Consider the following 115,343-nt stretch of genomic DNA (forward strand, 5'->3'; position numbering starts at 1 on the left):
GGTTAGATTTGTGGGTTACCTTTCGTGGTCGTGGTCAAACTACCTTTAGAATGGCAAACGGCGTAGCAATTAAATTTACTGGTGATATCGACGCTACTAATCCGGTTGATGTTTTGAATGATTATGCGTTTACTGGATTTAGCAATAATGGTGGTGGTACCAAAGTATTTATTACCATGGACCAAACACAAGACGATATTAATAATGGTAAATGCAAAGTTCTGTTTCAACGTAAACAACTTTTAGAACATGAATGGCGTTGTTTAGTAATGGTTGGTCCAAACTCTATTTTGAGTTATGTTTCCGTTGACCAATCAGGCCTTAATTACACTGAAGTTCCTGAAAACGGTGGTTTTGGTTCAGTGGCATTTGACCCGTCTAATCTTGGTACAGGCCGCATGATCTTGTTGGTTATGGGTGCCTATACTTTTGGATTTGAATCAGGCCTTTTTGCGCCAACGGATCCAGAATTTTACCAAAGACAATATGTTTTTCCTTTTAATGATGGTTCGGTAATTATTGCAGGACATCGTGTTGATGGTTATGAACCTGCGCAAATTCGTACCACGTTAAACTATTCGGTGCCAGCTGGTGCACAGGCTATTTTCAAAGTATGCGATGATCTCGCTTACCAAAATAGAGATACCGAAGTTCCTTATGATCCAGCACCGGCAGATCGCCGAGGCTTGTTGGTTATTAATGATACCCAATCAGTTTCAAAGCGCATGTCAGATCCTTATTATGATTTCTTCAATGGTGGTATTCCAGCTGAAGAATTTCTGCTTCGTCGTACTACTAAACGTGGCAAGGTAAAGCGCGATAGACAATCGACGATGAGACATCGACAAGCTAAAAAAATGCTCAGAGCAACCCTTGGTGGAGGTGAAGAAGAAGCTATAGCACCAGCGCTTGGTCATGACTGGGCAGCTTCGTTTGGTGTTGCCTTTGATGCTTACTTCAGAAATTCTCGTACCGGATTTATCTTGGGCGTGAATGGTTTGCTTGATGTGTATCACAACAACTTCTTTGACTATGTTGCAGGGAGCACCAATCAACCAGACATTCTTGCACGAGCAGATTATGGTGGGGATGTTATTAAGAAAAAGAACCCAGCAGCATTTATTGTTGATGGCATAGACACGACGCTCTTTTCAGATCAAATTAGCCAATTTACCGCGGCTAATCCTTTTGATCGAGGACCAGAAAACGTTGTGACAGCGCAAATAAAACTACGTGGTAATGGTTCTACTCATTTCCGTTGTTCTGCATCTTCAACCTACGGCTATATTTTTGGCTTGTGGTCAAAATTAGTAAGATTTGGTGAAGAAGAAGAGGAAGTGCCAGAAGAAGGCTTCTTTGTTTCATCGCCTCGCGCATTGGTATGCGACAACCCAGCGTTCGATTGGGATGCCGCATTGATTGTTGACAACAGTGTGTTGTACGATGGCAAAAAATTGGCCGCTGGCGATCATAGCAGTCTTGGCGGTGAAGGTGAGCATGTTGTTGAAGGCGAAGGTCTTTTGAAGGTGCTTTCAGTTCCTAATACAACATTAGTAGATCCTACAACCAGCCTTCCTCGTGATTATGCTTCAACGGTTGAAAACGCTGGTGTTGTGCATATGCCAACTATTACGTTTGACTACACAGGACACGAAGTAGATACGCGTCCGTTGGTTAGAAACAATGCATATAGCCGCTACAACTCGCCAGCAATTTTCCAAAACAATCACGCATCGTTCTACTGGTCAACCATTCAACATAATGACGTAACAAAGTGTGTTGATGGCTTGCCAAGCTCGTCTGATCCAGCATGGACAGGTGGTGAACGCTTGTTCTTTGCCAACACAATCTTTGTGTTTGATGGTACCGATCCAGATCGTTATCGTTGGCCAGAAATGAGATTCTACAATAACATTCTGAATCTTGAAGAGTCGCTTAACGGATCTGGTATTCGTTTTGTTGTTCAAGATTTGCCAAAGACACCAGATACCAATGGCAGCAACAACTCGATTGTTAGATTCTTTGATCATGGCGATATTAACGATACCTTCTTCCTTGGTCATGGCCGCTTGTTCATGATGGGTACGCATAACAACTTGATGTGCGATGGTTCATCAAACTTGGTTACTGAATCTGCTTATACCAACGTATTCAAGATCAATGGTTTACCAGGAGATGGTTCTCCAGCAACACTTAATCTTTCATTGCAAAATGGTGACCAATTCCCTGCTTCAGTAAATCCAGACGACTACACAGAACAACGTGCACACCACTTGTTCTTGCATTCATGCCCAGATCTTGGAACCTGTAACATGGCTCTTGGTTGGCCAACAATTCAGGGCGACAGTAGCTTGGGTTCATTTCCATTTGCAAACACGGCGTATGGCGATATTCCACAAGAAGCATTAAGTTCAAACCCAGACGATTTGTTTGATCTTGATGCGCTGATTTTGCCTCCTGCAACGGTTACCGTAGACGGCCATTTCATAACCTTTGGTGGTTTTGATGCATTGGGAACACCAGTTGCAGCACGCGGACCAATAACGCGCTTTAACAACAAGGGAACTGTGTATGCAAACCATGGCGGTCGCTTAACAGTTGCAAGCCCAACAGACCCAGGTTCAATACCGCCAGAAGTGGTTATTGATACCGTTGTTGCACAACGTGTGTGGAATGACTGGGACTTGGCAGGTACGGCACGCGTAACTGATTTTTCAGGCCGTGTAGACCTTCCTCATGATCAATCAACGTTCTTGCCACATGCAGCAGTACAACCATGGGGCTTTACCGCAGCCATGTTTGGCGAACGCTCTGGCGAAACTGATGGCTTGGTCAGACTTGGTGGTTTCTTTAACCAAGATCTTGGTCGTGTTCGTTATGACCGCTCAGGTGCTGAAGACGTAGTGATTAACTGGAACAATATTGAAGGCGATAATCATTTGTTCGATGACATTCATCGTTCACCGCTTGCAAAACGCTTTGCTTCAGTTCGTCGTCGTCCAGTTACTCGTTTAACTGAAATCATCGACTTTGCTATCGACCGCCCAGACAGCTTGTTGTTTGTTGGTGCTGGTGAAGATATCAGGCAACTTCGTGTTGCTGGTGCAACCCAGTCCAACCCATTCTACTTGCTGGTAACCGGCGATGCTATTAATCCAGTTTCAGGTCGTGTGCGTGAGTTTGTTTCAGTACCATTAACAGAAGATAATCCATTTGATGACGTGGTGGGTGCTGGCGATCATGGCATTCTGTTCCTAGATAATGGCGGACGCATTGGTCTTGGCACGCGTGAAATCAACAGTCATTCCGGTGGTAATTCATGGAAGATACTTGGTAAAGACCATGTTCAAATTGTGCCACTTGGCGATGGTATTGTAGACTTGAACGCTGACTTGGTTATCGAAGATCGTCAAGCGCTTATTGCTTCTACTCAATTTAGTTCAGTAGTTGGCAATCGCTTAACCTTCTACTCAGACCTTCCACGCGAAATTCGTGTGTTGGCTGGTGGCGAGCTTGATCTTTCAAGCTTTGGTCAGTCAGAGTTCATGCAAGAAATCGCTTTTGGTGGTCAAGTACGCTTGGTCATGGAACCAGGTTCAGTAATTCGCTTCCCATCAAATCCAACAGGCGGTGTTGCATTGTACTTTAACGATCAATCACAATTGATTTTTGAAGGACCAATTGAACCACAAAACGTTGTACGTTGCTACGGCACTTCAGATGCTGCGCAAGCAGATCGTACTAAGATTGTTGGTGTTGGCCAAATTTGGGGCAACAAAGACGGCCAAATCTTGGTTAACAACAATGCATTGGTTGGGGTACAATCTGATGAAACATCACCATTTACTGATATCACCATCAGCTTGAACCGTCAGTCTAACTTGCACATTGGTACGCCAGATGTTTCGGGCGGTGCATTTGAAGTTGGTAACCCTGCGGTGGTAACTGGTGGTAACATTAACTTTACCTTCAGAACACTTGGCGAAAACGCAGGCTTGTTTATTGGTCGTGGTGGCTTCTTTGGTATTGGCGCTGGGGTTATTGACCAACCAGGCCTTATCAACGGTAATGCGACAAAAGCAAACAACCCAGTTCTTGATGGCGATGGTGTGGCAATTCTTGATGATGATAATCATCCAGTTTTCACACCAGACACATCAGGTGCTTGGAAGGTACAACGTCTGACAGAAGTTGGTCACGTTGTTATTGATCTGTTCAAGGGTTTCATTGATCACTGCCAAATTGCTGATGGTTCAGACTCTGAAGCATCATTAATGGCCTTTGGCCCAGCAGTGTTTGATTGGACAGTAAAGGTTAACGGCCAAAACTATGTTAATGTTCGTGGTGGTGGTAACGTGATGTTCATGCCAAATACCGACGACATGATTCGCGTTAACATTTGGGATTATGCTGGCTTGTTGCCAAACGGTGAGTTGTACTCATTGCTTCCTTCAGCACCGTTGATGATTGACCGTGATGATCTGCCAGGTTCAGTTCCTTACGGTACTGCTGGTCGCCAACTAACAACAAGCTCACACGACGAGTTCTTTAGCTTTATGTCCATTCTTCCTTTTGTAGATCAGCCACGTAAGAAAGTTGCTTTCTGTGGTGAGTTGCTGGACAACATTGCAGCTTACATTAATCATGGCGTAGTAAATACCGTGTACGCAACTGATGTTGATCGCATTGTGCGTGTTGAAAATCCAACTATTGCACGTGGTACGTCTGCTCAAGGGCTTGAAAATGGTACTTTAATTGGCCGAAATGACGGTGCTGTTGATCCAACAGTATTTGGTATCCTTGAAAGCACGTTATAAGTGAAAAAAGGCGAGGGGAGATTGTCTCTCCCCTCGCTTACCAAAAGTGCGGAAGGAAAAGTTGCACGTGAAAAGTAAGGAAAGAGCATGATGAAGAAGATGTTAAAAGTTCTGGTGTTAACTGCATGTGCATTTTCGTGCACGGCAGTGGCGTCAGATTATCGTAGTCCTTTGATTACGGATCGCGGTCCGTTGCGTTATGATTTTGATCTTAAAAAAGATAAATGGTCTTTGCATACCTGGTCGTTAGGACATTTTAGAAATGCAGAAAAAGCATTTACCAAGCACAGTTTTGATACCGAATCAATTGCAAAAATGATCTTTGGTAAATCAGAGTTTACCATCAGCGATTCTTTTGAAGCAGGTATTGAAAATAAATATTTCTTTGAGAACTCAAATCCATTTCTTTCAGCGGCAAAAATTCGTCCATGCGTTACGTATTCAGAACGTGGTTTAACCGTTGGTGGGCGTTTTGAATATCCCGTGTGGCAAAACAAAGGTCGCATTGGTATTCGTGCAAGCGTGCCATTTAGAACCGTGCGTCTTGAGCGTGATGACGAAGCTGAGCAAAGCCCAGGTGCTAATCAGTTGCAAGAGTGTATAGTTAAAGGCGATGCAGTTTCAATTACAGATTCCATGCCTACAGCAAAGGTATTTAGCCCAATATCTCGCTACAAACTTGCGTTGCTTTATAGCTTGAAATACATAAACAATTTGAATCAAGTTGTTCGTTATCTGAGACTTGGTACTGCGCTAGCTCCTGCAGAAATGGGTGCTTCAGCTTATAACAATGTAAATGCGGCTAATTATGTAGGTACCGATATACCGTTTGCTATTATTACGAGCAATCCAGGCGGGTTGCCTCCTCGCAACCGTCCAACTGGTGTAACTACTGATAACGCTAATCCTAATGGATTGTTTGCAGACCAAGCAGGAACGATTCGTTTGGGTGCTGATGTTAGTACTAACGCTCAAGCACTTCAAGCATTGCCGAACGCTCTTGGCGCTTTAAATGACAATGGTTATGCATTTCAAGCGGGAACTGATTATTCAAATCTTTTCAATGATCCGAAATTTAATACGTTGTGGGCAACGCAGGTATTTAATAGTAAAGTTGCTCCTGCAGCGGCTCCGTCCACTGAAGGGATTGGTTCTCGAGCAGAAGTTGATTTTATTGATGGCCTTTTGCAGCAGTATGATACCAATATTTTCAATTGGTTAACCAACAACACCGACTATTTACTCAAAACAAATCAACGTGCTGGTATTGGCAATGCTGATATCGACTTTTTCTATGAACACACCTTCAATGATGACTGGCGTGTAGAACTCTGCCTTGGTGTGCGTTTGCCAACCGACGGTGACAACGATGGTGTTGCTAACAATCCATACTCTGCACGACTTGGTAATGACAATCACGTTGAAATTAAATTTGCTGCCATGGCTGCTTGGGCTGCTCTTGATTGGTTGAACTTGAAGTCAGACATCTCGTACAACTTTGTTCTTGAAGCAACTGAAAACATTTCTGCAACGTTCAAAGGCGCCACCGTCAAAAACTTTGGTCCAGGCGTTGATGCAGAAATTGATTATGGTTACTTCCGCTTCAACCTTGATGGTACCTTCTTCCATCGCAAGACCCGCAAACTTGCAACAACGGTTGGCTATGAGTTTTATTACAAAACTGAAGACAACATTAACTTTAAGAAAAAGACTGCTGCAAGTTGGCTTGGTAAAGTCTGGGCAACTGCCGCAGGTGCTCCTGTAGAAGTTGGTTCTGGCGTTCCTGGTACCAAGTTTGCTGACTACGAAATGAATCTTGACAGCAAAGTTGCAGAAAAAGACACTGAACGCATTTCACATCGCGTTCGTTTAGAAAGCAGCTGGCATGCACACCGCTACTTGCATCTCTACGTTGGTAGTGCTTACTCATTTGCGGGTAAAAACATCCCACGTGAATCTGATACCTACGGTGGTTTCCAAATCAGATTCTAAGTTTAGTACGTTTGCCTAAAAAGCAAAAAAACGGCCGCCCGGGGTTTACCGCCCTTGGCGGCCGTTTGCATTCCTGCCACTTGTCTTTACCCTGTTTTTCTTGTACGTTGTTTATGAAGAATTATAGTGGATTCTAAATACATTTTCTAATAGTATTATTAAAGGATTGAAGCGTGTCGCGACTTAAAAAATTGATCGAACAAACGGCCTTTTTGATGGAAAAGCAGGAAGAAGCCAAGCGTGAGTGTTCTGCTATTTTTAACGATGTTTTGAACTTTGTTGAGCAAAAGATAAACAATTTGCCTCAAGAATCTACTGAAGAAATTGAAGTTTTGGGCAAAGTGCACGATGTTTTGGCAGGCCAAGCGCAAAAGCTTGCTGACGAAACCGCTGACGATATTGCGTTTTTGGCTGAACAGCTTAAGGCTTTGCAACAAGTTAACGACGTTAAAGATCCAGCAAAATCTCAAGAACTTTTGAATATGTTGATCGATGAAGACGAAGAAATAAGCGATACCGAAGTCTTTAAAAAAGGCGTTTCTGAAGAAGCTCATGAATCTAAAGCTTCATTGCAAGCAATGGTTCAAGACGTTAAAGATGCTCTTGATGAAGGCAACTTTGAAGATGTTCAGTTGTTGCTTGAAGCGCTTCTTGACGAAGAAGATTCTTTTGATGACGATGACGCTGATGAAGAAGAAGGCGATGAAGACGAAGAAGATGACGAAGAACTTGATGAAGACCGTTTAGCCAAAGTTATGATGAAGATGGCCGGGCATGAAGAAACCGCTGGTCATGAAGAAAAAGAAGGCGATGATTGCGAAGAAGATGGTTGTTGTTCCACAACAGAAGAGGGCGCCGCTGGTGGCTGCTCTTCAGGCGGCTGCGGTAGTTGTGCTACAGGTTGTGGCACGGGTGCTGACAAAGGTTTTGATATCTTTTCGTTTATCAGCAAATATGATCGCGAACTTGAACTTGATGCACAAAAAGAAGACAAGAAACCTTCAAGCGAACATCAAGCGTAAAATATTTTTGCCCTTCACAACATCTGTGGTAGAATAGCGCAATTTATTATAATTAGATGAGTTGTGCTACGGCACAGATCTAGGGAGTTTGCTTATGGCTAAGTGCATAAAAAAAGTGAAAATTGTTCCTGGCTGTATCTCATGTGGTTCCTGCGAAGCAATCTGCCCAAAAGTTTTTGAAGTACGCGATATTGCGTATGTAAAAGAACAGGTTAATTTTAATGAGTGTGCCGACGATGTCCGCGAAGCAGCAGACATGTGTCCGGTAAGCGTTATAAAAGTTGAAGAAGAAGCAGAGTAAGCCTGGCAACGGGTGTGGTTGGTGTGGATAGGAGTAATACGCATATGCTGCAACAGCTCAAAACATTATTTTTTGGCAATTCACGAGGCGAGCGCGCAGTTTATGAAAAACTGAGAAAGCAATTTGCGCACGACTCGCAAGAGCTTATTTTTGCGGGTCACATTTTGCAGTCGGCGTATCAACGGTTTGCCGACCGCGTTGCGCTTATTGCTGGCGACAAATCAGTTACCTACAAAGAGTTTTACTTCCGTTCACTGCTCATGAGCAAAAAACTTGCGCAGTTGGGTGTGGGGCAGCGTGATCACGTTGTTCTGTACTTTGAAAATTCTGTTGAGTTTTATATTGCCTATTTTGCGGTGTGGCAGTTGGGTGCGGTGGTAATTCCACTCAACATATTTTTTCATGCCAAAGAGCTTGCGCATGTGATGAGTGAAGCGCAGCCAAAGATTATTCTTGCCTCTCTTGAGTTGAAAAAAAATATCGATCAAGCGTGTGAGCAGGGGCTGATTAGTGCACTGCCTACCGTGCTGACCGAACAAGACTTTGATTGGTCAACGCCGGTACCTGTGGCGATTGAGCCAAACGATCAAGCGGTAGTTGTTGCGGGTGGTGATCGGCACGAGTGCTGCCTTATTTTGTACACGTCTGGCACCACCGGCAAGCCCAAAGGGGTTATGCTTTCGTCCAAAAATGTGGTGACTAACGCGCTGCAATCATTTGCTCGTTTTAAAATGTGCTTTGAAAGTAATGAGAAAGAGCAAGAACGGTTCTTGTCGGTTTTGCCGCTTTTTCACGTTTTTGCCCAAAATACCTGTCTATGGTTTCCGATTTTGTCAGGTTCTGCTATTATTATTGTGTCTAAGATTGATCGCAAGTTAATCTTGGAAGGCCTGCAAAAAAGGCCTACGCTGTTCTTTGGCTTTCCTGCGTTGTACGGTTTGTTGTGCCTCATGCGCACTGCGCCGCTGGACACGGTTAAGCTGTTTGTTTCTGGTGCCGATATGATGCCAGACAAAATTAGAGCAGCGTTTGGTATGATTTATGGCCGTAAAATTTGTTCAGGCTACGGGCTTACTGAAGCCTCACCGGTTGTTGCAATTAATTATCACAACGAAGAACGATCAACCGATGTGGTGGGCAAGCCAATAGTCGGCATAGAATCGCAGATTCGCGATGAGCAAGGTAATGTTTTGGCCGCAGGAAACGTTGGTACGTTGTGGATTCGTGGTGACAACATTATGCTTGGGTACTACAAAGAGCCTGAAGCAACAGCGCGCGTACTGCAAGACGGCTGGTTAAATACCGGTGACCTTGCCTGCATTGATGCGTATGGTGAGCTGGCAATTACGGGACGCAGTAAAGATTTGATCATTCACAAAGGGTTTAATATTTATCCGCAAGAGGTGGAAAATATTTTAATGACACATCCTTTGGTAATTAAGGCCGCGGTAGTTGGTAGGGAAGAGGTCATGTCTGGCCAAATTCCTGTTGCGTACGTTGCGGTGCGACAAATGAGTGGTGAGTTAGAGCGTAGTTTGAGAGAATTGTGTATAAATAATTTAGCGGCTTACAAGGTGCCGCGCAAGTTTATTTGTTTGGACGATTTGCCAATGAGTCCAACCGGTAAAATTGATAAGAAACAACTAAGTAACCTAAATTAAGGTAAAGTATGGATACTGAGCAGCCGAGTCATTTATTATTCTTAATCGGAGTGGTAGTACATGAAGGAAGCGATCTGTTTGCTTCGTGCAAAATGGATCATTGGGGAGATGCATAAATGACACTGTCGATAGAGATTTTTCTATTTTTTCTCTTTTTGCTTTTAGCAGGACTGTTCGCGTTTCTTGAAACGTCATTGACGGCGCTTCGCTTATTTAAACTCAAAGAGCTACAAGTCTCTGTAGCCAAATACAAAAGTTTATTTGCCTCGTGGGAAACTAACCCGCAACGTATTTTAATTACTATTCTCATTGTTAATAACTTTGTAAACGTTGTTGCGTCAGTGTTAATTTCTCATATCATGCAAAAAGCCTTGGGCAATTTTGGTGTGGCCGTTGGTGCTGTGTTGGCAACTGTCTTGATTTTGATTTTTGGTGAAATTATTCCAAAAAGTTTTGCAAAGTCTCATCACGAACGTTTGTTCAGTTCATTTTTGTGGCTGATCAATTTGCTGTATCATCTTGCCTATCCATTTGTAACGGTCTTGCTCAAGATTGCAACATTCTTTTTTGCGCGTCTTGGCCGTCCGCACATTCTTGAAAAACAAGAAGATATTTCTGAAAAAGAAATTGAGTTCTTAATTGACTACAGCGACCAAAAAGGTTTAATGGAAGCTGAAAAAACTGAAATGTTACAAAACGTTTTCAGTTTGGGACAAACATTAGTTCGCGAAATTATTATTCCACAAGATGCCATTATTGCCCTTGATGCTGCTTCAAGTTTTGAAGAAGCGGTACGAGCAATTTGTACCTCTCGTTTTTCTCGTTTGCCGGTTTATGAAGGCAAAGAAGAAAACATTGTGGGCCTTGTTTATCAAAAAGATATTGTTGATCTCATGGCTCGTGGTGAAACTAAAGAAATAAAAGATATGATTCGACCAATCTTGTTTGTGCCAGAAACGCAAAAAGTTAATCAGTTGTTGAGCGAATTTTTAAAGACACGCATGCACATGGCAATGGTGCTTAACGAATACGGTAACATTGTTGGGTTAGTAACTATCGAAGATATTCTTGAAGAGATTGTGGGCGATATTGCCGACGAGCATGAACATGCAAATTCATCAATTGTACCGATGGATGAAGGTGGTTGGTTAGTTGCCGGCAGTACCGATCTTGAAGATCTTGAAGATTTACTTGATATCAAATTTGTTACCGATCGTTCAGTAACTATTGGTGGCTTTTTGGCTGAAAAATTGCAGCACTTACCAAAAAAAGGTGAGCGCTTAAACCATCTTGGTTTTTGTTTTCAAGTACAACAAGCAAGCCGTCGTCGTGTTTATCAAGTGTTGGTATTTGATGAAAACGAAGAACATGCACAAATTGAGGGTGACGCTGAATAAGCGTTGCCCACTTTAAGCTTGGAATGCCAACCTTCTTGGTGTATTCTGTTGTTCATATCAAAAATCATTAAATTTTTAACAACAGATTGTTTATGGACCCACTAAAAAGGCTTCTGGCTTATACCAATAAATATTGGAAAAAACTTCTTATATCAATTGTTGCAGCGTCATTGTACGGGATTGTTGCTGCCATGCCAACCTACATTGTTAAGCACACGGTTGACGATATTTTTATCAATCATTACCGCCATTTAATTCTGCCTTTCATGCTGCTTTTTTTGGCATTTTTTATTTGCAAAGGCATTTTTTCATACATAACTTCGTACTACATGCACTGGGTTGGCAACAAAGTAGTGATCGATATTCGGCACGATTTGTTTAACAAAGTGATCGACTTTCCGCTTTCTTTTTTTAAGCAGCATTCAACGGGCGAGTTGATGTCATATTTTTTAAATGATATTCAAATGGTTCAAAATGCTTCAGCCTCAGCAATCCGCAATGGCGTACGCAGCTTTTTTGAAGCGTTCTTTTTAATTAGTTTTGCTTTTGTACAAAACTGGAAACTCTCGTTGCTCATGATGGTTGTGGGGCCGCTGATCGGCATTACCATTCGCCGCATGGGCAGGGCAACCAAAATTGCTTCACGCGGCATTCAGCGCGAAATGGGCAATATTAGTTCAATGCTACAAGAGATGTTTGTGGGCATTAGAGAAATAAAAGCGTTTAACGCTGAACGTTTTGAAGTTTCGCGGTTGAGCAAACAGCTTGACCGTTGCTTTTCTTCAATCATGCAAAATGTGCATATCGAGTCGCTGTTGCCGGCGCTGATTGAATCAATTGCCATGATTGGTGGTGTCTTTGCTTTTTATGTGGCTACCAACCAAGTTTTAAATGGCAGCATTTCTGCTGGGCAGTTGGCATCGTTTGTGGTTGCTGTGTTGCTTTGCTACCAGCCGCTCAAGCGCGTGGTCAGTGTTTATTCTGAGGTTCAGTATGGCTTGGCGGCAGCTGAGCGGATTTTTAGTATGATGGACCAGGTGTATCCCGCGTTGCAAAATCGCGATATTGAGATAAAACACTTTGATACAGCAATTGAATTTTCAAACGTCAATTTTGAGTATCAGCCCGACAAACCCGTTTTTGAGAGTATTAATTTTTCTATTCGTCGCGGTGAATGTATTGGTATTGTTGGGCCTTCTGGTGCTGGTAAAAGTACGTTGTGCGATATGCTCTTGGGCTTTTTATTGCCAACAGGCGGGCGTATGACTATTGATGGTAACGATTTTGCGTCCGTTTCTTCAACCAGCTTGCGTAGCAAAATTGGCTATGTTGGTCAGCGCACTTTTTTGTTTAATGACACCGTGCGTAACAACATTGCCTACTCTTTGCCCAACGCTTCAGACGCTGCTATTGAGCAGGCCTGTAAAGCTGCCTACGCGCATGATTTTATTTTAGACTTTCCCAATGGCTATCAAACATTGGTTGGCGAAGACGGTACACTTGTTTCTGGCGGACAAAAGCAGCGGCTGACCATTGCGCGTGCCTTGCTTAAAGATCCAGAGATTTTAATTTTTGACGAAGCTACCTCATCGCTTGACCAAGAATCTGAAAAGATGATACAGCGAACAATTCAAGAATTACGCCACAAAAAAACCATGCTCATTGTTTCACACCGCATGTCGTTTCTTGAGCACGTAGATCGAATTTTAGTGGTCCAAAATGGCATTGTACAAGAAGTCAGTGATCGCAAGCAGGTAGCAGTGGCTGAAGCGCGATTATAAAATTTGATTTTAAAAGGGGCTCTTCGTTTTGAAGAGCCCTCTCTTTTCTAGCTCACTAAATAAAGTTCTTGAGCAATATTTTGCAAAACATCACATTGCTCGGCTTTATAGTCCATGAACGACCAATGTTTAAGATTAAACGCATGGTCCAAAATGGGCTTTTTGTCTGTAACAAACCCCCACGAGCTGTATGCGTGGAGCGCTACGTTGTTAGTAACGCGCGTGGCCAAGAAAATGCGCTTTGTTTTTGGTGCGATCTTAAAAATAGAGCTCATCAAAAGTTTGCCAAGCCCACGCTTTTGATGTGTTGTTTGGACCGCAAAGCTCATAACTTTAACTTCGCCGGCAGTATAATTTGCACGTGCCAAAAATGTTATGAAGCCAAGGGGCGTTCCCGTTTCTTGGTCGTTGACGGTCACCAAAAAGCAGGAATCGTTTGCAAACATTGCAACAACTTGCTCGCTTAATTGTGTCGGATCAAAAACAAAATGTCCCTCAAGAATTGATTCCATGGCTGTTTGTGCAGCTAGCCAATCAACGTTTGCTACGCCATTTTGAAACAGCGGCTCAAACGGCTTAAAGTAAGGCTCTGTGCCAACTACTTCCGGAAATGCTTTTAAAAAGTCCATTTCTACCGGCGTGTAGGCGCCGCGCGCCAGTGGCCACATTTCTTTCATGGCGTTGGCAAAGTCTGGTGACATAATAGTTGTTTTTGTCCATTGCACAACGACCGGTGTTCCAAGTTTATCTTTGGCTAGAAACTGGCCACCTTGTTTTTGCTTCATGTGATTATTCATGGTTTCCTTAGCTATGCTAAAAAACGTAGTTAATGAGCTGATAATAAAAAGCATGCATATTATTTTGTACATTTTTTTCTTTCAAAAAATAAAGAGATACCGATTGCTGATTGGTAAAATCAGCACGGTTCAAATAATTATAATGACCAACCAGGTTGGCTTTTTTTTGTAAAAAAATGAGAATTTTTGAAATCGCAGCAAGAGTTAAAAACTACCAAATTGTGATAGAAATTATAAGCAGTTTATTGCGATAAAAAGGGTGGCAATCATACAAATATCCTTAAAAAATAAGCCTCGCTTGTGCAGGGCTTTTAATTTCATATGTTTTAAGACTAGCACAGGATTTAGTTTGTGTCTCGAGAAATTCCGTGTTCTTTGATTTGATAAACGCTTTCAATGTCAATTTCTTTCAAAAAATCAGCATCGTGAGAAATGACAATCAATGCTCCTGGATAGGCTTTTAGAACCTCAATCACGTGTTGGCGGGTTTCAAGATCCAAACAGTTGGTAACTTCATCAAGGATTAGAAGTTTCGGGCTTTGTGCGGCAATTTGCGCTAGCGAAAGGCGTGTCTTCTCGCCGCCAGAAAGGTTTTTTACCAGCTTTTCTACCTCTTCATTTTTTCTGAACAAAAAATCATTTAAATGTTTACGGATTTCGTACGAAGTCCAAGTTGGCGCAACTTCTTTAATGATATCAAAAACAGATGCATTATCATTAAGGTTTTTGTTGTGCTGGTCCAAGTAGCCAATATCTTTGGTTGCCGGCAGTTGCCAGCTGCCTGCGCGCGTAGTGCTGGGGTTTTGCATAATTGCTTTTACCAACGTTGACTTTCCCGAAGCATTATCGCCAACAAGTGCAATGCGCTCAGTGCTCATAATTTGTAACATGATGTTTTCTAAAACGGGTTGTTGGTAGCCGCAGCTGCCCTCTCGAATGCTCACGATAGTTTGTTGGTGCACACTTGTTGCTGGCAAATTAAATTTTGGTTTAATAACGTCGGGCAATCGAAGGTCTTGCAATTCGGCTTCAATGTTGTGTTGTGTTTGACTAATGGCACTTTGTTTTTTGTTGGTGGTGCGTTCACCGCTTGCTTGCATGGCACGCAGCAGCGTTTTATCATTTTCATTTTTGTTGGCGCGCTTTGAGCTGGCAGCGCGCTGATATTCTTCTTGCAGTGCTTCTCGTGCTTTGCGCTGTTCTTTTTTTAATGACTCAAGCCGCGCAACTTTTTCTGTGTGCGCAGCTTTTTCCTGTGCACGGTACGCGTCGTAGTTACCAGAAAAGAACTCTACTGAGCCGTCGTGAACATGCCAAATCTGGTCAATGCAGGTGCGCAAAAGCTCAACATCGTGCGAGATAACAATAAGTGTGCCGCTGTAGTGCTGCAAAAGCCGCAACAAAGATTTGCGGTTGCTTGCGTCCAAATGGTTGGTTGGCTCGTCCAAACACAAAACCGAAGGGTTGCTGGCCAAAGCTTGTGTGAGCGCTTTATTCAAGCGCTGCCCGCCGCTCAGTTGCGTGCTCAGTTCAATAACTTGGGGCACAAAGCCAAAAACAACATCGTCAGGAATAATTACACGACCGTGTGAAGGTTCTTGTAGGCCTTGAATAACTTTGAGTAGGGTTGTTTTGCCGTTGCCGTTTTTACCAACAATGGCAATGCGGTTGCCCGCATGAATAGTTTTGTTCAGGTTTTCAAAGCAGACTTTTCCTGGAAATTCAACACTGACATCTTTGAGAATAATGGGTGCATGCGTCATGATATAACTCTTTTTATAAAAGGGCTAAAACCAACAAATAACAAATAGTTGGAGAGCTAATGCCCTTAAAGCAGGGCTGCTAAGAGTTAATTTTCATAAGTGCACCTACTCAGTATGCCCGCATTCTTTATTCGGGCAGGTGTGTGTTTCTTTACCATCTTTGCTGCGCGTTACCAACAAATAGGGCGCTTTACATTTTGGACATGGTTTTTCTACCACTTCGCCAAAAATTGAGAAGCGACATTTTGGATAGCCGGTACAGCCCCAAAAGCTCCCACCTTTCCAGCGGCGTTTTGCCAAGTTGCCGTTACATTGTGGACAGCGCATTTTGAGCTGTTCCTGATGAATGTACTTACATTCTGGGTAACCAGGGCAGGCAAGAAATGGTCCAAAGCGGCCAACTTTTTTAACTAAGTTTTTGCCACAGTTTGGACATTTGATGTCGATAATTTCTGCGTTTGCTTCTTCGGTGCTGATCTGCACGTTCCCTTGTTCATCGCGCATCACGTTGGCGGTAAACTTACATTCAGGGAATTTGGAACAACCCAAAAATTCACCTGATTTGCCAAAACGGATAACGAGTGGGTTTTGGCAGGTTGGGCACTTAAGATCTGTTTCAACGTTTCTGCGTGTTGCCTCAGCACCGCCAAACTCAACCAAATCCTTTTTGAACTTGCCATAAAACTCATGAAGTACTGTGTCGCGGTCAACTTCGCCCTGGGCAATTTTATCTAAATCTTCTTCCATTTTTGCCGTGAAGGTGATGTTGATAATGTCGGGCAGATTTTTGACTAACATTTCATTAACTGCTTTACCAAGTTCGGTGGGTAAGAATTTCTTCTTAGGATCTTTTTCTACGTAGCTACGCTTTTGAATTGTTGAAAGGGTAGCTGCATAGGTACTTGGTCGGCCAATGCCCCGCTTTTCAAGTTCTTTTACCAACGATGCTTCAGTATAGCGTGGTGGTGGCTGCGTAAAATGCTGTTTGTTGGTGGCATCTTTTAGGTCGAGTTTTTTGTTTTCTTCAATTTCTTTTGGAATATTGGTTGTCTTTTCTTCAGATCCTTCTTCTTCCTCAACCAAATAAACTTTTAAAAAGCCATCAAATATTAACGTTGAACCGGTTGCCTTGAACGTATACTTGCCGCTGTCGATGAGCACTTGGCGTTGGAAATATTCGGCAGGAGTCATTTGGCAGGCAACAAAGCGCTTCCAAATAAGTTCATACAATTTTGCTTGATGCGGCTTAAGGTAGCGTGCGGCCATTTCTGGCGTAATTTCAATACTAATTGGTCTGATGGCTTCGTGAGCGTCTTGTGCGCCTTTTTTGCCATAAAAATTGGCAGCCTTTGGCAAATATTTATCGCCAAACTCTTTCTTAATGTAGCCACGCACTGCCTTAAGTGCCGTGTCTGAAATACGCAGCGAGTCAGTACGCATGTACGTAATAAGCGCTTCTGGCGAATCACTTTTTGAAAGCGGCACACCTTCATACAATTGCTGGGCAACGGCCATGGTGCGGTCTACCGAAAAGCCAAGTTTATTGTAGGCATCTTGCTGCAAAGTACTGGTCATAAAGGGCGGCAGAGCGTTTTTTGAGCGTTGCTTGTCAGTAATTTTGGTGACAACAAAATCTTTTTCTTTTTTGATTTCTGCCAACACTTTGTCAGCGTCTTCTTTGTTTTTTATAGCGATGTTTTTGCCGCTAATTTTAAACAAATCTGCTGGAAGTTTGGCTTTGCTGATCTCAAAAATACCTTGCACCGACCACGATTCTTCAGGCTTAAAGTTAACAATTTCTTCGTCGCGCTGGCAAATGAGAAGTACGGCAACTGATTGTACGCGGCCGGCCGAAAGGCCTTTGGCAATCTTTTTCCAAAGAATTGGCGAAACTTCGTAGCCCACCCAGCGGTCAAGAATACGGCGGGCTTGCTGCGCGCTGACCTGGTTGAGGTCTACCGTTGTTTTGTCTTCAATAGCCTGTTTAATGGCAGGAGCGGTAATTTCGTTGAAGGTGATACGATGGATTTTTGCCTCATCGGCAAAGACCTTTTCAATTTCTTGGCCAATATGCCACGAAATAATTTCCCCTTCCCGGTCAGGGTCAGAGGCCAGATAGATTTCGCTTGATTTACGCGCTTGCTTACAAATGTCGGCAATAACGGTTGCCTTATCTTTGATTGGCACGTATTCGAGAGTTATTTTATTGGTTTTCTCATCAATAGTAATACCAAGCTTGCGAGTGGGCAAATCTTTAATATGTCCAAAAGTGGACATAATTTTAAAGTCACTGCCCAAAAACTTTGAAATAGTCTTTATTTTGGCAGGCGACTCTACGATGAGGAGTTTTGGTCCGTTTTCCATAACTGAAGTTCTCTTTTTGCCCATGCTAGTCCCCCCCGGTCATAGCTTGTTTTTAATACTACTCTTTGTAGAAAATTAACGATTGTATGCACCAACTTTTAACAATTGTTGTGTTTTTGTCAAAGTATTTATACCTTTACTGCATGATCTTTATATAGTTTAGACACAATATTTTCAAGGAGTCAATATAAATTAAATAGTTTCTCAATGATCGCGCTGCTGCTTCATAGTTGTTCTGTGCTACTTGGATATAAAGGGTCGATTGGGAGACTTTTAAGAGGTTAAGGGGGTAGGTGCGGACGTTAGGGCTATTTTTCGGGGGTGTTTATCTTTTTTTGCATTTTGCGTTAAAATTAACTACTATTTCAAAGCTGATTAAAAAAAATTAATTGAGTAAGTGGCAAAAAATTAAGAGGGCTGTATGTTTTTTGATGTGGTAAAGTCTCATTGGAAAGAATCTTTTGATTTTTTTAAATGGCAAAATCTGCGGCTGATGATGCTGGCTTCTTTAAATAATTTTAGGCGCGCCCTGGTAATTTTTGCCAAGGAGCTCTGGGGTTTTGTATTTTTGCTCTTTTGTTTTCAGGTTTTGGATATTAATGTCCTTCTTTTTCATATTCGCGACCAGTTGGGCATTATTAATTTTCTTGCTGTTAACTGCTTAAAAATAGCAACCGTGGTTGGCTTCTTTTTTTTTCTCTTGTCGGTTCGGCCGTCTGTTGAGCTTAAAGATCGTTCTTATTTCCTAAAATATCTGCCTCGGGTGTGGGGTGCTGCGCTGCTTGCTTTGGTAACGCCAGCTTATGCGCTGCCTTTTTTGGTTGTTAGTGTTCTTTTCTTTATAGATTTGCGTGATAATGCGCCATCGCTTTTGTTGGCAGTCAAAAACAGTTTCAAATTTTGTTTCCACTTTTTTCCATCAATTTTAGGCTTAACGCTTTTTTCGCTTATTCCGTTTTATATATTTTCAGTCAATATTAAAGAGCGTATTGCAACAACCTTGGTTCACATGCCAGCTGCTATTTATTTAGTGTTGCCAACGGTAACCTTTCTATTTGGCGTTATGTTTAAGGCGCTGCTTATCTCCCTGTGTGTTATGTACTATATTAAAGTTAAACATGCGCATCACCGCTTGTTTTTTAACAATTAACCTGGAACAAAACCATGTTTGTTATTCTTCGCTATTGGCAGCAGGCGCTTGCCTTGTGTGTTCCATCGCGTTTTTTTTCGCTTGTCCAAATAACAGCAAAAAAATACCTTCAAGCATTGGTTCGTTTTATTGTTTTTTTTAAGGTTCTTTTTGTTGGCCTGCTCGTCGCTTGGTATTTTTGCCCACAAGAAGTTTTTATGATTCAAGAGTTAGTGGCACAAGAGCCTGAAAAACTTTTAGCCCAGAGTTCGGTTGTTTGGTGGATTTTTCTTTTTTCAGTTGCTGAGTTTATGATTCACGCTGGTCTTTTGTTGTTTATTCGGCGCAAGGCAGATGAAGTTTCGACCAAAGAATATGTGCGTTCTTTTATGCTCCGTTATGTTCAATGTGCACTCATGTTGTCAATAATCATGCTTTTTGTTGTTTCTTTTTTTGCCATGCTGGGCGTCACTGCCTTGCCGCAGATTCACTGGAGTTTGGTGCTATTTGTGCGCACTCTTGAGCTGATTATTATGTTCTTTTGGTTAGATTCGTTTTTTACTGTCAAAGACTTTTTTATAGCCATTGAAAAAGGGGTAAACTTTGTTTTGTATAATGTCCCTGTTCTTGTGGTAGTTCTAATACTTGGCTTTATGAGCCAGTTTTTACTTAAGATTGCCGTGTGCGGCGTGCCTGGTGCGTATGCTGATATTTTTAGTTTTTTAAGCGGTAGGCTTGAGCTGGTAATGCCGATAGTGTCTGGCCAGGAGCTAGCGCCTTGGCGTGTACTTCTTTTTAAATATCTAAAATGTGCTCTCGATTTTTTCTGGATTTGCTTTATCTGGGTAGTTTACGATCGAAGAAAAACAATTACCTACTCTAAGAGTTTTTTCTCATGAGATTATGTCATGAACAGGTTGTGCCTTTGGATTAAGACAGCACTATTTTACAGCGTTGGCTTTCTTATTTCTCTTTTCTTTTCTTTGCTGATGTTGCCGTTTACGTTTTTACCCGAAAAAACACGGCGTGATAATCGTTTTTATTTTTGGCTTGGTAAAATCTGGTCAGTTGGTCTGATCAAGCTTTCTTTTATTCGTTATCGCATAAAAAATCTTGAAAATCTTCCAACGTATCCACATGAGCCAGCCATCATTTTAATTAATCATTCATCAGCGCTGGACATTCCCCTGGTTGAAGTTTTGTTGCAGGGCTATCCACATATTTGGTTGAGCAAGCAGGAGTACAACAAAATTCCACTGCTGGGTATTTTGTTGCGTCGCATGCATTTGTTAATTGATCGCAATGATCCGTCAAAGCAACTTAAATTGATTAAGCAAGCCTGTGCATTGGCAAAAGAAAACGCACGTCATCTGGTTTTATTTCCTGAAGGAACGCGCCACGAAGATGGTCAAATTCACGATTTTTTTGAAGGCTTTGCAACCTTTGCGCAGCATCTTAAACGTCCGGTAATTCCCGTTGTTGTTGCCGGATTAAACAAAATCTGCCCCAAGCATAGTTTAATGATTGATTCTTCTAAATGTCTGGTTAAAATTAGTGTAGGCAAACCTATGTATGCTGATGGTAAAACGAGACAGGAATTTGTTAATGAAGTACGGGGGTGGTTTGTAAGGGAAATGGCTAAGTTTAACGCGTAAGCTTACAAACCTTTCAGGTGGTGTCATGTTTTTAAAATTTGCATATCCAGAGCTCTTTTTTATTTTTATACCAATTTTATTATTAGCGTTAGCGTATCGCTTGGTGCTCTATCGAGCCCCGCGTTACATGTTTCCTTTGGCAGCAACGCTGGGCGCAAGTGGTGTTTTAAAAAGCACGCGCTATAAACACATTCTTATGGGCCTACGCCTTTTGGCACTGTCTGGTCTGCTGCTCATGATTGCACGGCCGCAGTGGATTGACGAGCAGTCGTTTATTAATGTCAAAGGCGTTGATATTGTTTTGGCAATAGACGTTTCGGGCAGTATGCAGCTTTTTGACGATATGCACGACCGTCGCTCGCGCATTCAGGTGGCCAAACAAGAAGCTATCAATTTTATTGAAAAACGAACTAACGATCCCATCAGTGTGGTTATTTTTGCACGTGATGCGCTTTCGCGCTCGCCGCTAACGCTGGACAAGAAATTTTTAAAAGATATTGTTGGCAGCCTTGAGCTGGGCGTTATCGACCCCAACGGTACCTTTTTAGGTACGGGTTTGGCAACAGCGGTAAGTCGATTAAAAAACTCTGCAGCCAAAAGTAAAATTGTTATCTTGCTAACCGACGGCGCACCAACGGTGCCAGAAAAAGTTGATCCAGAAACAGCCATAGAGTTGGCAAAGCAATTTGATGTGAAAGTTTATACCATTGGTATTGGCAACCAGCAGGGTGGGTTTATTGAGCATCCATTTTTTGGCATTCAGCGCGCAGGGGCCGACTTGAATGTTGCGTTGCTGCAAAAAATTGCGCAAGAAACCAAAGGACGTTTTTTTGTTGCCAACAACCCGCGCGACATGCGTACCATTTACGATACCATTGATCAGCTTGAACGCACTGAGCATAAAACCGATATGTTCCACAACTATTACGAAGCCTTTTTGAGCTTCATTTGGGCAGTACTCTTGTTGTTTGGTATAGAATTATTGTTGCGATTTTTTGTATGGCGTGGTGTATAATGACAGATCTATTTGGCATTCACTGGGCAGGGGCCGACAAGTTACTGTACGCGCCCGTTTTTGTGCTCTTCATTTTTCTGGTGATTCGAAATTATGTACGCATTCGTCGCAGTGCCAATGTGCTGGTGCACTCTGCCAATCGCAAAACAGTTTTTGCAAACTATTCTGGTCGCAAGCAGCTGATAAAAACACTGAGCTTGTGTACCGCGCTGGTGCTGCTCTTTTTGGCGTTGCTGCAGCCGCAGTGGGGCAAGAAAGAGCATACGGTAGTGCAAGAAGGCCGCGACTTACTTATGGTTTTGGACGTTTCGCGCAGTATGTTGGCACAAGACTTTAAGCCAAGCCGTCTTGAATTTGCCAAACTCAAAGTACGCAATTTGCTTGCTAAGCTTAACTTTGAGCGTGTTGGTCTCATTCTTTTTTCTGGTTCTGCGTTTATGCAGTGTCCGCTTACTATTGATCATGCGGCGTTTTTAATGTTTTTGGATCACGTTGATGCCGAAGTCATTTCGTCAGGCACCACCGCTATTGACGTAGCACTGCAAAAAGCAATGGAAGTTTACGCAAAGTCGACTGGGCGCAAAAATAAAAACGTGCTCTTGGTAACTGATGGTGAAGATTTTTCAACTAACCTTGCTGGTGTTAAAAGCAAAGCACTTGAACAAAATATTAGAGTTTTTGCGTTGGGTGTTGGTTCTACCGAGGGTGCTCCAATTCCAATTATCGATGCGCATGGCAATCAAGTTGGTCATGAAAAAGATGAAAAAGGCGGCATTGCGCTTTCTGCACTCAATGAAAAGCTCTTGCAACAAATTTGTATGCAGTTACATGGTTCGTACGTTAAAGCAAGTTATGATGATAGTGATATCGACGGTATTGCGCGCCAAATTCAGCAGCTTGAAAAAGAAAAATTTATGGATCAAAAAATATCACAGTACGAAGATCAGTACCCATGGCTGCTAGCAGGCGCTTGGCTGCTATTTTTACTTGAATGGCTTATTTGAGGAGATGGCAATGGTTACCAAATATGCGCTTTTATGTATCATTTTTTTAACGCCAAATCTCATGGTTGGTGGTCTTTTTACCGACTATGCAAAGCAAACGCCCGAAGAAACTATTGCAGCACTTGAAAAAAAACAGATCGATGCCCCGCACGATCCGTACGTCAACTACAATTTGGGCGTTGCGCAGTACAAAGCGGGCAACTACGCTCAAGCCAAGCAGAATTTTGGACGTGTGTTTAGCAATAAAAAAATAGATGAAGATTTTCGTGTTCGTGCCGGTTTTAACGCTGGTAACAGCGGTTACCGCGGTGCACTAGAAAGTCTTGGCAGCGGCTGGGAGCAACGAGAGTTGGATGACAAGCTGCTTGAACATGCGATCGCGCAAACAAAAGCTGCTATTCGTTCGTACGACGATGTTATTAAGCTTGATGATGAGCATGAGCCAGCAAAGCACAACAAAAAGTTGGCCGAAGAGCTGCTCAAAAAATTAGAAGAAAAAAAGAAGCAACAAGAGCAAGATAAGCAAGACAAAAAAGACGACAAAGAAGATAAGAAAGACGATAAAAAAGACCAACAAGATAAACAAGATAAAGATAAAAACAACAAAAACGATCAACAGGATAAGCAAGACAAGCAGGATAAAAAAGATCAGAAAAAAGACGAGCAGGGTAAGCAAGACAAAGATAAGTCTGATCAGCAAGACAATAAAGATAAGCAAGATCAGGGCGATCAGGACGAAGGCGATAAAGATAAAAGCGACCAACAAGGCTATCGGGACGAAGATAAAAAAGACCAGCAAGACGCCGACAAATCTGACGAGCAAAAAGAGCAAGAGCAAAAAGAGCGCGAGCAGCAAGAAAAAGAACAGCAAGAAAAAGAAGCTCAGGCAAATGCCGACCAACAAAAAGAGCAAGAAGCACAGCAAGCAGCTGCTCAAGCAGCTCAAGCAGGGGAAGAAGACAAAGAAGATGAAGGCATGCAAAAGCGCGGCGTGCGAGCATTACTTGAAAATTTAGATGAAGATGAATCAAAGAAACAAAAGGGTTTTATTGTGCAGCAAGTTAAAGGTGGTAAGGCATCTGAACGGCAAGGACAAAAACCATGGTAAAAGAAAAAAAAGCCCGGAGTACAATAGTGAATCAGTTAAAAAAAGTACATAAATATGGCGTGCTGCTGGTGTTGCTTTTCTCAGCGCAGTTTGTGCACGCAACAACTATTAAGTTAGAAGCGCCCGATTTGCCGGTAGTAAACAACATGCCAACGGTCAATGTTGGTGAATCGTTTAGATTGCAGGTTTTAGTTTCGCATGATCGGCGCGATGCTGAAGATGTTCATGTGCGAGGTCTTGGCAACTTGGCGGTACAGGGCACCAGTCAAATGACCAACGTTTCAGTAGTCAACAATCAAATGGTTGCCCAAAAAACGTATGAGTACGATGTAGTTGCCGACAAAAAAGGGGTGATTACTGTTGGGCCTGCTGTGACGCATGAGCACAAAAAAGAAATACTTTCTAATACGCTTACTATCAACGTTGTTGATTTGCCTGTTGCGCAGCGCCAAAAAGGGCCTGACGCGCACAGTGCTGAAAAGCCAAATGTCTATTCTCAACTTGAGGTTTCAAAAAAAGAAATAGTTGTTGGCGAACCACTTGAGGTTACGCTCAAAATTTTTATGCAGGGACCAATTATAGAAATTGGGGCAACACCGCCAACGTTTAAAGGTTTTTTTGTTAAAGAGCTTGATAAAGATTATCTTCGCGGCAAAGGTTCGCTTGGCAATCAAGAGTACGATGTATTGCGTAGGCGTTATGTGTTGGTACCCATGGACAAAGGGGTTAAGCATATAGAGCCGGTACAAGTTGCTTACACCTTTTCTGAGCAAAATAAAGGGCGCCAGCCTCGCAACTCAATGTTTGCGGAGCGCTTTTTTGATGATTTCTTTTCTCGTTCTCGCGTAACGCAGCAGCGCATACGCTCTGAAGAACTCGAGATTAATGTCACTGATTTGCCGCCAACAACTAAACGAGTTGATGGTGTGGGCGTGTTTACTGAGTTTCGTGCAACATTGGACAAAGAACAGGCTGCACTTAATGAGCCAGTTGTACTCAAAATTGAGTTAGTTGGTAAAGGCAATGTTGAACAAATTGCCGACATGCGTCTTAGCTTGCCAGCTGGCGTTAAATCATACAAATCAAAAACTGCCGTGCATGACGATGTAACACCAGCGGCCTACAACGGCAGTCGCAAAACGTTTGAATATATTGTACAAGTTCCCTTCGCTGGTCCTGTTACTATTCCAGCGCAGCACTTTGTTTATTTTGATACGCAAAGCCGTACGTACAAAACAATGAGCACGCAGCCGGTTTCAGTTACCATTGCACCAGGCCCCGACGGTGCAGCCAGCGCACCAACAACACAGCCACAGCAAGAACGCGGTAAGCAGAGCGAAAAGAAGGCTGATGCCACGTCCTATGATATTCATTATATTGAAGAAGATGCGCCCATTGGGAATCATGACCGAGCGGCGTTGCCGTGGTGGGCCTTTTTATTGCTGCTGCTTATTCTTGCATTGTTGCTTAAAAGTTCTTTTTTTGCGGCACCTTTTGCACGTTTATTTCGTGCGCTCTTTGGTGTTCGGCTTAAGCGCAACGCGTTGGCAAAGTTTGAAAAAGAGTTAGATAGTTTAGTAAAAAAGAGACGGGCAGTTGATTTGCATCGTTTCTTTGTAGACTTTTTAGCTGCAAAATATGAGTGCGATGTGCATGCGATCAACGAAGAGTGGATTGCACGTCAGCTGGGCCAAGATGAATGGAATAAAGGTAAAATTGACGAGTTTTTACATTATTTAAGTGAATGTGCAAGTTTATATTTTGCTGCCAAAAAAGGCGTGGCTGATGCCGCAAAGCTTTTGAAAAATGCAAAATATTGGTTTCTCATTCTGCATAAGTGAGGGATTGGGCGATGAGATTTACGCAATTGTGGTTAATGAGTTGTGTGGCGATTATGCTTGTTGGTGGGCATGCTCTGGGCGGTACGCCGCATTATCATGAGCAATTTTTGCAAGCTAACGAGCAGTATAAAAATAAAAATTTTGATGCTGCGTTTAAGCTGTATGAACAAATTCCCAACAAAAGTGCAGCGGTGCTGTATAACATGGGCAACTGCTCGTATAAAATGGGCAATTTGGGGCAGGCCTTGCTGCTCTGGCGCCGGGCCGAAAAAGATTGGGGCATCTTTAACCGCGAAGAGCTAATCAGTAATATAAACCTGGTAAAAAACCAGTTGGGCAAGCGCATGCCCGAAAAAGATGAAGAATCGCCCGGTCTTGTCCGTGTTAAAGCAGTGGTGGCCAGCCTAAAAAATCCTCTGACTTCGCTGGTCCGTTCATTGTCGCTTTTGTGGCTCCAGTTGTTCTTTTTGCTTATATGGGTTATGCTTTTTGTATACGCACGGTACTTTTATCGCCTACGGCTGCGTCCGGTGGTGGTTGCCTTGTACTTGCTGCTGGCAGGTGCTGGTGGTGCTTTGGCCCTAAAATACAGCATGAATTGGTATACGTACGGTATGGTTATTGTTTCAAAAGCGGAGCTTTTGTCTGGACCAGACCAAAGTTATCGAGTGCTTGGGCAGCTGTATGAAGGTCAAGAAGGGCTGATAGAAAAGCAGACACAAGACTTTTATAAAGTGAAAGTAGGCAAAAAAATAGGCTGGGTACGTAAAGAGTTATTCGAAAAAATTTAGCGTGATAGCCATGGGGGGCTTATGAATAAAATAATGATCATCATTCAACGTTTTCTTTTGTTAGGGCTGATTGTAGTTTTGGCCGGTTGTGGCAAGCACGAAGCTTCTGGTGGGGCTCTTGGCGCCGTTTCTGGCGCTGTAGTTGGTAATGCTGTTTCTGGGGGACGCAGCAAGGGCGTTGGTACTCTTGTTGGCGCCGCTCTTGGTAATATGCTGGGCCGCGAAGTGGGTAAATCAGCCGACAAGCAAGAAGAAGATGACAAGCTTGAGCGTCGCATAGTTATTCAGGAACAGCGTTTGCAAGAAGCACGGCTTACCCGCATGCGTCTTGAAAACGAGCGTTTACGATGCCAAGTAAAAAACTGGTGTGCTAACTGCTGCATCAGAGTTACCTTGTGCGATGCACAGCGTTGTCCAGATTGTGGTGATCGCCTGGTCCGTGAAAAGTGCTGTAAGCGGTGTGCTGGCACGTTTGAGGCCCATTCGCGTTATCGCTATTGCCCGTACTGCCCGGACCGCGTGATATTGAGTTACCGGTAAATTACTCGTTCGTCCTTTTACCCTTCGACAAGCTCAGGGCGAACGGACGAAACATAGGGTATTTGGTAGTAGTGTAGAGCGTATTTGTTTAGAATTTTTTGTTTTTCGTCGTAGCCCGTTCGCCCTGAGCTTGTCGAAGGGTAGGGCGTAGACGAGCGTCTCGAAGCGTAATATTTTTAAGCGTAAAACAAATTTCAAAAAGGCCCTGAACAAGGGCCTTTTTTTGTTGCTATCGCTTCTCTCTTTACTTTTTTTATTATTTTATATTAGAATATAATTACAATCATGAAATATTGAATTATTCAATATGAAAAGTGTAATTATTTTAGAAATTATAGAAAAAGGAGATCGTTATGAAACGTATTCTTGTTGCCAGACTCGCATTGTACGTAGGAATTTTGGGCCTTGGCCTTTTCCTTGCAAGCTGCACCAAAGAAGAAAAAACTCTAGCTGGTGTTGCTATTGGCGCTGGTAGTGGAGCTTTGATTGGCGGAGCTGCTGGTGGCGGTACTGGAGCTGCTATTGGTGCTGTTTCTGGCGGTGTGCTTGGCGGTGTTATTGGCAATGCCCAAGGCGATGACAAACCAAAAGCTAATAAAAAATAACAGACAATAACGTATAAATTTTTCTTCCCACAAATGAAAGAGGCTCTGGCAAGCTGGTAGAACTTGCTGGAGCTTCTTTTTTCGTTTAAAATGAATGTCTTCCCTCGATATATTTTTTCGCTTTGCTCAAAAACACTCGGGATGAGCGGGCGATCTAGTTCGCTCACCCCGAGTGCCCGTAGGGCGTATCGAGGGGCGGGATGAGCGAAGAGATAGCTAGACTAAAAGTAATAATAAAAAGATTTTGAGTATCCATTATGAATAATGTGCTGACCATTAACAATCTCCATGCTGCCGTAGAAGATAAAACCATCTTAAACGGTATCCAGCTTGCTATTAAGCCAGGCCAGGTTCATGCAATTATGGGCCCCAACGGCTCGGGCAAAAGTTCTTTGGCCTTCACGCTCATGGGCCACCCGCGCTATGCCGTTAAAGCAGGCTCAATAACGTTGGCAGGCAACGAGCTTAACGATTTGTCGCCCGACAAGCGCGCCAAGCAGGGAATGTTTTTGGCCATGCAACATCCGTATGAAATTGACGGCGTTGTGTATAAAGATTTTTTGCGTCAAGCGTACAATGCCTTGTACGATGGTACTGAAAAGCAACTGCGCATTCGCGACTTTCATGCGCTTTTGTTGAGCAAAGTGGCGTTGTTAAAAATGGATCCAGCTTTTATTGACCGTTTCATAAATGTTGGTTTTTCTGGCGGTGAAAAGAAACGAGCAGAAATTTTGCAGTTGGCCGTCTTGCAGCCAAAGATTGCCATTCTTGACGAGATTGATTCCGGTTTGGATATCGACGCATTAAAAGTTGTTTGTGAGGGGCTGCGCGCCGTTAAGCACGACAACCCCGACATGGCTATTTTAATGATCACGCATTATCAGCGTATTTTGCAGTATCTAACGCCCGATGTGGTGCATGTGTTGCGCAATGGCCAAATTGTTAAGTCTGGCGATGCAACGTTGGCAGACCAACTTGAAGCGCACGGTTATGATGAGTGATCAGTTTGATCATCGTCGCTGCTACTAAAGAGCGAGTGTTTGTGAAGATTTAATTGAGTTCGCAACTCTTGTGCCAATTCGTTCGGACTTCCGGCGATACTTGGGCTGCCTGGCTCAACCAATGAGTCTAATCTTCGCGATCTTGTTCCCAAGAAACTCAACCGTTGTGTTCTTAAGCTGCGTGGCTCTTGTGTGGTTGGTGGGAGTGGAGTATCATCTTCGTCTGAATCACTATCAGAATCGGAATCATCAAAATCGCCATCAAATATAGTGAGCAGTGTTCCCTCTGATTTGCTTTTGCTCAGCTTTGGTGATGATGCTTGTTTTGGCGACGATTCTTCCGTTATTTTTGTTCGTTGTAGACCAAAAAGTTTTGCACAGTCATTTAACAAGCGTTGATTACTTGTTTTGGTATTTTGAAGCGTTTCAAGGTACGAGTCGCTTGCATGAGCACTATTGACGTGGTGTTGTAAAAAATAAATGAAAAGATGTCCAAGTAAAAGTTGTGCTTGGCCGCTGCATATGTTATTGATAAGGACCTCTAAGCTGTCCGGTGTAACTTTATCTTTAAATACATCGATAAGAACTTTTCGCAGGTGACTTGTAACATAAAACCGTCTGAAAAAATATTTTGTTGCGCTTTGAGAAGCTTGGATAGTATTTAAGTTTCTTATTAAAACATACTCAGGTGCTTCTTGATTGAGCAGGCCAGCAATAAGGCTTTTTATTGGTTTTAAGCTAGGTTCTACTAAGTTTTTAAAATTTTCTAGACCGCGGGGGCTTGATTTTATATCACCTTCTCTTCGTGGGCTGTTTTTTCCCGCTGCAAATTTGCCAGCAAGGTCCATTTTATTGTTCGAGCTAAATAAAATAAGTTGTAGATATTCATAGGTCTTTTCTAAAATGTTTTCAGGCGTTATTTCACTCAGAAGAGCTTCTTTGCGTGGTGATATGCGCGGGGTTCGAGGTGTTGATGTTGACGATGACGATGCGCCATGAATGGGTTCAAGATGAGAAAAAATAAACAGAAATAATAGTACTTTTTTTTTCAGCATAATAAAATCCTCGGCAAAGCAAAAATTATAAAGATTCCCCAACCAGTTTTCTAGATCTTAGCAGGGGCGCTTCTTTATTTGCAATATTTGGCGATGATTTTGAAAAAAACTCAGCCAGCTTGAATGCCTAAGATACTTTGTATGCTTTCAATAATGGCCGTACAGGTTGTTTCAATAGCCGTGCAGGCATCGTTGGGCGTTGTTGGCTCAAGCGTGTTTAATTGCAGTGCGTGTGTGTGAACAAGGTTGACCAAGGCTTCTTGTTGCCATTTTTCAAGAACCAAGAGCACTTTAAGGTTTTCGTGCGCCATCATAATGTTTCCTAACTCTTCAAAGACTTCCAAAGCTTGCAGTTTTACCTGTGCGGCGTTTTCTTGTGAAGTGGCAACTAGCTCTGGCGTATTGTGTCTAGGTTCTTCAATATGAGTAATCGCCTGGTTAAAAAGCAAGTTAACTTCAGCTGTTTTTTCTTGTGTTGTGTGAACAATATCGTCAAGAAAGTTTTGGACAAGCGCAAAGATGGTGATGCATGCATCTTCTGGAGACATTTTTTCCAGTTGTTCTGTTGGCACAAGCTCGGTGCCTGCGGCTGAGTAAATGTGCTGGGTACAAAAAAGGGCACCCAGCAAAGCCCATACTAAAGTTATTTTTTGCATTGGTGCCCTTTCAAAAATTAGTCTGCGTCTTCATTGAAAATTTTTCTCATGCTATCGCGAATATCGAGTGTCCAGCGTTGAATCAGGTCCAGAGCAGCATCTTTTGATTCGCAATCTTTTCCCTGGGCTTGAAGTTTTTTGCGTAAATTGTTTTTGTAAGCAATAAATCTTTGCGCCTTTTCAGGAAAATACTGAGCAAAAATATAAAAATAAATCAGGTCTACTTGGCAAGGTTGTGGATAAGCATCAGTTCTTACATGCAGATGATCTTGAAATTTACTTGCCGGTAGTATGACTTTTTCAAAAATATCGTCATAGCGATCTAGTTTGCTGCACAAATTACGAGCGTGAACGTTTATTGCTTTGTGTATCGCCTGGTCGAGGCGAAACAAAATGTTTGGCGCTGTTTCTAGGTTAATTTCTTGGCGATTTATTTGGAGCTCACTGAGTACCAAAAGCTCTGCGTCAAAAGATTGAAAAGGCCTCGCGTCTGCAGCTGCATGCAAACGTGTTTCAAAAGCACACGTACTCAGAGCAACGGTAAACGCAAAGAAAAGAAATTTCTTCATGCTGTTATCTCCTTAAAATGGTGTTAAATGAGGTAATAATATGCTCAGTAAAAATTTTAACCATCTCAACCGCTTGTTGCGGCGTAACAATTTTTTGTTGTGCTAATTCTTGTTTTGCGCGGTCTGTCACTTCACTCAGTTTAACTTTGTCTTCAGCGCTAACCATTTTGAGCGGCCGCGTAAACTGATAATAATTCATATCAAAGCTGGTGATGCACGATTGCACAATTGATTCTGCGAGCAGCGCTTCGTTTTCTGGTTCCGGGTTTTTTTTGTACGGCATAAAAACTTGTGCCGAGGCAATAATTTCGTCAGAAATGGTTTGGAGTGTACCCACAATGTGCTCGCAGGCCGATGTGTTAGTTTGTGGTGCTGGCTCGTTTGAAAATGCTCTGCTATTCAATAAAATTATCATTATAAGAGCATAATATTTTTTCATGTTTTACTCACGTTTCGTTTGATGGTTTATGTGTACTGTACAATAATTCATAACCAAAAAAATTCAAAGATATTTCTACTTTTGGTCAGAAAAATAAAAAGTGTTGCATCATGTTCAAGCGCCATGCAAAACTAGCGCGGTGGTAGGTAATCGTGCCAAAAAAAAGGAGAAATTAGTGAAATCACAAAAAGCGTTTACGTTAATTGAACTGATGATAGTCATGGCCATTATGGCCTTTTTGGCAGGCATTGCCGTGCCACAATATTTTCAATATCAGTTGCGTGCTCGCCAGGCAGAAGCCGGCATGATTTTGGCATCGCTGCACACGGCCCAGCAGGCTTATTTTGCAGAAAACGGTAAGTATACTTCGGTACTCAACGGTGATCAGGGACTAGGTTGGAAGCCAGAAGGTTATCGTGGTGGCGGTGCTGATGAAAACTTTTATTATACGTACGGTTTTAATGTTCCTGGCGCGCAGGAAGGCGTTCATTATTTTACCGGCAAGCTGTGTGCATCGCGTGACAGTTTGGGGCAAACGTATGCCGACCAGACCGGCTTTGTTGCCAAAGCAGCAGCAGATTTGCGCGGCAAAAATAATGTTGATGTGTGGCAGATTGATGAGTCACGCAAGATTAGTCATGTGCAGAATGGGGTTTGATTTTTTTGTCCGTTCGTTTAAACCCTTCGACTCTTCGAGACAGAACTCTGCGAGTTCTTCCTCAGGGCAGGCGGGAAGAGCCTTTAGCTCTGAGCTTTGCCGAAGAGTCAGGGCGAACGGGGAATGCGTTAATGGCATTTTGTTTCTTGAGCTTCATTTTGTTTTGTGAGGCTAAAAAAGTGATTACCATCTTCATTTCGAATTGTTCATTTCTTCGCCGTTCGTCCTGAGCTTGTCGAAGGATTTGAACGGCACTAAAAAAACAAGCGTACCAACGGCTCTTTAAAGAAATAAAAAATAATAGCGCCCAAAGACAAAAAAGGGCCAAACGGAATGCGTGTTGCGCGATTTTTGTGAGCCAACACAAGATAGAAGTTGCCAAAAATAATACCGGCAAACGAGCCAACCATGAGCGCAACCCACACAGCAAGCGGTCCCAAAAAAGCGCCAATAAAACCAAGTAGTTCCATGTCTCCTACGCCCATACCTTCTTTTTTCTTAACCGCTCTAAAAATAGTGGCAGTCAGCCACAAGCAGCCATAGCCCGCTACAGCGCCAACAATACTTTGGGCGCCAGAAATGGTAAGCAGATTGCTGTACGCAAGTGCAACGCCAACAGGAATGAGCCACAGGGTTACCGCCTGTGGAATAACCATGGCAAACAGATCAGTAGCGCTAGAAAATAGTAAACAAGAAAAAAAGATGCCATAAATAATCAGTTCAGAAATTTGGTGTGTTTCAAGTGCGAGCACGGGCCAGGTTTGCGTCAGTTGAGAAATGTGTATAAGTAGGCCCGTGAACACAACGCCAGAAAGTAACTCGATAAATGGATAAACATATGAAATTGAAGCCGGACAGTGCAAGCACTTACCGCGCAACACAAGCCAAGAAATGACCGGAAGATTGGCATACCACTCAATAACATGATCGCAAGTTGGGCAGTGTGAGCGGCGGCGTAAAAATTTTTTATCACAAGCGATACGATAAGCACTGGCGCATAAAAAAGAGCCCCACGCCAGGGATGCTAAAACCCACAGGGTAAGAAAAAATAGCGTGGTCATGTTGCTCCCTTGAGCCCAGCTTTAATTAAATCGTGCACATGTACCAGCCCGCATACTTTGTTGTCATCAACAACTACCAGTGAGGTAATGTTGCTGTCTTCCATAATCATCAGCGCATCTTGTGCTGGTTGGCTGGAAGAAATGGTTTTGGGGTTCATAGTCATAATTGCCAACGCTGTTTGTTCAAATACCGCAGGGCCTTGTTTGCAGGCGCGTCGCAAGTCGCCATCGGTAATAATGCCCAAAAGTTTTTGTGCTCCATCAACCACAATACCAACGCCCAATTTTTTTGCGGTGATGGTGAGCAAGAGATCTTGAAATGAATCATCGGGCTTAATTAACGGCAGTGCACTTTCTGAGTACATGAGCGCCTGAACAGTGAGGAGCAATTTTTTACCCAGCGCGCCAGCAGGGTGCACGCGTGCAAAGTCGTGCTTACCAAAATTTTTGCATTTGCTTACCGCAATTGCTACGGCATCGCCAAAGGCTAGCATGAGTGTTGAGCTGCTCGAGGGTGCCAGGCCCATATGGCAAGCTTCTTGGTCAAATGGTAGCTGTACTACCAAATCTGCCTTGCGGCTGAGTACGCCAAGATCGCAACACCACAATGTTGCGGGCAGGTTGTTGCTGTGCAAAAACCTAAAGATATGTTCAAGTTCAACGCCGGTGCCGCTTTTAGAAAGGGCGATAAAAAGATCGTTGGGTTGAATCATGCCCAAGTCGCCGTGCAAAGCATCGTTGGGGTGCAAAAAAAAAGCGGGAGTTCCTAAGCTTGCAAAGGTTGACGCTAGTTTTTGGCCAACCAAGCCAGACTTACCACTTCCCGAGAAAATAACTTTTCCTGAAACGTGTGCAATGCGCTGCACTAATTGAATTGCCGTTGCTGGCAGATGACGTAAAAGAAACTGAATACTGGTTGCTTCTGCTGTCAAGACGCGGACCAGTTCGTGCTCAATGAGCGAAGGATTAAGGGGTGTTGATGTGCGAGGGCTTGCTGCCTGTTCGCTCAGCATCCTATCTCCAGTTATTGGTTACGCTTGTTCCTGCTCTTCTGGATGTTGTTCGTCGTAATCGTCCAAAGAAGTCTGAACCTTATCAAGAAGCTCGTTAATCTTGAGTACCTTTTCTTGCTTTTCATCAAACAAGAAAATTAAGCTCGGCGTATATTTGCCGTGCATAACTTTGGCAAGAGCGGTACGCATTGATGGCTTATACAATTTAAGCCGGTCAAGAGCTTTATTGAACATTGCCTGTGCAGCTGCTTTAAAATCTTCTACTTTTGGGTCTGGGTAAGCAGCAAAGTAAATATAGCAGATACCATTGTCGGCTGAAAGCTCAACTCTGGTTATAAAGACTGCGGCAACGTCTGGCTCTTCTCGGCCAAGTGCGTGGACTAAGGTAGAGATTTCACGAAGTAAGAAAGATTTTTTTTGTTCTTTTTTACGCTCGTTTGGTTTTCGTTCATTCACAGACAGCTACTCAATATTCGCTAAAAAAGCGTGCTAAGAGACTAGGAGCTCAGTAATTCAATATTTTTCAGGATGCCGTTCTTAATGGCACGCATGAGGCGTTTACGCTTTTTTTGCGTGGTTGGCTCAAAGTACACTTGGCGCTTCATATCACGCACAACGCCTTCGCGTTCAATTTTCTTTTTGAGCTGTTTAAGACTTTTTTCAAGATTACCTTGAACCTGAATTTCGATGTTAAACGTTTTTTTTGCCATACGTCTCTAACGCCGCCTTTCAATTAAAGAAGAGGGTTAAACTTTTTGAATTCTACCCTCAATTTTACGTGATTTTCATCAGTTTGTCAATCTAAAGTCCCGATTCAATTAATTGGGCAATGAGGTGACGTGGAGCGGGTATTGCCATTAGAACCTGGCAATAAATGAACCAAGCAAGGTGGTAGGGCGATAGGTTCTAACGCCTTCAATGGTGCCCTGAACCCCCACGCCAAGAGAGCAATATTGGTTCATGGCATATTCCAGGCTGGCGTTGAAATTTTGAATTTTCCAGGCCGAGCGCTTTTCAAGCTCGCCAGGCAAGAACTTGGCTTTACGGGTTGCATTAGCTTCTATAACTCTAATACTGTCACGCGCGTGCTCGGTATAAACGTAGTCGCAGTAAAAAGAGAAATCTTTTACAAAGTTGTCGGCTTTGAGCGAAGCATTAACATACCACACAGCCCCTGGTTTGCGGTTGATGGTGGTGGTCCAGGGAATAATACCAACTTGGTAGATGCTGGTTGGCACGCGCTGGCCCGTGAGCTCTTTAGAGCCGTAAAAGGCTACGCCGCCGCCAAAACTGACTTGCATCATTTCAGGAAAATCACATGAAATGGTTGCTTCAACGGTGCCGCCGGTAAAACCATCGTTACCGGTAGAAATGGTAAATGGTTGGTTGGCATCAATTTCTTGGCCAAACGGCAACCATACGCCAACTGAAATATGTGGCGCAACGGTAAATATGTTGTCGTCAGCGCCCTTAATTTTTATTGGTGCTGTCCAATAGACGCTTACGTGCATATCTTCAGGCTCTGTGCGGCGTTGTTCGCACAAATTTAAGCCCAGTTCTTTGGCAATCAAGAGCATGCTGCTTTTTGATAAAAGCTTGTCGAATAAGTCTTTGGCAAAGGTTTGGTCAATTGTTATAACGGGGCTGGCGCCACTTTCGGTTGGTGGTGGAGTATTTTTAAGTGTGTCATCAATAATTGAATCGAGAGCAAACGCAGGTACTTGCTTGTAGGCAGCAACGCCTGCCTTAATGGCAATGCCAAGACCAAAGGCAAAGTCATACCCAAAGCGGCCGCGCAGGCCAAGTTTTTCGTACTCAATGTGGACTTCATTGTAGGTGCCAATTTCGTCAATTTGGCCGTTTTCAAGATCGAAATTTTGTTCAAGTGTAAAATTTTTGAAAAGAACGGTAGGAGGTGTTGATATCGTGCTATTGGCGTAGCCCGAATTTTGGCCCGTCAATCCGTTAACAACAACACGTGCTGCTTGGAGCGTGGGGGTAGTGACACCCGTTGGTCGCGCGTCATTGTAAAATAGTGCAAACATGTTCCAGCGGCCCAACATGTTGCCAGTGGCTACTTTGTTGCGATTGCCCGTTTTGTTGCCGCTGCCTGCTTGGCTGGCGCTGGCGGTGTGTTGGTAAAACGGAGAAATGTGCAGGTTGAGTTCGCCATTTTTACGTTCTTTATAATATTTATCGGTGCCCATGATTGTGTGAATGATTGCTGGATCTTGCACGTTGAGCATTGGTAGTGACAGGCAGTATTGATTTATAAAAATAATGGAACCAATGAGTACGATGAGAAAAGGTGATTTTTTTTGATTTGGCAGGTTCATGAACATCCTTTTTTCGTTCTGGTCAGGGTTTTGAGAAAATACTTCTGTGTTATAGCACTAATTATATTCAAGCGTCAAGGAGTCAACGAATGTTGTTCGTGACAGGCTGTAATGCGCATTCATTTGCTTAAAAAAAGAAGAAAAATAGTGTAGGATTAATGTTTCGCACTGTATGCTTGGTGCGGGCCGTTCAAGATCCTTCGACCCTTCGACAAGCTCAGGGCGGGCGGAGAGGGCGAACGGCCGAATAATATTGTTGAATTGATTGTTTTAAATCCTGGGCACCCCGAGCTCCCGTATGTCCTGAGCTTGTCGAAGGACGAAGGGTTTTAGCGGGAACAAAAAAGATAAAAGCATATGAACACACAGTTTGATGTAATAGTTATTGGTGGTGGCCACGCCGGTGTTGAAGCCGCGTACGCTGCTGCAAAAATGGGTTCTAAAACAGCACTCGTCACGCTTGATGCAAACAAAATTGCAACCATGCCGTGCAACCCTTCAATTGGCGGTTTGGGCAAAGGGCACATCGTGTACGAAGTCAGTGCGCTTGGCGGGCTCATGCCACAACTTGCATCAAAAACGTATTTGCAAGCGCGCATGCTCAACACCAGTAAAGGGCCGGCCGTGCAAGGCTTGCGTTTACAAATCGACAAATATGCTTACAGTCGTGCCGCAAAAGAAATGCTTTCACAGGTAAAAAATTTAACCATCGTTTCAATTATGGCGCAAGAAATTATGACCGAAGATGTTGACGGCAAACGTCGCATCACTGGCGTGCGCGCAGCAGATGGTACTGAATTAACAGCGCCATGCGTGGTGGTAACCACCGGTACGTTCATGAGCGGGCTGGTGCACATTGGTCTTACGCGTTACAAAGCGGGCAGACGTGGTGAAGCAGCATCGTACGGTCTTTCAGAATCTATTGCACACGCGATGGGCGTAAAGGTTGGTCGTTTAAAAACCGGCACGCCGCCGCGCATTGAACGTGCGAGCATTGATTTTTCAAAGCTTGAAGAGCAGCCGCCGCAAAAATTAGATTATCTTTATCAGTTTGAGCACGAAGAAGTAGTTGACCAAATGCCGTGCTACATTGCGCAAACCAATGAAACTACACATCAGCACATTCGCGACAACTTACATCTTTCTGCCATGTATTCTGGCAACATTAAAGGTCGCGGTCCGCGCTATTGCCCATCAATTGAAGACAAAATTGGGCGCTTCCCTGACAAAAATACGCATCACGTTTTTGTTGAACCAGAAAGCAAAGAGGTTGACGAAATCTATCCCGCCGGCCTTTCAACATCGCTTCCGCTTGATGTGCAAGAAGCGTACATTCGCAGCATGGAAGGTTTTGAAAACGCGGTCATTAGCAAATGTGGCTACGCAATTGAATATGACTTTATTCAACCAAACAATTTAACGCACGCGTTGGAAGCCAAAACGGTTGAGGGGTTATTTCTTGCAGGCCAGCTCAATGGCACCACCGGCTACGAAGAAGCGGCAGGGCAAGGAATTATTGCCGGCATTAATGCGCATTTGCGCCGCACTGGTCAGCCGCCATTTATTTTGAATCGGCACGAAAGTTATATCGGCGTTATGATTGACGATATGGTAACGCTGGGCGTTGATGAGCCGTATCGCATGTTTACCTCGCGCGCCGAGCGCCGCTTGTTGCTGCGTCAAGACAATGTCTTTTTGCGCATCATGCCGTATGCTCACAAGCTTGGTTTAATTGATAATGAACTCTTTGCGCGCTTCCAAGCAGAACGCGATGTTATTAAAAAAAGTGTGAGTTTAATTCGTGGTGCGGGCAGCACCAGTCAGCTGTTCAAAGCATTTCAGGTTGTTGAGTTTACTGATGCCGCGCAGGCGCACGCGCGTGCATTGCTCGAGTACGCGTTGCAAGAAAAAGAGATACCAAGTGCTGCTCTTTCAAGCCGCGCCTTGTTGGGCGTGCATGCCGAAATTCGTTATGAAGGGTACTTGCGCAAAGAAGAGCTAGAAGTAGAAAAGGCCCTGCGTTACCAGGGCCTCGAGATTCCTACCGCGTTAGATTTTCGCAAAATTTCCGGCCTTAATGCCGAGATGCAAGAAAAGTTAGTGCGCTATCAACCTAAAAACATTGCGCAAGCTCAGCTGATTCCGGGCATAACGCCTGCAGCCATTTCGCTGCTGATCTTTAGCGTGCGCAAGGGTTAGATTTTTACTTTCCTGCCATCTCGTCAATAAGATTTAAAAAGCTGTCGGCTTGTGGGCGTTTAAACTTTTGGTTAGTGTTATTCCATTCCTTAAACTTAGTTGCCCACTGCTGCATGTTTTCTGCATCTTCCAGTTCGCGTATCTTAAAGAAAAGATTTCTGCGGTGTTGTATGCTGCTTGCTATTTCGTTGAGTGTCTCATTGCTTGGTAGTTTTATATCGTTAATAAAGGTACTCAAATTTTCAATAACGTTTTCTGGTGTTTCGCTGCTAGAAGCTGCTGGCTTGTCTGCTGGTCGTTGTGCTGGTTTTAAGCCGCTCGTGCTACCCATGCCAGGAAGCTGAATTTTACCTGGTTTGCCGCCTCCAAACATGCTTTGTCCGCCAAAGACTGGCTTTTTAGCTTGTTGAATAGCATTTTTTGCCACGTGCAAAGATTCTTGAATATCGTTGAGATACTTTTTGTTTTTGTCGGTGTTGGAAGATTTCTTTAATTTATCAAATTTCTTTGATGCGCGTGCATAAGAATTATGAACGGTTTTTTCTGCTGATTCATGCTTGCTAAGTTTTTGCGACAAGCCATTAAGATACGAATCAAAGTCATTTTTTACTTGGGTAAATTCATTGAAAGCAGTTTCTGCCTGCTGCCTAGTTTCGTCTGCTTCTTTTTCTGGCGTCTTGCTATCTTTGCCTTTGCGAGGCTTTCTTGTTGGAAGTTTTCTGCCTTTTGCTCCGCCAACGCGCGTAACGCCTGTTGGTGTTTTTACGTGTGTTCCAGCAACTTCTTCTGGTGTTTTTGTTTGCTCAGCGTTGGCAGCTGCATCGGCTGCAGCTTGTGCTGCTAAACGTTCTTCTTCATCTTTTTTCTGTTGTGCTTCTTGTGTTGCTCGTTGTGCCGCCTCAGCTTTTTCATATGCTTCGCGTGCTGTTGCTAGCGCGTCTTTGGCACTTCTTTCAGCCTTTTGTGTGGCGGTACCAAATCTTAAAACGTAATCTGGCTTGCCAAAATTAGCTGTGTCTGCGGCTACAGCAGCGTCAATAGCTTGTTGTGCTTGGTTGAGTGCGTTTTGAACCGTTGTATCAGCATCAAGGCCAGTAAATGCTTTTGCTTGGGCAAGTATAGTTTTTGCGCCATCAATTTTTTTTAAGCCGTACGTGCGTAATTGTTCATTGTTTGCGCGTTGCGCTTGCTCGGCGGCAGCTTTAGCTTTTTCTAACGCTTCTTGGGCTGCTTTTTTAGCAGCTTCTTCAATAGCTGCTTTTTCACGCGCCTCAGCCTCTTTTTTCTTTTGTTCTGCCATGGCTGCTTTTTGGGCGGCATCGCGTTGTTTACGTTCAGCTTCTTCTTGCGCGGCTCGTTGAGCGCTATTTGCAACATTCAATGCTTTTTGTGCGCTTAATAGTGCTGTTCGCGAGCGTGACAAGTAGCGTGCCGGTTCGTCTTGTACTGCACGAGCAGCATCAAGATCAGTGAGTGCTTGTGATATGGCGCTTCTACTCTCTTCGTTTACTTCTTTAACGGCTTGTGCTTGCTTGTAGAGAACTTCGGCGTCTGCAATATTTTCGCGTGCGTGTTGTTTTTGGCGTTCTTGGCGTTTAGCAAATACTGCTTTGAGTGCTGCAGATGCTTTTTCTTCGTGAGCGGCTTGCGCAGCGGCAGCTTCGGCCGCTAATAATGCTTCTTCATCTTTTTTACGTTGTTCTTCTTGTGCAGCTTTTTCTTCAGCTTCAGCTTTTTCATATGCTTTGCGTGCTGTTTCTAGTGCAGTCTTGGCAGCCGTCATTGCGTTGTAGGTTGCCATTGAGTAGCGGAATGCAGGGAGTGTTGTTTGTGATGCTGCAGCCGCGTCAATAATTTTTTGTGTTGAGGTAAGCGCTTCTTGCACCGCTGTGTTAGCTTCAAGACCGGTAAATGCTTTTGCTTGTGCCAATGTGCTGCGTGCGCTATTGAGTTGTACATTTGCTTGCTGTATTGCCTCAGCATCTTTTGTCTTTTGTGCTGCTTCTGCTGCTGCTTTCGCTTTTTCTGCCTTTTCTGCAGCTAGTTTTTTAGCAGCAGCTTCTTGTTCTGCCTTCGCTATGTTTTCAGCATCTTTGCGTTGTTGTTCTGCCAAAAGAGCTGCAGCTTCTGCTGCTTTTTGTCGGCGTTCAGCTTCTACCTCAGCAGATTTTTGGGCGCCGTTTGCTTCATTCAAAGCTTTTTGAGCGCGTAAAATTGCCACGCGTGATTTGGAGAGAGCGTCTGCCGGTTTGAGTGTAGCAACACCTGCCTGATCTAGAGCCTTTTGTGCTTCGGCAATTGCTGCTGTGCTATCTTCATCTTTTTCGATAACTGCTTTTGCTTGGTTTAATATTACTTGCGCATCGTTAATATTTTCAAGCGCGTGTTGTTTTTGGCGCTCTTGGCGTTTGCGAAATGCCGCTTGAATAGTTGTTGCAGCGTTTTCTCTATCTTCGCGCTCTTGTTCTTCCAGCTGTTGGCGTTCTTCTTCTTGACGGCGCTCTTCTTCTTCTTGCTCTTCTTGCTCTGCCTTTTGATCAGCGGCAATTTGTGTGGCAGTTTCTAAGGCGCTTTGTGCAGCAACTTTTGCTTCCTGTGCTTTGTCTAAAAAGTCTTGTGCGTCGTCGTCTTCTTCAAGTGATTCAGCTTCTTCAATCATGGTTTGTGCGCTGTTCAAGTCGTCTTGAACTTCTGCATTGCTTTCAAGGTCTTCAATTGCTTGTGCCTGCGCAAGCGTGCTTTTTGCGCCTTCCAAGGTTGTTGCTGCTTCGTGTCTGATAGCTTCTTGTTCTGCAGCGGCTTTGTCGGCAGCTGCTTTGGCTGCGCGGTCGGCTTCTTCTTTGGCTTTTTTAGCTTCAGCGGCAGCAGCTTCAGTTTTCAGCCGTTCAGCTTCTACTCGTTTTTGTTCGGCTTGAGCAGCTGCTTCTTGTTCGCGAGCTTCTGCTTCTTGAGCAGCTTTTGCTGCAGCGTTTTTAGCGTCTTGGGCTGCTTTTTCAGCAGCAGCTTGAGCTGCATTTTCAGCGTCTAGCTTTGCTTGCGCCGCTGCATCTGCCGCAGCTTGAGCTTTTTTATCATGAGCTTTGTGTTTCTTGCCGCGTTTTTTTTCATGTTTTTTGTGCTTGTCGCTTTTTTTTAGTTTGCCTTTTTTTCCATGGGCAAGTTTTTTATGTTTGAGTTTTCCATGCTTAAGGTGGACTTTTTTAGATTCTTTCTTGTTTTTCAACGCGCGTTTTTCTTGCTTGCGTAGCGACTTCTTTATTTTTTGTCCATCTGCTTCATCTTCTGGTTCTGCTTCTTTTGTGCTGGCAGATTTATTGGTTATCTCTTCAGTTTCGTCGCTTTCTTCTTCATCCTCAGCGGTTACTTGCTGTGCTGTTTGGGTTTTTGGTGTTTCAACATCTTCAGCTTTTTTTGCTTGGCGTGCTGCCTGTTTTTTGTGCTTTTTGGCAGCGCGTTGTGCTTGCTTCTTTTTTCGTTTGCCTTGGTTTTTACGATGTTTGGTTTGTGGTTGTTCAACGGTGCGGTCAGCTTTTTTTGCGAATCGTTTTTTGGTGGCTTGCTTTGGCCCTTCGTCGGCATCGCTTTCTGAGTCTTCGTTTTCCCAAGCTTGTCTTGTTGGGATCATTGCTGCGCGCCTGCTGCCGCGCAAACGGCCTGATTGTGTTGTTGGTGAGTCTTCAGCACTCTGTGCTATTCCTGCAACAAACAGAGCGATTATCAAAAAACAGCGCACAAATTTGGTAACATTCATTCTCAATCTCCCGCTTTTTTTCCTAACGGCTATTTTTACACTACTTTTTTTAAGGTAATTGAAGTGGTGGGGGGGTGTGCAAGGAAACGGTAAAAAATGGGAAAAGGCTCTGGGTTACCAGAGCCTTAATATTTCTGTTGTGTTAAATTTTTTAAAAAAATGTCTTTTTTATATCTTAGGATAAATCTGGCGGAGTACCACCAGCTTTTGTGAATTCGCTTACAACTTTGTCATATTCTTTTTTAAGATCAGTAAGTGCCCTCTTTTGTGCTACTGGACCTTTAAGAGCAGCTGAATCTTTTGGATTATTTTGAGTGAGTTCTAGTTTTTCATATAAACTTTGTGCGGTGTCTATTGCTGGCAAGACTATTTTCCCTGCTGGGCTAAACTTTGTAAGTGGTTTCGGAAAAGTTCTTTTCATTGTTTTCATGGCTTCAAGGTGTGTTTGTGCTGCAGTAACTATTTTTGGTAATTCTTCAGCAGCGGCTTTGTTTTTTTCTGCTATTTTTGCTGCTTGTTCTTTTCTTGCGTGCTCATTATCTGCAGCTATTTTTGCATGCGCAAGAATAGGCTTTATTTCATTCAAAAGAGCCTGCTTGCCAGTTACGTCATCATCTGCCTGCAATGCAGCAAGTTTTTGCTTTGCTTGTGTGAGCAGCTCCTGAATTTCAAGAGTTGTATTGGCGCCGTCTGAAATTGCGTTTATTTGAGTAACAACTGATTGCGCTTCATTAGTAATTGCTTGCTTTTCTTGTTCTGAAGTTTTTGTAGCTTGTTGGCCTGGTTTTTGTGCTCTTCTTGAAGGAGGTCTTCTTGTTGTTGATTTTATTCTTGCGCGCCCTTTCGTTGGCCCAACAAGTTTTTCTAAATCTGATGTTGGTATCTCTAGTTTTGTTTGTCCTTGAGCCGCCAGTGCCGCTTTTTCTGCCGCTTCTTCATCGGCCTCTTTTTTAGTTGCTTTGGCAAATTCAAGAGCGTGCTTAGCTGCTTCTTCAGCCTTTGTGGCTTCTTCCAAAAAGCTTTGTGCATCGGCAGATGTTGCATCGGTTGCTGTTTCAATTGCAAGTTTTGCTGCTTCAATAGTGCCTGGGACGTTTGGATTGCTTTCAAGTCCTTCGATTAATTTTGCTTGCTCAAGTGTTGCTTGTGCGCTTGCTAATTTTTCACTCGCTGCTTTTTTAGCTGCAAGTTGTTTTCGTGTTAAGAAACCGCGAAAAGTTTTTTGAATAGTCGTTGCTGCTCCGGGTTGTTTTTCGTGTGCGGCTTGCGCATGCTCTGCCGTATTCTTTGCCTCGGTTGCTTTACGACGCGCCTCGCCTGCAAGGGCCAAGCGATTTGTTTTGGTGCTTTCTGCTGTCTGAATAGCTTTTTCTGCTGCAGCAATTGACGTTTTAACTTGATCGTTATCTTGAACGTCAGAAAAATTTTTGGCTTGCGCAAGCAACTTTTGTGCCTTAGACAATCTTCTTGCTATTTCTTGTTTAGTTTTTGTTGCTTTTGCTTTAAAATCGAAAGCTGGTGATGTTGATTCCTCGCCTTCTTCAAGAGATTTTCCTGGTGTTGTTGGCTTTGGAAGTTTTGTTAGAGAAGGTGTTTTAGCTAATTGATGTTTCTTTTTCTTCTTTTTATGAGTAGTTGGTGGCGTGCTTGGTGTCGGTGGCACACTCGCGCCAGCACCGTCTCCCGAAGTGCCGGTAACGGTTTTCTTTGGCTTCTTTAATTTTTTGTGTGCAGCTTTTGCTTCTTCAGCTGCTTGTTTTAATTTTGTTGCTTCAGCTTGGGCAGTATCTGCAGCAGTTTTGTCCTCTGTAGCTTTTTGAGCGGCTGCAGCACTTGCGGTTGTTGCGCTGTTCAACGCCGCCTGTGCAGCACCAAAGGCAGCTTGTGCTGTTTGTTGCGCCGTTTGAGCATCATCTCTTTCTTGTGTTGCAGTATCTACTGCTGCTTGAGCTAACGTTTGTGCCGCTTTAGCAGCAGTAACTGCATCTTGCAATGCTTTTTTATTGTCTACAGCAGTTGCAGCTTTGGCAGGCATTGGAACGCCCGTTTGCAAGCTGTGTAGTGCTTGGCCAAGGTGCGCAAGTTTTGATTTTAAGGTGGTAAGGCTTTGTTCGAGTTGCTTGAGTGGCGTGCCGCCGACAATAACTGGTGGTGAAACTGGAGCTCCGGTTGGTGGGTTTGCAAGATCATTCTCTGCCGCTGTAACTTTGTCTTTTGCTTCATTCAAAGCTGTTTGAGCTTTGGCGAGAGCGGTTTCTTTTTCTGTAAATTTTGCTTTTGCTTGGTCGAGGGCTGTTTTCCTTGCTTCTAAATCTTCTTGCAGAGGTGCAATCGTGGCAGCGGCGGCATCGGCAGCTTGTTGGCTGGTTTTTGCTACTGTTTGAAGTTGAGTGGCTTCTTCTTGAAGTTGAGTGGCTTCTTCGCGGGCGGTTTTAGCTTCAGTGGCTGCTTCAGTTGCTGCTTTTTTTGCCTTTAGTTTTTCTGATTTTTTGCGAGTTTGCCTTGCTCGAAAAGCTTTTTGAATTTTTTTTGCTGCGGCTTTTTTCTTTTTCTTTTCAGTGCTTTCTGGTGTTGGTGTGACGGTTACGCCAAGTGCTCTGGTGATGGTGTTATTGCGGGATGAGTAGGCTTGTTGACTCAACGCTTCCTTCAACTGCTTAATCCATTGCGAGAGCTTTGGAATTTCAGTTGTCACTTTCGATGTTCCGATGCCAGTTGTAACGGTTACTTTTTGTTTGAGTGCTGGATAGTATTGTCGTAGTTTTGTAAGTTTTTGAAGATTTAAAAAGACATTGAGAGCTTCTTGGAAATCGTTTGAATTCATCGTGGCAAATTGTTTGTGCGTTGTAAGATCTTCTCTAAAAGTATTCATTTTATTTTTAAAAAGGTCTTGTGGTGGAATAAATCCAGTACTGGCATTCGCTGCTAAAAACTGACTAACGGCTTCTTCAAAATTATCTTTATTTTCTATCTTTTCTTTTTTGAGTTCATCTGCGATTGTGTTAATTGCGGTGGCAGGGTTGGCATTGTAGCCTTCAAAAATTTCTTCAACGGTTGGTTCTGCTGGTGGCGGTGGAGTTGGTGTGGTTAGCGGTGTTTCTTCTTTTTCTTCTTCGCTTTGAGTTTTTTCTTCGCTTTCAGGTTCATCATCGCCAGAGCTGTTCGAACTTTCAGAACTATCTGAATCGCTTGATGCTTCGGATGTTTCCGTAGTACTTTGCTTGCTAGATTCATCATCAGAAGTTGGTGGTGTTGAAAGTGGAGAAGAAGATGTATTATCATCATTTGAATTGCTATCAGATGGCGGGGTCGGCAAGGGTGAAGAAGGCGGTGTGGTGATCGGTGATGAAGGCGGTGTTGATGCGGAGGCTAAATTTTTAAGTTCTGTCAAAACTTTGGGCATGAGCGCTTCTCTAATATGCTCTGTTTTTAGTTTAACAGCATTGTCTTTCAGTGCACTCAGAAAAACATTGACGAGTGCTTGAAGAAATAGGCTGATCGCGTATGTTTTTTTTTCTAGAATACTGATGTTTGGTGTAGCGTTTCTGAATTTTTGAGTGATTGTTGCATCAGACAGAACTGTGACTAAGTTGCTAATTTGTTGCCAAGTCAGATCGGCTCTATTCTGAACATTAAGTATTCCTCGCGGCTTTATTGTGAGCTTTTCGATAAGTGATTGCAGAAAGTTCTGTAAATCATTTTTGGAAGATGTTGAAAAATCGTTTGAATAAGTTGTTCCTGAAGAAAAGAAGCCGCCGCCGTAGGTGTTTTTGTCACTGAAGGTATCTGTTGCAAGAGCTTTAAAAAAAGGGTCCCAATCTTTGTCACTTGCCGCCCCCTGCGCCACGCCAAAAAAGCAGGCAATCGCCATCACCAAACAGCGCACAAATTTAATACCATTCATTCTTTATCTCCCGCATTTTTTTAACGGCACAAAAAATTACTTTTTTTAAAGCTAGTTGAAGGGGGGTGGGGATTTGAAGAAAATTGAGAAAAGAGGGGAGGAAGGGCTTAAGTGCTGAGTTTTTTGTCTGAAGAAGTTGGGAGCAACTGCTATCTTGCAGCTGCTCCCAACCAAATTTTGAGATGGTAAGAACTTAGTGTGGCAAGCCGTTCAAGGCCGTTGCCAACGTTGCCAATTTTGTTTTGAGGGCGGTGAGGCTGGCGGTGAGTTGGTCGAGGGGGGTTGCTGGGGTTGATTTTGCGGTTAGTTTATCTAATGTTTCTGCTATGAGGATTTTATAGTCTTTTTCTGCATAGGGTTTGCCGTGTGCAGTAGGAAAGTTAGTAAAGAATGTATGTAAGTTTGTTACAAAAGTTATAAAAGGCACACTATACTTCTTGGTATCCTTCTGAAAGCTAAATTTCTCAGAAAATGCTTCGCCGGCTAATCCTCGCAACTGTAGAGTTTTGTCAAGATTCATAAAGAGATTAGTTCTGTTGATCACTGACTGAGGTTCCATATTCTTGTCAAACTCTCTGAGCCGTTCGCGTTCATCAGAGAGAAGGGTTTGAAAAGCCAATTGTTTTTCTGCGGCTGTTTTTCCTGTAAGAGGTACCGGTACGCCAAGGACCTTTTTGGGTGGTATGTCTGTTGTCAAATAGGTATTTCCGGCTTGGTCTATGTTTGCTAACTTTTCTGGCGTATGTGGTTGTCTTAAAGTGTTAATGATAGCTACCTCTGAGTCAAATGTTGTCCCTGCCGCCCCGTACCCATTCCCTACCGCAAAAAATAACCCAACCAATAAAATCTTAAAAAACTTTTTCTTCATCACAAACCCTTTCTACCTATTCATAACACAACCAGAGCAAAAAAATGACATTAAAAATGATGCTAAATACTTTCTTTTTGAATTGCCAGTCTTGAGAAAAATTTTGCCAAAAATCTCAGACTGAAGGGTTTATTTTGGAAGTTTCTTATTTCTTGAATTACTTGTTCTAAGCTGGCAAACTATGCGCAAGAGCATGGAGCGCCGGCGCGCTTCGAGTAGGAGTTTGAAATATCACGTTTGGGAGGAGAAGGGTAAGCATGAGAAAGCTATTTGTATTTCTTGTATTGTGTGCAATAACTCCAACAAATGCGTGCGCTGTTTCGTGGCAAACACGGTTGCGCAGTGCCTACAAAAAATGTGACATTTCAAAAACTCAGCGTAATGTTTTGCTCGGAACTATTAACAAGTTCATGGGAAAAATAAATATCAAATTAGATCAGCATGCGCTGGTGGCGAGTGCTGTAAGCACTATTCATGCTGGTATTCCATTCCCAGAAGTTCCCGACTTTGCACCCGTTCTTATCGAGTATTTACATCAGCCAGGCACGCCTAGTGGGGCTGTCACATTCAGATCGCTCAAAGCAGTTATTTTTAAGACTATTATCGATTTTTGTACAGAAAACCGGGAAGAAATAAAACGATCACAAGACGTTGTTGCATGGTGCTTGGACGATAGCGATGGCGACGATGATGGTCCTGGAGATGCACAAGATTTTGAACTTGTGTTACGCAATAAATTTGCTCAGCTGACCATTGAGGGGGACGAGTAATGAATAATGTTATAAAAAGAGCGTTAGGTTTTGTAGGGTTGGTAAGTTTGATAGCGTTTTGTGCAATGTCATTGCATGCCGACGGATACCAGGTGGTGCATGATGCGTACAAAAAGCTGGGTATTAACGGTGCAGATATTACCAAACATATTCAGCAGGTGCAGGGTGCCGTGAAAACGTTGGAAGAGATAGCCGAAGCGGGTGACTTAACCGTTGAAATGGTGTGTGGAGCGGTGATGAGCGGGCTGACGTTTACTAAAAGTTTGAACCATGAAAAAAGAAAAAAATTAACGCGTGCCATAACGCGCCATGCTGAGCGATTGCTGGAAGCAAGGTCGTTGGTGACATGCAAAAATATGGTGGTTGAAATTTTATGTGCGCGTTTGGAAGCTTTGCATGGCCAAGTGCTGCGCGACAAAGCGTATGTTCGAGATGCCCGCCCACAACGTCAGCGCACCCGCTGGGAGTTCAAAGCCTACACTGGCACTAGTTATGAAAAAACACGCTTTGGTGCTACAGCTTGTGGTGATGATAGCGAAGATGTAATACGCCAAGAGCTGAGCGATGATGACGATGAGAGATTTTTTAGTGAAGCAGATCCAGATATTGTACGTCTCTACACAACCCCGTCGCACAGAAGTTGGTCGATGGGAGACCTTTTTGATATCGCAGGTTTTCAATAATTTACTCATAAAGCTTAGACAAATCGAAAAAAAACAGCCACACTATTGCCTTGAAAAATAGGTCAGTGTGGTTTGTTTTTTTTTAAAGGAATGATTCTCATGAATTGCATCATGAAGTGCTTGGTTTTATCTTTTTGCCTTTCTGGTTCTGCGTTTGCGGCTTCTTCAGCTCCTCGGCCAAAATTTCTTACTACTGCTTACAAAAAATTGAATATTACTCCTGAGGAGAGTGATGGGCTTTGGGCTGCTATGTGCCAAGCGCTTGAAGACTTGAAAACAAATGGTAAAAATTATCACACGCTTACCGCTGCGGTAATGGCGGGGTTGCCGGTAATTCATCCGTATTTGGACAGAGAAAAGGTTGAGCAGGAAACTGCGCAGCATTTTGCCCAATTTCTTTCGCTCAAAGAGCATTCTGTTGATAACTTAGTTTTTATCTATTTGCGTTCTCTGTTGGGTAAGGCTCGCCCTAAAAAAGTAAGAGTTTTCTCAGATGTTCGAACAAGTGACGAGTTGCCATTGCATCAGTACAAAGGCAAAAGGTTTGATGAGTGTCCGTTCGACGACGACAGTTTTTCTGATTAAGATTTTTCGTAGCCAGTACTAAATAACCAAGAATGTGCTGTATTTGTTGCCCCTTTTGGGCTATACTGACCGTTGGAGAAACTAGACGTTTTTAGTATCAGTTCCAGGTGGTTTATGACAGAGCAGCACATTCCCAATTCTAGCGAGCAGCGCGGCGATTTCTTTGTTCCGGAAGCCTTTTCTTACAAGTCTGAGCGTGGCCTGACCGAAGAGATTGTTCGCACCATTTCGGCTCAAAAAAACGAGCCAGCCTGGATGCTTGAGCTGCGGCTTAAAGCTTTGCAGGAGTTTTTAGAGCGGCCCATGCAAAGTTGGGGCCCCGATCTTTCTGCCTTAAATATCGACGATATTTATTACTATCTTAAGCCGGTTGGCAAGCAAGAACGTACCTGGGACGATGTTCCCGATGATATCAAAAATACATTCGACCGTTTGGGCGTGCCACAAGCCGAACGCCAACATTTGGCCGGCCTGGGCGCTCAGTACGAATCTGAAGTGGTCTATCACAATCTTAAGCAAGAGTGGGTAGACCAGGGCGTTGTATTCTTAGATACCGACTCTGGTTTAAAGCAGTATCCCGATCTTTTCAAAGAATATTTTGGCAAAATTATCCCGTTTAATGACAACAAATTTGCGGCACTCAACACGGCGGTGTGGAGTGGCGGTAGCTTTATTTATGTGCCCAAAGGTGTTCATATCACCGTTCCGCTGCAGGCGTATTTTCGTATCAATGCAGAAAAAATGGGCCAGTTTGAGCGTACGCTCATTATTGCCGACGAAGGTGCCATAGTGAGTTATGTTGAGGGCTGTACCGCCCCAACCTACGTTACCAGCTCGTTGCATTCGGCCGTTGTTGAAATTGTGGCAAGACCTGGCGCGCGTGTGCGGTATTACACCATTCAAAACTGGTCAAAGAATGTGTACAACTTGGTTACCAAGCGTGCGTATGCGTACAAAGATGCGTTTGTGGAATGGATCGACTGCAATTTGGGTAGCGGCATTACCATGAAATATCCAGCAGTTATCTTGAAAGAAGAAGGTGCGCGCGCAGAGATATTGTCGATTGCTATGGCAAACTCGCCCCACCAAATTCAAGATTCTGGTGGTAAAATTTCACACGAAGCGCCTAACACCAGCTCGCGCATTATTTCAAAATCGATTAGTACCAAGGGCGGTCGCTGCAGTTATCGCGGTGCGGTAAAAGTGCCAGCCGGCATGACTAACTGCAAATCGTTTGTGCAATGCGACGCGCTTATTTTAGATTCTGCATCACGAACCGATACGTATCCCTACATCGAAATTAGTGAGCCAGAAGTTGATATTGGCCATGAGGCTTCGGTGAGTAAAATTAGCGAAGATCAATTGTTTTATTTGATGAGCCGCGGGCTTGATGATGCGGCTTCGCGCAATTTGATTGTGAATGGTTTTATTGAGCCGCTGGTCAAAACGCTGCCAATGGAGTTTGCTGTTGAAATGAACCGCTTGATTGAGCTTGAAATGGAAGGCAGTGTGGGATAACTATGACACAAATTATCAAACAATCCGCAACCCTGCGCAATGGCCCGGTTAACCTTTCGTGGATTTTTTCAGATCAGTTGGACGAGGTTCAGGCGCCACCGGTGCCAGCAGAAACACCACGACTTTTTACGGTGCTTATTCCCGACGGAGCTTCAATTGAGGTTACCGATGATCTGCATGAACTTGGTTGGATTAACACTACGCTTGAATTATTAGTTGGTACCAACGCAACGCTTACGTACACGCTCAAAGCAACGCAGGGTATTGAACATGTGTTGAATGGTAGCCAGCTCGTTGTTGATGCAACGGTGCTAAACCGCACCATCAACGTTCGTTTGGTTGGTCAGGGCGCGCGTGCAACAATCCGTTGTTTGTGTTTTGGTTTTGGCAAAAAAACATTCAAATTTAAAACGTTGCAAGACCATCAAGCACCCGACGCTACCAGTAGTTTAGTTATTAAGACGGTGTTGGATGACCAGTCGCAATTAATTTGTCATAACTTAATTAAAGTTCAAAAAAATGCCCAGCGGACCGATGCTGAGCAAGAGAACAAAAATATTTTGCTTGCGCGTGGTGCGCGTGCGGTATCTATCCCCATGCTTGAAATTGAAGCTGACGATGTTCGCTGTCAGCATGGAGCGGCGGTGAGTAGGCTTGATAACGAGCATTTATTTTATTTGCAAAGCCGTGGGCTTGATGTGCAGCAAACGCGCCAGATGTTGATTGAGTCTTTTTTGAGTTAGTTTTGTAGGGCCCTGATCCCTCGTCCTTTGATCCTTCGACAAGCTCAGGACGAACGGACTCGAGATGCGAACGGCAAGTAGTATAGCTACAAATTTGGTGTTTCCTGCGAAGCCCGTTTGCCTTGAGCTTGTCGAACGGGTCGGGCGAAGCGGGATCTGGGAATCCCATGATTATAAAAAAACAAAACTATTCTATCTTTTTTGGTGATATGCACACGTGTCCCGTGCATTACCAATCTCCAGGCTTTCCCCTTTTTTGTGAAAAATTGCGTAGCAAAAATGCGCTGCGTAACATTGTGCTGCTCAAGCAAGTGCACGGTGTTGACGGCATGAGCATTAACGCAACCACGCAGCTGCCCGAGCCGGTTGTACTTTATCCGCAGGACGGTGATTATTTGTTGACCGACCAGGTTGGGGTGGGGCTGGCGGTGCTTACCGCCGACTGCATGCCGGTGGTACTGTGCGATGTGGCCCGCGGTGTGGTTGGCATTGCGCATGCCGGTTGGCGCGGCACGGTAACTGGCGTTGTGGTCAACCTGGTTGAGCATATGCAGCAGGCTTTTGGCTGCCTGCCGAGTCAGTTGCAGGTCTACTTTGGCCCTTCGGCCCGTACCTGCTGCTACCAAGTACAGCCTGACTTTAGACAGTACCTAGAGCCTTTTGCGGGGCACGAGTTACTGCTTGAGCGTGAGGGCAAGCTCTTTTTTGATCAAGCTGCCTGCAACAAGTTCCAGCTGGTTCAAGCTGGCGTCGTGCCTGAAAATATTGATACCTCTCAGCATATTTGTACCATTTGCGACCATCGTTTCCATTCTTTTCGTCGCCAAAAGGCACAGGCTGGTAGGAACGTTTCTGTTGTGTGGCTCCCTTCGAGACGCCCTTCGTAAACTCAGGGCTCCTCAGGGCGAACGGGGGAGCTACAGCAGTATTTTTATGCCAAATTTTTAAGACTTTTGCTCTCTTTCCCGCTCTCCCTGAGGAGCTCAAAGAGCGTCTCGAAGGGTCAATTTCTGTTCGATTAGCAAAGTTCTACCGTAGTGAGGTTGTTGCTTATTATTTGGCACCCTTCTGTGTTATTGACTATTTGCAACTAAATCCTCTATCATAAAAAGTAGTATATTATCGTGGGCGCTTAGTGCCCATTTTTTGGATATTGAGACTTTTGAAAAAGGGGATTTGTTATGAAGGCAGGTATAACAGTGCGCAGTGTGCTGGGCTGGTTATTGGTGCTGGCAGTGCTGATTGCAACAACGGTTGGCTCGGTGCAAGCTGGGCTTGGTTACTATGAGCCGGCAAATTTGAAAGCACTGAAAGCGGCAGGGGCCGAGTTGCATTCGCCTTTGCTGATGCTCATTGACGAGCAGGCTTTGCAGTCCCAATCGAAAGAATATCCTACTGGTGCAGTTGGTAATGTGACGTGGAATTTGACCGCTTCTCTGCAATTGGGTTTTTATCCAATTGTTGTTACCACGTCAATTTTGTACAATTTTTTAACGCGCAAGTATCAGGGAAAGAACAAAAAAAATATGCGCGGAGCAGCTCTTAACCAGTCAGAATGGTCGATGTACGATGTTGTTGGAACGCCGTTATTTTTATTGGTTCCCCGTGTCTACAAAAATATTTATGGCTTTGATCATTTTAAGTCGGAAAATTTTAGAGATTTAACCAAGTTATTGCCGCAAAGAGGTAATGATTATCGGGCTTTACTTACCCAAATTGCAGGTTTTCAGGTTGATATGTCACACAGAGAACCTTTTAGAGGTGCTATGCCGCGTAAGGCTGCTATTCCTTATAATGGTACTGAATTAGCAACAATTTTTCAAAATAATCCGCTGTACGTTTTTGACGTTCTCATTCATGGGCATGGTAATTTTAAGCGTGGTGGTACCATTTGTGGTATGACTATTGATGCTACGCGCACAACTCTAGATCTTTTAACTACACACTTTAAAGCTGGTGTGGTTATGTTAAGAACGTGTAGTGCTGGTGGTAGACACGTTGGTATTATAGAAATGGACGAGCTTAATGTGCGCCCCGATCACGATTATATTTTGATTAGTAATGCAGTTACCGATGCGCCCATTGGAACGACGTATGAAATGTCGTTGCAATGGAACCCTAAAATTTTTGACCGTGCTGCGCGTGTGGATTATGGCAAGGCTGCTCTTAATGCATTGCTTAAAGGTGTTGTGGCCATTGAGCCGCGTCCGTTTTCGGTGCACAACATTTCTATGTATCCACAAGTGTGGCTGCCGGGTAGTGCTGCCTTTCAAACCGAAGAAATTGATAATGATGTGAATGTTCTTGATAACAACGAAGCGCGTATTATGACCCAAACCGGTCTGCCGTTTGTGGCTAATCAGCAAGCAATTCTTTTTTACCCCCCAGTGTTACAGGTACCGCTGGTGGTTAATGCTAAGCCGTACGATGCAGAACAAGCCGGCTGGAGCAAGAAAAATCATTATTGGCAAAATTTGCCAACGTTGCTTGAGTTTTTGGTTGAAAATAAGGACGTTTTAAGTGTTGTTGCAAGTAACCCTGGTGCTTTCCCGCGACTTTCTGCTTTGCAGCAAGCTGGTGATTTAGCCCCGCCGCTCAGCCGTAATTTGTATCCTACCATTGTTTCTATGGTGCGCGGCGAAGGAACGCATTATCTAAAGCGTTTTGAAGTGCAAGCTTTGCGCAAAGCAAACGGTGTTTTGCATGCCATTCGTGATGGTTTTTTTGACGTTGCGCGTCGTCAGAGCGTAAAAACTTTTGCGATTGATCAAGTGGTTGGTAATAACGATATTACCGCCATGCTTGAGGCCGTGCGGGCCAGCCAAGGGGTAGAGAGTCCGCATCCGCTTGAAGTAGCGTTGGGTGCTGGTGAGCAGGTTACCCTGCGCAATGTTTTAATTGCAAGCCAAGCGTACAAAAACGAACAGCGAGAATGGAAGCAATGGGTTTCGTTAAAATTTGAAGTTAATGGCACCGCCTGGGCTTTTAGGTGGGATGGTCTGGAAATGGGTGGTGCTGATGTTGCGCGTCCATGGAATTTTGCCCCACTTGACGTTGCTGCATTGAATAATGCTTTTAATAGTGCGCAACAAAGTGTTGGAGCAAGGCTCCATCGAGAAATGGGTGTTCAGCCAATTGTTGAGCCGTCAGTACCAGGCGCAGCTGCGCCAGTTGCTCAAGTGCCAGGTCCAATTGCGCCAATTATTCCAGGCCCAATTGCGCCGGTAGTTGAAGAAGCTGTTGAACCTGTTGCGGTTTCAGTTGAAGAGCCGGTTCGATCGTTACCAGTTTACCACCCAATTGCTGAACCGGTGGTTTCAGTTGTGTCACCACCAGCACCAGTTTCTGCACAAAGTTTAAATGACCAGCTTTTAGCTGTTGTTAGTGCGCCAGGCAGACAAGGTATGCAAAGAGTGCAGGCGTTGCTTGCTGCTGGCGCGGATCCTAACTATCCTGGTGTTTTGGCTGCTGCAGTGCGAACGGGCAAAAAACAAATTGCTAAGCTTTTGCGGGAAAAGGGTGCGCGCTAGTTGTACACCGGAAACCGTTTGCACAGTGCGCTAACTTCAGCTTTGAGCCCCTTCAAAAAAGCATCATCATCATGGCGGCGCACGGCTTCATCAATCCAATGGACCAGCTGAACCACATCGTGCTCTTTAAAACCGCGCGTGGTAACTGCCGGCGTGCCAATGCGGATACCGCTCGCAATCATGGGCCCTTGCGTATCAAACGGAATCAAGTTGCGGTTTAACATGATGCCGCATTTTTCCAGCGTTTCTTCAACCAATTTTCCTGTAATGGTTATGATTGAACTTGAGCTATTTTTTGGCTGCAGATCAACAAGAAATAAATGATTATCGGTGCCGCCAGCAACAATGCGGTAGCCAAGTTGGCCAAATGCATGTGCCATGGCTTTGGCATTTTTTACCACTTGTTCCTGATACGTTTTAAAGCTTGGTTCAAGCGCTTGGGCAAAACAAACCGCTTTAGCTGCAACCACGTGCATCAGTGGGCCGCCTTGTGTGCCAGGGATGATAGTGCGGTCGATGTCGGGCGCGTGGTCAGCCTTGCTCAAAATCATGCCACCGCGCGGGCCACGCAACGTTTTGTGGGTGGTGCTGGTAACAATATCGGCATAGGGAACTGGGTTTGGGTGCACGCCCGCGGCCACCAGGCCGGCAATGTGTGCCATGTCTACCAGCAATAGTGCGTGGTTGTCGGTAGCGATTTGTGCTAAACGTTTAAAGTCTAAAAAGCGTGAATAGGCCGAAGCGCCGGCAACAATCATTTTAGGCTGGTGCTGGTTGGCCAAAATTTCAAGCTCGTCATAATCAATGCGCTCATCTTCGGGCGAAACGCCGTATGGCACAAAGTTAAAAAGTTTGCCAGAAAAGTTGAGTTTATGGCCGTGGGTCAAGTGCCCGCCGGCGTTGATGTGCATGCCCAGCACCGTATCGCCCGGCTTGAGCTTGCTCATATAAACCGCAAAGTTGGCCGATGAGCCTGAGTGGGGCTGAACGTTGAGGTGCTCGGCGTTAAAGAGCTGCTTGCCCAGGTCGCGTGCGGCATTTTCAACTTCGTCCACTACCTGGCAGCCGGCATAATAACGCCTGCCGGGGTAGCCTTCGGCATATTTGTTGGTCAAGACCGAGCCGGAGGCCTCTAAAACCTGCGGGCTGGCGTAGTTTTCTGAGGCTATCAGGCAGATAGTCTCTTCTTGGCGCCTTTTTTCTTGGTCGATCAGATCGAAAACATGACTGATTGCTTGGCTTTTTTGGTTGGCTTGTGTCTTCATAAAGTCTCCACGGGTCAACATTTTTTAAATATTATTGACTATTTGTAATGAAGTTGGCTATCTTAAAAGTAGACAACAGTTGAAGGCGAGCTTAACATGCCAAAATTTGAATGTTGATTAATTTTAACACTATCGAGGGAGATATGTTATGAAGAAAATTTTATTAGCAGTTATTGCCGTTGCTGTATCGGTTTCCGGTCTTTATGCACGGCACGGCAGTGGTGGTAGCGCTTTTGGTGGTGCTCTTGCGGGCAGCATGATTGGCGGTATTGCAACGTCGGCAATTGTGAGCGGTAACTCAAATCGTGCGTCAGACGATGCGGCTCGTGCGCGTCAAGAAACTGAACAGTTGCGTCGCGATCAAGAGCGTGAGCGTGTACAACGTTTAGAAAACCAAGTGCGTGACGAAGAGCTTAAGCGCAAAATGGGTGGTGGCAACATGTTTAACTTCTTGTTTGGTTTGGTCATTGCCTTGATTATTGCGGTTATCGGGCTTGGCTTTTTGATTGTAAAAAAACGCTAAGAACTATAAAAAAATTAGGGAGACAGAATTATGAATAAAAAAATTATGCTTCTTGGACTACTTAGTTTGGCAGCCTGCCAAGTTCATGCTCGTCGCGGTGGTGGTGATGCTTTCATTGGCGGTTTTGGCGGCAGTATGCTTGGGAGCGTTGTGGGTAGTGCGGTGACTGCGCCACGCAGCAGTGGTTCAAGCGGCGACAACAGCGGTGCTCTTAATTCAGTGTGGGACGCAATGCGTCGTCTTGAAGCATCGTTTGCCGACGAAGTAAAACGTTTGAAAGAGCGTATCAATGAACTTGAAGATCACGTAAGAAATTTACGAGCCTCTGGTCGTGGCAAAAAGAGAGGCCATGGACGGGGCAGACACGAAGGCAGAGGTCGTGGCAGAATGCATGAAGGATCAATGCCTGCTCGTGATGCAAACTCATTGAGTCGGCCTGAGCTTGCAGTTGCTGGTTCTGACGAAGAATAAAAAAATAAGAAATCTTTCTCAAAATAAAAAAGCCTGTTAGGTTAAATTCCTAGCAGGCTTTTTTATTTTGTTTCCAGAAAGGTTTTTATGTATAAAAAGATTGTTTCGTGTGCCTTCGTTCTTACTTTTTTCTCAGGCTGTTTTCAGGCCGATCAAGTGAGCAAGCAAGCTAAGCGCAGTTACCAACTGGCGCACGTTTCATTTGATCAAGTTACCTATCCCGTTGTGGTGCTGGGTGGTGGCATTGCTGGTTTTACGGCAGCAAATTATTTGGTACAAGCAAATGTTCCTACCGTTGTTTTAGAAGGTCCAAAGCCGGGCGGCGCGTTGGCACAATCACCATCAGTACGCAACTGGCCAGGCGTTCTTGATGCACCGGGCGCCGATATTATGAAAAGTTTGCGTGAGCAGGCAGTGCATTATGGCGCTACCGTGTTGCCCGAAAGTGTAACAAGTGTGCGGTTTGATGCGTGGCCGTTTGAGCTTGACGTGCGCGATGTTAACACCAACGCTACGCGCACCATTAAAGCATTGAGTTGCATTGTTGCTACCGGCGCTGAGCCAAACTATCTTGGTATTCCTGGTGAGCAAGAGTTTTGGGGCAAGGGTGTTACCAACTGCGCCGTGTGCGATGGTGGCTTGTGCAAAGGAAAAGATGTTGTGGTGGTAGGCGGAGGGGACTCTGCCGTGCTTGAAGCGGCGTACTTGGCTGGCATTGCACGTTCGGTAACACTCGTGGTGCGCAAAGATTATTTCCGTGCGAATGATAAAAAGAAACGCGATCAAGTTTTAGCATTGCCCAACGTTACGGTTTTATACAACACTCGTGTGACACAAGTTCATGGTGATGGTAAACACATGACGCATCTTTCACTTGAAAATGATACAGCAAAAACTAAGCGTCCGATGGATGGTTTGTTTTTAGCAATTGGTGCACGACCAAACACCGGCATAGTTGCCAACGCGCTCGAGCTTGATGCGCATGGTTACCTTGTGTTGAAAAATGGTCAAGCAACATCAGTTGATGGTGTGTTTGCTGCTGGCGATGTGTGTGATCCGGTTTACAAACAAGCAGTTACTTCTGCCGGTGGTGGCTGTGCAGCGGCATTGCAGGTACAAGCATTTTTAGACGATCTCGGTTTTAATGCACACATGCTTACACAGCCAAAAGTTGTGCCAAGCACGCCAGTAGATGTTGCGCCAAGCGCGCCACGCGCGGTGCCTGCACAAGCAGTTGATGCCGGTCCAGCCGTTGCGTTGTTAAACGATAATCAAGCGATTACGCAGTTTATACAACAACAATCCAAACCAATTATTATCGATTTGTCTGCCGAGTGGTGCATGCCGTGCAAACGCTTGGCACCAATTTTTGAAAAACTTGCTGGCAAGTATCGCAATGATATTTCATGCGCCAAAGTTGATATTAATAAAGTTGATGTGCAAGCATTAACCAATGCTGTTGGCGGAGAAGTGATTGACGGTGTGCCAACGCTGTTGTTTATTAAAGATGGCCAAGAGGTTGGGCGCTTGGTGGGCTTGCTGCCTGCTGATGAACTTGAAAAGAATTTTAAAATATTAGCAAGCAGTTGATCAAAAATAGGTGTTTTATGCGTATAAAAATAGTATGGTCTTTTATTGCCGTATTTTTTTTAGCAAGTCTGCATGCGGTAGCAGTAATTAAATTTGATCTTGCTGCTGGTGCTGTGGTTACTGAGTTGCAGCGGCGTAAGCCCTTGTTGGCTACGGCGGCCAATCAATATCTTCAAGCAAAGCACAATGAGGCAGCTGAGGCCCAGACTCCTAAAAAAAAAGCATGGGGCCACGCTCCAAATTATTTGCAAGCAAGTAACCAAGCTCCACATGTTACCGTGATCCAATTCAAAAATGATGTGGTATTGAATGAGGATAACAAGAAAAAAATTAATGACATTCTCAAAGAGGTTTTGGTTGCTCATCAGGATGCACTTGAGTGCGAGACGAGTAATTTGAAGGTTTTGGGTCAGGCAAATAGATTTATAACCTATGAAGTTTTGTCAGCTTCGCTTACTGCTCTTGAGCAAAAACTGCGAGAAAAATTGGCGTTAAGTGGATTTGGGGTAGAGGAATTCAAAGGTTTTTTTGAGCCGCACATTTCTGTGGTTCGCATAACCCAAGATAACTTTGAAAAAACACTTGGTACATGGAATACAACGACTGTTGGTGAAGTAATAAATCAATATGTTACGAGCAAAAATGGTTCGGGAGATCCTCTCTTGCTGCCATTAAATTTTACCTTGGATAAGGTTGTTTTTGCTGATGGTGGTGTAGTACTTGCACAGCACTCAATTGCGCTACTTAAGTTATCTAAAGGTCTGGAAGCACTCAAAACCAAATTGGCAGAACTTGCAACGCAGTTAAGTACGCTTTAGTTTATTTCGTTGGAGAGAATGAGATGAAGAAGAAAGTTCTATTGTTGTTGAGTATCGTTTTATTTGTTCAGAGTTGCTTGTTTGCCGGCAGTGGCGTGGTGCCGTACATTATTGAAGGTGGACAGATTTATTTCTTGCTGGGCTACGAATACTACGATATGAAAAGAGACATATTTAATGACTTTGGTGGTAGCGGGCCTGCTGGCATAGCAACGTCTGCAAAAGAAGCACACGAAGAAACGATGGGGGTTTTTTCTGGGACTGATGATGATCCGGATGGGCAGTTTGATCCCGCAAAAAAAGTTTCTGGTGTGAAATTTTTTACTGATAAAATTAATCAAGATCCAGAGTTGCTTGTTTCTAGAAAAGGGCCAAAGTTTTTGTATGATTATTATTTTGTTGATCTTTCTCAAGAAGTTTTGGTGCTGGGTGGTCGTACTGCAACGGTACAAAAATTGAAAGATACGCAGGCCGCATTATGGAAAAAAGCGACAGCAGGTCAGGCGTGGGAGAATAATTGGCAAACGTACGTAGAAGGAACAAGCCCGCAACCAAGGCATACAACGTTGGGATCGTACATAGAAAAAGTTGAATTTGAGTGGATTACTGATGCTGATTTGCTCAAGGTACAAAATCCTGCGATAAGACAAGCACATCCGAAAGGATTGGCGGGTAGAGAAGTTTATCTCTATAACGGCAAATATTATTCAGCAGCGTTTGTCGACAACATCATGAACTACAGCATTACGAGTCCCAAGGTAGCGCTTGCTGACGTTGGTCCAGGCAGCAAAAATTTAACTGAAATTATTGCTGCAATTAAACTCAAAAGCTTAAAAAAATCTCTGGAAGCCCTCAAAACCAAACTGGCAGCATTGGCGCAGAGTTTGCAAACACTTGCTCCGACGCCTGCAACGGTAAAAGGACCTCTCATTACAGGATTTGTATGGGATCACATTACGGTCAAAAATACCGATGGCTCTGTAAAGACCTATCAAACTCTAGGTGATGGAAGCCCTGGCGATACGGTGATAACTGGTGACTGTGTGCTACGACCAGACGGCAACTCAAAAAGGTGGAATTTTCTGGAGTTTAAGAGTAACGTAGGCGTAGTTGTTGGCGGAGTGGCTAAAAAGGGCATAACTCATGGCTATAATCCGGGGGTTAGGGCGCTTGACGTTCAAGCGTACTTGCCAGTGGCGGATGTTTTTGTTATCTCGTGCGGGGTCGACAATGTATTGTGGACGCACTTTGATGGTATTAATCCGCAAGGTGATATTTGGGTGAAGCCAGATAGTACGGTGTGTGATAAGGATGGTAATCCAACTGCTACCAAGATGGCTTTTGATCCAGCGACAGCTGGAACTATCGATCCTGATTCTGGTTGTGCAACAAATGGTACCGTGCGTTATTTGTTGAGCCAAGGTAAAGAGGTAATTGTCCAAAGAACAATTGAGCGAAACGGCCCATATGATCAGCCATCTTCTTATGATCTTAACAAACCAGGAAGTGCAATTTATACCTACAACAAGCTGGTGAAAGAAGGCAGAAAAGTTATTGGTTTCTTTCACTCATCGTGCTGATGGTGCTTGGTCTTTAGTGCCTTAAGAAATCTTTACTATGCGGTGCAAAACGCTCAACTCTTGCGTTTGCACCGCATTTTTTAGTACCGTAATTCTGTTACCTCATTTTTTTCAAACGAGAAAGGATAAGCGATGAATGTAACAGATATGGTAAAGGTTGCCGTAATTTCGATGTTCATGATGGCCAGTGCTGGTGGCGCATATGTTGCTGCGCAAAAAGTTCATGAGCAAGAAGCAAGCGTGCGTGCGGAAAGTGCACGCACGGATAGCGCGCCAGAAGAGGGTGCCGAGGTGCTGCCGGCTCCTCAAGCATCAGCAGCACAAGAAACAAAATCGCGCAGCGTAATTGATATACTTAAGCAAACAGCCGACCAAAAAGGTTCAATTTTTTACTTGTTAATTTTGGCATTTTTCGCCGGTCTCATGACCAGCTTCACGCCGTGCGTGTACCCAATGATTCCCATCACGGTCAGTGTTTTGCAAATGCAGTCGGCGGTGAGCTTGAAGCGTAATTTTTTGTCGGCGCTGGTGTATGTTCTTGGCCTTTCAACGGTGTATGCATCGTTGGGTTATTTTGCTGCCACGGCCTCGGTGCTCTTTGGCAACTGGGTTGCCAACCCGTGGGTTTTGCTGTTGATTGTTATCTTCTTTTTGTACATGGCCTTTTCACTCTTTGGTTTTTATGAACTGTACGTACCGCGTTTTTTTTCAGTAAATACTGACGTGCGACCGCAGGGTTCTTTGGCCAAGATTTTTTTGTTTGGCATGATCTCGGGCACGTTTGCTTCGCCGTGCATAACGCCGGCACTGGCTGTGTTGTTAACAATTGTGGCAAAGCTTGGCAGTCCGGTTGCTGGTTTTTTAATTCTGTTTTTATTTTCAATTGGCATGGGTATTGTTTTAGTTTTGATTGGCACGTTTTCTGGTGCGTTGGCGCTGTTACCACGTTCCGGTGAATGGATGATTGAAGTTAAACGCGTGATGGGTTTTGGCATGCTGGGCGCGTGTGTTTACTTTTTAACGCCATGGTTTGGTGATTTTGGTTCTTCCCTTGGCTACGGTTTAATTTTACTTACCGCCGGTATTTACTTTGTGGTGAGTGCGAGCCGCAATCGCTTTAAGCTGATTGTTGGTTTGCTGACAAGCTTGGGTGCGCTTGCTTGGCTTGGTTATGCGCTCAAAGATTTTTTTGTCCACTAGCTTTTAATTTAGTTCAAAAAAAAGAGGCTCCAAATTCTGGAGCCTCTTTTTTTTGAATGTGTTTTTATGACATGTGCATAACAATATAATAAAACCAGGCTAAGCATGCCGCAAAGCCGCCGGCAAATGCGCAGCCTAAAATTCCTGCTTTGCGCACATATTCCCATGCCGTTTTATCAAAAAAGTGGTGGTACTCTTCCAGCGTTTTAACAACGCTCAAGCCGTAATGCTGTTCAAGTGTTTTCAAGATAGTCTTTTTGTCGGCTCCTTGAATTTTTAATTCTTTTATGTGATTTTGAATATCAAAAAAGAGGAGTGCCATTTCTGGTGATAGATCGGTGGGAACAATTTCACTGCGCTTGTTGTCAGGCAAAGTTTGTGTGCGGGTTTGCTTTTGTGCAGCGCCTCGCCTGGCGGTAGGCTCGCCCGCAAAAAGTGAAACAGAAAAGCAAACAAAAAATAGTAGCAAACTCGTGTGAGCTATCTTCATAAAAATCCCCTCGTTTAGTTCCGGCCCCTTAATTTTTCTGAGTGTACGCCCGAAGGTTTTCAGATAGCAATGATTTATGGTTTTTGGGGCATGGGTGCGTGCGCCTGCGCAGGACTGTTAAAGCCTGGAGAAGTGGGGCGTTGTGCTATTTTTCTTTTGTGCAAAAGCTGCTAAACTGATCAACAAAGTAATTTTTTCTACTTCGTTTAAAGGAATGATCATGGGATTGATAAAGCGATCGGTGTATTGCGGAGACGTTGCAGAGTCATTGGTTGGGCAAGAAGTTTGTGTGACCGGTTGGGTGAATCGTCGGCGCGACCATGGCGGCGTTATTTTTATCGATCTGCGTGATCGTAGCGGTATTGTGCAGCTGGTGTTTAATCCAGAAATTAATGCTGACATGATGGAGCTGGCCCACACGCTGCGCATTGAATATGTGCTTTCGGCCAAAGGCACGCTCATGCACCGTGCACCAGACGCTATAAATCCCAAAATGCCAACCGGTAAGTACGAAGTTAATGTTACTGAGTTTTCGTTGCTGGCTCGTTCCAAACCGTTGCCTTTCCAGCTGGAAGAGGCTGAAAACGTTTCTGAAGATTTGCGTTTAAAATATCGTTACCTCGATCTGCGCCGTCCAGAAATGCAAAAGTTTGTGCGCTTGCGCCACGAGGTTAATCTTTATTTGCGTGAGTATTTGGACAAGCAGGGCTTTTATGAAATTGAAACGCCAATCCTTTCAAAAAGTACGCCTGAAGGTGCGCGTGATTTTTTGGTGCCGTCTCGTCTCTCACAAGGTGAGTTTTATGCGTTGCCCCAGTCCCCTCAAATCTACAAGCAGCTGCTGATTTTAGCAGGTTTTGAAAAATACTTTCAAATTGCGCGCTGCATGCGCGATGAAGATTTGCGTGCTGACCGCCAGCCTGAATTTACGCAGCTGGACATTGAAATGTCATTTATTGATGAAAACGACATTCAAACGGTATGCGAAGGATTCTTGAGTGGACTTTGGAAGAAATTTTTAAACATTGAGCTCAAAGCACCGTTTAAGCGCTATGCGTATGATGACGTTTTTGCGCTTTATGGTTCTGACAAGCCTGATATGCGTTTTGACCTTAAAATCCAAGATTATACAAAATTATTTGAGCCAATGGGACTCAAGTTTTTGCAGTCTATTGTTGAAGGTGGCGGCAAGATTGGTGGCGTGTGTGTAAAAGATCACAAATTTTCACGCTCCGAACTTGATGGTTGGGTAGAAAAGGTCACCAAAGAGTATGGCGCCAAAGGGTTGGTATACATCAGATTTAATGAAGACAACACACCAAACAGCCCAATCGCCAAATTTTTACCAGCTGACTTTTTAGCACAAGCGCAAAAGTTTATACCTGGCTTAACGGCAGCCGACACGCTTTTTGTAGTCGCTGGTGAGTACAAACATTCGTGGAGCATTTTGGGCAAGTTGCGCATTGAGTTGGGCAATAGTCTGAATTTAATTGACCGCAGCAAGCACGAGTTGTTTTGGGTTACCGACTTTCCTATGTTTGAGTGGAACGAAGAAGAGAAGGGCTGGAATGCCTGCCATCATCCGTTTACCTCGCCGCAAGAAGGTTGGGAAAACTTGCCAGTGGGTGATGTAAAGGCGCGCGCGTATGATTTGATTTGCAACGGTTATGAGCTGGGCGGTGGTTCAATTCGTATTAACAACCCCGATGTTCAGCGCAAAGTTTTTGAAATTATTGGTTTGAGTGAAGAGCAGGCGCAACAAAAGTTTGGCTTCCTGCTTGAAGCGCAAACGTACGGCTATCCGCCAGAAGGTGGTCTTGCCTTTGGTATTGACCGCATCATGATGATTCTTGGCCAGACTAATTCTATTCGCGATGTTATTGCATTTCCTAAAACGCAAAAGATGAGTTGCTTGATGATGGAAAGCCCATCGCCGGTTGACGGCAAGCAGTTGCGTGAGCTTGGTATTAAGATTATTGCTGAGAAATAAAAATAACCTAAGCAACAAAAAAGGCCTCCAAATTTTGGAGGCCTTTTTTGTTGCTTAGGTTATAAGCTTATTTGATGTTTGCTATGTGAAGTAGGTGTTGTTGAATATCTTCTGAGTTACTAAAAAAGTTTTTGATAGTCTGCCAGTATGATTTTTGTTGTGGTGTGAGTGCTACAATTTTTCCGAGCAATGAAGCAAAAACTTGTTTGTTTTCAACAAGTGCATGTGTCGCATTGTTAATTTCTTTTTCGCCGGATTTGATGTTTCTTTTTAAGACTAAGAATGCTGAAAGAGCTGCAATTGTCCATATGGCAAGCAATGCAGGAGGCATGATGGTATCACAGACCCATTCGCCAGCAGATACCATGTGTGGAAGGACGGTAAAGAAATAAGAAGCCCCTTCATTTTTCAAATAATGTAGGTCCAAAGTCAGGGCACCGAGAGGTGTTAAGAATTTTAAAAAATTAAAACAATCTTTTTGTTCTTGAGCGCTATGCTTTATGAATGCACAGCTAAGAGCAATAAGTGCGTCCATTTCTTCAATAGTTACTGCCTGCATGAGCTTTTTGTTTATAGCAATAAGATCTACGCCATACTTGATTACGTTGGTATTGTTGGTAATGTCGTCTTTTGTAATGTAAATTTTTGGTGTAGTGTGTAACTCAAGTTTTTGAACATATTTTTTAACCATCGCATAAAGAACTGGAGCGTTGGTTTTGTTGGTACACAGAGCGCCTTCGATTGGAGTGAATTTAAACATGTCTTGTCTGTCGCAAATCTGCTTATATTCTTTTTCTAATATGGCATCACAAAAAGTAGATGCTTCTTGTGGGGCAAATGCTAGACCCTGCGTGTGTGTTTGCGTGGTGGCAAGTAACAGCAGCGCTAGCGCTGCTGTGCGTGAGAACGTTTTGTAAATGTTCATAATTTTCTCCTAAAATTACGCTGCTGCTGCAGCTTCTGCTCCCGACCACCCTGAGGAGCTCGAAGAGCGTCTCGAAGGGGCTTGTGCTGCCTGTGTGCAGTACTTAATGCGTTCGCGATTTTCTGGGTGCGTGCTAAAATAATACGTAATTTTTTCCCAGGTTGTTTCATAGTGTGGGCAGTATGGTGCGATTTTTTCAAAAAATGTTACCAGCCCTTCTGGCTTTTCAAGAATTGACATTGCTGTTGTGTCTGCTTCTTTTTCTGTTGCTCGTGAGTAGCCGCTGGTGAGTGGGAATGTGGCAAGTAACAGTGGTTTAATGTTGAGCAGGCACGGTTGCAAAATTTCTGGAAGCCACGAAATATCCAAGCATACATATGAAAAGATGGTTCCGGGCACGTACAGTGGTACAACGTATGAAAAGAAACAAAACAGCGCGCAATGAAGTGCCATTTTTTTAGGAACGTGGTTGTGTTTTATGTGAGCAAGTTCATGTGCAATAACCGCTTCAACTTCGTTAGTGTTTGAATATTGTAAGAGCTCGTTGCTGACTATAATAACAGCCTTACTCTGTGTTAACGACCATGTTGCGGCTGGCGAACAAATCACCCATTTTTGTACAAGTGATTCATGCGTTGTTATGAGAATTTTTGGAACTTCAATACCAAGCTTGGTTGCATATTTTTCGACCATAGCGTACAGCGTTGGTGCATTGTTTTGATCAGCAGTCATAAGGCCAATTTTTCTGCGCAATTTTGCCGTGGTGCTGTTGGTTTGATCATTTTTTTTGCTGTGTTCGCGATAGAGATTGAGGTAGTCGTTTGTAAGATTTTGGTTAACAAATAACATGCCTGCTTCGCTCATGTTATTGTCGCCGCTTGCTACGTTGTAAGCGTATGGTTGTGTGGTTGCCAAAAAAACGAGTACGAGTGTTGTAAGGTTTGTAAGTTTTTTAACTATCTTCATAATTTTTCTCTAAGCCGCTGCGGCAGCGGGTATGGCAAAATGATTAAACTGATGCGCATTTCTTTTTTTTGCTTCTTGAATGCAGTACTGAATACGGCTTTTAATTTCTGGATGATCATCGAGTAGCGCCTGTTCTACTCGACTCAAGAATGATTGTTGGTTGTGTGGTTGAGTGTCATATTTTTTAAGTGCTGCGATGAGTGCTTCTGGATTGTCGATTGTTGCAATTGCTTCAAGGTCAGCTTGTTTTTCATTGGCTTTAAGATAGTTGTTGTAGAGCGGAATGAGTGTTGGAATTACCAGTAGATTTGATGCAATGCAGCCGTAAGCATGATTAACGAGTGCGCCAAGCCACGGGTATGATGTTATAAGATCCCATGGATTGAGCCAGCCTACCAGCGGTAGAGAGAGAGTCAGTGTCATAAAAACAAAAGCAAAAGCGTACAAAGCATATTTCATCATGATGCGATTTTTACTGTGATTATGTTTGATATGACCTAGTTCGTGCGCCACAATTGCTTCTGCTTGGTCTTCGGTTGTGTTTAAAAGAAGTTCTTCGCCAACAATGATAATGCTTTCTTGTCCGCGTGGTGACCATGTTAACGCTTGGTCGCCAAACGGCCATTTCTCTTTAACAATAAAAATTTTTGGAGTTGGTATTCCTTGGCGGGCTGCAATTTTTTGAATCATGGCGTGCAAGCGAGGTGTTTTTTGTTCGTTGGTTGGAGCAAGCCAAAACCAGTCTTCAATTGAAAAATCAAAATAATCAAGATCGAGAATGTTGCTCATGCGCTCTTGAAAAGAGCTTTTCTTATTGTCTGGAACTTTTGGAATGGGTAATGATGAGGTAAAGGTTATGCATTCTTGCTGCAACGGCGTACGTGGATTTTTTGCAGACAGCACGGGGGTTGCCAGTAAGCTGGCAAGTGCAAAAGCAACGCTACAAAGTACGCGTTGTGCATAACGTTGTGTAAGAATTGAGCTGTTCATAGAAATCCCCCCGGATTTACTAGAAATGCGCCTTTTGCTTGGCCCGTGGCCAAAAACCTCCGCTTCAAGCGCTTCTATAAGTATACCTTGGTTTGGTTGGAGGGGCAAACGGGTTTGGTTTGTTTAATCTTTGTAATAGTTTTTATTTTGCAGCCATCTATCATTTCAAATTGTATTAATTGAGTGCTAAAAGCGCGTAGAAAACGTACAAAAGTGCCTGTTGGTCGGTAGCCGGGTGTGGGTGGCCGTTTGGAGGCCGATGGGTGGGGGTGCCCTGTTTTTGCAAAAAATTTGGGTCAAAAAAGAGCGATGTCCCTGGGCTTGCCTGAGAGCCTGCCAAGAAACCAAGAGCGTGTTAGAAGGCAAATTTATGACCCTCTTTTTTGGGTAAAATTATTAATAAGAAATAATGAGTATTTTTTTTATGGCTGGTTTTGTCTTTGAAAAATAAATAAAAAAAAGACAAGTCAGCATTGCGCTTACGTATTTACTTTTTGTCAATGCGTGTTATTGTGTTGTCTCGATTTTTCAATTTTTGGTACACTTAAGAAAAATGAGGAGCAACATTATGCAAAGGTTAGTAAAATTATTTTTTGTTGGTTTTTTGATGCTTGGTGGTGTGCGTGTGCAGGGTGCTATGTCTTCAGGCAATGAACTTGGCGAAACATTTTATTTTAGACTTGGTGCCGATTTGGTTATGCGGCCAATTGATCATAATGGTCAAGAAATTCCTTTTTCGCCAGAATTACTTGCTGACTTGCAAGCGTTAGTTATGCCAGTTATTTTGCAGGCGATGGCGTTGCCCGGTGTTGATAATTCTGATCAGCAGGTTAACGCGCTGTTTCAAGCTCAACCAGAAGCTATTCAAACGCCGGAAAAAATTTCAGATTTCTCAAGTAACAACGCGCCGTTGCCAACAACTATTCTTTATACAGAACAATGCTCAATTTGTTTTGAAGCATTTGGTGACGGTAGTGATATTGCCGTTTTTCGTTGTGGGCATATTTTTTGTGTTGAGTGTGCCAACCAAGCATTAAGCTATCAAGCAAAAAAATGTCCGAACTGTCGCGATGAAAAAACAGAAAAGTATCGCAAAATTTCTTTTTGGTCTGATAACCTCAAAAAAAACTAACGGGAGTTCGGAGTAGTTCTTGAGGAGGTAGGCTATGGCACGGTGTTTGCTGATTGTGTTGTCATGTTGTTTTATGATGACAAGCTTTGTCTGTTTGCTCGGTGCGGTTCGCTATGAGCACCATGAGCAGCGGCAGGGTTCTGGTTGGGCTGTAAGAGTAAAAAGATTTTTTGTGCCCGAAAGATCTGGTAACCGGGTTGTTATGTCCGAAGAAGAGCGGCCGCAAGACGTTAATTGTTTCTTAGTTTTTTTGAGCAAGATACTTGGTCCTGTTTATGACTGGGTAGTGACAGCGTACATGAACCTGCGCGATCCAATTCCAACGCCAAATCAGATTGGTGATTTTGCCGACCAGGCTGCTGAGGCTTCTCTCTTGTTGGAAGATTCAAAGTTTTGTCAGACTGAGTGCCCAATTTGTTTGAAGGCGAGGATATTATTGCTGCCTTTAAATGTGGGCATATTTTTTGTGTTGAATGTGCCAATACCGCCTTAAGCTATCAACCGCGATGTTCTGTTTGCAGAATGGCTATTAATTGTTTCTCACGACTTCTCTGGAAATCTGAATAATTTTTTTTACTATCTTTGCTTGTTTAGAGATACTGGTGCGTGATATGCTGCGCACAGAAAAGTTTTTTTATGCGTGTATTATTGCAAGGGAGAAGAACTATGACCAAGCGAATGTTACGTTTAGTGTTGGCTTGTGTAGTGATGATTAGTTGTGCGCAGGTTTATGGTGCGGCAGGTCAGTTTGGTAGCGATGACGAAGCATATTATCAGGAGGTACAGCTTGAGGAAGATGGGCAGCAAGCTCAAGATCAGCAAGAAGAAGGTCCGGGACTGTGGGGCAGCATTGTTGCTGGTGCGAGTGGTTTGTGGGAGCGGTTAACTATGCCTGCGCCTGAACAACCAGCTCCAAAGGCTCTTCTGGACCAAGCTGATGAAAATGCACCATTGCCTGACGAGATACATCTTCAAGACAATTGTTCACGATCAAATTGCCCTCTTTATTTTCAAAAGGGTGACGTCATTGCTATTTTGGCTTGTGGGCATGTTTTTTGTACACCGTGTGCAAATGAAATTTTGGCATGGAATGCAGAAAAAAAATGTCCAATTTGCCAAGCTGGTCCTTTTGCAAAATATTTTCCAAGTCGTGGACTATAATTTTTAGAAAATTTTTTATAAAAAAAGAAAAAGGCCGCTTGCTGATTCTTGCAAGCGGCCTTTTTCTTTTTTGTATGTTACTCGTTGTTTGTGACATCTCTTGTTGGTCGCAATTTTATCCCTTTTCTAATATCATCTAAAAAGTTTCTTTGTGGTGTCATACCAAGTTGTTCGCGTGCTCGATCATCTAGATTTTTGGTGATATTCAGTTGTTCGCACAAAAACTTTGCTCGCGTTTGTTCGTCGGCGTTAAAGCCAAGACTTTTAAGAGTAAGACTTTTTTCCAGCATTTTTTTGATTGTTTCTACATCTTGTTTTTTTAAGAAATTAAAAACATCACGCTCTTGTTTATACGTATCAGCCAGGTACAAAAATTCGCTTTTTTGCAGTGCGGGTAGTGGTGTTTTGGCTGCTCGTGTGGTCACAAAGTTGTTGAGTGTTGCAAAGCTTTGTATTTTTTCTGTACTAATACCAAGTTGGGTAACTTTTGCATCAAAGCTCTTTTTGAAAAAATCATATAAATCTGTAGCAACAGTTTTTCTAAATTCATTATTAAAATTTTGAATCGCTGATTGGTCGTTAGTCAGCATAAGCTGAGCAATGCCAAGGTATGCCATGGTAGGTATAAATTTTTGAGCGGTAGAAAGTTTTGCTAAAAATTCATTCCATGCTTGGTGCGTGGCGGCCACTTGAGTAGCCGTTTCTAATGTTGCAATATTTTGTGTAAAGCAACTAACAAATTGTTTAATGCTTAAGGTATTTGAGACTGCGTGCAACTTTTGTACAATTGCTGATGTGCTGTCTTTAACTTCTTGGCCGGCAATAAATAAGTTGAGCAAGGCGTTCATGCGTTGGTATGTTTCTTGATCGCTTAATTTTGCACAACTGCGTAAAATGGGGTCTGCCAAATCATTTTTAAGTGCAGCAAAATCTACCGCGCCGTTTACTAAATAATCCAGTAGATCTGTTTTCCACAGTTTTTCTACGCGATTAGCGCGAATCATTGCCGTTGCTGCGTCCAATTGTTTTATTTTTTCATTGCGTTGTGCGTCTGAAAAGTCTGGAATATTTTGAAAAGAATCGACAAGTTGTTGGCAGGTGGTAATAACGGCATACGTTGTTTGCAGTTCAAACAGATCATCAAGTGCTTTGCTCAATTGCGCTATTTTTTCTTGTTCTTGGTTCTTTATTTTTTCAAGAGAGTTGCGAGCTTTTATAATTTCACGCACAATTGCAAGCATGTTTTCGCGCTCGTCTTCTGTTGTTATTTTTGTTCTTTTAAAAAAAGCGGTATTTGCAACAAGCTTGTCTTGGAGTATATCTTGCAGTTTTTTGAGTTGCTCATGCGACAAGGTGCTAAAAAGTTCATGAACAAAATCAGGGTTGTTGAGTGCGTTAACCAGTGGTTCATTGTCTGCATTCCAATTGATAGCGTCAACGGCTCTGAGCGTTTGTTCTGGTTTTTGCAATCTTTCCAGAGCTGTGTGCACGCGTGATGCAAGTACCGAGTCGTTCATAATTTTTTGTTTACTTTTTTCAAGAAGATTGTGTTGTTGTTGTGCAACGTAGTGCTTGAGTGCTTGCGCTACTTCTGCTGCTGTTACCTCGTGAATTGGCAAAAGTGGTGAAGTTGGTACTGCTAATGTTTGTTCGGGTGTGGGAGTTTTACGTAGCTTGGGCCCGCGTCTAATTTGCTCAAGCATATCATCATGCGTTGATTTAGGTTTTTCTTGTGGTTGTTCAACGGGTCGTAATGTTGGCCGTTCTTTAATTTGATCTAAAAGTGTTGGTGCGGGTCGCGGTCCTTCGACAGGCTCAGGATGAGCGGGAGGCGGTGGTACATCTGATAAAATATTTAATGTTTGTGTTGTTATGATGAGTAAGAGGTAGAATGCATTACGTACGTTCATAGGGTTTCCTTTTTTTTATTTATTATCTTCTTCTTCTTCTTCTTCAGACCACTCATCGTCATCGTCAGAATCGCTTTCTGGTTCTGGGGTTGCTGGAGGTTTTGGTAATTGTTTTTCTTCTTCTTCCCAATCTTTGATATCGTCTTCGTCGTCTTCTTCTTCTGAGGTATCGTCAAGAAGACGTTTTAGTTTTTGTTCTGTAGCTCCTACTTCTTGTTTTGGACGGGGAACTTTTTTTAGTTTGCTTTGCGATTCGCTTGTGATGTCTCGCAAGAATGTTATTGTTTTTGGCATAGCGATTCTTTTTTTACCAAAATCATCTTCTAGATGGTTTTGCAATTGAAGGCCAATACAAAGCGCTCTCATTATCTTTTTTTCTTCTTCGTCAAATTCTATTTGATTTTTTCTTACTCGAGTATTGAGTGTTTTTGCGATGCGTTCTCTTATCAAGAATTTGTTGTCTTCAATTGTTTCACTTGTGATTTTTCTTTTTGTGCCACTTGTTACCGTTGATTGATTCCTTGTCGGATCAATGAGTAAAAGTTTAAATAATTGATTATTTTTTTGCCAAATATTTGCAAGGTAAAGAAGTTCTTCTTTGTTCAATAATCTACGATCATCTTGTTTTAGACCTATGAACGTGGTCAGTTTTGAAAGCTCTTGTGCCTTTGCTCGGTCTACATTGAGCGCTTGAGCTTTGGCATTGAATCTTTCTTGGAAAAGAGGGTAGATCTGCTCAGTGCCGTTTATGTCTTTAAATTCTTGGTTAAAGGCGTCTATTGATGCTTGATCTGCTTCGAGTATAAAAAGGTCTAACCCGAGATAGACCATGGCTGTCATAAATTTATCGGCTGGGTCAGTAAGAATGGGCTCAAATTTTTTTGCAAAATTTTGAGCGCTTAAAAATCTGTCTAAAAACTTTTTCCATGCCTGCTTTATGATGGCAATTTTTGTAGCATCGTCCGAGATGTTTTTTAGCTTTGTGGTGAAATGATAGACAAATTGTTTTAGGTCATTTTTTTTGGTGATTTTATTTAAGGAATCCATGAGTAGCCCGACTATTTCTTGTTCAATATCTTCTGGGTCTACTGATGGTAAAACTATTGCTGATTGTGTGGCACGGAGTGTTTTTCCGCTTCTAATAGCTGCGAGATGCTGTGTTGTTTGTGGCGTAGCGCGTTTTGCCGGCCCGCCTGTGGTACGCAGAGATCTTCCTGTCTGAAGTGCCGCTAAAAGGTCTGGTGAGCTTAATGTGCTCTTGCCTGTTGAGCTGCTTGCAAATTGCAGTCGTGGAGTGAGCGGTGGTGGGGTTCCGGTACTTGGTGGGGTTGAAGGTGGTAGTGTTAATGGCGTGATAGGTTCATGTTTTATGCTTGCCAGGCGTTTCTGCAGTTCTGTCATAAGATCTGCTTTTGGTTGTGAGGTAGTGGAAGGGCTAGATGCTTTTTTTGTTGTGGTAAGTTTTGGTGAGGGAGAAGTGATGATTGGTAGTGGCGGCGCTACTGGCGGCGGTGGTATTGGTAGTGATGTTGCTATTGGCACTGCCAATGAGCCAAGCGCTTGCCCCAGCTGGGCCAATTTACTTTTCAAAGCCTGCAGCCCACTTGCAAGATCATCAAGTTCAGTTGCTTGCAGTGAATGTGGTAACAATAATAAAAATGCACACACAGCATAACGCTTGTTCATAGTTCAAACTCCTGCTTTGGGTTCAAAAAAAACTATGATAAGCGTTGCGCTTTGCGTGCGTTTTTGTAAAGAATTTTTAGAATTTGTTAGGCAGCAGCAGCCGCTAACGATTCTTTGTTCAATGAGTAGCTAATTTTTTCTTCAGCGATTTTTTCTTGCACCGCCCGCGTAATAATTTCTGGCGTGAGCACTTTGTCTGGTGTGCGAGCAACGTGGTACTGAATATCTACAAAAATTTGTTTAATATCGCGGCCTGCAAAGCCTTCAAGTTGCTGGGCAGTATCGTGCAAAAACTGTTCTGTTATTAAGCTTGAAATAGTAGCTGTCTTAGTTTGGGTAGCAAATTTATTTAAATAAATTTTTACCATTTCTGTGCGTTCTTTAATTCCTGGCAGAGGGATATTAATTTTTTTGTGCATGCGTTTGTACACCGCTGTGTCCAAATTGTCTGGATTGTTGGTTGCTAAAACAAACATACATTTTTCAGCCAAGCCCCCCGTGCGTGCCAAAAAAGTGCTGACTACTTTGGTGCCATGCTGATCTTGTGAGCTGCGCTTGTGCAAGAATGCGTCTGCTTCGTCAACAAAAATAATAAGCCCGTTTGGCGCCTGGTCGGCCCAGTCAAAGAGCTTATTGAGTTCAACAATATCTTGCCCCTGGTCAAATTGTGCAAAATTGCCGCCGGGAATAAAGAGATAGTCCATGTTGGCGTACTGTGCGAGTTTTTCGGCAAACAGGGTTTTACCCGTGCCTGGCGGGCCGTAGAGCAAGAGGTTACGGAAGGGCAGCTTACTTTCTGGGATTTTTTTTGTATCTTGTGCAAATTCATGCAATTGTTTTTTAAGATCGTCACTCAAAACAACATCGTCAAATATTTGTTCTTTGGTTTCTGTTAATCCAAAAAATGTTTTGAAACGATCGAATAGCGTAACATGAAAGCTGTTGGTAGCAAGCGCAGGGCGACCGAGTTTTGCTTGCGCATAGTTGTAGGTCAATTTGCCGCCGTAATAAACAACGCTCAAAAGTACGCACGTGCCAACGGTAAATATACCAGCGCGTGTGAGCGTTTCGGGTTGTGTTGCAAACTCAGAAATAAAGCGTAAGCGCTCCAGCGCACCTTCATTTTCAACCGCTTTATTGGCAGCAGTAATAGCAATTTGTGTTTTGCGATCGTGTTCTTTTTGGTACACGTCCATAGCTGTTTGCCAGCCAGTAGTAATAATTTTTTCAACATTGTCGCCGGTTTTTTCACTGCGGCGGTCCAAGTTTTTTAATTCTTTGCGACATGACTTTATTTGGTCGTCAATGCTTTTGCTTGCCTGTTCGTACGCGGCGCTTCCCATCTGGCCACGGTCGCGTTTAACGCCGATTTCTTGGCGTTGCGTTTCTAGTGCATTAATTTTTCTTTCAAGTTCTGAGCGCTTAAAGCGCGTTGCTTCGGCAATTACTTGGGCTGATTTGGTAACGGCGGTAGCAACGTCGTTGGCGTTGAGCGTAAAGCCGCCAATGTTAATACCCAGCTGTGGGCCCGCGGCCCAGGTAGTATTTGATAAAAAAAGTACTAAGCACAATAAACTATTTTTGTTCATAAATTTTTTCATAATGTTCTCACGAGTTAGCTGCTATGGCAGGTTGGTCAATGTCTTGGGTTGCCTGCTGATACATGTTATAAGCCCCTTTTATCAGTGTGTACCAGCCTGGTAGCGATGTAATAATGGAACTGTAAAGATTCCATTCGGCCATTTTTTTGTTACGCAGGGCAAACCAGGTGCGAAATGAAAAGTGCAGGCCGGTGCGCACAAATGATGCCATGGTTGTTTCAATAATTGCCCGCTGTTCTTGTGCTGTTGCGGGTAGTTGCTGGTAGGCAGCAACGAGCTTGTTAATGCTTTGATAATTTTTTTGTACGTATTGATTCCAAACCGGAACTAAGACCATGTTGTTAAACCAGGCAATAAATAAGAGCTGAAAAGCCAACGCTTTAGTCATCTCAAATGTTGCAGACTGAAAAAACTCTGGTATCAGGCCGCAGCGTTTAAAGAGGCTGTTGGCAATTTCAATAAGATTTGTTTGCGCTGAATTAAAGGGCAAGAACATAACAATGTGTTCTTCAACTAACGAAAAAATAGGGATGGGGTTTTGGAGTGGTTCGCTTTTTTTTAAGAATGAAAATGTGGTATCGTTGCCCAGTAGGCCGTTGCGCAGTGCCAAAGCAAGCTGGCTTCCTACAAAATGCATGCCAATCAGCTTGGCAAGTACAGGTTGCTTAAATGTGTTGTACGAAAAATGTAAGCGATTGGTAATGTTGGAGATGAAAACTTCGGGTTGTGCGGGCAAGCTTTGTTGTTGCACAAAAAAATTAGTAAGTGCATTGACACACTGCGTTTCAAGCGTTCGATACAAATACCAGTCTAGGCCAACGTGTGCGGCGGTAAATGTTGCTTTGATAATATCTTTATTATAAACGCCCAGTTGCAAAGGGATGCCGTTGCGTGAAAAGGGCAGGGAAACTTCAAACAATAATGTATTGTTAAATTCTTGCTGGCGGTCGATTTGACGTTGTTCGGTAGTGAGAACGTGGTTGATAAATTCGTCGCTGGTGTAGCGAGCGGTTTTGTCTTCAATCTCTTGAATAAAAGCATCGAGCGATGCATCGTCTTGATAAAAAGCAAGGTCGGCCTGAGTGCCACGCGTTGTACGTGTGTGTGAGCAAAAGCCCGAGGCACTCATGATGTGCAATGCAAAGATGCTAATAACGGCCGACCTTATATTTGTAAACACTTACCCACCCAAAATAATTTATTTACAATCAGAATCTTATCGATGTTTGGACCATGATATCAGCAAAAAAATATATTACAATACTTTTCGCACTGAGAATCAATTAAAAAATAAGAGGACTGAAAAATTGCTCTTTTCTTGCACACGTTGGCAATCTTTTGTATAAATTTTCTTTGTCTTGAGTTCACGGTGAAATCTATAACAATGGTCTTGTTTTTGCGGCCATAACGAGTTAAAGTCGTAGTGTTGTATTTGGTTTTTTATCGCAAGGAATGTTACATGCTTGGTTTTATCAAAGATAAAATAAAAAAAGTTTACGCAGGGTTTACCAAAAAAATTTCATCACTCTTTTTGCGCAATCAGCTTGATGAGGAGTTTTTTACTGAATTGAGTAATTTGTTGTTGGTTGCTGATGTTGGTGTAAAAACAACAGAGCGCTTAATTGTGCAGCTTAAAGAACAGGTTTCAAATAAAACGATCGAAAATAGTGATCAACTGCGCGAGCAGCTTGAGCAGATGCTGCAAACGATTTTAGAAAAGCCAAGCCGGCAGGCGGCAACGCAGCCTATTATTTTGATGGTGGGCATTAATGGCAGTGGTAAAACGACCTTTGTGGGCAAGTTTGCAAGTCGTTTAAAAAAGCAAGGCAAAAAAGTTTTGCTTATTGCGGGCGACACATTCCGTGCTGCAGCAACGCAGCAACTGGCCGAGTGGGCAACGCGCGCAGAGGTAGAAGTTTTTATTGGTCGTGAAAATCAAGATCCAGCATCGGTTATTTTTGACGGTTGTACTCGTTTTAGCCAGGGCGGTTTTGATCATGTGATTATTGATACAGCTGGTCGCTTGCAAACAAAAACTAACTTAATGCGCGAGCTTGAAAAAATGAGAAAGATTATCGACCGTCAGCTGCCAGGGTTGCCGGTTGCAACGTGGTTGACGGTTGACGCCATGCTGGGGCAAAATTCATTGCGCCAGGCAGAAGTGTTTCATGAAGCAACCAGTTTAGATGGTGTTGTGGTTACCAAACTTGATGGGACCGGCAAGGGTGGGATTGTCTTTTCGATTATTGATCAGTTTAATGTGCCTATTATGTTTGTTGCGTTTGGTGAAGGTATTGAAGATATTAGTGAGTTTAATGCGCGTGACTACGTGCATGACTTGCTGCATGAGTAAAAAAAAAGAAGGAGAAGAAGATGATGAAGAGCGTGGTGAGTGCTGTGTTGTTAACGTTTTCTATGTGTTCGCATGTTTCGGCAAAAGATAGTATTATGCCTAGCTTGCGCCGTGTTCGCGACAAAGTTGAAGAAGCGTTACGGCATCCGGTACAATCGTTTAGAGATATTTTAAAAAATTCAACGGTTGACGAACATGGCAAGCAAGTGATTACGTCTGGTGTGGTAACGGCCAGTGGCATTCAACCACTGCAGGGTGCTGATGCGCGCTTGCACGTGGCTATGGGTAAGTATCGCATGGTGTACTGGGCCAACAATAAAGATTTTTTTAACCGGTTAAAAAATAGTGCTGCGCAGTCTCGCGCACAGGCGTTGGATCTTTTAGAAGATTGTTTGACCAGAAAATTTGCTGAAGAAAGGGCGCCGCTCATTTCGTTTGCGGCACAACTTAAAGAAGAAGAAACTATCTTGGACCAATGCGTGACCGAGCTCTTTGCACTGGCAACGTACAAAAATAAAGATGAGCAACCATCACAAGCTTTTTATCAACAAGCGCAAAGCTGCCTGCAAGAAGCTGCCGACCTTAAAACTCACTTGGCAGATTTGATTGGCTTGGTAGAAAAGCTATTACTGGAAAATTAAATGCACAATGTTCCTGTTCAACAGATTATTGCAAAACTAAACCAGCTTCTTGTTGCGGGGGGGCTAGAGCCTCACGATGCGCAGCAAGAGGCTTGGTGGCTGCTTGAAAAATTAGTTAATCAACCGCAAGCGCATCTTATTGCCCAGGGCAGCGTTGGCTGGGACAATAAGCGCGAAGAGCGTATTGCGGGTTGGATTTACCAGCGTACGCATGATAAAAAACCATTACAATATATTTTGGGCTCGGTGCCGTTTGCCGATCTTGAAATTCTTGTTGAGCCGCCAATTCTGATTCCGCGGCCAGAAACCGAAGAGATTGTAGTGTGGCTAATTGATGTGATGCGGGCCAGCGGGCGTGCTGATTGGCGTATTTTAGATTTGTGTACCGGTTCTGGCTGCATAGCGCTTGGCTTGGCTGCAGCGTTTGCTAATGCGCAGGTGATTGGTATTGACAAAAACCCTCATGCGGTTGATTTGGCCAAGCGGAATGCGCGTCACAACAAGCTTGAGCATGTTTTGTTTATTGAATCTGATTTGTTTGAAAATTTAGATCCAACACTTCGTTTTGATATAATTATTAGCAACCCGCCGTACATTTCCAACGAATCGTACCAACAGCTGAGCACAGAAGTGGTGGCGTGGGAAGACAAGCAAGCGCTGGTTGCTGCGCGCCATGGCATGGCATTGTATGAGCGCATTGTTGCGCAAGCACCGGCTTTTTTGGCAAAACAAGAAACTAATACCGTGCCGCAGCTGGTGTTTGAGATTGGCAAAGATCAAGACAGTATTGAAGAGGTTATTCAACATGGTGGCTTTAAGGACGTGACGGTGTATCATGATCTGCGCGGCTTGCGTCGCTGGGTAACTGCTATTTTCTAGTCATTTTTTTTTACCAATAATAAGTTTGTTTAAAACTAAGGATAATTTGTGGAAGAAAAACCAAAACGTTCGCTTTCGACTATTTTAAAAAATATTTTCTTTGGCTTGTTGATTATCAACTTTGTGCCGATAGTTTTTTATTCACTCAAAGATACCTTTTCAAGCGTGGTATTTCCCAAAGCGCATGTTGCGTACATGAAGTTGGGAGAGATTAACGATTCTACGTTTTATGCAAAAAAATTGCGCAGTGTTCAAAAAGATTCCGATATCAAAGCGCTGCTTATTAAAGTTGAATCGCCCGGCGGTATTTCGGGTTCTGGCGAAGCGCTGTTTAATGAAATCAAAAAATTCAAAGCAAAAAAGCCAGTGATTGCTTTTGTTGAAAATGTGTGTGCTTCTGCTGGGTACTACGCCGTGTGCAGTGCCGACAAAATTATTGCCAACGCGGCATCGTTGGTGGGCAGCATTGGTACGTTGATGCAAGTTCCCAATGTTAAAGGTTTGGCAGATGCGTGTCATGTTAAGGTTGCGTATATCAATGGTGGTAAATTTAAAGTCGCCGGCAACCCCGTGCGCGATTTGACCGACGAAGAGCAACAACATTTGCAAGATCTTACGCTGCAATCGTACCAACTATTTGTTAACGATGTAGCGCGTGAACGTAACCTTGATAGCAATAAAGCAAGTGAGTGGGCCGATGGCAAAATTTTTGTTGGCAGCAAAGCGCTTGAGCTGGGGCTGATTGACCAAATTGGTTCGTACAGTGATGCGCTTGATGAAGTTAAAAAGACGCTGGGGCTTGGCGAAGACGACGAAATTACCTTTGTGCAGCTCAAGAAAAAACAAAACCCGGTGATGGAGTTGTTGGCTGGGGACCAAGATTTTGCTGGCTTGGGCTCTTCGAGCTGGTCTAAAAAAGTGGGCATGTTTTTAAGCAACGTTTGGTCAACCTTTACCGGTGCTCAAACACGGGCTGGCGTGGCATTACGGGCCTAAAAGGCCGTTTTTTCGATTAGGCAAAAAAGCCCCAAAAGCACTATTTTTAGCATGTAAACTCTTATATTTGTATAAAAAGAGGCGTTTTCTAGCAGGATTAGACGCCTCTTTTTTATTTTGTTACAATTAGAAATATAAAGCCTAGGGGCTTGAATCTAGGAGGTTTCTAATTTTCTTATTGTCCGGGGGTTATTATGAAAAAATTTATGAATAAATGTATCGCATTATTTCTTGGGCTTATGGTTATGCCTCATGCGCTGAGTGCAACAACGGTTCAGTTGGTAACTATGATGAGTCCTGATGGGCAACGTGTGCATATCTTTTTTGATTGTCATGGTTATGATCCTCATCTCGCTACATTTGATAAATTTAGCCACTTGGTAAAAAATATTTGTGCCGGCGACCTAGAAATCGACTTGCTTACTGAAGGTTGTAAGCATAAAGATAGTTTGGTTCTGCCGCACGACGAACCACTTTCGTTAGATGCATTGCAGGCAGATGACCAATTAATTTTGTTGAATATGTTTAGTTTTTTAAAATCAAATGAAGACCATCCAGCTCTTGCACATGTTACAACTAAAAATGTTACACCTGTTTCATATTCTTTGCATGGTAAATTGGTTCGGGCTTCCAGATATTTGGAAAGAGCAATTACCCACTGGTTAGATTTGCTTAATTCAGAATGTGCACCAGATTTGACCGATGAAGACCGAGCTGTGTTAAGTCAGCAAACTAAGCATCATATTGAGCAAGCAGTTGTGCAAAAAGTGAAAATTCCCGTAAGAATGATTTTGGCTGATTATTCAGATGCCGAAATGTTGAGCTCTGTTTCTTTAAATTCATTGCTTGCGACAGTTAATCAAGATTTTGGTGTTACGCGCGCAATGCTTCAGGCTGGTGTGCCGCGACGTGTAGCAGAGGTGTTTTACGATAGAATTCAGAATACGCACTGCCAGATAAAAATGTGGTTCGAAAAATTAATTGATGCAGGGTTTTCTGAGCAAGAGGCAAAAGATACTCCCTTGTTAACATTGTACATGCGTGCCCTTGGCGATGAATGCTCAATGCAAGAACGACCAAAGACTGACGCGATTGAAAATGTGATTGGCGATATTAACAATCAGTTTGGTCATATTTTGGAAATGAATGCTTTTTGCCATATTTTTTCTGAGCAAAGTGCTCAGACTGTTGCCGTTTTTGCGGGCGGGTTTCACGCACAAACATTAGTTTTTTTCTTGCAGCAAGCTGGTTATAAAAAAGATTTAGATTTTACGATTAATGATAAGCCGTATGGTGTTTTGGTTGGCGAGTGTCAAAGTGGCCAAGCAATCTCAATGCCCAAAGAGCTATACAATTGTTTGAGTACCGACGTGGCAGAGTTAGCAAAAATAGGTATTGAATATGTTGAAGAAGATGTTGTGCCTGAAGCAGAAGTTGCTGGTGCGGCAAGTTCTAGTTCTTCGAGTTCTAGCTCCTCAAGTTCAATAACAGGCGCTCGTACAAGTACAAAGCAGCAACAACCGCCACGACGCTCGGCGCGCTTGGCGGAAAAAACAAAGCGTCAGCGAAGAAGATAAATAAGTTCGGAGGTTATAATGAAAAAATGTATAAAGAAATTCGTAGCGTTGCTTATTGGTCTAGTTCTTGCAACGCACATGCATGGTGCGGCGACATCTGATGGAGCTGTAGATAGTCGTCTTTTGGAGGAATACAATTCTGTTGCAGACGCGGTAAATAACGATGCTAGGAGATGTTGGGATTTCTCTGGAGGAGTTTCTATCGCGGTTTGTGAAGAAAATGCGCCAACTATTTATGGCATAGTTAAGAAGTATGCAGAAAGATATGCCATACCCATGCCAGCGATTTTCTTGGCACATAGGGATTTAAAACGGATTGCTGATGGTGCTGAGGTAGAAGGATTAACGCCACGTCGCTCTTCTGTGCTAATTGGTCCGGATCTTCTACGTCACTGTAGCCTTGATGATTTTGAAGCGGTTATTGCGCATGAACTTGCTCACATAAAGTGTCGACATAAGTTAAAGATGTATGGCATGTATGCTGTGTTTCTTCCATTTGCCTATATTCTCTGTAATTTTTTTGTATCGTTGATATACATGGTGATGCCAATTGATCCGTCTGATGATCAAACGAACCCATTGCTTTATTCTGTTAGCGCTAATTTTCTGTCGTTTTATTTTGTGCATCTTGTAATGGACTGTATTAGGAATTGCCAAATGAGGTATTCTGAGAAAGAGGCAGATCTTAAGGCTTTGTCTGTTCTTGAAAAGCCAGAATGTTTAGTAAAATTTTTCAACAAAGAGTTAGCAAGAACTGTTGATGAAAGATTTGAAGCAAGTATTGGTGGTTTATGGAAAATCTTGGATAAATGTTTTCGTTCGCATCCAGAATTTCAAGAACGTATCGACTATTGTGGGCAGGCGTTAGAAGACCGTTCGGAGTAGGTTCTGAGTGAGTTCGCGTAGCTAACCAAAAAAATTAAAGCCTCAAAAAATCTACATCGTGAAAAGAGAGAACTAATTTCTCGTTTCCGACCTTCAAGCATAAAGTTCCGTTTGGGAGCAGGTGATGGGCAATGCCCGTGATTGTGCTCCCATCTTTTTTGTGTACCGTAATTGTTTTGCCAAGATAGCTTTGTGCTGCAACCCACGTTGCAAAAATGTGGTCATAAGCGCGAGAGTACCAGGCTTGGTACCAAGAATCTAAGCTTGTTAAGATTGTTTCTTGCAGAGCGGGCCCTTCGACAGGCTCAGGGCAGGCGGGATTAGAGTTTTGTACGCATAAACTTGTTGCAAGTTCTGCTAACTCATGTGTTGGCTCAAACGTGTTATTAACATTTAATCCAAAAGCAAAAATAATGCCGCGTAATGTGTTACTGTCCCATACCAGCTCCATGAGCATGCCGCCAACTTTTTTCTGATTAATTACAAAGTCGTTGGGCCATTTGAGTGTAACGCCATACTGAGTGATTGCCTGATAAATGCCGCACGCAAGTGCCATAGAAAGTTTGGTAAGATCATCTTCGTTTGGTGCAAAACTTGGTTTGAGAACAAAAGTCAAAGCGAGTTGGCCAGGCGCCCAGTGCCACACTCTGCCTTGCCGGCCGCGTGCGCGCGTCAGCTCGTGCGCAATAAAAACTGCACCGTCTTGTGCTGTGTCCAGATACTCTTTGGCCCACGCAAGTGTGTTGTCTGATGATTCTTTATAAAAAAAATCAGAGCCAATTTTTTTAATCATGTTTTATTTTGATTATGAAACGCGTTGTTTAATAGTGCGTTCTGTCTCGCGTTTGATATCGCGTTCTTTAAGTGACTGTTTTTTGTCGCGTGCTTTTTTATGTTTGGCAACGCCAATTTCAAGCTTTACCAGCCCGCGATTGTTTAAGTACATTTTGATGGGAATGAGTGTCATGCCTTTGCGCGAAACTTCACCAATCAAGCGGTTGATCTCTTTTTTGTTGAGCAGCAGTACGCGTGAGCGGCGGGTAAAATCACCACTACTTTTATCAAATGCGTGCGAATATTTGCCAATGTAGCAGTTGGTTAAAACAATGCCGTTGCCGTGAACGGTTGCAAATGCGTCGACCAATGAAACGTTGCCAGCGCGAGCTGATTTAACTTCATCGCCAATCAAAACAATACCGGCTTCAAAGGTATCGTTAATTTCATAATCGAAGAATGCTTTTTTATTGCGTGCTAATTCTTTCATGGTCGTTGTTTTACCAGTAACTTTTTAAAAATCATCAGCAAGATTGGGTAGCTGAGGAATGCCGAACTAATACCAAGAATATTGCCACCCACCAGGAATGACACTATACATATGTTACCAGATCCAAAGATTTTTTCCAAAGGGATATGCCAAGAAGGGCTAAACCCGCCAATGTGGTGTACTAGCCAATAGCCAAAGGCATAATCAAGAGAAAAGAAGGGGATCATGGTCCAGGGGTTATTAATGGACGTTACCAAGAAAAGTAAGGGAAAATTGAGGGTTAAGAGCCACTGAGCAATCAGCATCATGATGGTGTGGGCTCCAGGAAAGGGTGAAAAAGCGATATAAAAGCCCAGCGCGCACGACAAGGCAAGCGTGTGGGGCGAGTGGCCCGACATCAGCGCTTTATTAAAAATATTCTTTATTTTTTTTTTTATGTTCACAATTATTTCCTGGTGTGGGGTAGTAAGAACATTTGGGTACAATTTACGGGGGAAAAGTCACTATTCGCTTTAGAACCTTGCACAATGGTAGGTCCCTTTGTATGCTTTAAGCAAAGCAGACTTACCGAATTATTGCAAGATTTTATCTCCGATTAAAGGGTCTATAATTATGAAAAAATTTTTTTGTTTAGTAACGATACTTGTGGTCGGTGCCGCCCTTGCCGCCGAAGAACATGTTGTTATTAGATCGATGGCCGATCTTGAAAAGTTTCGTGCTGCTCACTTGAGACCTGCTGCTTCTCAGCCAACTCCTGAGCCTGCCGCTCAGCCAGCACCTGCTGAAGTTGTGGTGCCCGTTGCCCAAGGTGCTAAAATTATGGGTTGTGTGCGCGTTGACGGTCAAGAGGAAGTGGTACCGCAATTTCGTGTTTACTTTGATGGTATGGCAACCATGAGCAACCGCGATGGCTTCTTTTCATTCCCGCTAGAAAACAGTGCAGAATTTAGTAACTACTCGTTAGTGCTTTCTAAAAATGTTGAACAGCGTTTTGTAAATACCAACACGCTCAAAAGTTTATGTGTGCGTAAAGATAAGCCGTATCGCCAATTTTCGTTTACGCGCACTGGTACCAGCGACGGTGTGTGGAATTGGGAAGAAACGTATTTGCCACACAATGAGCGTTCGGTTGGTCGTAACACCATCATAGTGCTGGTTGATCCAAAATTTGTCGATTACTTGGAGCCATGGGAAGTGCGGCTTGAAGGAAATTTGGTAAAATTGCCGCGTATTGTTTTAAAGAAAAAGAAAAAAGAAAAATTGCCCCGTGCTGCTGCTAAGTCTTTGTTGTACTCGCTTGATTCAACTATTTTTCACGAGCCGGTGCAAGAGGCAACAAAAAGGATGGCAAAAGGTAAAGGGCAGATTTCGCTTGCGCCATAGATAACGAAAGTCAATGAATTATGAAAAAAAGTAGCGTAAAAATGACGAAATCAAAAGGTGTTAAACCACCGGCACAGCACTATCTTCAAGTTTTGCTTGAGATAAAAAATCACGTAGAGCAATCTGCCGTTAAGGCTGCAACTGTGCTGAATGGGGCTATTAACGAACGCAACTGGGAAATAGGAAAGACCATTGTTACTAAGCAGAGCGCAAATAAATGGGGTTCGAATTTTGTAGATATGGTAGCTAAAGATTTACAAAATATGTACCCAGGAAATAAGGGTTTTTCGGTGGCGAATGTCTATCGAATGAAGGCTTTTTATGAGGCATATGAAAAAATTCGCGCAGCTGCGCGAAAATTAAGCGAGTTACCTATTTTTGCATTGCCCTGGTTTCATAACGTTATATTATTGCAAAAGATAAAAAGTAATGAAGAGCGTCTCTGGTACGCTCAACAGTCGCTTGAAAACGGTTGGAGCAGGGCTATACTTGAGTCATCAATTAAGTCCAATCTTTACAAGAGGCAAGGTAAGGCTATAACGAATTTTACCAAGACTTTGCCAGCGCTTAATTCTGAAATGGCTCAAGAATCGTTTAAAGATCCTTACGTTTTTGATTTTTTAACCTTGCACGATGAACATGTTGAGTATGACTTAGAACACGGTTTGATTACTAATGTTCAAAAGCTTTTACTTGAAATGGGCAAGGGGTTTGCGTTGGTTGGTAGGCAATATCATTTAGAAGTTAGTAATAAAGATTACTACATAGATCTTTTGTTTTATCATTTTAAGTTGCGATGTTTTGTTGTTGTTGAGCTTAAAGCCCGTGAGTTTGACCCACGTGATGCTGGGCAAATAAATTTTTATCTTTCTGCTGTTGATGACTTAGTTCGTAGTCCTCAAGATGGTCCAACCATTGGCCTTTTATTATGCAAAACAAAGGATAATTTTACGGCAGAATATGCTTTGCGCAATATTGTTTCTCCAATCGGGGTAGCTGAATATGAAACAGAAATTATGAAAAAGTTGCCAAGAAAACTCAAGGGTAGCTTGCCATCAATAGAAGAAATTGAAGCGGAATTTGAAAAGCAGGATGCTGTTGCCAAGAAGGAAAGCAAGGCGGTTATGAAGTCAAAAAAAGTGAAAACAAGCAAGAAGTAGCATAATTTTTCTTACCAAGTTTACAAAATTCGCACAGCTGCGCGAATTTTGTAAATTATCAAAAAATGGTTGTAAGTTCAGGTTATTTCTTACTTTTTTCCAAAATCTCTATCGCTTTATCAACAACCGAACCATGAATTCCTTGATTACGTAAAATATCAAGTGCAACGTGCTGTTCAGAAATGCCGCGTTCAAGTTTGTATGGATAATAAATTTGTCCACCGCGCACATGCTCTACCGAAACATGATAGTTGCTAAACGTTTTTGTGTGCTGCTCAAGTTCGGTCAGCAAGGGAAAGTGCGTAGCAATTAAACACATACTTTGGTCATAGCCCGCCAAGTGCTGGGCAACGCTGTACGCAGCAGCCGTACCTTCAACCGGCGAAGTGCCATGGAAAATTTCGTCAAATACGGTAAAGCTAAAGTGGCCTGGTTTTAAATGTTCAATACCATCCACCAGCTGTTGTGTGCGAATAGCTTCAGTTTTAAATAACGAGTTACCTGCGCCAATGTCGTCGGTGATATTCAGATACGTTGAGATCATGCTAAACGGCGTGAGCGTAAATGATTGTGCGGGTACAATGCCAACGCTTTGTGCCATAACTACGGCAATGCTGAGTGCTTTGAGTGTGCTCGATTTTCCGCCGGCATTGGGGCCTGTTAAAATAACGTTGGCACGGTTGCCAGGGGTTCCCAGCGTGATTGAATTTGGCACTACATTTTCAGGGTCAATTAATGGATGCCAAAAGTCTTGCGCATCAACCAAAGGTGCATCTGCCTGGGCATAGTTGGCAAAGCAGTACGGTGTGTTGGTGTTCCGATTTTCTTCAACAAGCGTTGCCAGAGAAATATACGCATCAAGTTTGCCAACGGCGCGAACCATGTCTTGTAACTCTTGCAAAACTTCGCCAATTAAACGATAAGCAAGTAAAAATACGCCCTTGTGTGAAGTCATTGAATTAAATAAGCTTGGTTTTTGTTCAAACGTTTCAGATTCAAGCAAGTCGAAAAGCTGTTGTAATTTTTCTGATGCGCCAATTTTTTCGTCAAAAAAAGTTGTGATTGGTGTAAGTTCTTTAAAGATTGTAAGCGTTGGTATTTGTTGCATAACATTATAAAATTGGCGTGTTGCTTTTAAGTATGTTGCCACATGATCGGCAAATGTGTGTACGCATTGCTCAAGTAAAAAGCAGTCACTTGCCCAATCAAAACTTTCTTTAGTTTTGCCAGCGCACAAAACCGCGCCAATTAATGCCAACACACCGCGCAGTTGAGAATTTTCTTTGTCCCACAAATAGCGCCAAATAAAACTTTTTCGGTTGCGATATTGCTCGGCCCACGACTTTACGTGTTCAGGAGATTTGTCAGAATTTGCCAATTGCAAAACGCCATAAATAGTCAGCGCTAGCGTTGTTAAGCCGGTGATGACGGTGTCTGAAATGCGTGCACCATGATTGGTTAGGCTGAGCGAGAGGAGTGCTAAATCACTTTCATTAAGTGTCTCTAATTTAATTTCTTCAAATCCAGGAATAGAAAAATAGCAGCGATTGAGTGTGTTTTTAAAATGATCACGCTCCCAGAAAGAGAGTAAAATTGCCTCTGGTGTTTTTAAATCAGTCAGCGATTTTTTTAACTGCTCGCGCAATTCTTTTTTTTCAATCAATGTTTGAATAATTTCTTGACGGCCTTGAAGTTTAGGAATGTTGGTGGTTGCTTTTGCCAACATGCTAAACAACGAACATTTACCAACTTCGGTGCCGGTGCGGTCTATGCTGGCACCAACATATTTGTTGCGGTCACTTTTGCCACAAAACAAATTGAGGTCTTGCCAGGTTTGGTCGTTATCCAGCGCATACTGCTTGTCTTCATGCACGGTTTCAGTTTTTTGTAAAAAATCAAAGGTGCGGCGGCGTAGGTACGAGGCTTTGGGGTTGAGGCGGTGGTGTGTATATTGTTCAAGATATTCGCGCATGGTGTTTGCTTCCCAGCCGGTATCTTCCCACATAAAAGAACCCATATTAATTTCTTGGATTCGCTGGGCAAAGGTTTGTTTGGTTTCTTGTTCTTGTTCAGATTCTTCTTCTTCTGCAGGCGTCGTGTTAACAAAAGTAAGAGGGAAGGTACCCAGGAAAATAGCAAGACTAATGAGTTTTAGCTGCTTGTTCATTATAATTACTCTCTGAAAAAAGATTAATAATTTACGCGTAGGCAGCTTAGTTTATTTAATTTTTTTTGTAAACGGCAAAGAGCGGAGGTGAACAAGAGATTTAACGATTATGCACGTCAAGGTGCAGATCGGAAAACAAGCCTTGCTCGTGTTTATAGCCCCCAACAAAGGCAATCATGCCGCCGTTGTCGGTACAAAATTTGGGCGGTGGTGAAAAGAATGAGAGTTTTCTTCGTTCGCAAAAGGTGGTAAGCCGCTGCGTGATATATTTGTTGCACGCAACGCCGCCACCAAACGTAACTGCTTTAAGGCCGGGGTGTTGTTGCAAGGCAATTTTAATATTTTTTTCAAAAATATCAGCAATACACACCAAAAGAGAACTAGAAACTTGTCGTTGTAGTTCTGGCGTAATTTTTTCTTTGATTGGTCCGGTTTGCAAGTTGTAGGCACCTTGCTTTACCAAGTTATAAAGAATTGCTGTCTTTAAGCCAGAAAAGCTAAACATCAATTCGCTGTTTTTATTTTTGGTGCGTGGGTAGTCAAAGAAATCTACAAAGTTTGCCTCACGCGCAAGCTTTTCAATAATCGGTCCGCCTGGGTAGCCAAGGTTGAGCAAATGAGAAATTTTATCAAATGCTTCACCAGCAGCATCGTCCAGTGTATTACACAACTGTTCGTAGTCACCAAAGCCTTTAACAAGATACAACGCAGTATGTCCGCCAGATGCTGTTATAGTTAAGTGAGGAAATGGTATTGTCTGCTCAACAGTATTGTCTGGTTTTAAGAAGGTTGAAAAGACGTGGCCTTCAAGATGGTTTATGCCAATAATTTTTTTGTTAGCTGCCCACGCCAAGCCTTTTGCAAAGCAGATGCCCACCAGTAATGAGCCGGCAAGGCCTGGTGTGTTGGTAACGGCGATGGTATCGATATCGTTTACCGTAACGCCTGCTTGTTCAAGCGCTTCGGCAACAATAATATCAATACGTTCAAGTTGCGAGCGTGATGCAATTTCTGGTACTACGCCGCCATATTTTTCGTGATATTGAATTTGAGAAAAGAGCGTGTTTGAAAGAATTTTTTGGGCAGCTGTATCAAATACAGCTGCACCAGTTTCATCACACGATGTTTCTATTCCTAAGATGAGTGCCATAGTTTTTGTTATAAAATTATGATGAAGATGATTCGTTAGGGCGCTTTTTCTTAAGCATCATTTCCCAGAACTCATCATTCGTTTTTGTTTTACGCATTTTATCGATCAAGAATTCCATACCTTCAATGGTATTCATTGAGGTAATGAACTTTTGAAGAACCCACATATTCTTAACTTGTTCTTCACCAAGCATGAGCTCTTCACGACGTGTACCAGACATTTGAATATCGAATGCTGGGTATACACGCTTGTTAGAAAGCTTACGAGTCAGGTGAATTTCCATGTTACCGGTACCCTTGAACTCTTCAAAAATAACTTCGTCCATGCGGGAGCCGGTTTCAACCAACGCGGTTGCAAGAATGGTTAATGAACCACCTTCTTCAACGTTACGCGCAGCACCAAAGAAGCGCTTTGGACGTTGCAGGGCGTTGGCATCAATACCACCAGTCAACACTTTTCCAGACGATGGTGCCATGGTGTTGTAGGCACGTGCAAGACGCGTGAGCGAGTCGAGCAAGATTACCACGTCGTGGCCGCACTCAACCAAGCGCTTAGATTTTTCAAGTACAATTTCTGCTACTTGAATGTGGCGGGTGGCGTACTCGTCAAAGGTTGAGCTTACAACTTCAGCATCAACAGAACGTTCCATGTCGGTTACTTCTTCGGGACGCTCGTCAATCAGCAAAATGGTCATTTTAACTTCTGGATTATTTTGCTTGATCACGTTGGCAATTTCTTTTAACAATGCCGTTTTACCGGTACGCGGTGGTGCAACAATAATACCACGTTGACCTTTTCCGATTGGTACTAATAAATCCATGATGCGGGTGGCAATTGATGAAGTATTTTCAGATAAATTAAATTTGGTGTTAGGAAAGAGTGGTGTCAAGTTTTCAAACATCGTTTTAGTTGCAGAAGATGCCGGTGATTGATAGTTGACTGACTCAATGCGTTGCAACGCAAAATATTTTTCGCCATCTTTTGGTTTGCGAATGCTTCCTTTAATCACATCGCCGGTGCGCAGGCTAAAACGTTTTATGTGGATTGGTGAAACATAAATATCGTCTGGGCCTGGGACGTAGTTAAATTTTGGTGAACGCAAAAAACCAAAGCCATCTGGAAGGCGTTCCAAAATACCTTCGCCAAAAATGTCTATTTTTTTATCAGATTGAGATTCAAGAATTTTGAATATAATTTCTTGTTTTTTCAGCGAGCTAATGTCGGGCAAACCAATGTCGTTTGCGTAGGCAATAAGACTGGTAATACCCATGCTTTTCAATTCTTGAACGTTGATTGATTTTCTTGGTTCGCCGCCATTTTCGTTATTGTTTGGTGTTTCAATCAGGTCATCAAGATCTGAAAAGTGTGGCATTTGTTGGTGTTGATTTTCTTTTTTATTTTTGAAGTTGCGATGTTGGTTATTATTGTTGTTGTTATTGTTGCTTCCTGGCCGAGAAGGTCTTTTGCGATTGTTTTGATTATTCTGGTGGTTGTTTTTTTGATAGTTTTGTTGGCCAGACTGTTGTTGTTGTTGTTGTTGCTGAGGCGCTTGTTGGTGAGTATACGCTAACTCTTTTTGCTCAAGTTGCGCTATTTCAAAGTCTTGTTGAACATTGGTTGGAATATCGGTTTGAACATCGTTTTTCAAATCGGCAGCAGTGTTGTCTGGAACGGTAGGAGTTTTAGGTTTCGTATTATTGGTAGACATTGGGCCATCGCTTTTCTTATTTTTATTGTTAACCATGTTCTATCTTGATTTCCTTGCAAAAAACAACCAACTAAAATCGGTAGATTTAACTAAAAAGGTGAATAATGTGAGCATATGTTTACATGCATATGAATGATGTGTAGCACAATGTTGAGACATGATGCTACACATACTATAAAACTTTTAATCTATTTATATCAAATAATCGTAAATCTACGAAATTGAAACCTAATCGAAAGATCTTTTTTTGCTTACAAGCTTATAATGTGCTGGAAGCTGAGTCAGTAGTTTTTGGTTGCTTTTTAAGCATATACATAATGGCTGTTGCTACGTAAATTGAGGAATAGGTTCCTACAACCACACCCACGCCCATTACCATTGAGAGCCCACGAAGTGTGTCCCCGCCTAAAATTATAATAGCAAGGATCGACAAAAATGTCGAAACGCTTGTCAAAATTGTTCTCTTAAGCGTTTGGTTAATACTTAAGTTAATAATATCATACTCTGAAAGCCCGCTCATTTTTTTCAAATTGTCGCGTACGCGGCTAAAAATTACAATGGTATCGTTGAGAGAGTATCCCAACACTGCCAATACTGCTGCCAAAATGTGTACAGAGATCTGTTCGCCGGTGAGCAAAATAAATACTAACATCATTAATACGTCGTGCAACAAAGCGATTGTTGCACCTGCTGCGTAACGAAATTGCGAACGAACAGCAATATAAAAAAGCAGCAAGATTAGTGACAAGAAGACCGCCACAAACGAATTCCACTTGATATCTCTACCAACTTCTGGTCCTACCTGCTCAATACCGCTAATTTCAACAGGATTGTCGGGAAAGCTTTGTTGAAGCAACGCTTTAAATGAATCTTCAAGGTTTTCTGCCAAGGTATCCATGTGAAGCGTGATCAAAAAAGATTTACCGTCAGATCCAAGTTCTTGAATTTCAGCGCCCGAAGTAGTATCGCCGCCCAGAGCTTGACGCATAGCGCCAATTTCTAACGGTTTTTGAAAAGAGACACGTATTTCAGCGCCGCCGGTAAAGTCAATGTGATAGGAAAATCCGCCTCGTACTACGTATGCTACCAAGCCGGTAACGAGTAAAAGAACAGAAAATGCCAAACCAGCAAATCGGTATTTCAAAAAATCAAAACGATATTTTACCAAACCTGATGAAACTTGCATTACTTCCCCATCACAAATAAAATATTAAAGAATTGACTATATGCTTGAGTCCACATACATAGTGCAGAAACGAATGTTTAATTGGTTACTTTGCAGTAATAACTGAAACAAACTTTCTACCTTTAAAGCCAATGTGAAACTTCACAGAACCATCCGCAATAGCGAAAAGCGTGTCGTCTTTGCCGCGCATAACGTTTTTACCTGGATGAATTTTTGTTCCGCGTTGACGGACAAGAATGTTACCTGAAAGAATGATTTGGCCGTCGAAACGCTTACAACCTAAACGTTTACTTATACTATCGCGGCCATTCTGCGTAGAGCCACCACTTTTACTCGTTGCCATGCTATAATCCTCGTTTTGTGATACTTAAACAACACAAGATATCGTTATCAATCAAAGATTTGTGATTTACAGATGTCTTCAATTAAGACGTGATATCTTATTTTGCTTCCTTTTTTTTCAAAAGTCAAAGGTTATTTGGTTATTTGACCCCAATTTTGGCCCGTTTTTACGCTTACGTCAAGGGGTATTTTCCAGTCGGTTACTTCTTGCATAATTGCCAAAACCATGCTTTTTGCCTCAGAAAGCTCATGTTCTGGTACCTCAAGTACCAATTCGTCGTGAATTTGTAAAATAAGACAAGAAGCCATCTTTTTTGCCGTAAAAGCTTGGTCTAGTTTGATCATGGCAATCTTCATAATATCAGCTGCTGTGCCCTGGACGGCTGTATTAACGGCAATCCGTCGGCCCAATTCGTACCGTATTTTGTTCTTTTCGGCCAGCTCAGGCACATAGCGGCGCTTGCCCCACCACGTTTCAACATAGCCCGTTTCAAGCGTTTTTTCAATTACGCTCTCCATCCAGGTCTTAACCTTTGGGTATTGAGCAAAGTAGGTTTCTATATACTTTTTGGCTTCTGTTGCCGAAATTTCTAACTCTTGAGATAGACCGTAGGCGCTCTTGCCATAAATAATACTAAAGTTGATTTTTTTGCCAATTTGGCGCTGCTCGTTGGTAACCTGGTCAGGAGCTACCTCAAACAGCTGGGCGGCCGTTTGCGTGTGAATATCACGGCCTTGCTTAAATGCCTCAATCAAGTTTTCGTCCTCGCTTAAGTGTGCCAACACGCGTAGCTCAATTTGCGAATAGTCGGCCGCTATAAAGCTATGTCCGGCAGGGGCTACAAAGGCTGAACGTATTTTAAAGCCATAATCTGAGGAGGCGGGGATATTTTGCAAGTTGGGGTTGTTGCTGGAAAGTCTACCTGTTGCTGCCATGGTTTGGCTGTATGATGTGTGTACGCGATGCGTTGTGGGGTTGATAGTCAGCGGTAGTGGGTCCAGGTAGGTATTTTTTAACTTGGCAAGTTCGCGATGACGCAAAATAAGCCCTGGGATGGGGTGAATTTTGCTGAGCTTTTCAAGAACTTCGTGGTCGGTAGATTTGCTGCCGCCTTTGTTTTTTTTGACACTTGGCAGACCGAGTGTTTCAAACAACAGTGTTTCAATTTGTTTTGGCGAGTTGAGATTGATTGGTGCCTCGCTGCCAATACTCATTTGATGACCGTCGTGATAAATGGCCGAAAATAGTTTTTCTTCAAGGTGTGCCAACTCTTTTTCAACTTCTTTGCCGGTTGTGCGCAACATGTCAGCGTTGAGCACAATACCCTTGTATTCCATTTTTGTTAGCACGTGATACAGCGGCATTTCGATTTCGTCAAAAATTTTTCTTAGCACCGGTTCTTGTGCCAGTTGCTTTTCAAAGATTTCTTTAAGTTTAAGCGTTTGCAAGGCATCGTGCGCGCCGTATTCTGCGCCGTTTTCGATAGGAACCTGATTAAAGCTTTTATACTCTTTGCCCATAACTTCTTTAAATTTGCGCATGGGCTCGTTGAGATAAAAGAGCGAAAGATTTTTGAGATTAATTTTTTGCCAAGCGTCTCTGAGCAGGTTGGCAGCAATTAACGTGTCAAATGTAGTGCCGCGTGGTGTGATACCGTTGTTCAAAAACACAAGTTCATCAAATTTCGTGTTGTGCAAATATTTTTCTATTCTTTCTGATTCCAGCAGCGGCTTGATCAGCGCCAAGCATTGGTCAACGGGAATTTGTGGATAAGTTTCGTTGTGCGGATGGCGCAGCGGAATGTAGTAAGCCCGTGCATGGTCGTAGGCAAACGAAATACCCACCAACACGTCTTGTAGCGGATTGCTGCCGCTTGTTTCAGTATCTAGCCCGCAGTAGCCAGTTTTTTCAATTTTTGCCAAGAGGGTTTTTAGCTGCTCAACGGTTGAAACAATAACACACTCCCACGTTTGGGCAGCACTGTCAAACATGCTTTGTTGTGCTTCTACGGTTTTTTTTGAGCTTTTTTTTTCTGGACTTGCTGTGTTGGGGTCTTTGAGAAATGCTCTAAAGTTGAGCTCTTCAAAAAAATCGCGCGCATTGTCCCAATGTTGTTTGTCAAAAGCCAGGTCTTTTTTGGTTAAACCGGTTTTTGTGTAGTGTGGTAAAAACAGCTTGAGCGAGAGCAGGGCGTTATCTTTTTGTTCGCTCAACAGTGTTTGCGTGCGCTTCTTTTCTACTTTATCAAGATTGTTATACAAAGCTTCAAGCGAATCAAAGCCTTTTACCAGATCTTCTGCTGTCTTTTTGCCAACTCCTGCCACGCCGGGAATATTGTCTGACGTGTCGCCGGTTAGTGCATAAAAAAATGGAATCTTTTCCGGTCCAAAACCGTGCTCGGTAATAAAATCTTCTTTTGAAACGAGCTTGTTTTTAAACGTGTCCAAAATGAGCACATGATCGTTTGCCAAAAGTTGGTACATATCTTTGTCGGCGCAGACAATTACAATTTGTTCGTCCGGATGCTCTTTGACTAGTGACGCAATTAAGTCGTCGGCTTCAAAGCTGTCTTTAGAGACGTTGCACATGTTGATCAGTTCAATAAATTTAACAATATCTTCTTTTTGTTCAAAAAGATCGCTTGGTGCTGCTTGACGGGTTGCTTTGTACTCGGCATAAACTTCTTCACGCGTTGCCGTAGAGCTTTTGCTGTCCCATGCTACTACGATCTTTTTGGGGTCGAAATCTTTGATAAGCTTGCTGATGGTGCGGCAAAAAGCAAATGTTGCATGGGTTGGTTTACCCAGCGGTGTGTGCAGTGGGGGTAGGGCGTAATACGAGCGGTACAGGAAATAAGAACCGTCAATGATAAAGAGCGCATCTTTTTTTATAGCAGATAGATCCACGTGTTACCTTTCAAACAAACAGTGTTTGTTTACTGTAGCACTATTTTTTCATTTTTGAAAAAGGTATCTCACCCAGGCTCTTGTTTTTTTTAAATTCTTGCTCATAGTAATCCAAAGGGTGATGGAAAGAGGAGTTTATTAATGAAGATAATTATACGAGCCTTGTGCGTGGTGCTAGTTGCCTGGTTGCCTGCTGCCCACGCGGCAAATCTGACCGGTACATCAAGTATTGTGTATCAAAATGCGCATTATGTTTTCCGTAATTTGAATAATGCTACCGGTTATGTGCGTCTCAATAATGGTTTTACCATTTTGGCAGGACAAACTGCTGCACTAGACACGTTTATAACTGTTTCTGGCGCCATCGACCTACGTACGACTGGTTCGTTAGACTTACGTAGTGATGTTTATTTAGCTTCAAATATTACTTTTTCTACCGGTGGGGTAATCAATGGCCGCACCAATGCTATTCATTTGGGTGACGATGTTTCATTGCCTTCTGATTCTGTTTTTCGGTTTATATCAAATACCATTATTGATGGTAACAATCAAAATGCGCTGATCTTTCAGCCTCATGCACAGCTTTTGTTAGAATCTAGAGTGAGTTTGACTCTCAAAAATATGACGATTAGGACGACAAGAAACAGTCCACATATTCCCATTATTAATTGCTTTGATCAAAGAGGCCATGTGACGCTTGATAATGTGACGCTTGAGTTGGCTGATGATTTTCCGTTTAGAGCTGGACGTCTGTTCTTTCGAAACGATGTTCGATTTACCGGTACTTCGTGTTTTACGTATCAGTCGTGCATGGAAAGCTCTATTATGTCTCGGTCGTCATTGATGTTTGATCCAGGAATGACGTTTTATTATTATCCAAGTTCTGATAGAAAAGATTTAATTCAGCTGACTGATAAAAGTTCGAGCATTGTGCTCAAAGGTTCAGGAACTACGTTGCAAAGCACCAATACGGGACTGCGCTTAACAAAGGGAAGATTATTTCTTGATAACAAAGTAACGCTGAGTACTCGAGCAAATACCGTTCCGAATGGTTTTGTGCAAGTTGCAACAGCTAGTTATGGAACGCAAGTAGATACGGTTGATTGGAGTCCAAATGGGAGATACTTGGCTGTTGGTGGTGTTGGGCCAACAAATACGCTAGAATTTCAAATTTATCGTTTTGATGGTTCAGCACTTACGTACGTTACTGGTGATAATTGGGCTGGCGGAGGCGCAGAGGTGTATTGTGTTCGTTGGCATCCAAATGGTCGTTTGATTGCCGTGAGTGGCGATGCTACCAATGATGTAAGAATTTATACCTTTGACGGAACAAATTTGACAACCTTGCGCGTCATTGATGTTACAGCTACAGGCAGAGTTCCTTGTGTTGCCTGGAATCCTGCAGGAAATATTCTTGCTCTTGGAGTGCGCAATGATACGGCGCTTAATGAGCTGCGGCTTTATGCCTTTAACGGGGGTTCTTTAAGCTTATTGCAATCGCAAGATTGGGGAGCTGCTGCTGGATCTTTTGTTAACGATATTGCGTGGCATCCAGGGGGTGGTCATTTTTTTGCTGTTGGTTCGCAGCAAGTTGATTTAGCAGAGCAGCGTTTGTATAGTTTTAATGGTGCATCGTTTACAGAACTTGCTTCGCTAGATTTTGGCAATTCGGGCGTATCAACTGAATTTTCTCCTGATGGATCATACATTGCGTTGACGCAGGTAAATGCCGCAGCAACTGCTTATATTCTTCATATTCACCGCTTTAATGGAACTTCTTTTACATCGTTAGTTACCATAAATAATGGAGGAAGTTTTGTTGCTCGCTGGAGTCCCGATGGTATGCATTTAATTGCTGGGGGAACAACTTCTGCAGGTGGCACTGAAATAAAATTATATCGCTTTACTCGCCCGAGTACCTTAACAGTAGTGGCTGGTTATGATTATGGAACAGCGGTGAATGGTGTTGCTTGGAGTAAAGATGGTAAGTACGTTGCAATTGGTGGCAATGGTCCTTCTGGTGGACACGATGAAATAGAAGTTTACTCAGTTGCTTATCGTTTCGACACGTCCACGCAACCACTTTCTAATGGCATTGTGTTAGGAAACGCAGCTTCTGGTGCAACGTTTGATTTGGACACAGCCATTTTTGGTGGCTCTCGCGTTGAGCTTTATGGTCGCTTGCTCTACGATTCATTTTCGTAAAATTACAAAAGGTGTAAGTTATTAATGAAGACAATTATACGAGCTCTGTGCTTAGTGCTGGTTGCCTGGTTGCCTGCTGCTCAAGCGGCAAACTTGACTGGTACGGCAAGTATTGTGTACCAAAATGCGCATTATGTTTTTCGTAATTTGAATAATGCTACCGGTTATGTGCGTCTCAATAATGGTTTTACCATTTTGGCCGGCCAGTCGGCGGCCTTGGACACATTTATTACTGTTTCGGGTGCTATTGACCTGCGGACTACTGGTTCGCTGGACTTGCGCAGTGATCTTTATTTAGCTTCAAACATTACTTTTTCTACGGGTGGTTATATTAATGGCCGTTCTAATACCATCCATTTGGGCGATGATGTAACGTTGCCAACCGATAGTGTTTTTCAATTTGTTTCAAATACGGTTATCGATGGCAACAATCAAAATGCCCTCATTTTTGCTCCACATGCACAACTTCTTCTTGAGTCTCGTGTGAGCTTAACGCTTAAAAATATGACTATAAAAACGACGCGAAACAGTCCAAATATACCGATTATTCGTTGCTTTGACCAGAAGGGGCATGTAACGCTTGACAACGTGACGTTGGAATTAGCTGATGATTTTCCGTTCAGAAAAGGTCGTATATTTTTTCGTAATGATGTGAGGTTTACCGGAACTTCTTGTTTTATATATCAGTCGGTTATGCAAAGTTACGTTTCTTCACGTTCCCTGTTGACGTTTGATTCTGGTACTACGCTGTATTATTTTCCAAGCTCAACAGATAAAGATCTCATTCAGCTGGCAGATAAAAGCTCGGTGCTTTTATTAAAGGGTTCCGGGACAACTCTGCAAACAACAAATACAGGGATGCGTTTAACTAAGGGTCGTTTTTGGTTGGATAATAAGGTTACGATAGATACGATCGCTTCAACTGCTTTTAATACGATTACGCAGGTTACAACACAAAATTACGGAGCAACGGGTACCCCGAATGGTTCTGCATGGACTCCCAATGCTCGCTACTTAGGAATAGCAGGCATTGGTTCTGACAGCGGAAATGAGATTCAAATCTTTAGTTTTAATGGAGCAACCTTGAGTCTTGTTGCATCAGTTGACTGGGGATCGGGAGGTGCTACGTATAATATAAAGTGGCGACCAGATGGTAGAACTTTTGCCGTAACTGGGAATCAGGCTGCATCTGGTTTAAAATTGTATAGGTTTGATGGAACGACTATTACGTTACTTTACAACGTTTCTCTTACCACGGCGGGACAGTTTGTTTTTGGGTTGGATTGGAGTAACGATGGTCAATACCTTGCTCTAGGTATTCCTACGCCCACAAGTGGGAATGAAATTCAAATTTATAAGTTTAGTGGGATATCGCCACCAACTCTGGTTACTGGTGTAAGCATTAGTGCGGCGGCAACAAATGGTCCCGATGGGATATCTTGGCATCCATCTGATAGATTTTTGGCTGTTGGCGCAGGAAATTCAGTTACTGATGGTAATGAAGTACGGGTCTACTCATTTAATGGGACTGCATTAACGTTAGTGACCAGTGTAGATTATGGGACAGAAGTGAACTATGTAGAGTTTAGTCCAGATGGTAGATTTATTGCTGTTGGGGGTACTGTTCCTACAAGTGGTAATGAATTACAAATATATGCTTTTAATGGCACTTCTCTTCAGTTGATTGCTAGCGCGGATATTGCCGGAGCTAGTTCAGTTATACAAGAATTACGTTGGGATCCTACTGGGCAGTTTTTGGCAGTTGGTGCAACCGCGGTGACTGGCAATACAGGTTTAAGAATCTATAAGTTTGATGGGTCAACATTGACATTGCTTTCGAGTATAGTTTTTAGTACCAGTGGTTTTGGTGCATATAGCTTTTCGTGGAGTGCCGATGGAAAATATTTAGCCGTTGGCGGTGCTATTCCTGGTTCTGGTCATAATGAGATTGAAGTTTACTCAATTTCTTATACGACCGAAACCGCAGTTCAAGCTCTTTCAAATGGTCTTGTACTAGGAAACTCTGTTGCTGGTGCAACGTTTGATTTAGATACAACCATTTTTGGAGGCTCACGCGTTGAGCTGTTTGGTCGCTTGCTCTATGATCCATTTTCGTAATTTGAAAGCCTGTGGTATTCTTGGATCAAAATAGTATCACAGGCTTTATCATAAACTAAAGGTCATATGAAAATTTTAGGGTTAGATCTTGGCGACAGATGGGTTGGTTCCGCACTGGCAGATCCATTGGGCATTAGCTGCCGGCCGTATGAAACGGTTGAGCTTGAAAATCTTGAAACGTTTTTAAGGCGGGCAATTCCCGATCAAGATATTTCGGTAATTGTGGTGGGCTACCCAAAAACGATGGGCGCGGGTACCGAGAGTGATCAGACGCGTAAAACGGTTAAACTCAAAGAAGAACTTGAACAAAAATTTACCAACGTTGATTGGGTTTTGTGGGACGAGCGCTTAAGTAGCAAGCGGGCCGACCAGCTCAAGGGCACGGGTAAAACGCCTGAAGAAAAGCGTCGCCAGCATTCTGTTGCTGCGTCGTTTATTTTGCAAAGCTATCTGGATTATAAAGCGTTCAGTTCGAGCCAAGAAGACGAATAGCTTGCATGCCAAGTTTAAGTCCGGCTTCAACATTTTCTTCCTGATCGTCAATTAACAAACAATCGTGTGGGTTGAGTTTGTAGGTTGTGAATAAATAATCAAAAATTTCACGATCTGGCTTCATAAAGCCTGCAGTACCTGAAACAACCAAGCCATCAAAACAAGCAAAGAGTTTTGGATGTTGTTTTTTGAGCAGTTCAAAACTTTCTGCGTCAAAGTTTGAAAACAGGTACAGGTTGTACTTTGGTGTGCCGTCAGTATTTTTTTGTTTGCGTAGGAAATGAACGAGCGGTATGAGTTCTGTTTCTTGGCATGAATCGGCAAAGTGTTGTGGGCTAAAAATGGTATCTACGGCAATGGAAATAATTGAACCTTCAAGATCGCTGCTAAAATATTCTGGATGAGTTTTGATGGTCTTTTGTACATCTGCTTTTATTTGCTCGCTGGTTTTTTTCCCAATCTGCCATTCGTAAATGAGTTCGGGCAATATTCTGCCTTTGTAATATTTGTTGTTGGTTGGCGGGCTCATTTTGTCTAAAAAATCGAGCATGATGGGAATAATATCAAAGGGGCTTCTCAAGTGCCACAAGGCATAGCCAAGCAAGCGCAAGATGCCAATTTTTTGTATGTATAAAAGCTTGCTGGTGTGAATTTCGAACAATACGCCGGTCATGTCAAAAACTATATTTTTTTGTGTAAAGCTTGGTGCTGTATCAATAAGCTCTTGCATGTTCATGAGCGTTGATTTTGTATGGTTCATCGTTTTGCAATCCTCGCTTTCTAAAGATTTAAAAAATTCTTCAAAAACTTCTGCCGTTTCTTTGGCAATTTCGGTTTCGTCAAACATTCTTTCTTTGTTGGTTTGACAAGCTACGTTTGAAAGATTGAAAAGTATGACGATGAGTGCGAAGTGACGGGCTGTGTTCATTTTTGTTCTTACTTTTAAAAGAAACAAGGTGGGTAGTACTTTTTAATGCCGTTTACTATAACCCAAAACAAGCTTCTTGCGAAACAAGTGCTTTGCGCAGTTGCCCAACTCCTTGCACATTGCCAACCATAATAAACCCTTTAAGCATACCATTGTGTACCAAAAGGCGGTGGTAAAAGTCAGCTTCTTTTTTTATTAGTTGTTCAAAGCCATTTGGTTTGCTGGTGGGGCCGCAGGTTACAAATGTTGTGCCAAAAATATTTGAGCTGGTAATGTTGATGGTGCCCGCATACGTTTTTTCAACGCCTGCCATTGTTTGAGCTGCAACCATGCCTTGTTGTACAGCGTCTGGCCAGAGTGTGCTCAGCGTGGTGCCGCCGGTTACCAAGTCGTACACGCGGCAGATATCGCCGCCCGCAAAGATAGTGGGATTACTTGTTTGCATGTGTGGCGTGGTGACAATGCCGCCATCTTCAATAACCAAGCCTGCTTGGTGAGCAAGTTCAAGATTGGTTTTGCCGCCGATTGCAAAAATGACCATGCCGGTTGGCACAACCGTGCCGTTGTTCAATTGTGCTGCAGCGACCGTGTTGTTGTGCGTTATAATTTCTTGAACCGAAGTTGAAGTAAGCAATGTGATGCCGCGTTGTGCCATAAGGCTGGCGATGTGCTGAGCGCCTGCTTGGTCAATTTGGCGTGCAAGCACGTGAGCTTCGCGCTCAACAACCGTCAAGCCAAGGCCGTGTGCCGAAAGCGCGTCGGCGCATTCAAGGCCGCTCAGGCCTGCACCAACAATGGTTGCGTGTTTAACATTGTGTTGTTTGATGTACGCAAGAATGTTGGTAACATCGTCAAAGTCAAAAAATGGGAAAACGCCTTCGGATTTAAAGCCCGGAATATTAGGTACAAAAGACGATCTGCCCGTGCCCAAAAAAAGCTTGTCATAACCAAAGTTGGTACCGTTGGCAAGTGTTATGGTTTGTGCTTGCGCGTCAAGCTGGACTACCCGGCTGTTCAGCATCAATGTGATGTTGTTTTCATCAAAAAAGCTTTGAGGCTTGGTAGCAACTTGTTCGGCCGAGCGTGAGCCTGACAAATGGTCTGCTAGCAGGCAGCGGTTGTAGGGCATAACTTTTTCTGCCGTGACGCAGGTAATGCGCGCGGAAGAATCTAATGAACGTAGTTTGCCGGCAGCGCCAAGCCCAGCGGCGGAAGAACCAATGACAATGTAATGTTTTTGCATAATTTTAGACCTCTTCCCAAAGGTAAAGCAAGAGGGCCAAGATTGCAAGTTTTATGCGTCTTCTAAGACGTTTTTGCTACTCGTGAAATTCAATGCCTTCAAAAACCTGAAATTCACAACCCTCTTTCCAGCCATCGGCCCCAAGCCCAGCCTTAATACTCAGCTGCGTGAGCGTTTCTTCAAGGGTCCAGCCAAAATCTTTAGGCACCTGTGGTAAAAAGACGGCCGAGTTTTTGAGTGCGCCTGTGCGGTCAAATTTCTTTAGAATAATGCCATGCTTACCAATTTCAATGTTTCCCAAGCCTGAAATGGTGGTTGGTGGGGAAAGCACCGAGATATCAAAAACAACCGAGTCTAAATCTTTTTGTGTGACGGGACTGAAGCGGTCGTCGTGAAAAGCGGCCGACTTTGCCATTTCAACCACGGTTTGAAATAACGGTTCTGCCGACATAATTCTGCCAATGCAGCCGCGCAGGTTGCCGCTTTTGGTGTTGAGCGTTACAAAGGCTCCCGCTTGTCTAAACATGCCCGGGCTGACGATTGGCCACAACAAGTGTTCGGCCGTTTGTGCTACTTCAGGTTTAAGTTTGTTGGCAACAACTTCTTGGGCTGTTTTTAAGAGCGCTCGCTTTTCATAGCCGGTTAGTTGATTTTCTTTGCTCAGCTTTGCCAAGTCTTGGCTTGTTACCACCAGCCCAACGTAGCTCACGCTGTCGGCCGCTTGGGCATCGGGCAGTGTGCCAACAAGAGCTTTAGTATCAATGTCTTGTTTATTGCTGCGCGCTTGTTGCAGATGAGCCGAGGTGTAGTAGCAGGCTAGTCTGGTTTGAAGGTTGCTGCCCAAGGTCTTGTTTTCTAGCATAGAAATTAGAATCTTGATGGGGTTTTGACCGCAGATGGTGGTGCCGGTTTGGTCGAGTACGTTTTCAAACTCTTCTAAATTTGGGTTTACTATTGTTTTAACAGCCAGCGAGTCTAGGTACTTCACTTGGTTGCTAATCGTGTCGTTAAAGACCTTGTAGTTGAAATTTGAGCCATGATGAGCAAAGTCTGAACTGATTACCAGTAAGGTCTGGTCGTCGATAATTTCTTTAATTGCTGCTGAAACGTTTTGTACATCTTCAGGTTTTAAATTGCCTACAACTAGCGGCATAATATCAAATGAAGCAATAGTTTCTTGTAAAAACGGTAGCTGCACTTCAACGGCATGCTCGGTAGCGTGCGCCTCTCTAAAAATCTTAAAATGCTCATTTTTTTCAAGCTTATATAAAACTTCTTGGTTAACGTGCAAGTCGCCAAGGGCTGTTTTGTAAACGGTGTAGTCAGGTAGTGCTACACCACGGAAAAGCGTTGTATGACTCGGGGCTAACAGCACAACACGTTTGATTTTTTTGTTTTTGATTGACGATGAGCGTAAGTTCCTGTTTTCTAGCAGGGTTTGGTACGCAGTTGCAGCACACAGGCCCGAGTAATAATAACCAGCGTGCGGTACCACCAGTGCCTTGACGGCGTGCGGGTCAGCTTCAACATAAAAATTGTTGATAGCGAGTGTGAGATAGTTTTTGATTTCTTTGTGTAGCGCGTCTGCTTCAAGCGGGTACCAGCCTTCTGGCAAATGAGCTTCGTGCGTGATCCCTAAGGTTTTTTGGCCGGTGCGCGATTCTTTGGTTACGCAAGCCGGAGCAACAATAAGCCCGGCAAAAGCAATGAGTAACGAAATTTTTCTAGATTTAAATATCATAGTTTCCCCTTTTTTCTGGCACTTCAGGCTCTTCTTTCACGTTTTTCTCTTCTGTTCCTATCTCACGACTAGCCTATTCAAACGCCATAAAATGTAAATTTTTCAAAATTATTGACCATTTGAATATAAAATTAATAATCTGAAGATAGATTAAGATTCAATTAGAAAATTTCACCATGAGGTTGCGAGATGAGTTTTGGTAGTGGGGTGCTGGCAAAAAGCACCGGGAGAGAGCATGAGATTGTTTTGGGTTCGCGCATTATGCTTCTTTTTTTTATCCGGCATTGCATGTTCAAGTTTGGCCGCTCGCCAGCTTGCATTGTTGGATACGGCCCAACGTGAGCAGGCATTGTACCAACCGTTTATTAATTCTGCTCAAGCGGCTGGCTTTCAGGTCAGTTATGTTTCCATTGACCACGTTATGGACCAAGAAGATTTGTTTAAAACCTATCAAGATTTTGATGGCATCTTTTTTCTTTTTAGCATGGAATTTCTAAAGGGCATGCAGCAACAGTCGCCCGTTTCTCAAAAGATTATGGATTTATTGAGTAAGTATGCATCGCTTGAAAATAAACTTACTGGACTCATATTTCCGCCAGTTGCTACTGCTTCAAATGCTGGGCCGGTAATGGCGCTGTTGCCAATTTTTGAACAGTTGGGAAGAAATGTTCGTGCCGATTTGTTTGTTCATGACAAGAATAACAAGAGAGCAAACTCGATGCGTGCTTTTTTGGGGCTGACCAATCGCTTTATTTCTGTTCCCATGGAAGCTCGGAGCCTGCCTTATCAAACTACGTTGAGTGTTCCGCACAGTGGCCATAGTTTTTTTAGTGAGCCGGTAAATCAACTCTTGCGTGCTCATAAAGCGCGTTTAAATGTTTTGCCGTTTCGTTCAGCAAAAAATTTTCCAGCATCAGTGCGCAATGCTTTTCCGTACGCGCTTTATTGGCACAATCCGTTTTTTAACAATCATGTTTTTGTAAGTTCTAAAACGTTGTGTACGTTTTCTGGTATTACCGAAAGTTTTCGTGTGTGTCCGGTTGACCACGCTTTGCGTAACAAGATGCATGAGGCAATGGACCAGATGATGGTTAACCTCAACAACATTCTTGATAAAAAGAGATCTCACTCCAACCCTGCTAAAGTGCCAGACAGCGGCATTGCCAATGCTGGCACTTTAGCCCCTTCCCAAAATGTACCAGTTACCAGCAAATATGATAAACATTTTAGAAAAATTGCGTGGATGGAGCTGCCAATTTTTGAAGATAAAGACTATAAAGACATGGCCAAAGGCGATGTTGAAAAAGATAAAAAAGAGCGTGCGGTGCGTCAAACGCAGTTGATTAACCATATTTTTGATTCCGGCATGAATGCTTTGTGGATCAGCTTAACACCAAACATTTATTACAGCCCAATCGCAAAATACAAAGAAAAAGAAAAAGTGTTTATGGGCTCGGTTGTGCGCTTTACCAAAAAGTTGAGTGCTGCTGCAAAACGCACCGGCAAGCCGCTGCCTAAAATTTTGGTTGGTTTTGAAATTGCCGACAATATTTATGAGCCCAACTTGCCCAAACAGTTCGCGTGGGATCTTTATAACAATCGCTACGAAGATGTGCCAAGTCCAATTTCTAAAACTTTTTGGGAAAACGAAGTAAAGCTTCCGTTGCAAACCTTTGTGCACAAGTGGCAAGATCCGACTATCTCTCATGGCGTGCCGCTTTCTGGTGTGGTGATAGATCTTGAAATGTATGGCCGGCGCAAAAGTGATATGTTTTTAAATGTTTTTGGTTTTTCTCCAGAGCTGTTTACTGAATTTACTCAAAATAAGAAGAATTTTGGTACCGCCAACGACGCTCACCAGATAGCCCGCCAGCTCATGAAAAACAAAGCAACAACTGAGTACTTTTCTTTCTTGGAGCAGCAGGCACAAAATGTTGGGAGTGATTTAAAAGATTATTGTGAACAGCTGATACCAGGCTGTTTGATGTCGTGCTATGCCGCCACGCTGCATGTTGACTGGTTTTATAAAGGTTTTTTCAAGGGCTTGAGCTCGGCTCAAAAGCCTGTTTATGTGAGTACATTTAATACTGAATTTAAACAGCATCAAGATTGGTTTGCAAAAAATGATAGTAATGTTCGGCATTTGGGTGTTTTGCTGTTGTCAAAAATTAAGAATTTAGATCAAAAAAATTGGGTTGATACTATCTTGAAAGAACATCATGGTATTTGGCTCAATCGTTTTTCTCGTTTGGTTGAGAAATATGAACCAACGAGTTGGATCAGTGTTGAGCAGTCGCCTTTGGAAGAGGGTCAAAAAAAACAGCTCATGAAATATCTAGCTCTTCAGCCATAAAATAATAACTCTTTGCTCGATTGATTGTTTTTTATTACTCTGTAAAGCAGCGTACTTTTTATAAGACAATTAATTTAAAAGAAGGACTGTTTTATGGCACTTGAGATTACGAGTGTAAATTTTGAGCAAGAAATTGCCAAATCTGACAAGCCAGTTGTTATTGATATTTTTGCAACGTGGTGTGGGCCGTGCCGGCAAATGGCGCCCTTGTTTGACGAGCTTTCAAAAGAGTTAGCAGATCAATACAAGTTTGCAAAAATTAATATTGACGATCAACGTGATCTGGTAGTGCAGTATAACGTTTCTTCAATTCCAACCTTTGTGTTTGTTAAAAACGGTCAGATGGTTGGCAAAGAAACCGGTTCAATGACCAAAGATGCTCTGAAAAACAAGATTGAAAGTTATTTTAAATAAAATATTTTGAAGTAACCCTTCGAGACGCCTGTCTTCGCTTCCCTCGATACTTTTTCCTGCGGAAAAAACTCGGGATGAGCGCGCGTCAGGCTCCTCAGGGCAATCGGGAGCTGCAAAATCCGATCATTCTGAGTCCTGAGTTCGGTCGAAGAGCCGAAAGACGGGGCAGTCGGGTTTTTTCTTCGACATTGCTTAATTAATTTCAAAAAATTGTTGCAGAAAAAAACAGATATTTTAAAAAAGCTATGACAAAGTTATGAGCCGCAAACAATTATAAAAAGCCTGTACTCCCCCGTTCTCCCTGAGGAGCCTGACGAAGCTTTTAGCGAAGACAGGCGTCTCGAAGGGCCAAGGAAATAAAAATTATGTTGTCATTTTATGTTTATATCTTGAAGTGTAGTGATGATTCTTATTATACCGGCCACACTGATGATATTGATAAACGTTTGCATGAACATAAAACGAGCACATATGATGATTCTTATACTTCCAGTCGACTGCCATTTAAGCTTGTTTTTATGCAAGAATTTCCGTCAAGATATGAGGCTTTGGCGGCAGAAAGAAAAATAAAGGGATGGGGAAGAAAGAAAAAAGAAGCTTTGATTGCTGGTGATTGGGAAAAAATTTCGCAGTTGGCTAGCAGGAAAAAGAAGTAAAAAAGCCCTTCGAGACGCCTGTCTTCGCTATCCGTCTTCGCCAAGGCTTCGACGGACAAGAAAGCTTCGTCAGGCTCCTCAGGGAGGGCGGGGGAAGTAAGATCTTGGTTCTTCTGAGCTCGGTCGAAGGGTTGAAGGATAGGGCAATCGGGTTTTTTCTTCGACATTGCTTAATTAATTTTAAACTATATTGATTCTTCTCCCCGATCATCCTGAGGAGCTCGAAGAGCGTCTCGAAGGACCCGTTCTCCCTGCCTGTGCGCCATAGCCCGCTCATCCTGAGGAGCCCGTAGGGCGTCTCGAAGGAGGCGAAGACGGAAGGGTTAAATATTTTGAATAAAAAAAAAGAGGCGCTCTTTTTGAGAGCGCCTCTTTTTTTTGTTTTCTTATTTCTTTAGAACTTGTATTCAAATCCAACATTAACAAAGAATGAACGGTCATCACTCAGTCTAAAATCTTCAGGTTCAATACCGTCAGCATCAACTGCTTTTTGGAAAGAATCGAAGAAGTCTTTGCTCAATGGTACGCCAGAAACGTCGGTAAAGAAGCCACCTGGTGCAAACATGGCAAGAATTGCAAAGAGTTTGAGGTCTTTAATAATTTCAATTTCTGAAACGATATTGAACTCAGTTCCCATAAACTTACGAGAATCTTTGTCTGTTGCAGCGCCGCCAGTTACATTACCATTAATATCTCGGGTAATTTCAAATACTTTTGACGGATGAGCTTTCCAGAAGAACATGACGTTTGGATTAATGCTCAAACCTTTGTGTTGGCAGCATTTTGGTTTTACGGTAAAGCCTAAGCCAAATTGATGCAAGTCAGTAAACGCAAAGTCTTCCGTAGCACTGGTGTCGCCCGAACGCAATGTTGAAGGTACTTTGAGCAAGCGTTGACCAAGAACAATAACGCTTGGCACGTTTTTGCCTGTGTACCATTCATGCAAGCCAACAAATTCTTTGAAATTTTTGTTGGTTTCTTTGGTGTGTGGGTTGTTGTCGCCCGAGGCATAGGCATACGCAGCTGCTAGTTTTAAAACATCGTCGTTGGTGGTGTAGGCAAGGTCTATAACGCCCATCCAACCATGAAGTTCGTTAACAAATGGGGGACGAATACGCCCGTCTTTGCTCGTGAATCCACCCGGCAAAACATCAGTATCACTTGCAACAATTTTTTTCGCCGCATCAATACTTGCCGCAGTTACAACGGTTGGCTGTCCTGCGGTAAGAATATGAGTAAAGTATTCTTCAAGTTGGCCAGTAGCATTTCTTCTGATACTAATACGATTGCGATCGAGATGATGCAACGTTTCTCTGCCGTAGTTGCCAGCGATTTCACCGCTGATTTCAAAGCCACGATAAACATGTTCAATGTTTAAACCAAGGGTACCAAGTTGCATTTTAGTGTCGGCATTAACTTCGTTCTTTTGGTCTGAAGCATCGTTATAAAATACATACGGCTCAATGCGCATGTTGTGATTTTTTTCACGCAATGGCTTCCAAACAAGGCGGCTTGCAATTACTTGGTCGTCTTTGCCAACACCGCGCCATGGATGCAGCTTGTGAGTAACAAGTTGTTCTTTTACGGTGTTGAGTGTGTAACCCAAGCTCTTGTCGCGTTCTTCAAACTTTGCATAGTAAATGTCATAGAATAACGCTTCTTTAATGAGTTCACCGCTTAACAAAATACCAGGAGCTGATTTGTCTTCTGGGTAGCTGTAAAGCCCAAGCAAATCACGGTTAGCGCCGTATGCAGATCCAAGCGCTATACCACGACCAAGCGAGAAAGGAAACCAGCCTAATTTAACGGTGTTGAGATAATCGCTTCCCTTTTTACCAAACACTGAATTAAGACTGAATTGTAACCAACCTTCGTTCATCCAAATCAACGGTTTACCGTTGCTGTGGCGGTGGCTACCAAATTCGGTGCTGCTCAATTTTAAGTTGGTAGGCTGAGTGGTGTCTGAATCAGCAAAAACGCTGCCAAGGCCCCACACGCCTTTTTGGCGTAGACCAAAAAATGCTTCAAGAGCTTTGTGATCAAATTTTTCTTTTCCGTAAACAAAGTCAAAATTCAAATCGAGTAGTTGTTTAAAATATTCAGCTTGGTCGGGTAACGCATGGTTTGCCATTTCAATGTCTTTGGCAAAGTAATGCTCAATAAGTATCTTACCGCCAACGGTAGCTTCAAAGTCACCGCGACGCATGGTCAATTTTGGTTTGGTACCAGCAGTGGTAGAAACTTTTTTAAGATCTATTTTTTTTGTATCGGTGCTAATTCCAGGAATACTAGTTGCGCGAGTTGTGCCTGTTGTAACAATAAGTCCAAGAAGTAAAACAGCGAGATGCTTATGCAAAAACTTCATTAAGGTACGTTCCTTTCTGATGAAAAATGGCTGAAATAACTACCTGATTGGTAGATTATTGTGACCGAAGTTTGAACCTTTGTCAATTACGGATAGGCCCTATATTTCGACACAATCTCGCTGCCAACTTGGTAAATTTTACCCGCGCCAATGGTCAGCACTAAGTCGTTGGGTTGTGCAATGTTTTCAAGGACTTGCACAATTTGACTAAAGTCTGAGCAGTGCAGAACAGTAAGTTCTGGGTTTTTGGCTTGAATTGCTTGCGTTAATCGTTGGCTGGTGATGTTGGGAATTGGCTCTTCACTGGCGGCGTGAATGTCGGCAATGATGAGTGTTTCAACACCGAACCTACTTTTCGCACTGGCAAGAAGATTAACAAATTCGTCCCACAATTTTTCAGTTCGAGAGTAGCGATGGGGCTGAAAAACGACGTGCAAGCGGCCAACTGTGCGGCGTTGTGCCACAATCAGTGTTTTTTCAATTTCGGTTGGATGGTGGCCGTAGTCGTCAAAAACATCAGTGCCTTTGAACGTGCCTTTAAATTCAAAGCGACGTTCAACGCCAAAAAATGTTGTGAGTGCTTTGGCAATTGTTTCAAACGAGATGTCGAATTCTAGACACAAAGACAGAGCTGCTAGTGCATTAAGAACGTTGTGTTCGCCAGGAATATTGAGCATTACACGGCCCAACAAAGTTGGCGTGTTTTTACTGTCTTTGTTGCTAAAAACATCGAATACTGATTGCGAAGCGCCCAGCGAGATAATTTTGCCCATGATGTCGGCCTTGCTGCTTAAGCCATATTTTACCGTGCTGATGTGCGGCAGTGGCAAAATTGAACACAAGTTGGGGTCGTCGATGCAGACAATTGCTTTGCCATAAAAAGGCAGGCGAGCCAGGAAATTTTGGAATGTTTGTTTAATATCGTCAAGATCGCGATAGGTATCCAAGTGTTCGGTGTCGATATTGGTTACTACCGCCATGGTTGGGTTTAAGTACAAAAATGAGCGGTCGCTTTCGTCTGCTTCGGCAATCAGCAAGTTGCTGTCGCCAAATTGGGCGTTACTGTCGATATTTTTTAAAACGCCGCCTACAATAACAGTAGGGTTTTTTTGTGCTTCAATCATGATGTGTGAGATCAACGATGTGGTAGTTGTTTTGCCGTGAGCGCCGGTAACCGCAACGCTGTACTTGGTGCGCATTAGCTCTGCCAGCATGAGTGCGCGGGGAATAACCGGAATTGAACGTTCAAGTGCGGCCACAATTTCTTGATGATCTTTTTTAATGGCGGACGAATAAACAAGTACATCGGCATTGTGTACGTGGCTGGCGTTGTGGTCTTTAAAAACCGTGCAGCCAATACTTTCAAGGTGCGTAATTGTTTTGCCTTCACAACTGGCATCACAGCCAGAAACGGTATAGCCCTGCAGTTTTACAATTTCTGCAATACCGCTCATGCCAATGCCGCCAATGCCCATGAAATGGATATGTTCTCTTTTTTTGTACATAAAAAAACTTCGTGTTAAATCAAATAGTTAATAATTCTTCGAACGCCTTCTTCCAACACTGCTGTGTCTCGTGCGTAGCATAAACGCAAAAACGAAGCGCCGCTTGGTCCAAAGGTTTTGCCAGGAATTAAGCCAACTTTTGCATGATTCAAAATATTTAAACAAAAGTCGGTAGCTTCGGCATACTCTGTTTTTAAGAACAGAAAGATGCCGCCGTCTGGTTTTTTGTAGCTAAAAATTCCTGCTTGCACCAGTGGTTCAACCAGCTGCATAATCAACGTGCGGTTGTGGTTGATGATGTTAAAAAAGTTTTGTGAAAGTTCTGGGTGGTCCAGTGCATAAAGTGCTGCGTATTGTGCTGTGTTGTTTAGGCAATTGAGCAAAGCATCTTGCACACCAACCAAATTTTTGATCAAATTTTTTGAAACAACCAAATAACCAATGCGCCAACCGCTCATGGCCATATTTTTTGAAAAGGTGTTGGCGCTGATTACAAAGTCTGATTTGTTTACTAACGTAACGCCAGACGTGAGTGTGCCGGTAAAGTCGTACGTGCGATACGCTTCGTCAATTACCAAATAAATACCTTTGAGCTCGCACCAGTCAACCAGCTCTTGCAATGTTTCGAGTGGCACAAGAGCACCGGTTGGGTTGCAGGGGTTTGAAAAAATAATAATTTTTGTTTTTGCTGTTGTTGCTGCTTTAATTTTTTCAACATCAAGCTTCCAGTTAAATTGGTCAGTGTTGCTAGAGCTTGGTTCAAACATTGAAACAAAAACTGATTTGCTGCGAGCTGTTTGTGCCAAAATGGTGTAAGCAGGGTAGGCCGGTTCTGGAATAATAACTTCATCTCCCGGTTCTAAAATTGCTAAAAAGAGTAGTGAAAGTCCGCCAATGCAGCCGTGTGTTGGTAGTATTTGCTCGCTGGTTACGGGCGTGTTGTAGTTGGTAGAAATATGATGTGCGAGTTTTTCACGCAAAATCTTTATTCCCCAACAGCTTTCATAATAGTCTGTTTTATCGGTGTTGAGCAGCTCTTGAATATATTTTTTTATTTGCGTTGGAATGCCGCCAACTTTTACCGAGCCTTGTGACAATGAAATGTATTCGCGGTTGCTTGCTACTTCTTCAATTTTTTTTATACCGGAAAGAGGGATGTCTAACATGAATGGTCCTTTTTTGCTAGGGTGGGACTGACAGGAGAAGTAGAGCGTAATAAATTTTTTGTTTTTTCGCAAAAAAGGGAGAAATATGAAGAGTGGAAAATTATTTTTACTGGTTATTTTTTTACTGTTTGGGCAGGCGTTACGTGCAACAAGTTTAACAGGCACTGTAACGCAAGTGTATCAAGATAAGCATTATGTGTTTCGTAATTTCAATACGGCAAAAGGTTATGTACGTTTAAATAATGGTTTTACCATTTTGGCCGGCCAGTCGGCAGGCCTTGATACGTTTGTAACTGTTTCTGGTGCTATTGATTTGCGCACTACCGGTTCGTTGGATTTGCGTGGTGATTTATTTTTAGACGCTCATGTCACGTGGTCAAGCAGCGGCAAAATTTATGGCCGTGGCAATGCCATACATCTTGGTGGCTCTTTGAGCTTGCCAACGGATACGATTGTACAATTTATTGATGATACAATAATTGACGGCCATGGCAACACGTTAACGCTTGGCGCGCATGCGCAGCTGTTGCTTGCTTCAGACGTTTCGTTAACACTTAAAAATATGACTATTGAAACAACGCGCAACAGTTCACACATTCCTATCATTCGCTGTTTTGACCAAAAAGGGCATGTGACGCTAGATAACATTGAGCTGGCATTGACAGACGACTTTGCGTTTAGAACCGGGCGCATGTTTTTTAATAACGATGTTATAGTTACCGGCACTTCCTGTTTTATTTATCAATCGTGGATGCAAAGTTATGTTGCACCGCAATCACTGCTGACCTTGGATCCTGGTACTACGTTTTATTATTATCCAAGCTCCGCTCGAGAAGATTTAGTTCAACTGGTTGAAAAATCTTCAGGCATTTTTTTGAAAGGTTCTGCAACAACGTTGCAAGTAACGCATACCGGTATGCGTTTAAGCACAGGGCGGTTGTGGCTTGATAATAAAGTGACGTTGAGTACGCGGGCCTTAACAGCGCTTGATTTAGTAACGCAAGTGACTTCAGCCAATTATGGCTTTTGTCCTTACTCGGTTGATATTTCGCCAAATGGACGTTATTTGGCAGTAACTGGGCAGATCCCGAACAATGGCAATGAGGTACAAATTTTTAAGTTTAGCGGAACAATACTTACATTAATTGCGTCGGCGAATACTCCAGGAGAAGGATATCAAATAAGGTGGAGCCCAGATGGACGGTATGTTGCCAACATTGGTGGGGGGGGCATAAGGGTCTATAGTTTTGATGGCACAAATCTTGTGCAGACGGCAAGTGCTACGCTTACATTGGCAAATGCCTTTAGCGTTGCTTGGTCTCCGGATGGCCGTTATATTGCTGCGGGTGCAAATAATACCACCGATGAATTGTCAATTTTTCGGTTTAGCGCGGGCACCATAACACTTCTAGACTCGCTCGATCTTGGTGCTGCTGTAGACGTTGCGCCTGTTACCATTTCTTGGCATCCGCAAGGTGCTGTTTTTGTTGTAGGAACAAATAATACCGTTAGTGGAGGCAACGAGGTTCGGCTCTATTCATTTAATGGTTCTTCGTTGTCGCTGTTGACGAGTGTAAGCGTTACCACAGCGGGGGCTGTGCAGTACGCAGAGTTTAGTCCAGACGGCGATTTTCTTGCTGTTGCAACTACGGTACCAGCGGTAGGACATACAGAGTTAGAAGTATATACTTTTAATGGTTCTACGCTGACCAGAGTTGCTGGAGTTTCTACAACTACCCTTCAAGAAATTGCGTGGAGTCCTGATGGGCAGTACATAGTAACAGCATTCGGAAACATTTATCGTTTTACTTCGACCACGCTGACTGCCGTTGCAACGGGGGTAATTAGTGCCAATACGGGCGTAAGGTGGTCGCGTGATGGTAAATTTCTTGTGGCCAGTGGTGGAACTCGTGATGTTGATGTTTATTCAGTTGCTTATCGCTTCGATACACGAACACAAGCGCTGACCAACGGCATTTCGCTGGGCAACTCAACTGCTGGCTCTTCGTTTGATTTGGATACGTATGTCTTGAGCGGGGCCACCGTTAATTTGGCTGGGCAGTTGTTTTATGACTCAACAAGTTAGAAAGCAAAAACAAAAACAAAAAGTAGAAAGTAGAAAAAAGGGAGTAGTAATGAAGCGATTTTTAAAATTATTAGTGGTGCTGGTGCTGTGCCCATCGCTTGTGTCTGCAACAAGTTTGAACGGTACAGCAAGCATTGTGTACCAAGATAAACATTATGTCTTTCGTAATTTTAATACGGCAAAAGGCTATGTCCGCTTGAACAATGGTTTTACTATTTTGGCTGGCCAGTCTGCCGGTTTGGATACCTTTGTG

At 43.1% G+C, this 115,343-nt stretch carries 92 protein-coding genes (2 of these 92 only partly in view); 53 read left to right on the forward strand and 39 right to left on the reverse strand.

Annotation, left to right across the window (positions count from 1 at the left end):
- The 7 genes from K2W90_00330 to K2W90_00360 all read left to right on the forward strand — a co-directional run.
- Positions 1-4,817: the 3' portion of a hypothetical protein gene (locus tag K2W90_00330; GenBank protein MBY0352792.1), read on the forward strand. It extends 607 nt beyond the left edge of the window; 4,817 of the gene's 5,424 nt are visible here — the last part of the coding sequence; the start codon falls outside the window, past its left edge; its stop codon occupies positions 4,815-4,817.
- Between the two features lie 90 nt (positions 4,818-4,907).
- Positions 4,908-6,809, forward strand: coding sequence for a hypothetical protein (locus K2W90_00335; protein MBY0352793.1), 1,902 nt, complete (start codon positions 4,908-4,910; stop codon positions 6,807-6,809).
- A 173-nt stretch (positions 6,810-6,982) separates the two neighbouring features.
- On the forward strand, positions 6,983-7,831 hold the full coding sequence (locus K2W90_00340; GenBank protein MBY0352794.1) for a hypothetical protein: 849 nt from the start codon (positions 6,983-6,985) through the stop codon (positions 7,829-7,831).
- 94 nt (positions 7,832-7,925) lie between these two features.
- A complete protein-coding gene (locus K2W90_00345) occupies positions 7,926-8,132 on the forward strand; it encodes a ferredoxin (GenBank protein ID MBY0352795.1) in 207 nt (68 codons plus the stop codon).
- A 44-nt stretch (positions 8,133-8,176) separates the two neighbouring features.
- The gene (locus tag K2W90_00350; GenBank protein ID MBY0352796.1) at positions 8,177-9,793 is read left to right on the forward strand and encodes an AMP-binding protein; all 1,617 of its coding nucleotides are present in this window, start codon (positions 8,177-8,179) and stop codon (positions 9,791-9,793) included.
- A 116-nt stretch (positions 9,794-9,909) separates the two neighbouring features.
- Positions 9,910-11,190, forward strand: a complete 1,281-nt coding sequence (locus K2W90_00355) for a hemolysin family protein (GenBank protein MBY0352797.1) — start codon at positions 9,910-9,912, stop codon at positions 11,188-11,190.
- A gap of 92 nt (positions 11,191-11,282) precedes the next feature.
- Positions 11,283-12,971 (forward strand): ABC transporter ATP-binding protein/permease, encoded by a 1,689-nt coding sequence (locus K2W90_00360; GenBank protein ID MBY0352798.1) that lies wholly within the window; start codon positions 11,283-11,285, stop codon positions 12,969-12,971.
- A 47-nt stretch (positions 12,972-13,018) separates the two neighbouring features.
- On the opposite strand, the gene K2W90_00365 is transcribed toward K2W90_00360, so the two are convergent.
- The 3 genes from K2W90_00365 to topA form a co-directional block, all read right to left on the reverse strand.
- A complete protein-coding gene (locus tag K2W90_00365) occupies positions 13,019-13,768 on the reverse strand; it encodes a GNAT family N-acetyltransferase (GenBank protein MBY0352799.1) in 750 nt (249 codons plus the stop codon).
- A 344-nt stretch (positions 13,769-14,112) separates the two neighbouring features.
- On the reverse strand, positions 14,113-15,531 hold the full coding sequence (locus K2W90_00370; protein MBY0352800.1) for an ATP-binding cassette domain-containing protein: 1,419 nt from the start codon (positions 15,529-15,531) through the stop codon (positions 14,113-14,115).
- 105 nt (positions 15,532-15,636) lie between these two features.
- On the reverse strand, positions 15,637-17,919 hold the full coding sequence (topA, locus tag K2W90_00375; protein ID MBY0352801.1) for a type I DNA topoisomerase: 2,283 nt from the start codon (positions 17,917-17,919) through the stop codon (positions 15,637-15,639).
- A gap of 397 nt (positions 17,920-18,316) precedes the next feature.
- Here topA and K2W90_00380 point away from each other — a divergent pair, with 397 nt between their 5' ends.
- The 11 genes from K2W90_00380 (at position 18,317) to sufC (ending at position 28,584) form a co-directional block, all read left to right on the forward strand.
- Positions 18,317-19,045: a hypothetical protein gene (locus K2W90_00380; protein MBY0352802.1), complete on the forward strand. Its 729-nt coding sequence runs from the start codon at positions 18,317-18,319 to the stop codon at positions 19,043-19,045.
- Positions 19,046-19,059: 14 nt separating this feature from the next.
- Entirely contained in the window at positions 19,060-19,923 is an 864-nt protein-coding gene (locus K2W90_00385; protein ID MBY0352803.1) for a hypothetical protein, read from the forward strand.
- A gap of 9 nt (positions 19,924-19,932) precedes the next feature.
- Positions 19,933-20,679, forward strand: coding sequence for a 1-acyl-sn-glycerol-3-phosphate acyltransferase (locus tag K2W90_00390; GenBank protein MBY0352804.1), 747 nt, complete (start codon positions 19,933-19,935; stop codon positions 20,677-20,679).
- 25 nt (positions 20,680-20,704) lie between these two features.
- The gene (locus K2W90_00395; protein MBY0352805.1) at positions 20,705-21,694 is read left to right on the forward strand and encodes a VWA domain-containing protein; all 990 of its coding nucleotides are present in this window, start codon (positions 20,705-20,707) and stop codon (positions 21,692-21,694) included.
- Positions 21,694-22,698 carry a VWA domain-containing protein gene (locus K2W90_00400; protein ID MBY0352806.1) on the forward strand — a complete coding sequence of 335 codons (1,005 nt, stop codon included), beginning with the start codon at positions 21,694-21,696 and terminating at the stop codon, positions 22,696-22,698. Before K2W90_00395 ends, K2W90_00400 begins: the two co-directional genes overlap by 1 nt.
- A gap of 10 nt (positions 22,699-22,708) precedes the next feature.
- On the forward strand, positions 22,709-23,806 hold the full coding sequence (locus tag K2W90_00405; protein MBY0352807.1) for a hypothetical protein: 1,098 nt from the start codon (positions 22,709-22,711) through the stop codon (positions 23,804-23,806).
- Positions 23,800-25,647: a BatD family protein gene (locus K2W90_00410; protein MBY0352808.1), complete on the forward strand. Its 1,848-nt coding sequence runs from the start codon at positions 23,800-23,802 to the stop codon at positions 25,645-25,647. The genes K2W90_00405 and K2W90_00410 overlap by 7 nt, the downstream gene beginning before the upstream one ends.
- An 11-nt stretch (positions 25,648-25,658) precedes the next feature.
- Positions 25,659-26,438 (forward strand): SH3 domain-containing protein, encoded by a 780-nt coding sequence (locus K2W90_00415; protein ID MBY0352809.1) that lies wholly within the window; start codon positions 25,659-25,661, stop codon positions 26,436-26,438.
- Positions 26,439-26,459: 21 nt separating this feature from the next.
- Positions 26,460-26,978, forward strand: coding sequence for a glycine zipper 2TM domain-containing protein (locus tag K2W90_00420; GenBank protein ID MBY0352810.1), 519 nt, complete (start codon positions 26,460-26,462; stop codon positions 26,976-26,978).
- A 353-nt stretch (positions 26,979-27,331) separates the two neighbouring features.
- Positions 27,332-27,583, forward strand: a complete 252-nt coding sequence (locus K2W90_00425; GenBank protein MBY0352811.1) for a hypothetical protein — start codon at positions 27,332-27,334, stop codon at positions 27,581-27,583.
- 257 nt (positions 27,584-27,840) lie between these two features.
- Positions 27,841-28,584 (forward strand): Fe-S cluster assembly ATPase SufC, encoded by a 744-nt coding sequence (sufC, locus tag K2W90_00430; GenBank protein MBY0352812.1) that lies wholly within the window; start codon positions 27,841-27,843, stop codon positions 28,582-28,584.
- On the opposite strand, the gene K2W90_00435 is transcribed toward sufC, so the two are convergent.
- The 4 genes from K2W90_00435 to K2W90_00450 all read right to left on the reverse strand — a co-directional run bounded on the left by K2W90_00435 (position 28,572) and on the right by K2W90_00450 (position 31,303).
- Complete coding sequence (locus tag K2W90_00435; GenBank protein MBY0352813.1) at positions 28,572-29,639, reverse strand: hypothetical protein; 1,068 nt, start codon at positions 29,637-29,639, stop codon at positions 28,572-28,574. The genes sufC and K2W90_00435 overlap by 13 nt on opposite strands.
- Before the next feature lie 110 nt (positions 29,640-29,749).
- Positions 29,750-30,295 carry a hypothetical protein gene (locus K2W90_00440; protein ID MBY0352814.1) on the reverse strand — a complete coding sequence of 182 codons (546 nt, stop codon included), beginning with the start codon at positions 30,293-30,295 and terminating at the stop codon, positions 29,750-29,752.
- Positions 30,296-30,312: 17 nt separating this feature from the next.
- A complete protein-coding gene (locus tag K2W90_00445) occupies positions 30,313-30,864 on the reverse strand; it encodes a hypothetical protein (GenBank protein ID MBY0352815.1) in 552 nt (183 codons plus the stop codon).
- Between the two features lie 4 nt (positions 30,865-30,868).
- Positions 30,869-31,303, reverse strand: a complete 435-nt coding sequence (locus K2W90_00450) for a hypothetical protein (GenBank protein ID MBY0352816.1) — start codon at positions 31,301-31,303, stop codon at positions 30,869-30,871.
- A gap of 175 nt (positions 31,304-31,478) precedes the next feature.
- Here K2W90_00450 and K2W90_00455 point away from each other — a divergent pair, with 175 nt between their 5' ends.
- Complete coding sequence (locus K2W90_00455; GenBank protein ID MBY0352817.1) at positions 31,479-31,961, forward strand: prepilin-type N-terminal cleavage/methylation domain-containing protein; 483 nt, start codon at positions 31,479-31,481, stop codon at positions 31,959-31,961.
- Between the two features lie 254 nt (positions 31,962-32,215).
- On the opposite strand, the gene K2W90_00460 is transcribed toward K2W90_00455, so the two are convergent.
- From K2W90_00460 to K2W90_00480, 5 genes are all read right to left on the reverse strand, one after another.
- The gene (locus K2W90_00460) at positions 32,216-33,022 is read right to left on the reverse strand and encodes an A24 family peptidase (GenBank protein ID MBY0352818.1); all 807 of its coding nucleotides are present in this window, start codon (positions 33,020-33,022) and stop codon (positions 32,216-32,218) included.
- On the reverse strand, positions 33,019-34,035 hold the full coding sequence (locus tag K2W90_00465; protein MBY0352819.1) for a KpsF/GutQ family sugar-phosphate isomerase: 1,017 nt from the start codon (positions 34,033-34,035) through the stop codon (positions 33,019-33,021). The genes K2W90_00460 and K2W90_00465 overlap by 4 nt, the downstream gene beginning before the upstream one ends.
- Before the next feature lie 18 nt (positions 34,036-34,053).
- Complete coding sequence (locus tag K2W90_00470) at positions 34,054-34,491, reverse strand: ribosome-binding factor A (protein ID MBY0352820.1); 438 nt, start codon at positions 34,489-34,491, stop codon at positions 34,054-34,056.
- Between the two features lie 41 nt (positions 34,492-34,532).
- Positions 34,533-34,745, reverse strand: a complete 213-nt coding sequence (gene rpsU / locus K2W90_00475; protein MBY0352821.1) for a 30S ribosomal protein S21 — start codon at positions 34,743-34,745, stop codon at positions 34,533-34,535.
- Between the two features lie 147 nt (positions 34,746-34,892).
- Positions 34,893-36,371 (reverse strand): hypothetical protein, encoded by a 1,479-nt coding sequence (locus K2W90_00480; GenBank protein MBY0352822.1) that lies wholly within the window; start codon positions 36,369-36,371, stop codon positions 34,893-34,895.
- A 357-nt stretch (positions 36,372-36,728) separates the two neighbouring features.
- On the opposite strand from K2W90_00480, the gene mnmG reads away from it, so the two are divergent.
- The gene (gene mnmG / locus K2W90_00485) at positions 36,729-38,570 is read left to right on the forward strand and encodes a tRNA uridine-5-carboxymethylaminomethyl(34) synthesis enzyme MnmG (GenBank protein ID MBY0352823.1); all 1,842 of its coding nucleotides are present in this window, start codon (positions 36,729-36,731) and stop codon (positions 38,568-38,570) included.
- A 4-nt stretch (positions 38,571-38,574) separates the two neighbouring features.
- Here mnmG and K2W90_00490 read toward each other — a convergent pair whose 3' ends face one another.
- The 3 genes from K2W90_00490 to K2W90_00500 form a co-directional block, all read right to left on the reverse strand.
- Positions 38,575-42,321 carry a hypothetical protein gene (locus K2W90_00490; GenBank protein ID MBY0352824.1) on the reverse strand — a complete coding sequence of 1,249 codons (3,747 nt, stop codon included), beginning with the start codon at positions 42,319-42,321 and terminating at the stop codon, positions 38,575-38,577.
- 175 nt (positions 42,322-42,496) lie between these two features.
- Positions 42,497-46,225, reverse strand: coding sequence for a hypothetical protein (locus K2W90_00495; GenBank protein ID MBY0352825.1), 3,729 nt, complete (start codon positions 46,223-46,225; stop codon positions 42,497-42,499).
- Between the two features lie 193 nt (positions 46,226-46,418).
- The gene (locus tag K2W90_00500; GenBank protein ID MBY0352826.1) at positions 46,419-47,093 is read right to left on the reverse strand and encodes a hypothetical protein; all 675 of its coding nucleotides are present in this window, start codon (positions 47,091-47,093) and stop codon (positions 46,419-46,421) included.
- A gap of 257 nt (positions 47,094-47,350) precedes the next feature.
- On the opposite strand from K2W90_00500, the gene K2W90_00505 reads away from it, so the two are divergent.
- The 7 genes from K2W90_00505 (at position 47,351) to K2W90_00535 (ending at position 54,922) form a co-directional block, all read left to right on the forward strand.
- Positions 47,351-47,863, forward strand: coding sequence for a hypothetical protein (locus K2W90_00505; GenBank protein MBY0352827.1), 513 nt, complete (start codon positions 47,351-47,353; stop codon positions 47,861-47,863).
- A complete protein-coding gene (locus K2W90_00510; protein MBY0352828.1) occupies positions 47,863-48,546 on the forward strand; it encodes a hypothetical protein in 684 nt (227 codons plus the stop codon). The genes K2W90_00505 and K2W90_00510 overlap by 1 nt, the downstream gene beginning before the upstream one ends.
- A gap of 99 nt (positions 48,547-48,645) precedes the next feature.
- Complete coding sequence (locus tag K2W90_00515; protein ID MBY0352829.1) at positions 48,646-49,131, forward strand: hypothetical protein; 486 nt, start codon at positions 48,646-48,648, stop codon at positions 49,129-49,131.
- Between the two features lie 114 nt (positions 49,132-49,245).
- On the forward strand, positions 49,246-50,649 hold the full coding sequence (sufB, locus tag K2W90_00520; GenBank protein MBY0352830.1) for a Fe-S cluster assembly protein SufB: 1,404 nt from the start codon (positions 49,246-49,248) through the stop codon (positions 50,647-50,649).
- A 2-nt stretch (positions 50,650-50,651) separates the two neighbouring features.
- Positions 50,652-51,392, forward strand: a complete 741-nt coding sequence (locus K2W90_00525) for a SufD family Fe-S cluster assembly protein (GenBank protein ID MBY0352831.1) — start codon at positions 50,652-50,654, stop codon at positions 51,390-51,392.
- A gap of 167 nt (positions 51,393-51,559) precedes the next feature.
- Positions 51,560-52,279, forward strand: coding sequence for a polyphenol oxidase family protein (locus tag K2W90_00530; GenBank protein ID MBY0352832.1), 720 nt, complete (start codon positions 51,560-51,562; stop codon positions 52,277-52,279).
- Positions 52,280-52,573: 294 nt separating this feature from the next.
- Positions 52,574-54,922 carry a hypothetical protein gene (locus K2W90_00535; protein ID MBY0352833.1) on the forward strand — a complete coding sequence of 783 codons (2,349 nt, stop codon included), beginning with the start codon at positions 52,574-52,576 and terminating at the stop codon, positions 54,920-54,922.
- Here K2W90_00535 and K2W90_00540 read toward each other — a convergent pair.
- Positions 54,919-56,187, reverse strand: coding sequence for a serine hydroxymethyltransferase (locus tag K2W90_00540; GenBank protein ID MBY0352834.1), 1,269 nt, complete (start codon positions 56,185-56,187; stop codon positions 54,919-54,921). The genes K2W90_00535 and K2W90_00540 overlap by 4 nt on opposite strands.
- 148 nt (positions 56,188-56,335) lie before the next feature.
- Between K2W90_00540 and K2W90_00545 the strand changes: the two genes are divergently transcribed.
- The 6 genes from K2W90_00545 to K2W90_00570 all read left to right on the forward strand — a co-directional run bounded on the left by K2W90_00545 (position 56,336) and on the right by K2W90_00570 (position 62,369).
- Positions 56,336-56,710 (forward strand): hypothetical protein, encoded by a 375-nt coding sequence (locus tag K2W90_00545; GenBank protein ID MBY0352835.1) that lies wholly within the window; start codon positions 56,336-56,338, stop codon positions 56,708-56,710.
- A 30-nt stretch (positions 56,711-56,740) separates the two neighbouring features.
- Positions 56,741-57,181: a hypothetical protein gene (locus K2W90_00550; protein MBY0352836.1), complete on the forward strand. Its 441-nt coding sequence runs from the start codon at positions 56,741-56,743 to the stop codon at positions 57,179-57,181.
- Positions 57,182-57,268: 87 nt separating this feature from the next.
- Positions 57,269-58,771, forward strand: a complete 1,503-nt coding sequence (locus K2W90_00555) for an FAD-dependent oxidoreductase (protein MBY0352837.1) — start codon at positions 57,269-57,271, stop codon at positions 58,769-58,771.
- 17 nt (positions 58,772-58,788) lie between these two features.
- Complete coding sequence (locus K2W90_00560; protein ID MBY0352838.1) at positions 58,789-59,589, forward strand: 2'-5' RNA ligase family protein; 801 nt, start codon at positions 58,789-58,791, stop codon at positions 59,587-59,589.
- Between the two features lie 23 nt (positions 59,590-59,612).
- Positions 59,613-61,169: a hypothetical protein gene (locus tag K2W90_00565; GenBank protein MBY0352839.1), complete on the forward strand. Its 1,557-nt coding sequence runs from the start codon at positions 59,613-59,615 to the stop codon at positions 61,167-61,169.
- A 132-nt stretch (positions 61,170-61,301) separates the two neighbouring features.
- Entirely contained in the window at positions 61,302-62,369 is a 1,068-nt protein-coding gene (locus K2W90_00570; GenBank protein ID MBY0352840.1) for a sulfite exporter TauE/SafE family protein, read from the forward strand.
- A gap of 64 nt (positions 62,370-62,433) precedes the next feature.
- Here K2W90_00570 and K2W90_00575 read toward each other — a convergent pair whose 3' ends face one another.
- Positions 62,434-62,859 (reverse strand): hypothetical protein, encoded by a 426-nt coding sequence (locus K2W90_00575; protein ID MBY0352841.1) that lies wholly within the window; start codon positions 62,857-62,859, stop codon positions 62,434-62,436.
- Positions 62,860-63,079: 220 nt separating this feature from the next.
- On the opposite strand from K2W90_00575, the gene aspS reads away from it, so the two are divergent.
- A complete protein-coding gene (gene aspS, locus K2W90_00580) occupies positions 63,080-64,849 on the forward strand; it encodes an aspartate--tRNA ligase (GenBank protein MBY0352842.1) in 1,770 nt (589 codons plus the stop codon).
- 67 nt (positions 64,850-64,916) lie between these two features.
- Here the strand turns inward: aspS and K2W90_00585 are convergent, their stop codons facing one another.
- From K2W90_00585 to K2W90_00595, 3 genes are read right to left on the reverse strand one after another with little or no spacing between them, the layout of a single operon-like run.
- Complete coding sequence (locus K2W90_00585; protein ID MBY0352843.1) at positions 64,917-65,774, reverse strand: hypothetical protein; 858 nt, start codon at positions 65,772-65,774, stop codon at positions 64,917-64,919.
- A 15-nt stretch (positions 65,775-65,789) separates the two neighbouring features.
- Positions 65,790-66,740 carry a M48 family metalloprotease gene (locus K2W90_00590; protein MBY0352844.1) on the reverse strand — a complete coding sequence of 317 codons (951 nt, stop codon included), beginning with the start codon at positions 66,738-66,740 and terminating at the stop codon, positions 65,790-65,792.
- Between the two features lie 9 nt (positions 66,741-66,749).
- Positions 66,750-67,730 carry a M48 family metalloprotease gene (locus tag K2W90_00595; GenBank protein ID MBY0352845.1) on the reverse strand — a complete coding sequence of 327 codons (981 nt, stop codon included), beginning with the start codon at positions 67,728-67,730 and terminating at the stop codon, positions 66,750-66,752.
- Between the two features lie 568 nt (positions 67,731-68,298).
- Here K2W90_00595 and K2W90_00600 point away from each other — a divergent pair.
- The 3 genes from K2W90_00600 (at position 68,299) to K2W90_00610 (ending at position 70,023) form a co-directional block, all read left to right on the forward strand.
- Positions 68,299-68,862, forward strand: a complete 564-nt coding sequence (locus tag K2W90_00600; GenBank protein MBY0352846.1) for an RING finger protein — start codon at positions 68,299-68,301, stop codon at positions 68,860-68,862.
- A 414-nt stretch (positions 68,863-69,276) separates the two neighbouring features.
- Positions 69,277-69,429, forward strand: coding sequence for a hypothetical protein (locus tag K2W90_00605; GenBank protein ID MBY0352847.1), 153 nt, complete (start codon positions 69,277-69,279; stop codon positions 69,427-69,429).
- A 99-nt stretch (positions 69,430-69,528) separates the two neighbouring features.
- The gene (locus tag K2W90_00610; protein MBY0352848.1) at positions 69,529-70,023 is read left to right on the forward strand and encodes a hypothetical protein; all 495 of its coding nucleotides are present in this window, start codon (positions 69,529-69,531) and stop codon (positions 70,021-70,023) included.
- Positions 70,024-70,100: 77 nt separating this feature from the next.
- Here the strand turns inward: K2W90_00610 and K2W90_00615 are convergent, their stop codons facing one another.
- From K2W90_00615 to K2W90_00630, 4 genes are all read right to left on the reverse strand, one after another.
- Positions 70,101-71,933 (reverse strand): hypothetical protein, encoded by a 1,833-nt coding sequence (locus K2W90_00615; GenBank protein ID MBY0352849.1) that lies wholly within the window; start codon positions 71,931-71,933, stop codon positions 70,101-70,103.
- 15 nt (positions 71,934-71,948) lie between these two features.
- A complete protein-coding gene (locus K2W90_00620; GenBank protein ID MBY0352850.1) occupies positions 71,949-73,619 on the reverse strand; it encodes a hypothetical protein in 1,671 nt (556 codons plus the stop codon).
- 86 nt (positions 73,620-73,705) lie between these two features.
- The gene (locus K2W90_00625; protein MBY0352851.1) at positions 73,706-75,220 is read right to left on the reverse strand and encodes an AAA family ATPase; all 1,515 of its coding nucleotides are present in this window, start codon (positions 75,218-75,220) and stop codon (positions 73,706-73,708) included.
- A 7-nt stretch (positions 75,221-75,227) separates the two neighbouring features.
- Entirely contained in the window at positions 75,228-76,400 is a 1,173-nt protein-coding gene (locus K2W90_00630; protein ID MBY0352852.1) for a hypothetical protein, read from the reverse strand.
- Positions 76,401-76,679: 279 nt separating this feature from the next.
- Between K2W90_00630 and ftsY the strand changes: the two genes are divergently transcribed.
- From ftsY to K2W90_00660, 6 genes are all read left to right on the forward strand, one after another.
- Positions 76,680-77,573, forward strand: coding sequence for a signal recognition particle-docking protein FtsY (ftsY, locus tag K2W90_00635; GenBank protein MBY0352853.1), 894 nt, complete (start codon positions 76,680-76,682; stop codon positions 77,571-77,573).
- A 20-nt stretch (positions 77,574-77,593) separates the two neighbouring features.
- Entirely contained in the window at positions 77,594-78,214 is a 621-nt protein-coding gene (locus K2W90_00640) for a hypothetical protein (protein ID MBY0352854.1), read from the forward strand.
- Complete coding sequence (gene prmC / locus K2W90_00645) at positions 78,215-79,093, forward strand: peptide chain release factor N(5)-glutamine methyltransferase (GenBank protein MBY0352855.1); 879 nt, start codon at positions 78,215-78,217, stop codon at positions 79,091-79,093.
- A 48-nt stretch (positions 79,094-79,141) separates the two neighbouring features.
- Entirely contained in the window at positions 79,142-80,089 is a 948-nt protein-coding gene (sppA, locus tag K2W90_00650; GenBank protein ID MBY0352856.1) for a signal peptide peptidase SppA, read from the forward strand.
- A gap of 194 nt (positions 80,090-80,283) precedes the next feature.
- Positions 80,284-81,666 (forward strand): hypothetical protein, encoded by a 1,383-nt coding sequence (locus tag K2W90_00655; protein MBY0352857.1) that lies wholly within the window; start codon positions 80,284-80,286, stop codon positions 81,664-81,666.
- Between the two features lie 18 nt (positions 81,667-81,684).
- A complete protein-coding gene (locus K2W90_00660) occupies positions 81,685-82,551 on the forward strand; it encodes a M48 family metalloprotease (GenBank protein ID MBY0352858.1) in 867 nt (288 codons plus the stop codon).
- 34 nt (positions 82,552-82,585) lie between these two features.
- On the opposite strand, the gene K2W90_00665 is transcribed toward K2W90_00660, so the two are convergent.
- From K2W90_00665 to K2W90_00675, 3 genes are read right to left on the reverse strand one after another with little or no spacing between them, the layout of a single operon-like run.
- On the reverse strand, positions 82,586-83,344 hold the full coding sequence (locus tag K2W90_00665; GenBank protein MBY0352859.1) for a biotin--[acetyl-CoA-carboxylase] ligase: 759 nt from the start codon (positions 83,342-83,344) through the stop codon (positions 82,586-82,588).
- Between the two features lie 12 nt (positions 83,345-83,356).
- A complete protein-coding gene (gene smpB, locus K2W90_00670; protein MBY0352860.1) occupies positions 83,357-83,815 on the reverse strand; it encodes an SsrA-binding protein SmpB in 459 nt (152 codons plus the stop codon).
- Complete coding sequence (locus K2W90_00675) at positions 83,812-84,258, reverse strand: DUF2062 domain-containing protein (protein ID MBY0352861.1); 447 nt, start codon at positions 84,256-84,258, stop codon at positions 83,812-83,814. The genes smpB and K2W90_00675 overlap by 4 nt, the downstream gene beginning before the upstream one ends.
- Positions 84,259-84,427: 169 nt before the next feature.
- Between K2W90_00675 and K2W90_00680 the strand changes: the two genes are divergently transcribed.
- Complete coding sequence (locus K2W90_00680) at positions 84,428-85,198, forward strand: hypothetical protein (protein ID MBY0352862.1); 771 nt, start codon at positions 84,428-84,430, stop codon at positions 85,196-85,198.
- Between the two features lie 41 nt (positions 85,199-85,239).
- Complete coding sequence (locus K2W90_00685; protein MBY0352863.1) at positions 85,240-86,358, forward strand: PDDEXK nuclease domain-containing protein; 1,119 nt, start codon at positions 85,240-85,242, stop codon at positions 86,356-86,358.
- An 82-nt stretch (positions 86,359-86,440) separates the two neighbouring features.
- Here K2W90_00685 and K2W90_00690 read toward each other — a convergent pair whose 3' ends face one another.
- From K2W90_00690 to polA, 6 genes are all read right to left on the reverse strand, one after another.
- Positions 86,441-88,525 carry a hypothetical protein gene (locus K2W90_00690; GenBank protein ID MBY0352864.1) on the reverse strand — a complete coding sequence of 695 codons (2,085 nt, stop codon included), beginning with the start codon at positions 88,523-88,525 and terminating at the stop codon, positions 86,441-86,443.
- Between the two features lie 100 nt (positions 88,526-88,625).
- On the reverse strand, positions 88,626-89,675 hold the full coding sequence (gene tsaD / locus K2W90_00695; GenBank protein MBY0352865.1) for a tRNA (adenosine(37)-N6)-threonylcarbamoyltransferase complex transferase subunit TsaD: 1,050 nt from the start codon (positions 89,673-89,675) through the stop codon (positions 88,626-88,628).
- Positions 89,676-89,691: 16 nt separating this feature from the next.
- Entirely contained in the window at positions 89,692-90,969 is a 1,278-nt protein-coding gene (gene rho / locus K2W90_00700) for a transcription termination factor Rho (protein ID MBY0352866.1), read from the reverse strand.
- 673 nt (positions 90,970-91,642) lie between these two features.
- Positions 91,643-92,569: a protein translocase subunit SecF gene (gene secF, locus K2W90_00705; protein MBY0352867.1), complete on the reverse strand. Its 927-nt coding sequence runs from the start codon at positions 92,567-92,569 to the stop codon at positions 91,643-91,645.
- Positions 92,570-92,654: 85 nt separating this feature from the next.
- A complete protein-coding gene (gene rpmA / locus K2W90_00710; GenBank protein MBY0352868.1) occupies positions 92,655-92,912 on the reverse strand; it encodes a 50S ribosomal protein L27 in 258 nt (85 codons plus the stop codon).
- A gap of 131 nt (positions 92,913-93,043) precedes the next feature.
- Positions 93,044-95,818, reverse strand: a complete 2,775-nt coding sequence (gene polA, locus K2W90_00715) for a DNA polymerase I (GenBank protein ID MBY0352869.1) — start codon at positions 95,816-95,818, stop codon at positions 93,044-93,046.
- A 141-nt stretch (positions 95,819-95,959) separates the two neighbouring features.
- On the opposite strand from polA, the gene K2W90_00720 reads away from it, so the two are divergent.
- The 3 genes from K2W90_00720 (at position 95,960) to ruvX (ending at position 100,633) form a co-directional block, all read left to right on the forward strand.
- Positions 95,960-98,023, forward strand: coding sequence for a hypothetical protein (locus K2W90_00720; GenBank protein ID MBY0352870.1), 2,064 nt, complete (start codon positions 95,960-95,962; stop codon positions 98,021-98,023).
- 24 nt (positions 98,024-98,047) lie between these two features.
- Entirely contained in the window at positions 98,048-100,141 is a 2,094-nt protein-coding gene (locus tag K2W90_00725) for a WD40 repeat domain-containing protein (protein MBY0352871.1), read from the forward strand.
- 66 nt (positions 100,142-100,207) lie between these two features.
- Entirely contained in the window at positions 100,208-100,633 is a 426-nt protein-coding gene (gene ruvX / locus K2W90_00730; protein MBY0352872.1) for a Holliday junction resolvase RuvX, read from the forward strand.
- On the opposite strand, the gene K2W90_00735 is transcribed toward ruvX, so the two are convergent.
- The 3 genes from K2W90_00735 to amrB all read right to left on the reverse strand — a co-directional run bounded on the left by K2W90_00735 (position 100,608) and on the right by amrB (position 104,545).
- On the reverse strand, positions 100,608-101,561 hold the full coding sequence (locus K2W90_00735; protein ID MBY0352873.1) for an HAD-IA family hydrolase: 954 nt from the start codon (positions 101,559-101,561) through the stop codon (positions 100,608-100,610). The genes ruvX and K2W90_00735 overlap by 26 nt on opposite strands.
- A gap of 55 nt (positions 101,562-101,616) precedes the next feature.
- On the reverse strand, positions 101,617-102,804 hold the full coding sequence (locus K2W90_00740; GenBank protein ID MBY0352874.1) for an FAD-dependent oxidoreductase: 1,188 nt from the start codon (positions 102,802-102,804) through the stop codon (positions 101,617-101,619).
- Positions 102,805-102,880: 76 nt separating this feature from the next.
- Positions 102,881-104,545 carry an AmmeMemoRadiSam system protein B gene (gene amrB, locus K2W90_00745; GenBank protein ID MBY0352875.1) on the reverse strand — a complete coding sequence of 555 codons (1,665 nt, stop codon included), beginning with the start codon at positions 104,543-104,545 and terminating at the stop codon, positions 102,881-102,883.
- Positions 104,546-104,780: 235 nt separating this feature from the next.
- Between amrB and K2W90_00750 the strand changes: the two genes are divergently transcribed.
- The 3 genes from K2W90_00750 (at position 104,781) to K2W90_00760 (ending at position 107,968) form a co-directional block, all read left to right on the forward strand.
- Positions 104,781-106,898, forward strand: coding sequence for a hypothetical protein (locus K2W90_00750; GenBank protein ID MBY0352876.1), 2,118 nt, complete (start codon positions 104,781-104,783; stop codon positions 106,896-106,898).
- Positions 106,899-106,991: 93 nt separating this feature from the next.
- Positions 106,992-107,312, forward strand: coding sequence for a thioredoxin (trxA, locus tag K2W90_00755; GenBank protein ID MBY0352877.1), 321 nt, complete (start codon positions 106,992-106,994; stop codon positions 107,310-107,312).
- Between the two features lie 365 nt (positions 107,313-107,677).
- Positions 107,678-107,968, forward strand: a complete 291-nt coding sequence (locus K2W90_00760; GenBank protein ID MBY0352878.1) for a GIY-YIG nuclease family protein — start codon at positions 107,678-107,680, stop codon at positions 107,966-107,968.
- Between the two features lie 394 nt (positions 107,969-108,362).
- On the opposite strand, the gene K2W90_00765 is transcribed toward K2W90_00760, so the two are convergent.
- The 3 genes from K2W90_00765 to K2W90_00775 form a co-directional block, all read right to left on the reverse strand.
- Positions 108,363-110,333 (reverse strand): hypothetical protein, encoded by a 1,971-nt coding sequence (locus K2W90_00765; GenBank protein ID MBY0352879.1) that lies wholly within the window; start codon positions 110,331-110,333, stop codon positions 108,363-108,365.
- Positions 110,334-110,419: 86 nt separating this feature from the next.
- Positions 110,420-111,838: a UDP-N-acetylmuramate--L-alanine ligase gene (gene murC, locus K2W90_00770; protein MBY0352880.1), complete on the reverse strand. Its 1,419-nt coding sequence runs from the start codon at positions 111,836-111,838 to the stop codon at positions 110,420-110,422.
- 14 nt (positions 111,839-111,852) lie between these two features.
- Entirely contained in the window at positions 111,853-113,004 is a 1,152-nt protein-coding gene (locus tag K2W90_00775; protein MBY0352881.1) for a pyridoxal phosphate-dependent aminotransferase, read from the reverse strand.
- 85 nt (positions 113,005-113,089) lie between these two features.
- On the opposite strand from K2W90_00775, the gene K2W90_00780 reads away from it, so the two are divergent.
- Both K2W90_00780 and K2W90_00785 read left to right on the forward strand, forming a co-directional pair.
- Positions 113,090-115,090 (forward strand): beta-propeller fold lactonase family protein, encoded by a 2,001-nt coding sequence (locus K2W90_00780; protein ID MBY0352882.1) that lies wholly within the window; start codon positions 113,090-113,092, stop codon positions 115,088-115,090.
- Between the two features lie 49 nt (positions 115,091-115,139).
- Positions 115,140-115,343: the beginning of a WD40 repeat domain-containing protein gene (locus K2W90_00785; protein ID MBY0352883.1), read on the forward strand. 1,857 nt of this gene lie beyond the right edge of the window; the window shows 204 of its 2,061 coding nt (coding positions 1-204); the start codon lies at positions 115,140-115,142; its stop codon lies beyond the right edge, outside the window.

The organism is Candidatus Babeliales bacterium (genome assembly GCA_019749895.1).
Lineage (GTDB): Bacteria > Babelota > Babeliae > Babelales > RVW-14 > AaIE-18.

Excerpts from the sequence above, each read along its gene's own strand:
- K2W90_00335 (MBY0352793.1), top strand. The coding sequence starts at position 4,908 with ATGAAGAAGATGTTAAAAGTTCTGGTGTTAACTGCATGTGCATTTTCG.
- K2W90_00345 (MBY0352795.1), top strand. The coding sequence starts at position 7,926 with ATGGCTAAGTGCATAAAAAAAGTGAAAATTGTTCCTGGCTGTATCTCA.
- K2W90_00350 (MBY0352796.1), top strand. The coding sequence starts at position 8,177 with ATGCTGCAACAGCTCAAAACATTATTTTTTGGCAATTCACGAGGCGAG.
- K2W90_00355 (MBY0352797.1), top strand. The coding sequence starts at position 9,910 with ATGACACTGTCGATAGAGATTTTTCTATTTTTTCTCTTTTTGCTTTTA.
- K2W90_00360 (MBY0352798.1), top strand. The coding sequence starts at position 11,283 with ATGGACCCACTAAAAAGGCTTCTGGCTTATACCAATAAATATTGGAAA.
- K2W90_00365 (MBY0352799.1), bottom strand. The coding sequence starts at position 13,768 with ATGAATAATCACATGAAGCAAAAACAAGGTGGCCAGTTTCTAGCCAAA.
- K2W90_00370 (MBY0352800.1), bottom strand. The coding sequence starts at position 15,531 with ATGACGCATGCACCCATTATTCTCAAAGATGTCAGTGTTGAATTTCCA.
- topA (MBY0352801.1), bottom strand. The coding sequence starts at position 17,919 with ATGGGCAAAAAGAGAACTTCAGTTATGGAAAACGGACCAAAACTCCTC.
- K2W90_00380 (MBY0352802.1), top strand. The coding sequence starts at position 18,317 with ATGTTTTTTGATGTGGTAAAGTCTCATTGGAAAGAATCTTTTGATTTT.
- K2W90_00385 (MBY0352803.1), top strand. The coding sequence starts at position 19,060 with ATGTTTGTTATTCTTCGCTATTGGCAGCAGGCGCTTGCCTTGTGTGTT.
- K2W90_00390 (MBY0352804.1), top strand. The coding sequence starts at position 19,933 with ATGAACAGGTTGTGCCTTTGGATTAAGACAGCACTATTTTACAGCGTT.
- K2W90_00395 (MBY0352805.1), top strand. The coding sequence starts at position 20,705 with ATGTTTTTAAAATTTGCATATCCAGAGCTCTTTTTTATTTTTATACCA.
- K2W90_00400 (MBY0352806.1), top strand. The coding sequence starts at position 21,694 with ATGACAGATCTATTTGGCATTCACTGGGCAGGGGCCGACAAGTTACTG.
- K2W90_00405 (MBY0352807.1), top strand. The coding sequence starts at position 22,709 with ATGGTTACCAAATATGCGCTTTTATGTATCATTTTTTTAACGCCAAAT.
- K2W90_00410 (MBY0352808.1), top strand. The coding sequence starts at position 23,800 with ATGGTAAAAGAAAAAAAAGCCCGGAGTACAATAGTGAATCAGTTAAAA.
- K2W90_00415 (MBY0352809.1), top strand. The coding sequence starts at position 25,659 with ATGAGATTTACGCAATTGTGGTTAATGAGTTGTGTGGCGATTATGCTT.
- K2W90_00420 (MBY0352810.1), top strand. The coding sequence starts at position 26,460 with ATGAATAAAATAATGATCATCATTCAACGTTTTCTTTTGTTAGGGCTG.
- K2W90_00425 (MBY0352811.1), top strand. The coding sequence starts at position 27,332 with ATGAAACGTATTCTTGTTGCCAGACTCGCATTGTACGTAGGAATTTTG.
- sufC (MBY0352812.1), top strand. The coding sequence starts at position 27,841 with ATGAATAATGTGCTGACCATTAACAATCTCCATGCTGCCGTAGAAGAT.
- K2W90_00435 (MBY0352813.1), bottom strand. The coding sequence starts at position 29,639 with ATGCTGAAAAAAAAAGTACTATTATTTCTGTTTATTTTTTCTCATCTT.
- K2W90_00440 (MBY0352814.1), bottom strand. The coding sequence starts at position 30,295 with ATGCAAAAAATAACTTTAGTATGGGCTTTGCTGGGTGCCCTTTTTTGT.
- K2W90_00445 (MBY0352815.1), bottom strand. The coding sequence starts at position 30,864 with ATGAAGAAATTTCTTTTCTTTGCGTTTACCGTTGCTCTGAGTACGTGT.
- K2W90_00450 (MBY0352816.1), bottom strand. The coding sequence starts at position 31,303 with ATGAAAAAATATTATGCTCTTATAATGATAATTTTATTGAATAGCAGA.
- K2W90_00460 (MBY0352818.1), bottom strand. The coding sequence starts at position 33,022 with ATGACCACGCTATTTTTTCTTACCCTGTGGGTTTTAGCATCCCTGGCG.
- K2W90_00465 (MBY0352819.1), bottom strand. The coding sequence starts at position 34,035 with ATGCTGAGCGAACAGGCAGCAAGCCCTCGCACATCAACACCCCTTAAT.
- rpsU (MBY0352821.1), bottom strand. The coding sequence starts at position 34,745 with ATGGCAAAAAAAACGTTTAACATCGAAATTCAGGTTCAAGGTAATCTT.
- K2W90_00480 (MBY0352822.1), bottom strand. The coding sequence starts at position 36,371 with ATGAACCTGCCAAATCAAAAAAAATCACCTTTTCTCATCGTACTCATT.
- mnmG (MBY0352823.1), top strand. The coding sequence starts at position 36,729 with ATGAACACACAGTTTGATGTAATAGTTATTGGTGGTGGCCACGCCGGT.
- K2W90_00490 (MBY0352824.1), bottom strand. The coding sequence starts at position 42,321 with ATGAATGTTACCAAATTTGTGCGCTGTTTTTTGATAATCGCTCTGTTT.
- K2W90_00495 (MBY0352825.1), bottom strand. The coding sequence starts at position 46,225 with ATGAATGGTATTAAATTTGTGCGCTGTTTGGTGATGGCGATTGCCTGC.
- K2W90_00500 (MBY0352826.1), bottom strand. The coding sequence starts at position 47,093 with ATGAAGAAAAAGTTTTTTAAGATTTTATTGGTTGGGTTATTTTTTGCG.
- K2W90_00505 (MBY0352827.1), top strand. The coding sequence starts at position 47,351 with ATGAGAAAGCTATTTGTATTTCTTGTATTGTGTGCAATAACTCCAACA.
- K2W90_00510 (MBY0352828.1), top strand. The coding sequence starts at position 47,863 with ATGAATAATGTTATAAAAAGAGCGTTAGGTTTTGTAGGGTTGGTAAGT.
- K2W90_00515 (MBY0352829.1), top strand. The coding sequence starts at position 48,646 with ATGAATTGCATCATGAAGTGCTTGGTTTTATCTTTTTGCCTTTCTGGT.
- sufB (MBY0352830.1), top strand. The coding sequence starts at position 49,246 with ATGACAGAGCAGCACATTCCCAATTCTAGCGAGCAGCGCGGCGATTTC.
- K2W90_00525 (MBY0352831.1), top strand. The coding sequence starts at position 50,652 with ATGACACAAATTATCAAACAATCCGCAACCCTGCGCAATGGCCCGGTT.
- K2W90_00530 (MBY0352832.1), top strand. The coding sequence starts at position 51,560 with ATGATTATAAAAAAACAAAACTATTCTATCTTTTTTGGTGATATGCAC.
- K2W90_00535 (MBY0352833.1), top strand. The coding sequence starts at position 52,574 with ATGAAGGCAGGTATAACAGTGCGCAGTGTGCTGGGCTGGTTATTGGTG.
- K2W90_00540 (MBY0352834.1), bottom strand. The coding sequence starts at position 56,187 with ATGAAGACACAAGCCAACCAAAAAAGCCAAGCAATCAGTCATGTTTTC.
- K2W90_00545 (MBY0352835.1), top strand. The coding sequence starts at position 56,336 with ATGAAGAAAATTTTATTAGCAGTTATTGCCGTTGCTGTATCGGTTTCC.
- K2W90_00550 (MBY0352836.1), top strand. The coding sequence starts at position 56,741 with ATGAATAAAAAAATTATGCTTCTTGGACTACTTAGTTTGGCAGCCTGC.
- K2W90_00555 (MBY0352837.1), top strand. The coding sequence starts at position 57,269 with ATGTATAAAAAGATTGTTTCGTGTGCCTTCGTTCTTACTTTTTTCTCA.
- K2W90_00560 (MBY0352838.1), top strand. The coding sequence starts at position 58,789 with ATGCGTATAAAAATAGTATGGTCTTTTATTGCCGTATTTTTTTTAGCA.
- K2W90_00565 (MBY0352839.1), top strand. The coding sequence starts at position 59,613 with ATGAAGAAGAAAGTTCTATTGTTGTTGAGTATCGTTTTATTTGTTCAG.
- K2W90_00570 (MBY0352840.1), top strand. The coding sequence starts at position 61,302 with ATGAATGTAACAGATATGGTAAAGGTTGCCGTAATTTCGATGTTCATG.
- K2W90_00575 (MBY0352841.1), bottom strand. The coding sequence starts at position 62,859 with ATGAAGATAGCTCACACGAGTTTGCTACTATTTTTTGTTTGCTTTTCT.
- aspS (MBY0352842.1), top strand. The coding sequence starts at position 63,080 with ATGGGATTGATAAAGCGATCGGTGTATTGCGGAGACGTTGCAGAGTCA.
- K2W90_00585 (MBY0352843.1), bottom strand. The coding sequence starts at position 65,774 with ATGAACATTTACAAAACGTTCTCACGCACAGCAGCGCTAGCGCTGCTG.
- K2W90_00590 (MBY0352844.1), bottom strand. The coding sequence starts at position 66,740 with ATGAAGATAGTTAAAAAACTTACAAACCTTACAACACTCGTACTCGTT.
- K2W90_00595 (MBY0352845.1), bottom strand. The coding sequence starts at position 67,730 with ATGAACAGCTCAATTCTTACACAACGTTATGCACAACGCGTACTTTGT.
- K2W90_00600 (MBY0352846.1), top strand. The coding sequence starts at position 68,299 with ATGCAAAGGTTAGTAAAATTATTTTTTGTTGGTTTTTTGATGCTTGGT.
- K2W90_00610 (MBY0352848.1), top strand. The coding sequence starts at position 69,529 with ATGACCAAGCGAATGTTACGTTTAGTGTTGGCTTGTGTAGTGATGATT.
- K2W90_00615 (MBY0352849.1), bottom strand. The coding sequence starts at position 71,933 with ATGAACGTACGTAATGCATTCTACCTCTTACTCATCATAACAACACAA.
- K2W90_00620 (MBY0352850.1), bottom strand. The coding sequence starts at position 73,619 with ATGAACAAGCGTTATGCTGTGTGTGCATTTTTATTATTGTTACCACAT.
- K2W90_00625 (MBY0352851.1), bottom strand. The coding sequence starts at position 75,220 with ATGAAAAAATTTATGAACAAAAATAGTTTATTGTGCTTAGTACTTTTT.
- ftsY (MBY0352853.1), top strand. The coding sequence starts at position 76,680 with ATGCTTGGTTTTATCAAAGATAAAATAAAAAAAGTTTACGCAGGGTTT.
- K2W90_00640 (MBY0352854.1), top strand. The coding sequence starts at position 77,594 with ATGATGAAGAGCGTGGTGAGTGCTGTGTTGTTAACGTTTTCTATGTGT.
- prmC (MBY0352855.1), top strand. The coding sequence starts at position 78,215 with ATGCACAATGTTCCTGTTCAACAGATTATTGCAAAACTAAACCAGCTT.
- K2W90_00655 (MBY0352857.1), top strand. The coding sequence starts at position 80,284 with ATGAAAAAATTTATGAATAAATGTATCGCATTATTTCTTGGGCTTATG.
- K2W90_00660 (MBY0352858.1), top strand. The coding sequence starts at position 81,685 with ATGAAAAAATGTATAAAGAAATTCGTAGCGTTGCTTATTGGTCTAGTT.
- K2W90_00665 (MBY0352859.1), bottom strand. The coding sequence starts at position 83,344 with ATGATTAAAAAAATTGGCTCTGATTTTTTTTATAAAGAATCATCAGAC.
- smpB (MBY0352860.1), bottom strand. The coding sequence starts at position 83,815 with ATGAAAGAATTAGCACGCAATAAAAAAGCATTCTTCGATTATGAAATT.
- K2W90_00680 (MBY0352862.1), top strand. The coding sequence starts at position 84,428 with ATGAAAAAATTTTTTTGTTTAGTAACGATACTTGTGGTCGGTGCCGCC.
- K2W90_00685 (MBY0352863.1), top strand. The coding sequence starts at position 85,240 with ATGACGAAATCAAAAGGTGTTAAACCACCGGCACAGCACTATCTTCAA.
- K2W90_00690 (MBY0352864.1), bottom strand. The coding sequence starts at position 88,525 with ATGAACAAGCAGCTAAAACTCATTAGTCTTGCTATTTTCCTGGGTACC.
- tsaD (MBY0352865.1), bottom strand. The coding sequence starts at position 89,675 with ATGGCACTCATCTTAGGAATAGAAACATCGTGTGATGAAACTGGTGCA.
- secF (MBY0352867.1), bottom strand. The coding sequence starts at position 92,569 with ATGCAAGTTTCATCAGGTTTGGTAAAATATCGTTTTGATTTTTTGAAA.
- rpmA (MBY0352868.1), bottom strand. The coding sequence starts at position 92,912 with ATGGCAACGAGTAAAAGTGGTGGCTCTACGCAGAATGGCCGCGATAGT.
- K2W90_00720 (MBY0352870.1), top strand. The coding sequence starts at position 95,960 with ATGAAGATAATTATACGAGCCTTGTGCGTGGTGCTAGTTGCCTGGTTG.
- K2W90_00725 (MBY0352871.1), top strand. The coding sequence starts at position 98,048 with ATGAAGACAATTATACGAGCTCTGTGCTTAGTGCTGGTTGCCTGGTTG.
- ruvX (MBY0352872.1), top strand. The coding sequence starts at position 100,208 with ATGAAAATTTTAGGGTTAGATCTTGGCGACAGATGGGTTGGTTCCGCA.
- K2W90_00735 (MBY0352873.1), bottom strand. The coding sequence starts at position 101,561 with ATGAACACAGCCCGTCACTTCGCACTCATCGTCATACTTTTCAATCTT.
- K2W90_00740 (MBY0352874.1), bottom strand. The coding sequence starts at position 102,804 with ATGCAAAAACATTACATTGTCATTGGTTCTTCCGCCGCTGGGCTTGGC.
- amrB (MBY0352875.1), bottom strand. The coding sequence starts at position 104,545 with ATGATATTTAAATCTAGAAAAATTTCGTTACTCATTGCTTTTGCCGGG.
- K2W90_00750 (MBY0352876.1), top strand. The coding sequence starts at position 104,781 with ATGAGATTGTTTTGGGTTCGCGCATTATGCTTCTTTTTTTTATCCGGC.
- trxA (MBY0352877.1), top strand. The coding sequence starts at position 106,992 with ATGGCACTTGAGATTACGAGTGTAAATTTTGAGCAAGAAATTGCCAAA.
- K2W90_00760 (MBY0352878.1), top strand. The coding sequence starts at position 107,678 with ATGTTGTCATTTTATGTTTATATCTTGAAGTGTAGTGATGATTCTTAT.
- K2W90_00765 (MBY0352879.1), bottom strand. The coding sequence starts at position 110,333 with ATGAAGTTTTTGCATAAGCATCTCGCTGTTTTACTTCTTGGACTTATT.
- murC (MBY0352880.1), bottom strand. The coding sequence starts at position 111,838 with ATGTACAAAAAAAGAGAACATATCCATTTCATGGGCATTGGCGGCATT.
- K2W90_00775 (MBY0352881.1), bottom strand. The coding sequence starts at position 113,004 with ATGTTAGACATCCCTCTTTCCGGTATAAAAAAAATTGAAGAAGTAGCA.
- K2W90_00780 (MBY0352882.1), top strand. The coding sequence starts at position 113,090 with ATGAAGAGTGGAAAATTATTTTTACTGGTTATTTTTTTACTGTTTGGG.